Genomic DNA, 115,343 nt, shown 5'->3' on the forward strand with positions numbered 1-115,343 from the left:
AGAGAACAAGTATTTACCTGGACCAAATGCATACACGTTCACATCTTCCCCTGTATGTCCACCTGTTGTCCAGCCTGTAACCGAGCGCTTATTGAAAATATCTTCAATTGCATTATCAATCTTTGTTACATCTTTTGACGGAGCTATATCATTTACAGCTTGAATTTCTTCTGGAGTTAATTGTAAATCAATATACTTTTTCAATGTTTCTTCTACATTTGCACCTTTTGCAATCTCATTTGCCATAAAGTCTGGTGTGCGTTTTGCAGCTTTAATTGGATCTACTTTAAAGTTATACTCGCCATTGGCACCTAAAGATAAGCCACCAGTAGCGTGATCTGCCGTTGCAACAACTAACGTATTTTTATCTTTTTTTGCAAACTCAATCGCTGCTTTGAAAGCTTTTTCGAAGTCTTCCATTTCACTCATTGCACCAACAATATCATTATCATGTCCAGCCCAGTCGATTTGACTTCCTTCCACCATTAAGAAGAAACCATTTTTATTTTTGTTCAAACGCTCAATTGCTGCATTAGTCATTTCTTCTAATGAAGGTGTTTTCTCATTGCGGTCAATCATTTTATCTAATCCACCTGGTGCAAATAAACCAAGAATTTGATCATTTTTATCATTTAACAATTGATCTCGATCCGTTACATAGCTATAACCAGATTTCTTAAACTCTTCTGTAAGATTACGATCTTTTCTAACAAAGTTCTTTACGCCGCCGCCAAGCATAACATCTACCTTATGCTTCCCTTTAATTTTCTCATCAAAATAATCATTTGCAATTGCGTCCATATTTTTACGGCTAATGTCATGCGCACCGAAAGCAGCTGGTGTTGCATGTGTAATTTCAGAAGTTGCAACGAGTCCCGTTGATTTCCCTTTTTCTTTCGCTTGCTCAAGAACTGTTTTCACTTCCGCTTTATCATTATCAACTGCAATTGCAGCATTATATGTTTTAATTCCTGCTGACATAGCTGTTGCTGCCGATGCAGAGTCTGTAATATTTTCATGTTCATCTTCTGGGTATGTTTTTTGTGTTCCTACAAGATGCTTATCAAATTCTGTAGATTCCATTTCAAAGGTTTTTGGATTATCTTTCATATAACGGTGAGCCGTCATATATGAAGGGCCCATACCATCCCCAATTAATACGATAACATTTTTAATCTTTGCATTGCTTCCGTTCTCATCTGCATTAACCTCACTAGAATGAGTAAAATTCCATGTTGCTACCGAAGTAACTGCTAATGATGCCACAACTGCAAATGGCCATGCTTTTTTCACAAACTTTTTCACTGTCTTGTCCCCCTAATTAGGTTATTCATTTCCCACTATCAAATTTAATGGAAGACTATTAAGAGAAAATTAGCTGTATGTAAATTTTTTGTTAACTTATGTAAATATCAGTTATAATTTGTATAAGTTTGTCTTTTTGTATCAATCATTCCGCCCTTTACAATTTAAATATAAACAAGTTGGATTTCATTTAACGTAAATCTCTTTTTTTACATTTTGACTCTATGTTTATGAAAATAAATAGAAATGCGGTGAGCCTTTATGAAAATAGTAAAGCTAAATGAGTCTTTTATTTTTGAATTACTTAATCTTTGCAAATCTGTTGGATGGTTACACGATGAAATTTTTATGAAAAAACAATTCGAAATGTATCTTTCTATCGGCACACTTGTAGGTTACATTCATGAAAACAAACTCATTGCGACTGGAGGAGTATTTCCCTTTACAAGTAACTTCGCTTCCATTGGTATGTTAATCGTTCACCCTAATTTTCAAGGACGCGGAATAGGGCGCATGTTGCTAAATCATTGCTTGGAACAAATTCATCCAAAACAACCCACTGCACTTATTGCGACAAAAGCTGGCGAACCTCTATACACATCATGCGGATTTCAAACAGCAACAACGATTCATCGTTTTGAAAAGCAAACTATTAAGACGTACCCTTCTCACTTACAACAAGTACAAGAAGAAGACCTTATATCTCTTACTTCTCTGGATCAAATTGCAACTGGTATGAATCGTTCTCTACTTTACTCTTTGCTATTACCAAGGGCCGTACACTCTTTTAAAATTGAAAGAAATAACTGTATAGAAGCTTTTTCATTATGCATACAAAAGGGCAATATATTATGTATCAATCCACTTATCGCCAAGCAAGAAGAAGATGCTATTCAATTATTAAAAAAGATATGTGAATGTTGGAATGGTATAGTACGAATTGATGTCCCACACTCACAATTTACATTCCGTAAATTTCTTCAAACAGAAAATTTCCAAGAAACGCTCCTTTCACCTCTTATGATAAAAAATGGTAGCCAACTTCCTGGAAATCGTAATATGCTATTTGCTATGATAGATACAGCGTTATGTTAGAAAGGAGACACCTAATTGAAGCGATTTAGCTATTTTATGGTAGGTTGTCTTACTCTTACACTATTAGTAGGATGTAGTGCAGCAGAAAAGCCAGTAGAACAAGTAAAACAAGTTAAAAATACAATTACAGCGAAACTAGCTACCGAGGAAAAAATGGTAGAAATAGATGGTCAAACCATTTACTTTAAAAAGATTGGTAATGAAAAACCACCTTTACTTATGATTCATGGCTTTGGAGGGTCATCAGATGGTTTTCAAAAGATTTATTCCGATTTAGCAAAAGATCATACAATTATTTCTGTAGATGCTTTAGGATTCGGGCGCTCATCTAAGCCAATGGATTTTTATTATTCTTTTCCAACTCATGCAAATTTGTATTATAAATTAATGAAAAAACTTGGGTATGATTCATTCGCAATACTGGGGCATTCCATGGGGGGAGAAATTTCTCTAAATTTAACATATTTATATCCTGAAGCAGTTACTCACCTTATTTTAACTGATGCTACAGGTGGCCCTCATACATTCGTTAATAAACAAGGCTCACCAAAACCACAATTGTCGACTGATTTAAATGCCGTTTCTTCTATTACAGATTATGATGAAAGCAAAGTGAAATTCAAACGTAATGATGAAGAGCATTATAATAAAATGAAATTATGGCCTAGACGTCTTAAAATTAATGCAAATGAAATAAAACAGCCAACTTTAATTATATGGGGCAGAAATGATAGTAGCGTATCCTGGAAAGAAGGAGAAACGTATCATCAATTCTTAAAAAATAGCACTTTACATATTATTGAAAAAGGTTATCATGCACCATTTCGCCAAGAACCACAAGAATTTGTCGGGTATGTAAAAGATTTCTTTAAGAACAATCCGATCAAAGTTGAAAAATAACATAAACGGGTATCTCATTTTGAGATACCCGTTTTCATATATTAAGCAGCTTGCTTTTGGCGTTTTTGAGTTTTTGATCCTAATACTTTCGGGATAACGAAGCCATCCATTCCAAATTTCCCAGCGTTCATACCGGAAACAAGAACAAACATAGATAAGATAACCATCTCAGGGTTCACACCAATTGACCCACTAAACATATAGGAAAAGTTCATTACAAGGCCAAAAAAGACCGCTGTTTTTGTTAAACAGCCTACAATTAAACCAATTCCGACTAAAATTTCTCCCCATGTTACAAGTGTATTAAACAAATCTACATTTGGAATTGCAAATTCTTGTAAGAATGATGCCCACCAAGATTGAACAGCCGGTTGTGCACCTTTAGATTTTTCAATTGCCCCTTGCAAATAACCTGTTGCATCGAATCCTTTTCCTTGTAGTTTACCGATTCCTGCCATTAACCATGTGTAACCAAGATATACTCGAATTACTGCTAATACAAAAGAAACTGCTTTGTTTTCTCTTAAAAATTGAATAACCATATCTTCCTCCTAAAGTTGTAATTAAGTTAGTTACAGATAATATAATAACATTAGTTACTTATTTTTCAAATGTTAATTATGAATAATCTGTGACATGCGTATGAAACATTAAAAACTAATGTTTATATAGTAACTTTTATTACCTGTAAAAACTTGAACATATCATACCACAAGTGATAATCATTTTCATTGAAAAAAATGTAAAAAAAATGTGAGTTAAATGTGAAACACGTTTATTCGAATATAGAATAAACGTGTTTCACACTAATTATAGAATCGAAATGTATGTGTCTCCTCATCAATTAAACTCGCTTCTTGAAACGCTTCTTCTAACGTTTTCCCATGGTTAATAACCCCATAAAATAAGCGTATAGTAAACATAAGTGCTGCATTTCCATCTACATAATCAATCGATCCAATATATGATTTCGCCCCACTATGTAAAAAAGATTTTGCTAGATTTTTCTCCCCTAACGTGCACCCGCTATTTACAATATGTGTATTATGCAATTTTGCATATTTATAAATTTCTTCTGTACCAAAATACCCTCTCGGTTCATCTTGTTCATATACTTCTTCGCCTAACTCTTCCATGACAAACTTCCCTTCTTCACCATGAAAGCAAAAAATAATATAATTAATATCGTTAAATAAGTTCTTTCCAGAAAGAACTTCCACAAAATCTTTCGGTCTACCAATCCAATATGTCACAACCCTTGCACCAAAATATTCAAGAGATGCTCGGATTGATTGCGCCTCTAAATCCGAATTAAAACCAACTACTAATGCAATATTCAACATACAACCCCCATCCTATAATCAGCCCTTATCAATCAGAATTTTATGGGATAAATCCATTTCATATATGCCCGTTTCTTTCAAAAAATCTGATCTAGTTAAAACGACTTTCTGTAAATATTGCCTATATGCTGTAATTGTTCCATCGTGAGATACAATGCAAATTCTTTCAGCACCCAGTTCATAACACCAAAGAAGAAATTCATTTACTATTTGCTGAAAACTATTCTCTGAAATAGTGTTTATACCTTCCTTCCATAACTGATTATTTGAGCTTTTCTCTATCGAAAAATGCGGAAATAACTTTGTTATCATTCCCTGATCTACTATATAATCGCACGGTAATGTTTTCGCTCCTTCTCGATAAGGAAAAATACGCGGGGATACATATGGATGGACGATTTTTTGACAAGCAACTTTCGCACTCCATATTGTCGCCGTTTGCAAAGTTCTAAGTGTAGGACTAGCAATTAATATATCTGTCTCTTGCAATGGCACATTGCATTGAAGTAATTTAGCTTGAGCCTTTCCTACTCTCGTCAATGGTGGGTCAAACACTTGTAAACTTTCTGGTAAATCCGTTGTATGTTCACCTTCACCATGCCGAACAAAAACGATTTTCATATTCAGCCTCCTCTTACTATAAAATCCTCACACATATTTCTTCCCTATTGCATTCTTTATTCCTGCTGTATAAAAAACGATATGTAAAAAAGGTTTGACACTAATCTTTGTAAAATATTACAATATCACATGTAAAATACTTTTTACACCGAAAGGAGAATTACATATATGAAATGGATAATTGTCTTTATTGGAATGATTGTATGGGGATATATAAACGGCTTCTTTAGTAGTGATAAAACTGCTAATCCTTGGATTACAGATGATGAACGTGAAACAAAAATTAAACAAAAAGCAATTGCGGCAAGCTGGTCCGGTGTTTTTATGTTTTGTACCATTAGCCTCTTAAATAAATGGTTAGGTTTAAGCACAAACGATAAATCACCGTACTTACCAGACCCTATCGCAGCTATTTTAAAGGAAAATGTAGAGTTACAAGTTTTACTCATGCTATTTGTTATGTATGGAATATTTTACTTACATTATCGAAGAAAATTAAGTGCCTAACTTCTAACTCATGATTATCCTCCTAAATGGTTATAGTAATTAGGACGAAATGAAAGGAGCGATAGAAAAATGAGTAACTCGAATGACTTTTTAGATACACTGCATGAAAAACAAGCAAAAGATGAACAAAATAGAAAGCGCCAAGGGAACGGAAACCCAGCGAAAAAAAAGCCAAATAAAACGCATAAATAACAATAAAAAACTGCCTAAAATGATCTTTTAGGCAGTTTTTTATTGTTATTTCACCGAGATGACATTTTCCCAATTCCATTTCTCATAATACCACGCTGGTACATCTATATTTTCAATCCACTTCTTTTCCTGTTTCCCATCTTTATGAACAAGCCATACATCCGCTTTCTTACGGTCTGAACGTATCCAAATTAATTGATTACTCTTCTTCATGAAGATCGGGTGGTAATCCCCTTGCTTGTTCGTTTTCTTTGTGATTTGATGCTGTGCATTACTTGTACTATCGACCTCATACAAAGATGGTAGTGGCCTTTTTTCTGGTGGAGTTTCTATCCCTGCCTCTTTTGCTCGTGAAACGATAATTACTCTATCGTTCTTCCATACAAAATCCCAATCAACATATCCTTTCGGCGTAAATATGTTCTGCTGAAGTGCTGGCAATTCCTTTACTTTTAAATGCTTATTTTCTAATGCAACTCTTCCGCTCCCTTCAATATAAGCTAATATATTTTTTGATGGTGCCCATTGAAACCATTGTGCGTTTAATAACATTTGATCTACTTTTTCAAACCGACTGCCATCTGCACGAACTAAGCAAAGCGTATTACTATCAGCTGACCATGAAGCTGTCGGTACTGCTAAAAATGAAATCCACTTTTGGTCTGGTGACCACTTAAAGCCACTTGCTACTAGCGCTAGGAAATCATCATGTTCATTTGGCAATGCATACAAATGCTTCATTTTGTGAGGATTCATATGTGCATCTTTTTGCACTTCATATAGCTGAGCACCTGTCCATCCTGTGGGAAGTAAGTGCGCTTCAGAGGATACAAGAAAGTTCTTTCCATCGGGGTACCATGCATAATCCCCTACACCAGCCGATACATTTTCAAAATCTGCATTCTTTTTTTCTACATCAAATGTATTTAATGTACCTGTAAATATAAATGCAATTATATTTTCTGTTGGTGACCATTGATAATTTGATGCTTCTGAGTGAAACGGCGTAACTTTCTTTCCATCTTTCATCCGATATAACTCAAGAATACTTTGTTTCTTCCCTTTTACATATGCTAGCCATTCTCCATCATGTGACCACTTCGGCCCTGTTATGTACTCTCCTTTTGTAATCTGTATTTCTTTCCCATCAACTTTAATCCAAAGGTTATGATGACGAATAAAAGCAACTTTCACACTATTATTTTCTGCACTAGTAATAGTGATAGAAAATAAAAACATAAACAACACTACACTACCACTTACTATTAGCCTTTTCATACCATCACTCCATTTCCCTCATAGCATTCCTCACTTTCTCCCTACAATATGTGAAAAATATCGATTCGACATAATCAGAAAAAATTTCCCAAGAAATTTTCAATTCATAGAGGATTGGTATGAATTGTGTCGAAAGTATAGTTTATCCAACATTTATATTTATAATTTTTAACTAAAATGCAAGATTTTATTTCTGAATATTAGCACTTTTATTAGGGGGAGTATCAATGAAAAAAACTACATCTACACTATTAAGCATGGCGCTTGTCTTTTCTAGTTTTGGAGCTTTAAGCGCTCATGCTGAATCACTACAAAAGGAAAAGCAATTTAGTCCACAATTAAAAACAACGATTGAACAGTGGGGAGAACATAAAATTGCTCAAAATGTTGAAACGAAAACAACAAAAGAAATATCAGTAATTGTAGAATTGCAACACGCACCTCTCGCTGCTCAAAGTAATATTCAGCATGCTCCAGATTTCCAAAATAGTAATGCGCAGTCTTATCATGCTGAGCTAAAAAAAGCACAAGAAGATACGACTAAGAAAATAAAAGAAAAAGCACCTGGTGCAAAAATTAAAGAAGTGTATAATACGTTATTTTCCGGATTCTCTATTTCAGTTCCTGGAGATCAAATTACCTCTCTTGCCTCTTTACCTGAAGTAAAAGCAGTCTATCCGAACTTAACATATAAATTGCATGAAACATCAAAAAGTGCTACTAACGAAGAAGCACCAAATATCGGTGGACCGACAATTGGTGCACCTGAAGCGTGGAATTTAAAAGATCCATCTGGCAAACCGCTTGATGGAAAAGGCATGAAAGTAGCCATTATCGACTCTGGCGTAGACTATACACACCCTGACTTAAAGGCAAATTATATCGGTGGATATGACACGGTTGATGAAGATAACGATCCAATGGATGGTAACGTACATGGTACTCATGTAGCTGGAATTATTGCAGGTAACGGAAAAATTAAAGGCGTTGCTCCAAACGCTTCTATTCTAGCCTATCGTGTAATGAATGACGGTGGAACTGGTACAACAGATGATATTATCCAAGGGATTGAGCGAGCGATTCAAGATGGTGCGGATGTGTTAAACCTCTCCCTTGGGCAGGATTTAAATGTACCTGATCAGCCTGTAACATTAACGTTAGAACGAGCAGCGAAACTTGGTGTTACTGCTGTCGTTTCAAATGGAAATGACGGACCAAAACCTTGGTCTGTTGATGCTCCCGGTAACGCAAGTAGTGTCATTTCTGTTGGAGCATCTACGGTTTCTATCCCGTTTCCAACATTCCAAGTAGCTGGTTCCAGCAAAACATATCAAGGGTTACCGTTATCAAAATCCGATTTTCCAATAGGAAATGATTCCCCTCTTGTATATGTTGGTTATGGCAATCCAAGTGATTATGCAAAACAAGATGTAAAAGGGAAATTCGCACTTATTTTACAAGGTACTTCTAGTACATTAGTAAAAGCAGAACAAGCGAAGCAAGCTGGTGCACTTGGTGTGTTATTAATCTCTAGCGAAAAAGAAATTAATATGATGCCGGAATATTTTTCACGTGAACATCTAGCTGTCCCAGTAACGCAATTATCAAATACAAATGGGGAAGAATTAAAAACTTTAATTACAAAACGAAAGAAAAACATAAAAATTGGACAACCAAAGCAAACAGAACTTATCGGTAACTTTAGTTCAAGAGGACCATCACAAGGAAGTTGGCTAATAAAGCCTGATGTTGTTGCACCTGGAGTACAAATTACTAGTACAGTACCGCGAGGCGGCTATGAATCGCATAACGGAACAAGTATGGCTGCTCCGCAAGTAGCTGGAGCGGTTGCCCTCTTGCGTCAAATGCATCCTGATTGGACGACAGAACAATTGAAAGCGGCTCTTGCCAACAATGCCAAAACATTACATGATGTCAATGAAAATACATACCCTGTTATGGCACAAGGATCTGGTTTAATTAACATTCCGAAAGCAGCTCAAACAAATATATTAGTAAAACCTAACAATGTCAGCTTCGGTCTTATTAAGCCCAATAGTGGAAAAGTAAAACTGACGCAAAATGTTACATTACAAAACCTTTCTAGTAAAAAGAAAAGTTTTTCAACTCGTGTGGAATTACTAGATGCAAACATAAAAACAAAAGTAAAAGCTTCTGTCCCTTCATCGATTAGCATACAACCGAATAGTAGTACCGAAAAACCATTTACTATCACTGTAGATAACTCACTACAACAAGGTGTATATACTGGAAATGTATATGTAAAAGAACAAGGGGCAAAAGAAGAAATTCGAATTCCATTCACATTTAGTATCGATCCTAAAGATTATAAACGTATCGATGGACTTGAAATTATTAATTCTACTTTTAGCCCAAATGGCGACCACGTACTAGATGATAATCTCATCAACTACTATTTAGTTGCGCCTGTGGATGATATCACATTGCATGCAAATTTAGTTACGAAAGAACATGTAACGTATCAAGGGATTATCCATCAAGCTAAAAATGCAACTCCTGGGTATAAACCTTTCAAATGGAATGGTACAAAAGCAGATGGCACTCCTTTAACTGACGGGCTATATCAAATTGAAGCAGTTGCTTCTAATTCTGGCGGAGAAACAAAGCAAACAGCTGCTGTATTTCTTGATCGAACTGCACCTAAGTTAACACACGAGGTTGACCAAGAAAATCTTGTAATTAGAGGAAAAGTTGATGATATTCTACTAGATTGGATGTCAGAATCTGGTTGGATAGCACCTGGTATTCCAGTGAGAATGCAATATGAAATTAACGGAAATGGTGTATGGGAACAGGCATTCCTGAACCCTTGGGAGAAAAGCTATGACATTTATTTCGATCGCACTCAATTACACGAAGGAAAAAATACTATTCACATTGTAGCAACTGATGCAGCTGGCAATACCTCTAATTTAACTGTTAATTTAGAAGTGAAATAAAGTGAAATTTTAATCAGTGGAGATTTCGTTCATCCCCACTGATTATTCGCCTTCACCAATCGGGGGTTCACGAGCAGTTAGGCTCCCATCTTACTTCTTTACTTCTTTACTTCTTTACTTCCACTGAATTTTGAGGTAGGAATTTTACTGCTCATTAACACGGGATAAAAAATTTTTGTTGACAATTTTTTTAATATAGTTTTATAATACAAAACATAGTTTAGTTGAACGAATTATATATCGGCTTTGAAGGAATGCTAGTAGCGACTTATATCACTGTCTCAGAGAACTGATGGTTGGTGCGAATCAGTACATATACAAGCGTGAATTACAATTCTGGAGCTTCTTTCCCGTAATGCTTTTTATGGCATGAAGAGAAAGACGGATCTTTCCGTTATCGTAAAGTGAGTGGTAAACAATTAGTTGTTTACAAATAGGGTGGTACCGCGATTTTTATCGTCCCTATCGGATTTTCCGATAGGGACTTTTTTGCATCCATCCTCTTACACAATTTCATATATACGCGTTGAAAGAATCGCAGTAGTATCTTATATCCCTGTTACAGAGAGCTAATGGTCGGTGGAAATTAGCACATATATAAGTATGAATTACAATTCTGGAGCTTCTTTTTCGTAGTGCTTTTATGCATGAAGGAAAAGACGGAATTTTTCCGTTATCATTAATTGAGATGTAATTATATTTTCTCTTACAAATAGGGTGGTACCGCGATTCTTTCGCCCCTATCGGATTTTCCGATAGGGGCTTTTTCTATTTCTCACAGAAACATATGTTAAATAATTCCGAATCTTATGATAAAATTTTATAAGCGCTTACAAAAATGAAAGGAGGTGATACAAGCTATACGAAATCGATATTCAATTTTATTGAAAAAAAAGGAGGATGTCTAAATGACAAAGAAAACAGAAATCCCATCGCATTTAAAACCATTCGTATCCACACAACATTATGATCAATACACACCGGTGAATCACGCTGTGTGGCGTTATATTATGAGACAAAATCATAGTTTCTTAAAAGACGTTGCTCATCCAGCCTATGTGAACGGACTACAATCATCTGGTATTAATATAGATTCAATTCCAAAAGTAGAAGAAATGAATGAGTGTTTGGCACCAAGTGGCTGGGGCGCTGTAACGATTGACGGACTTATTCCCGGTGTAGCATTCTTCGATTTCCAAGGACACGGATTACTACCAATCGCAACAGATATTCGGAAAGTAGAAAATATCGAGTACACACCAGCTCCAGATATCGTACACGAAGCCGCAGGACACGCACCGATTTTACTTGATCCTACATATGCAAAATATGTGAAACGTTTTGGGCAAATTGGTGCAAAAGCTTTCTCTACAAAAGAAGAACATGATGCATTTGAAGCTGTTCGTACATTAACGATAGTAAAAGAAAGTCCTACTTCTACTCCTGATGAAGTTAAGGCTGCTGAAAATGCTGTAATCGAAAAACAAAACTTAGTTTCTGGTTTATCAGAAGCTGAACAAATTTCACGTCTTTTCTGGTGGACAGTAGAATATGGATTGATTGGAAATATAGATGATCCAAAAATATATGGTGCTGGTCTCCTTTCTTCTGTTGGCGAAAGCAAACATTGCTTAACAGACGCTGTAGAAAAAGTTCCATTTTCTATCGAAGCATGTACAGGGACAACTTATGACGTAACAAAAATGCAACCACAACTATTCGTTTGCAAGTCCTTTGAAGAATTAACAGATGCGCTTGAAACATTTTCTAAAACAATGGCCTTTAAAACAGGTGGAAAAGAAGGTTTAGAAAAAGCAATTCGCTCTGAGAACTATGCAACAGCTGGGCTAAATAGCGGATTACAAATCACAGGTACATTTAGCGAGACAATTGAAAACGATGCAGGTGAATTAATTTACATGCGAACAAATTCGCCAACGGCATTAGCGCTTCATAATAAACAGTTAGCGAATCATTCTACTTCTGTACACAGTGACGGATTTGGAACACCGATTGGATTACTTACTGAAAATATTGCATTAGAAAATTGTACAGACGAACAACTACAATCATTAGGAATTACAATTGGAACTATCGCTGAGTTTACTTTTGCAAGTGGTATTCATGTAAAAGGAACAGTAACAGATATTGTGAAAAACGATAAGAAAATTGCTCTTATTTCCTTTATCGATTGCACAGTTACTTATAACGCCCGCGTTTTATTTGATGCTTCATGGGGCGCATTTGATATGGCTGTTGGCTCACAAATCACTTCAGTATTCCCAGGTGCCGCAGATGCAGCAGCATTTTTCCCAATGGATGAAGAAGTTCAAGAAATTCCTGCTCCGCTTGTACTGAATGAACTCGAGCGTATGTATCAAACAGTTCGAGATATTCGAAGTGAGGGGATTTTACACGACGCGCATATCGATCAATTAGTAGCAATTCAAGAAGTATTAAATAAATTTTATGCGAAAGAATGGTTGCTGCGCCTTGAAGTATTAGAGTTACTTTTAGAGCATAACAAAGGGCATGAAACATCTGCAGCATTACTACATCAACTTTCTACTTTCACAACTGACGAAGCTGTAACACGCCTTATTAACAATGGTCTTGCGTTACTTCCAATAAAGGATGTGAAAAATGATGCTAAGATTAACTGAAGAAGAAGTTCACGAGGAATTATTGAAGGTAGATAAATGGATGGTAAAAGATGAGAAATGGATTGAACGAAAATATATGTTTTCCGACTACTTAAAAGGAGTCGAATTTGTCTCTGAAGCCGCCAAACTATCAGAAGAACATAATCACCATCCATTTATCCTTATCCAGTATAAAGCAGTTATTATTACTTTGTCATCTTGGAATGCAAAAGGTTTAACGAAACTAGATTTTGAGCTTGCAAAACAATTTGATGAACTATTTTTACAAAACGAAAATGCAATTATAAGAAAATAAAAAAGAGAAGCCTTTTTAGGCTTCTCCTTTTATTTTGAAATGGATACAATGTCCAAATGGATCCTCGACTTGTAATATTCCATCTTTGTACGTAGCAATCTTGCCAATATTTTTTAAGCTTTCACATACTTGTTCTTTTTGTTTTTCATCCGCTAGTACAATTGTGAAATATTTCAAACCAACAGAACCTGGCATTTGCGGTGGTACCCCTTCACCTTGCCATGTATTTAAACCGATATGGTGATGATAGCCACCTGCTGATACGAACAACGCTCCATTACGAGCTGGGATCGTTACTTCAAAACCAAGACCATCAACATAGAAACGTTTCGCTTCCTCTAAATCAGCTACATGGAAATGAATATGCCCCATCACAGTACCAGCTGGAAATCCACTCCATGTACTTCCTTGCTGCAATAATTCTTCACCAGCTAACGGGTTACTAACAAATGGGAGCTCTCCATTCTCATCACGCCAAACTTCTTTTTGTCGATCATGATAAATTTCAATCCCGTTTCCATCTGGATCAGCTAAATAAAGAGCTTCACTAAAGTAATGATCGGCCCCGCCATGTAGTGGATATACCATTTCTACAAGATGACGAAGAACATTCGCTAAATCCTGCCTACTTGGTAATAAAATTGCGTAATGATATAACCCTGTTCTTCCTCTTTGCTTCGGAAAAGCTTCTTTCTTTTCTTCAATGATAAGAAGTGGTTCATCATTTTCATTCCCAAATGTAACGACTGCTTTTTCTTCTTTTAGCACCTTCATACTTAGTACTTCCGTATAAAACTCTAGTGATTTCTTTACATTAGATACGTATAAATGAACAACATCAAGTGTTGTATTGGGATGAAGTTGAAAACTCATCTTGTTAGCCTCCCCCATTTAAATTATTTCTTCTTTGACATTTTTTCTTTTAAGAAATTATCTACAAAACCATCAGCTTTTGCAACAAATAAGTATGCACCCATTGCTAATAATGCAAGTTCTAATTCGAAACCAGGATTTTTTCCATCTCCCAATAAACCAGCTGACCATTTCACTTTTACGATTGCTCCAACCATAACAAGTGCAAATAATAATCCAATATATCTTACACCTAAACCTAGAATTAATAATAGGCCTCCAACTAATTCAAATGTTGCTACACCGTATGCAAGTCCTCCTGGTAAACCAATGCTTGTAAACCACCCTGCAATATTGTCAATTCCTGATTGGAATTTTGTTAAACCGTGCATGAAGAATGTTACCCCTAACACGATACGAATAATTAAGTTACCAATATGTTGATTCATTTCTTTCTCTCCTTTATAGTTTTATTATATAAAACTTTTATTCACATTACAAAACATACACTAATTTTTTTTATTCGTCAATTCATTTTCACTGGGAAAAAATATATTTTTTTTGCTATGATACAAATAGTTGTTTACAAAAAGGAGCTTGATTTTATGAATATTGGTTCTGCAATACGTGAAATTCGTCAACGTAGGGGCATAACAATCGCACAAATTTGTGAGGGAACAGGTCTTTCTAAAGGATTTATGAGTCAGGTTGAAAATAATAAAACATCACCATCTATCTCAACTTTAGAAACGATCTCCAATTTTTTAAACGTTCCCCTTCCCTATTTATTGTTAGAGCAAAAAGATCGATTAAAAATTGTCAAAAAAGAAGAACGGAAATACAGTGTATACGGCAAAGATGAGCAAAGAATTGAACATGTTGCGGAGCAAGGGGGCCTTCGCCTATCTTTAGTAGAAATCCCTACTGGATTCCCGAAAGAAAACTCACCAAATGCCCATGAAGGGGAAGAATGTCACCTTGTATTACGCGGAAAACTAGAAGTTCAGCACGGTGAAGATATTGCAATTGTAGAAGAAGGTGATTCTTTCTCATGGAATGCATGTGTTCCTCATATTGTTCGTAATATAGGAGAAGAAACTGCATTATTACTCATCTCTAGTTATGCAGAAAATCGAAAACGTGTTTACTAAATAATAAAAAAGAAGCCTGTTAAACAGGCTTCTTTTTTATCCCCTTATAATTCCATAACTTGTCCCAACTAGTACAGTCTTTTCATGCTGATTGCGATAAACTGACTCGATTGAAACTTTTTTATAGCCTTCCATTTGCTCAACATTTGTTAAAGTTAGTTCACAAGTGATCGTATCTCCTGTGAACACTGGTCTAATAAACTCACTTACTAATTCTCTTGCTATGTAATGTAACTCTTCTCCCACTTTCGTCCCAATGCTAGCAGTCAATAAACCATGAACCATTAATCTTCCATCTTCATCGTATTCCACATGGTGTCTACCTTTATCACCGGTAATATTTGCAAATTCAAAAACCTCTTCCTCAGTAAATCTTCTTTCATATTTAAATACATCCCCAACTTTTATACTCATTTTTATCCCCCTATAAATAAACAGAATTTTCTTTTATTTTATCATAAAACGAGCCTCAATCCATTCTCTATTATCAAAAGTCTCAAAATTACCTCGCTATACTTTTTTACTTGCCATTCATTTATCGGTGACCATCTCTTTTGGCGACTTGATATCCATAATACGCACATGTTCCATTTCTCGATAGCTCTCTAACTTCAAATCCACAGCTTCTATAAAAATCAAAATTGTTCGCAGAAGTATGTGCAAACCAGTCACCATGTGGTAGCTTTTGCAAACAAAGAGCGACAAGTTTCTTACCTAATCCCTTCCCTCTATATTCACATTTCACAACTAAATTTACTATGTTCGCGACCATGATTCCATCAGAAATGACTCTAACCATGGCAATCATCTCTTCTTCATCCCAGATTGTGAATGCCCATGTTGAATTTTCAAATGCTATCGTGAATTTTTCAATTTGCCAAGAAGGGATATTATCATTGCTCCAACCGGCATCTTCAAATAAAGTCTTAATTGCATATGCAGGTACACCATTCGTTCCCTCACGAATAATAAGTCCATTATGATAAATGTACATGTAATCCCCCCTTTATTTTTATATACCATTCTTCAAAAAATGCAATTAACCTTTTTTCATCCAACGCGCCTAATGGAATAAACGAGAACATCCATCCCATGAAATGAAGTTGTTTTCTCATAACTAAGCCCCGTTTTTCTAGCGACAAAGATTGAGGCGGGGTGGTCCGGATTAATAAGAGAAATCAATTTATTCATTCGTAACGCTTGGAAGCCATAGTCTCGAAATGCTGCCGCTGCTTCTTTCGCATAGCCTTTTCCCCAATACTGAGGTAATAACCAATAACCAATTTCAATTTCCTCTTTTCCATCTATCTGCTGCTTTACTAATCCTGCATGACCAATCCGTATCCCCGTTTCCTTTTCAATTAATACAAATAAACCGAGGCCGTTTTTATAGCTAGGAATTACCCACTCTTCCAAACTTTTTTTACATTGCATATATGTTTTTAAATTCCCATTTCCAATATAGCGCATTACTTTTTCGTTTCCCCATAGTGAAGCGTAGAACTGTAAATCATCCATTGTATATTTACGAATTTGTAAACGGTCTGTATGAAACATTCCTTCACTCCTTTCTACTAATTTCTTCTTAATTTCACAATCATATTTTGTATGCACAATAAATGTTACCATTTATTATAAATGAATCAACTACATAACACAGAATATTCAATCTTATAGAAACAAAAAAAGCAGTAGACAAATATTGTCCACTGCATCCATATCATAACTAGCATAAAGAAAACTACAATTGAGGGGGGTGTAGGATTTTCAAATATACTAGATACTTATCCCGTTCTAACGGGCGGTAAACTTTCCAATTGTTTCAAGTGAAAAGTTTACCGCACATAAGAACTTCCTTCGTTCATTAAGATAGTATTGCTAAATAATCATATACACGCTTAGATTTCTCTCCACCCATTCGTGCATGTTGAAGAAGAGAAATACCATGAGGACCAGATGCGCGCAATGCTTCTGGTTGAGCTACTAAAATAGCTTGTACAACTTCTAATTCACCAAGCATAGCTGCTGCAAAAATATCCATCCGAGCACCCTTTTCTAGTAAATAAAGAGCAATATCTTTACGACCTACATGTGCCGATGCGCCTAACGCACTTTCCCAATCTGATCCACCCCAATTATAAGAGGCGTGAAGTAAGCTTGGTGATTCAACCAATAGCTCTTGTACTTTCTCTAAATCCCCGTGAGCTGCCATAACAAATTTTCTTACTAATTCAATGGTAATACGCTCTTCTGTTTGCATCGCTCTTCTCCCCTTTTAGAAATTCGTTTCGGTGTAAAAAAAGGCTTGTCACTTCCCTGAAAAATATCTACATCTATGCCAAATACATGTTGAAACATTTCATGGCATAGTACTTCTTCTGGTATACCATCATACTGAATTTTCCCTCGCTTTAATACAAGTAAACGATCGCTATATTGAGCAGCTTGGTTAATGTCATGTAAAACCATTATAATTGTCATTCCAAACTCCTCATTTAATCGTTTCACAAGTTCCATTACTTCCAACTGGTGAACGATATCTAAAAAGGTTGTTGGTTCATCCAATAATAAGACATTTGTACGTTGCGCTAGCGTCATCGCAATCCAAGCACGTTGCCGTTCTCCTCCTGATAAAGAATGTAAAAGACGATATTCACACCCTTCAAGATTTGTAACAGACAATGCCCAATCAACAATTTCTTCATCTTCTTTATTTAAGTGGCTACTCCATGATTTATGTGGACCTCTTCCGAACTCAATTAGTTCTTTCACTGTTAAATCTAATTGATGATCATGCATTTGTGGTAACATTGCTAATTGCTTCGCTACATCAGCACTCTTCATCATATGAATATTTTTCCCATCTAAAATGATGTCCCCTTCGCTTTGTTTCAGTAGCCTTGCTATTAAACGAAGCAAAGTAGATTTTCCCGATCCATTCGGACCAATTAAACTAACGATTTCTCCAGCCTTAATATGTACATTCATATTTTGCATTTGAAATCTTTCAGAGTGTGCGTAAAACACTTTGTTAACGGAAATCACTTTGTTTTCCTCCTCTATGAATTAAATATAAGAAGAACGGACCACCTAAGAAGGACAGTAAAATACCAACAGGCAATTCGATTGGGTCAAACCAACTTCGAGCTATTGCATCCGCAAAAACAAGTAATACCCCGCCGCCAAGGCATGATAAAGGTAGCAAATATCTATAATCATTTCCAACTAATAAACGTAGCATATGTGGTACGACAAGACCGACAAATCCAATCAGACCAGACACACTTACTGCAATTCCAGCTAATAATGTACTTACTACGATTAAATAAAACCGACTTTTTTCCACGTTATGTCCTAATAACTTTGCCATTTCATCTCCAAGCATTAACACTCGAATATGCTTAATACCAAAGAAAGCTAATATAATGGCGAATATTGCATAATAAATAATCATATTTAAATGTGCCCAACTTACACCACCAATACCACCCGCTAGCCACGGTAACACCGATTGTACTTTGTCACTATGTAATAACATTAATGCTGACGTTGCTGCACCAATTAATGCATTGATCGACACCCCTACTAAGACGATTCTTGAAGGTGGTGCCCCTTTTTGCCATGATAAAGCATAAATAACCATCGCTGTTATGAAAGCTCCTAAAAACGCCCCTAGTGGTAAAAAAGCTAGATGCTGTGGGAATAAAATCATGATGACAATTGCTACAAGGCCTGCCCCAGATGAAACTCCGATAATACCAGGATCTGCAAGAGGGTTTCTCATAACTCCTTGTAGCAGTGTACCAGATGCAGCTAAACATGTTCCTACTATAAACCCAATGAGCACTCTCGGTATGCGAAGATCCCATACAATTCGATGAACTGTCGAACCTTCATCTTGTATACCCGTTAGAATATCTCGTACAGAAAAGGATAAACTTCCTGCGAAAAGACCGTAAAAGAGACCTAGGATTGTTAATACAACTAAAGTAACTGCTATTATCCATCTTTTTTTCGCAAAAGGATGTTCCTTTTCTCTTACTACTTCACTACTTTCCATACGTATCATTTCCTTACATCTTGTATACTTTTATACATAAAGTCCATTGCTTCTGTAACTTTTGTACCAGGATTAGATCCAAATAAATCAGGTGGCAAAATAACTACGCGGTTTTGTTTTACTGCCTCTAAATTTTTCCACGCTTCATTTTTCATCATTTCGCCTTCGAATGCTTTTTTCACACTTTTTGGATCTCCGTGTGTAATTAAATAAATCACATCTGGATTCGCCTCAATAATACGTTCTACACTTAGCTGTGCATATTGCGGATATTCTTTCGTTTCTGGAAAATCAGAAGCAATATTTTTTCCGCCTGTTTTTTCTAAAATATCACCTGATAAAGATGTTGGTAATGCCGCTAAATAAGTTCCTGGTGCGCCATACACTAGCAATGCTTTCACATCGCTCTTTTTCTCATATTTCTTCATTTGATCATTCATTTTTTGAATAATTTCTTTTGCTTTATCTTCTTTCTTCATTACCGTTCCATATAATTCAATATTCTTTTGAATATCTTGTACAGAATTCGCAGAAGAAATGATAACTTGCGTTCCTTGTCCTTCAACCGTTGGCACATTCTTTTGGAATCCATTGTTAGCAACAAGTACATCGGGCTTTAAACTAACAATTTGCTCAAAATTCGGTTGATGTGCATTCCCAATTACTTGTGCTTTCTTTAGCTCATCCGGAAGAGTTAATTTCGTATCCGGGCGACCTACTATTTTTCCACCTAAAGCATGAATAATATCCATGTCCCCCATACTTAATGTTGCAAAACTTTCTGGCACTTTATCGAATGTTACCTTTCTTCCTGATAGGTCGGTAATTTCGATTTTCTCTTTTCCTTTTTCTGTTTTGGTTGCAGACGCTTTTTCGTCCCCTTTGGCACTGCAACCTATTAACAAGAAAAAAATAGATAAAATCGCTGTAAATAGCGTAATAGATTTTTTCATTTCTTCACCTCTAATTGATAATGATAATCATTAACTACTATTCTACTTTAATTGATAAGGATTATCATTGTCAACACGAAACGCATATATTTTCCTACAAAAAACAAAAAGCGCGACAAAAAGATTTTTTCTTTTCGCTGCGCTCTAGTTAACAATATTATTCACATTCATTTTCCTCTAGCTGGTCACGCATCACTTTCACACGCTGAAAGAAAAAGAACGATAAGCTTAAAAATATAACGATGCTCCCCATCATAACAAAAAATTGGATTGTCTCTTTTGCTCCACTCGGAATCAATAAGCCAACCATTAACAATGTACTTACAGCGAGAAGCATTTGTCCAAACCGAGTATAATCTTCTATTTTTCCTTTTAATTCTTTCATTATATTCTCACTCCTCCATTTCACTGTATCATATTCTATGAAACTGAAAGACCAGTAAATACAGCCATTCTGGGAGATATTTTCCAATAAAAAAAGAGCCGCTTTTACTGCGGCTCTTTTTTTATCATTATTCACCTTTATATGCTTCCATATAAATTTCTTTCAGCTCTGAAATAAGCGGTAACTTTGGATTAGCAGTTGTACATTGATCTTCAAAAGCTCTTTCTGCTAATACTCCAACAACCTCTTCAAATTGCTCTTTATCGACTCCTTGTCCCGCAATACTCATATTAATATTTAAGCTTTTTCCAAGCTCAATAATTGCTTGGACGAGTGATTCCACCCCTTCTGCTGCCGAACTTGCTGGAAGACCGAGCATTCTCGCTATATGTGCATATCTTTCATCTGCCACAAAGTGCTCATATTTTGGGAACAATGCGTGTTTTCTTGGCTTAATAGCATTATAGCGGACTACGTGCGGCATTAGAATGGCATTTGCGCGTCCGTGCGGAATATGGAATTCTGGTCCAATCTTATGTGCTAAGCTGTGATTAATACCGAGGAAAGCGTTTGCGAATGCCATCCCTGCAATTGCAGAAGCGTTATGCATTTTTTCTCTTGCTTCTTCATCATTTCCATCTTTATATGCTCTCGGTAAATATTTGAATACGAGATCAATGGCTTTTAATGCTAATCCATCTGTATAGTCATTTGCCATAACAGACACATACGCCTCAATTGCATGTGTTAAAACATCCATACCAGTATCTGCTGTTACATGTGGTGGTACTGTCATTACAAATTGTGGATCAACAATTGCTACATCTGGTGTTAATTCATAATCTGCGAGCGGATACTTTATATTATTTTTCTTATCTGTAATAACCGCAAATGGTGTCACTTCTGATCCCGTTCCTGATGTCGTTGGAATCGCAACAAACTGCGCCTTATTTCCTAATTCCGGATATTTACATGTACGTTTTCTTATATCTAAAAATTTCTGTTTAATACCATAGAATGTCGTTTCTGGATGCTCATAGAATAACCACATTCCTTTTGCTGCATCCATAGCTGAACCACCACCAAGTGCGATAATTACATCTGGCTTAAAGCTTTTCATCATTTCCGCACCTTTGAAAACAGTTTCATCTGATGGATCTGGTTCGACCTCAAAGAAAACTTCAACTTTCACATCATTTGCATTCTTGTTTAAATAGTGCGCGACTGTATCGACATAGCCATGTTCAACCATTCCGGGGTCCGTTACAATAAATGCACGTGAAATGTTAGGCATATTTGCTAAATAAGCTGTAGCATGTTTTTCAAAATAAATTTTTGGTGGCAGTTTGAACCACTGCATATTCTTTTTTCTATTTGCCAGCCTTTTTATATTTAATAAATGAGTCGCTGTTACATTTTGGGAAACTGAATTCTTTCCGTATGAACCACAACCAAGTGTAAGTGATGGAATAAATCCATTATATATATATCCCCTATTCCACCTTGTGATGAAGGTGCATTTACAATGAGACGGCAAGCTTTCATACGTAACCCAAATTGCTTTTGCACATCTTTATTTGTAGAATGGATAACTGCTGAATGTCCTAAACCACCGAGGTTCAACATTTCTTTGCAATATGTAAATCCTTCTTCTAATGAATTCGCCTTCACACAAGCTAATACTGGACTCAGTTTCTCACGAGATAACGGATATGCTGCTCCGATACCTTGAATTTCAGCTACAAGCATTTTTGTATGTTCAGGAACAGTGATCCCAACTAAATCGGCAATATACTGTGCTGATTTCCCTACAATATCACTATTTACTGCACATGTATTTTCATTTATAACGAGCTTTTCTAATTTTTTTCTTTCTTCTTCTGTTACAAAGTAACAATTGTTTTCAATCATTTCTGTTTTAACATCATCATAAATTTCTTTATCGACAATGATTGCTTGTTCCGATGCACAAATCATACCGTTATCAAATGTTTTCGATAAAATTAAATCATTAACAGCTCGTTTTACATGTGCTGATTTTTCTATATAACACGGTACATTACCAGGACCAACGCCTAACGCTGGTTTTCCAGTAGAGTAAGCTGATTTCACCATACCAGCGCCTCCAGTTGCTAGAACGAGTGCTACACCATCATGGTTCATCAATTGTTTCGTCGCTTCAACAGACGGTCTTTCAATCCATTGAATACAGTGTTTTGGTGCACCAGCTTTCATCGCTGCATCATATACGGTTTTCGCTGCTGCCACAGAACATTTTTGTGCGGAAGGATGAAATGCGAAAATAATTGGATTTCTTGTTTTTATCGCAATTAACGCTTTAAACATTGTTGTCGACGTTGGATTCGTTACTGGCGTTACCCCAGCTACTACACCGACAGGTTCCGCGATTTCTATTATTTCTTCATGAGGATCTTCGTGAATAATCCCTACCGTTTTATCTTGCTTTATACTATGCCAAATATATTCAGTGGCAAAAATATTTTTAATGCATTTGTCTTCATATACACCACGGCCAGTTTCTTCAACTGCCAATTTTGCTAGCGGCATATGTTGATCAACACCTGCTAATGCCATTTCATGAACAATGTTGTCAATTTCCTCTTGTGTAAAACTTTCTAATGCTTGTAAAGCTTGTTGACCATTATTTACTAGCGTATCAATCATCTTTTTTACTTCCTGCATTTCATTTACAACTTTCTCTTTGACTACCATGTGAATTTCCTCCTATTCTACTATCACGGTCCTTATATGTCCCTATAGGTCAAAATAAGTCCCAATTAACACAAAAAAATAGAGATGCTTTCCTACATGAATTTCATTGTTTGTGAAAAGTTTCACAAGTTTGTTCGTGAGTAACATTTCCTGAATTCAATATACATGAAATCATTTCGTTTGTGTATGTCTATTTTGTGAAATGTTTCACAAATGATGTAATAAAAAAATGCACTGCTAATATAGAGCAGTGCATTTTTTATTATGCTAGCGCTTGTGCTAAATCTTCAATTAAATCTTCACCATCTTCAATACCGACAGAAATACGAATTAATGTATCTGTAATTCCTAATTCTTTGCGGCGATCGGCTGGGATTGATGCATGTGTCATTTGAGATGGAATAGAAATTAAACTTTCTACCGCTCCTAAGCTTTCAGCAAGTGTAAAGTATTGTAGTTTCTCAAGTACTTTATTTAATGTCTCTTCACTATCTACATCAAATGAGATAATAGCACCAAATCCGTTTGCTTGTTCTGTTGCTAATTCGTGGTTTTGATGTGATTCAAGACCTGGGTAATATACTTTATTTACTTTTGGATGATTATTTAAGAACTCAGCAATAGCGCGTGAATTCGTTTCATGTTCTTCCATACGAATTCCTAATGTTTTTAAACCGCGAAGTAGTAAGAAGCTATCTTGTGGCCCAAGAATACCTCCTGTTGAGTTTTGTACAAAGTGAAGATCTTCTGCTAGTTGTGGACTATTTACAACTACTAAACCTGCAACTACGTCACTATGACCTCCTAAATATTTCGTTGCACTATGAAGCACAATATCTGCTCCTAAAGAAATCGGCGACTGCCAATATGGCGTCATGAATGTGTTATCAATAATTGTTAATAAGTCTTTCTCTTTAGCAAGAGTAGATATTTTCTTAATATCAGTAATTTTTAGTAGTGGATTCGTTGGTGTTTCCACATAAATTGCTTTCGTATTTGGACGAATCGCTTCTTCAACTTCCTCTAAGTTTGTTGTATCTACAAATGTATGCTCAATACCGAAACGGTTTAATACTTTCGTAATAACGCGGTATGTTCCGCCATAAACATCATCTGTTAAAATTACGTGGTCACCTTTTGAGAACAACATAATTGTCGCTGTAATAGCAGCCATTCCTGAACCAAATGCAAATCCAGCATGCCCATTTTCTAATACAGCAATCATTTCTTCTAAAGCTGCACGTGTTGGGTTACCTGTACGTGAATATTCATATCCTTGATGCTTACCAACTGCTTCTTGTTTGTACGTACTTGTTTGATAAATCGGTACGTTTACAGATCCAGTTGAAGGTTCTCCTATGCGAATACCATGAATTAACTTTGTCTTTGCTCTCATTTTTTATTCCCATCCTTTGTATATGTCTTTACTTAAATAGCGCTCACTGCTATCAGGAAAAATGGTTACAATATTTGTACCTGGTGCTGCCTTCTCTGCCTCCAGTAAGCTCGCATGAAATGCTGCTCCTGAAGAGCTCCCAACGAGAAGTCCTTCTTTTTGGGCTAATTCTTTCACTCGTAAAAATGCATCTCGATCAGAAATCGTATGAATTTCATCAAAATAAGATGTCTTCAAAAATGGCGGGATAAATTCCAGTCCAATTCCTTCGGTCTCATGTGAACCAGCCTTACCACCATTTAAAATAGATCCTTCTGGCTCTACAATCACTGTTTTAATATCTATATTTTTTTCTTTCAAATAAGATGCAGTCCCCATAAACGTACCGCCAGTTCCTGCTCCAGCAACAAATATGTTAATCTCTCCATTCAATGCGTCCCACAGTTCAGGTCCTAATGTTTTAAAATATGCACGAGGATTTGCCTCATTTGCGAACTGACTTGGAGAATATGAATTCGGTAGTTCATTTACTAACTCTTTTGCTTTAGCAATTGCACCGGTCATTCCTTCCTCAGTCGGTGTATGCACGACCGTTGCACCTAGTGCTTTCATTAATTCTTGTTTTTCAATACTAAATTTCTCTGGTACACAAACGATAACACGTAAATCATGTTCTAATGCTGCAAGTGCCAGTCCAATACCAGTATTCCCAGCAGTCGGTTCAATAATTGTTCCACCCTGGGTAACAAGCCCTTTTTCTAGCGCATCTTCGATTAATTCTCTTCCTAAACGATCCTTAACGCTTCCGCCTGGGTTATAAAATTCAAGCTTTGCAAATAAACGGACCCCTTTCGGAAGTGAAAAACGAGTAATTTCTACAATTGGTGTATGACCAATTAACTCATGAACTCCACGATATACATTCATCGTGTTCTCCCCCTTGTTTGCCAATAAAGAAAAGGCAACTGTATGTATTTTCTTTATATGAGACAGTTGCCTTTTTGTTACATTACTTTAACTCTTCTAACACTTTTACAATAAAGTTTGTAGAGTGAAGAGCTGCTTGATCTAAAAACTGATCAAATGAAACATTTGATTCTTTACCAGCAATATCAGAAAGTGCGCGAATGATAACAAACGGAATTTCATATTGGTGGCATACTTGTGCAACTGCTGCTGCTTCCATTTCTACCGCATAAAGATTTTCAAATTTATCACGGATGGCTGCAACGCGGTTCGGATCACTCATAAATGAATCACCTGTTGCAATCATACCTTTTACAACTTGAATATTTTCTTCAGCCTGCATACATTTCTCAGCTAATGCAACTAACGCCTCATCAGCTTTAAATCCAGGCGGCATTCCTGGTACTTGACCATATTCATAGTTAAATGCTGTTACATCTACGTCATGGTGACGAACTTCAGTGGAAATAACTACATCACCTACGTTTAGAGAATGATGGAATCCACCAGCTGAACCAGTATTAATTACTTTTTCAGGCTTATATTTTTCTAATAAAATTGTCGTTGACATCGCTGCGTTTACTTTACCAATACCAGACTTTAACAAGATTACTTCATGCCCTGCTAATAGCCCTTTCGTAAATTCACAACCTGCAACTGTTTCTGTCTCTGCTTGTTCTAATTTGTCACGTAAAATACGTACTTCTTCTTCCATTGCTCCAATTACAGCAATTCTCAATCTAATCCCTCTTTCTATTGCTTAGTTGCCTCCATTACCCAAACGAAATGATTTAATCTCGTGAACGTTACATGGAAGCCATTGTTTTCAAAAATAGTCTGCATAACTGGAATACGTGTATAGTATTCCGTTTGCAAATCGTTTGCTAACTGGTGGAAACCTCTTTGTTTTGCTGTTTCAACAGTTTTATCATATGCATCTTGATCTGCAAATATCGTATCAGCAAACACTATTTTACCACCTTTGTTTAGCAATTGACTATACTTCGCAATCGCTACATTTTTTTCATCATCTGTTAAATGATGAAATGCATAGGTGCTTACAATGGTATCAATTGAATTTGGAACTTCAAACGAAAGAAAATCACCGTCTGTAATTGAAAATTCTTTTGGCAATTTCTCTTTTGCAATCATGCGCATTTCACGCGACGGTTCTATACCGTAAACTGTGCGGCCAGCAAGTAATAATTTATCTGTTAAATTACCTGTACCGACACCAAATTCTAATACATTACCAAATGACTTGTTAACTACATCCTCTAGAATGTCCTCATAATGGGCGAAAACTTCTTTATATTGTATATCTTCGCCTTGTACAAATGAGTCGTACGTATGAGCCCACTCATCAAATAAACCATTAAATTCTGTACCCATAAAAATTCCCCTTTTTCTTATCGGTTTTATCAGTATGATATTCCCTCTTTCTAAAAATGTCAATTGAAATGTACATGGTATTTCCTTCTTTTCTTTGTTACACTATAGTTGATTACATAGGAGAGGGGCCGTCTTCATGTCATTTACCTTTGAAATGTTAGAAGATAAAGTAGAGTTTTTTGAAGCGGGAGACTTAGCTTCTTTAGAACGAAAAATTAGTGAACAAATTGATAATAATAAAGCACTTATGCTTGAAGTTCATCACATCTCACATCAGATGGTTATGGATCCTGAAAGCAAAAGACCGTATTATAGCGCGGTTGTTCATTTTAAATTAAAGAAATTGCGTTAACAAAAAAGAGAAGCTCCTAAGGAGCCTCTCTTTTTTAGTTTAGAGTTTGAACAAGTACTGGTTTCCAGCCCTCATTGTCTACCCAATCAATATTTACATAATATCTTTTCCCACTTTGCTTATCTTGAACATCACCATAAGCTTTACTCTTTCCAGTTTTGTCTCTTCCAACAAAATGGAATACTAATTGCTCTTTCGGTACTTCAACACCTGCAGCAATTGCACTTTGCATCTCATTCCAATCTGATGAACCCTGTTTAAACGTCATCGCTGGTGATGAACCTTGTTCTGTTCCTACAGCTTTCCAAGAAGGTTTTGTATACGCCTCTTTTGCCTTAGATACAGTTTTCTCAGCTGATACTTTCTCGTTAGCTTTCGCTTCTTCTTCAGCTTTTTTCTGTTCTTCTTCAGCCTTTAGCTTCTCTTCTTCAGCTTTTTTCTTGGCTTCTGCTTGCTCTTGTTCTTTTTCTTTTTTCTTAGCAGATTCTTTATCTTCTGATTTTCCAGCTTTCTCATTCTTTGTTGTTTGTTGAGAGACTTTCTTATCAGTAGAAGATGCTTGCTCTTTCGTACTAGGAACGAACAATTGATATGCTACAATAGCTACTAATAGTAATACAATAGCGATTGCAATATTTAAAACACCGTTTTGACGACGTTTTTGTTGTTTCTGTTGGAATCTTGATCCTCCTGCCATTCTCCAAACCTCCATGCAGTTTTTCCTAATTGCTATTGTAACATTAAATCTAGAAAGGTTGAACATTTACAATGATATTTTCATGAAATGAAGACATTTCACTATAAATTGCAAGATTACTTTTCATTCTCCAATTGATAGATTGCTCCTACCATATCTTTAAAAATAGGTGTAACTTTATTCACTTTGCTATCAGTCTCTAGATCAACAACAACTAAAGCATATCTTGGATTCTCATACGGAAAATAACCTGCAAACCAGCGATTCACCCTCGTCCCTTTCCCTGTTTGCGCTGTCCCGGATTTTCCAGCGACACTTAGTGGCAACGAACGGAATGCCGTTCCTGTTCCTTTCTCCCTTGTTACAACGCCTCTTAATAACTCTTGTAATGTTTTCACTGTTTCATACGAAAGCTGTTTTCCATTTAACGTATGGCTCTCAAATGTAAAAAAATCCGCTCCATTTTTATATACTATTTTTTCAACTGCTTTCACTTCCATCTTTTCTCCATTCCTCGCAATCGTCGCCATCATATTTGCAATTGCTAGAGGTGATATACGTACATCTTTCTGTCCAATTGCTGTTTGTTCTACCGCTTTTTTACTATTTTTATTTTCTTCATTCCCCCAAATAGTAGTACCCTTTTCTTCTGGCATTTGCTCAAAATGAGGTGTATGAAATACAGAACCTTTCCATCCAACCTTTTCATTTGCTCCTAAAGCTGCTACGTATGTTTCTAGCACCGTCTTATCCTTTTGTAATAGCTCGTTACCTAACTCGGAAAATGTCCTGTTACAACTCCTAGCAAAGCTCTCTTTAAAGTTAAGTGTACCCATCCTAACTTGTGGGTCGTTTTCACCATATAAATCTTTATTACAGTTAAATGTCCGATTAAACAAATTTACTTTTTGATCAATGACTGCAGCTGCAACTACTGTTTTAAAAACAGAGCCTGGAAAATGTGGCGTTAACATTTGATTTTCAAGTGTAGTTTTATATAAATTCTCATCCCTTACTTGTAAAGACGGCTTACTAGCCATCGCTAATATTTCATTTGTCTTTACATCTAGTAATACTAGTCCCCCCTTCTTTATTTCGTTCGCTTCAATCACTTCTTCTGCTTTTTGCTGCAACTCTTTATGTAAAGTAGTTTGAATCCTAACTGGATAAAATGGATTTCCTGGTGAAGTGTATTTCGCTTGCTTTCCGAAAATTGGTTCTCCTTGCCGATCTACTTGATATAATACTTTTGCCTCTCCATCAGTCAATAGAAATTCATCAAATGATTGCTGTAATCCTGAAATACCTATCGGCGTTTGTTTTGAGATTCTTTTCAATTCTCCATATCGCTTTTGAAACTCCCTTTCGTTCTCCCCTACATCACCAATTAAATGATTTATCTCTCCAGTTTGTTTTAATCGCACTTCAGCTGCTACAATACCTAATACATGTAATTCATTTACCTTCTCCATCTGCTCTCGTGTCACTCGAAATGGAGCAGTTTCTCCTTGTAGTGTAAATGCATTTTTATTATTTTTCATTTGTCTTCTAATCTCTTGTCTCGACACACCAATGATATGCGCGATTTTCTCTAACATGTCATTTTTTATTTGTAAAAATGGAAAAATAATTAAAACAGGATATTTTTCCTCACCTATTTTTTTACCATTACGATCTATAAACTGCCCACGTCCATCGTCTACTGTAATGGATTGTGTGCGTTGCGTAACACTTTTTTCAATTAAATTTATTTTGCGATCAGTAAATGATTCTGTATCTATAATTTGAATTTGGATTAAACGACAAAGCAATACAAACATAACGCACATAAAACAAATTAAAACAATTGTAATTCTCCGTTTTATTTTCATAAAAAACACCTCGTCTATTGTAGTTTAGACGAGGTACTATTTTATTTATACAATCTCCAAAACAAAAACAGATATTATATAAGGCTATTATTGTTTCTTTGGCTTCTCTAAAAATTTCATAAGAAGCGATCTAAATTCAGTTTCATTCACTCCAGTGTTTTTAGCAACTTCAATTACAGTGGTTGTTACATTAGCCGCTATTTTTAAATAATCCTTACTAAGATTATCCATTTCATTTCTTTTTTCTTTTGCATTCTCAACTGTTACAGAATCAATACAAGTAATCATCTTATCTACAATATGTAAATAATTATTTTGTGCATCTATTATTTTTTGAATATCATCTTTATTACTTACTTTCGATTGTTTTAAATATGTATATGCTTGATTCACTTCATCTTTTAAAATTTTATCATTATTCTTCGCCTGTTCTTGTAACATATTCTTCATATCATCTATTGTTTTTTGATCCATCGAATCTCGCAATAAATAATCTGGATTCCCAATTGCGTAATCATACTTAATCGTTACATCTTGAAATATTTTCATGACAATTGCTAATTGATACGCTACATCAAAATCATTAAATTCCTTTTTATCTTGTGGATTTTCTAAGGCTTTTGAACTCTCAGTTGCTTTAATATCCTTTTTTTCTTCTTGCTTTACTTTTTCTCCCTTTGATGATGTAGTTTCTTCATTCGTTCCGCATGCAGCAAGTCCTAATATAGAGATACTACAAACCAATCCTGTAAAGATTTTATGTTTCATAATTAGCCCCTTTTCCCTTTTAAAAACTATGGTCTCTAATTATGATATCAAAGCTTAAAATGTTTTTTTGACATTTTTTGTCGAATCACTCTAAGGTTTACACAAATTTTTCTATTCTACAGATAAAAAGAAACTTTAATTAGCCCTCACCAAGCGGGCGTTTACGAGCAGTCCGATGCCCACCTAACTTCTTTGCTTCCGCTGAATTTTGAGATGGTGGTCTTACTGTCTGGCAAATAGCGGGATAAAAAAAAGATTCTCCCGATAGGAGAATCTTTTTTTTATTTTACAGAGACAATCTCTACTTGCATTTCTCCGCCTGGTGTTTGGATTGTTACTTTCTCACCAATTTGCTTACCTAATAAGCTTTTTGCGATTGGAGAATCGTTAGAAATTCTTCCTTCGAATGGATCAGCTTCTGCGCTACCTACGATTGTATACGCTTCTTCATCTCCGTTTGGTAATTCTTTAAATGTTACTGTTTTACCTAATGTAACAACAGTAGATACTTCGCCAGTATCTTTAATGATAACTGCGTTACGAATCATATTTTCTAATTGTGTAATACGTCCTTCTACGAACGCTTGCTCATCTTTCGCTGCATCGTACTCAGAGTTCTCAGAAAGATCCCCGAAGCTACGTGCGATTTTAATACGTTCTACTACTTCTTTACGTCTTACTGTTTTTAATTGCTCAAGTTCGTTCTCTAGTTTTTGCTTACCCTCTTGCGTCATAGGGTATGTTTTTTCTGTTGACATATTTTCCACTCCTTTTATATACCAATCCCCCGAAAAAAAGAGGAGTTCCATATGAAAACTCCTCCGCTTCCATTGTTAGCGGAGGTTTCTAGTACCCTTGCACTAGCGGAGTTGTCACATACAACCCCGTATTTCCAATTCTTCTTTATATAAAGAAGATATGTATGGAAAGTTGATATAAATATGCCCTCACCTATATATAGATGAGGTTGCATGTTTCATTGTATTCGATAGGAAGGGAAAAAATCCCTTCCTACCGTATATCTTTTACTATGCTATTACAAATTTACTTTTTGTTCAAGAATTGTTGCAATTTTTGTCACCATAATATCAATTGCAACGTGGTTTTGTCCACCTTCAGGGATAATAATATCCGCAAATTTCTTAGAAGGCTCAATAAATTGATTGTGCATTGGACGTACAACATTTACGTACTGATCAATAACTGAATCCATCGTACGACCGCGCTCTTTAATATCACGTTGCATGCGGCGCAGAATACGAAGGTCAGCATCCGTATCAACGAATAATTTAATGTCCATTAACTCGCAAAGACGTGGGTCTTCTAAAATAAGAATTCCTTCTAAAATAATTACATCTTTCGGCTCAACCGGAATAATTTCTTCTGAACGCGTATGCAATGTATAGTCATATACAGGCTTATCAATTTGCTCATATGCAAGCAACTGCTGCAAATGTTCAATTAACAGATCATTATCAAACGCAAGCGGATGATCATAATTTGTTTTTAAACGCTCTTCCATTGGTAAATGGCTTTGATCTTTGTAATAATAATCTTGCTCTAAGATTAAAATAGAATGACCTTTAAAATGGTCAAAAATCGCTTTCGTTACACTCGTTTTACCTGATCCCGAACCACCAGCAATTCCAATTACAACAGGCTTATTCGTCCCCATTCGACTATCACTCTTTCTTATTGAAGTATGCTTTTGCGCATCATATTATTCACATACACTCGTTGATCCACTTTGAATTTCACGATTTGCAACGGATGTCTCGCTGCATCTAATTCGTTTCCATCCTCATCCCAAATTTTCTCCACCGTTTGCGTAAAGTTTTCTATTTCTGGTCCAAAGAACTCCACTTCATGTCCTGGTTTGAAATGATTACGTTGCTCAATCGTTACGATGCCCGTTTCTTCATTATAATCTAACACTAAACCAGCAAAATCATACGTTGTTTTCTTACTATGATTTCCAAACATTTGCTCTTGATGTCCTGGAACCCCTTCAAAGAATGCAGGAGCTGTATCACGATTTGCACATTTATCAAGCTCATCTAACCATTCTTGTTTAAACTCAAAGTTATCTGGATCCGCACAATACGCATCAATTACTTTACGATATACAGTTGCTACAGTCGCTACGTAATGGATTGATTTCATACGTCCTTCTACCTTTAAGCTATCGATTCCGATTTCAATCATTTTTGGAATTGATAAAATTAAATTTAAATCTTTTGGACTCATCGCAAAGTGAGCATCTCCTTCTTGGAATAGAGGAAGCTCTTTTGCATCTTTATGTTGTGATACTGTTTGAACTAAATCATAATCCCAGCGGCAAGATTGGCAACAACCACCACGATTAGAATCACGCGCTGTCATATGGTTACTTAATGTACATCTTCCTGAATATGCGATACACATTGCACCATGGACGAATGCTTCAATTTCAATATCCACTTTTTCTTTAATTTCTTTCATTTCTTCATAGCTTGCTTCACGAGCTAATACAAGGCGATGTAAACCTTCTTCTTTCCAATACTGTGCTGCTTTCCAGTTGGATAGTGATTGCTGTGTGCTTAAATGCACCTCAACAGAAGGCGCTACGCGTTTACAAGTCTCAATGATAAGTGGATCAGCAACGATAATTCCCGTTACGCCAGCTTTTTCAATCCCTTTTAAATATTCCTCTAGCCCGTCCATATTTTCATTATGTGCAAAGATATTTGTTGTTACGTATATTTTTGCTCCATACTTCTTTGCAAACTCAACGCCTTCTGCCATTTCTTCTAGCGTAAAGTTACCTGCATTCGAACGAAGACCAAATTCTTGTCCACCTAAATATACAGCATCTGCCCCGTAATGGATAGCTACTTTTAATTTTTCTAAGTTACCCGCAGGGATTAACAGTTCAGGTTTCTTCACAATAACACGTTTGCCATCGATCACTCGTGAAATTTCTTGTACAGTCATTTCCTACACCCTCCTCGTTTAGTAAACCGTTTCTTTAAAGAAGAATCCTGTATCTAACGGACGATTTACTGGTTGCATTTCTTCTATTTCTTTATATAGATCATCTTTCACGTCATAATATGCATCACGATCTTCTACGCATAAATCAATCGCTTGACGATATTTCTTCGTTACTTCAATAATGTATTCAGAGCTTTTTAGTACACCGTCGATTTTTAAGCTATCAACTTCAGCATCGATTAGTTCCTCTAATTCATCGATGAAACAAATGTCGTTCGGACTCATAATGTGAGTACCATTTTCATCTTCATAAATTGGATATTTATTGTTACGCTCTGGGTCATATAAGAACATATTCTCTTCATATTTTTTCTTTTCAATGTCAAGATTACGTCCTTGATACTCAAAGTAGTTTCCTACTAATGAACGCTTCGATTGGAACATACAAGTCATACCGTGAATTTGTACTTCCAGTTCCACTTCAGCATTTTCTTTTAAATCAACAATTTCATCTAAGCTAAGCTCACGAGCTAATACAGCACGCTTTGATCCTCTTTGTCCCCAGTAATTACAAGTGAACCAGTTTGTTGCTGTCGTTTCTGTATTCCAGTGCAACTGCATATTTGGTGCTACTTCACGAACAGCCATTAATACCGCTGGATCTCCGAAAACAATTGCATCTACATTTACTTCGTTTAAAAATGAAACGTAATCTGTTAATTCTTCTACTTTATCGTTGTGGAACATAGCGTTCATGGCTACGTATACTTTCACACCATTTTCATGTGCAATCTTCACAGCTTGTTTTACATCTTCACGTGAAAACTCCCCTGCTAAACGTAAACCAAACTTTTGCTCACCGATCATTACCGCATCTGCTCCTGCTTTCGCAAGTTGTTCGATATCCGCCACCGCTCTTGGCGTTACTAACAATTCAGGTTTCTTCATACCTTGGTCACCCTCTCTTTTTACTAACAGCTACTCCATCACCAATTGGGAAAATCGTTGTATCATATCCTTCATGGTTCATAAGCCACTCATTGTACGTCTTAATACGACGGATTAAACCACGTGTACGTCTGTTTTCAATTTTCTCTTTTGTCGTTACAAGACCGTGGTACATAACATTATCTGAAATAATTACGCCACCAGGATTTAATAACGGTTCATATAAGTCAAAAAAGCGACGATACTGTCCTTTTGCTGCATCAATAAAAATAACGTCAAATGTCCCGTGTTCTTTTACTTGTTCACCTGTCTCTAACGCATCACCGTAAATAACTGAAATACGATCTGTTACTGGGGAACGTTCTATATATTCAAGTGCTTTTTCATATCGCTCACGATTGCGCTCAACTGTCACAATACGTGAATTTGGAATAGCTTGCATCATACGAATACTAGAATAACCGATTGCTGTTCCAAGTTCTAAAATGCTTTTCGGTCCAATTAAACGTAAAAATTGCAGCATAAATTCCATTCCAAGTCGATCCATAATCGGCACATGATTTTCTGTTGCATATTCTTCCATTTCAAGAATTAATTTATCTTTCGGATCAATAAATGATAATAGGTACTCGTTAACTGCATCCTCCATAAATGGTCCTCCTTATTTACATGGAGAAGTGCCTCTATGACGTCTTTTCACACATAGAATGCAATAAAAATACAAGCCAGCTTTACCCTTAGCTTGTACGTCCCGTTTTGATATTAAAAACGATTCTTCTGCCAGTTTTTAACCCGATATATTTTACCACAAAAAAGAGGGATGTGCGACTTTTTTCGCTATCCCTCCCCATTTCACTGTTTTTTCGTAATGTATTTTTGCTTTAATGCATTATGCTCTTCTAATGTTTTCGCATAGTACACTTCACCACTTGGTGCAGCTAAGAAATAATAATAATCTGTTTGCGCAGGTTCTAACGCAGCTTCTACTGAATGTTTACCAGAGTTTGCGATTGGCCCTACCGGCAATCCTTTTACAACATACGTATTGTACGGTGAGTTGACCTTTAAATCTTCGTATAATACACGTTGTTTATGCTTTCCAAGTGCATATAATACCGTTGGATCCGTTTGAAGCGGCATACCTTTTGCTAAACGATTATAAAAGACACTAGAGATCTTTTGACGATCTGTAAAACCAGTTGCCTCTTCTTCAATAAGTGAAGATAATGTTAAAAGCTGATGAACATCCCAATTCTTCGCTTTCATTGTCGCCTCATTTTGAACAATGATTGCATTTGTTTTCTCAAGCATTGGAATTACAATTTCTTCTAACGTCGTATCTTTCTTATAAAACGAATACGTTGCAGGATATAAATAACCTTCTAATGGGTATTTAATATTGCTATCAAAGATTTTATCCGTTAATAACTTCGGATACTTTTGCTGCATTTTTTGAATAAATGCTTTATCGTTTAATTGACGCGTAACATCATCTTTATTCCACTTTAGTTCTGTCGCAATCGTTTCTGCAATTTCAGTTACTTGCGCCCCTTCTTTAATCGTCACTTTATAAAGAGCTGGACGATGCACATTGCCAGATGACATTTGTTCGATCACATCTTCAGCACTCATTGAAGGGTTTAATAAATATGTACCTGCTTGTAAACTTTTCGATTTAGCCTTTGTATAAAAACTAAAAACTGTACCGTTTTTCACAGCACCTTTTTCTTCTAAAATTTCTCCAATTTTACTTGTAGATGATCCTTTCGGAATTTCTACTTCAATCTCTTTTTTATTCCCGCTATCAACTGGTCCTAATGCGGATGAAATATACGCATAGACTGAACCACAAACTAAAAGCAGTGCAATAATCGAAAATAAAAAGATACGTCTACGCTTCTTTTTCACTTGATTCTCTATCAAAACATTTCCTCCTTACTTAATTGTAGACCGTATGTACACCTTTCTATACAGCACGATGTAAAAACGCAAAAAATTCACTTATCTTTTTTAATTGACACTTTATTTTTCTACAATCCGTCTCATTATACTACAAAGACTTACACAGTTTCGACAAAAAATCTTTCATTTTACATATAAATACAAAAAAAAGATGGACTGTATGTCGTCCATCTTTTCAGTACTTATTATTCAGCTTCTTGCTCATCAGCTAGAGTGTTGAACATTTCTTGTACCATTTCCCACTCTTCTTCAGATTCGATTGGAAGTAAAGTTCCGCCCTCTTCTTCATTTTGCTCATAAGCCATTGCATCATAAATTTGGTCTCCATCTTCGTCTACTTCACCGATTGGAGAGAAGACTACGTACGATTTTTTTCCAAATTTTTCAGCGTCAAAAGTGAAAATAATTTCACATAAATGTTCGTTACCTTTTTCGTCTACAATTGTAATTTGATTTTCTTCCATTTTGGTCACCTCTTATTTACTATCTAAAAATCCTTGTAAGATTACGACTGCAGCCATCTTATCAATTACTTGCTTTCGCTTCTTACGGCTTACATCGGCTGAAATGAGCAGACGTTCCGCTGCCATTGTTGACAAACGCTCGTCCCACATTACAACGTCTAATTGTAACAGCTCTCGTAGGTTTTCTGCAAATTGTTGGCACGCTTCACCACGCGGGCCAATTGTACCATTCATATTTTTAGGTAAACCTACTACTATCTTGTCCACATTGTACTGCTTTACTAACTCAGAAATACGATCAAAACCAAAGTGACCTCGTTCTTCGTTAATCTTAATTGTTTCTAATCCTTGTGCTGTCCAGCCCATTTCGTCGCTAATTGCAACTCCGACTGTTTTTGTACCTACATCTAAACCTAATATCCGCATAAACTACTCCTCACGATGATGTTTCAAGTAAGACTTCACAAGCTCTTCAATTAACTCATCACGTTCAAGCTTGCGAATGATGCTACGTGCATCTTTATGGCGAGGTATGTATGCTGGGTCTCCACTTAATAAATAACCGACGATTTGGTTAATCGGATTATAACCTTTTTCTTGAAGTGCATCATACACAGTTAAAAGTACATCATTTACATGGACACTCTGTTTTTCATCTTGAATGCTAAACTTCATTGTTTTATCAAAACCGTCCATTTCAAGCACCTCACTTATATAGTAAGTATAGGGAGAAGAACTTCTCCTCTCCCTACCATTGTACACTACTATCTCTTTATTTTGAAACAGATTTAACGTACTCTTGTACAAATGCTAAAGCTTCTTCGACTTGAGCTGGGTTTTTACCCCCTGCTTGTGCCATATCAGGACGGCCGCCACCGCCACCGCCGCAACGAGAAGCTACTTCTTTCACAAGTTTACCAGCATGGTAACCTTGGCTAATTAAGTCTTTCGTTACACCTGCTAGGATGTTTACTTTATCGTCATTAACAGACGCTAATACAACAACTGCTGACTCTAATTTATTTTTCAAGTCATCCATCATCGTACGTAAGTTGTTCATATCTGCAACATTTACTTTCGCTGCTAATACATTCACCCCATCAACTGTCATTACAGAATCAGTTAAGTTTCCAGCTTCGATATTGCTTAATTTCGCAGCAAGAGATTCATTTTCTTTTTGCAGTTGTTTCACTTCAGCAAATAGACCATCAACTCTTGTTAAAATATCTTTCGGATTTGTTTTCATTTTTCCTGCTGCTTCTTTTAATAAACCTACTTGATCGTTCATTAATTCGTATGCAGACTTACCAGTTACTGCTTCAATACGACGAGTTCCTGCACCGATACCAGATTCAGCAACGATTTTGAAAATACCGATAGAAGCTGTATTATCAACGTGACAACCACCACAAAGCTCTAAGCTGTAATCGCCAACTTGTACAACGCGTACAACATCTCCGTATTTTTCACCGAATAATGCCATTGCGCCCATTTCTTTCGCTTCTTCAATTGCTTTTTGAGAAATCTCAACATCAATACTTTCCCAAATTTTCTCGTTTACCATACGCTCAATTTTTTCTAATTCGTCAGCTTGTACTTGACCGAAGTGAGAGAAGTCAAAGCGTAGACGTTCAGAAGTTACAAGAGAACCTGCTTGGTTAACGTGTGTTCCAAGTACGTCTTTTAATGCTTGGTGTAGTAAATGAGTTGCTGTATGATTTTTTACAACGCTACTACGATTTTTCGTATCGATAATAGCTTTTACAGCCGCATCTTTCGTTAATGTTCCTTCTTCAACAACAACTTTATGCAAGTTTTGGCCGTTTGGTGCTTTTTGTACGTCTTTTACAAGAACTTTCACACCATCTGCAAGAAGGTAACCACGGTCTGCAATTTGTCCACCGCTCTCAGCATAGAATGGTGTTACATCAAGAATTAACTGTCCTTCTTCACCAGCTTGTAAGCTGTCTGTGTATTCGCCGTTTTTCACAAGTGCAACAACGTTACTTTCTGTTGCAACTGTACCGTAACCAACGAATTCGCTCGCTACTTTAATTTCTCCAAGGACACCACCTTGAACTTGCATAGAATCAACGTCTTGACGAGCAGCACGTGCACGCTCACGTTGTTTTTCCATTTCATTTTCAAAACCTTCATGATCAACTGTCATGCCAGCTTCTTCTGCATATTCTTCTGTTAATTCAATTGGGAAACCGTATGTGTCATATAGACGGAACGCATCTACTCCAGAAATAACAGTTGTTTTTTCTTCTTTTGCTTTTGCAATTACTTCAGCTAAAATCGCTTCACCATCATGAAGTGTTTCATGGAAACGCTCTTCTTCGTTCTTCACAACTTTCGCAATGAAATCTTTCTTTTCAAGTACTTCTGGATAGAAGTCTTTCATTACTTCTCCAACAACCGGTACTAATTCAAACATAAATGGACGGTTGATGTTTAATTTCTTCGAATAACGAACAGCGCGGCGTAATAAACGACGTAATACATAACCACGGCCTTCGTTAGATGGAAGAGCACCGTCACCAACAGCGAATGTTACTGTACGGATATGGTCAGCAATTACTTTGAATGCCATATCTTTTTCTAAATCGCCATTACGATATTTTTCACCAGAAATTGTTTCTGTTGCACCAATCATCGGCATGAATAGGTCTGTATCAAAGTTTGTAGGCACATCTTGAACGATAGATGTCATACGCTCTAGACCCATCCCTGTATCAATGTTTTTCTTAGGAAGTGGTGTATATGAACCGTCTGGATTATGGTTAAATTGAGAGAATACAAGGTTCCATACTTCTAAGTAACGTTCGTTTTCTCCGCCTGGATATAATTCTGGGTCACTAAAGTCATTACCGTAAGCTTCTCCGCGGTCATAGAAAATCTCTGTATTCGGTCCACTTGGGCCTTCACCGATATCCCAGAAGTTTTCTTCTAAGCGGATAATACGCTCTTTGGGAACGCCCATTTTCTCATTCCAAATTGTGAATGCTTCTTCATCTTCTGGATGGATTGTAACTGATAGTAATTCTTTATCGAATCCGATCCATTTGTCGCTCGTTAAGAATTCCCAAGCCCAAGTAATTGCTTCTTCTTTAAAGTAATCACCGATTGAGAAGTTTCCTAACATTTCAAAGAATGTATGGTGGCGAGCTGTTTTCCCTACGTTTTCAATATCGTTTGTACGAATTGATTTTTGGGCATTTGTAATACGTGGATTTTGCGGGATTACACGTCCATCAAAATATTTTTTTAATGTCGCTACACCACTGTTAATCCATAACAGAGATGGATCTTCATGCGGAACTAGTGATGCACTAGGTTCTACTGCATGTCCTTTTTCTTGGAAAAAGTCTAAAAACATTTGACGAATTTGTGCGCCTGTTAGTTGTTTCATTGTATTTTCCTCCTTAAATATAAAAAACTCCCGTCCCTATAAAAGGGACGAGAGTTAACTCGCGATACCACCCTAATTATGAATTGATTACAATAACAATCAATTCATCACCTCATGGTGCCGTAACGTGGCAAGACGGCAGTGATTAGCTGCTCTCAGGATTAGCTTTCTGTTACCCTTCATTTAAAGCTTCTTTCAGCCATATGGAAGCTTCTCTCTATAAATGGACTGTAACGTACTTGTTCCGTCATTGATTTAATGTATTATATGACTAAATATAATAGAATTCTCTTAAGTTTGTCAATGTAGATAATCATTTATATTGGATTAATTACTTATTAATCATAAGTATTCTACTATTCATTCTTAACAGCCTTTTCATATAGTATGCATTTATTAATAAATCGGAATCTCCTTATAAGAATAATTTATAAAAATTTCTAAATATTACTTTTTTTGTTATAATTAAATTATTGTTAATAAAATAAAGGAGCGATCACAATGACAACCTTACTTAGCAAAGCTAAAAACATATTAGCGACTGACGAAACGATATTATTTTACGCAGCATGTTCATTAGACATATTTATTTATCGTTCCGTCGCAAGGCCAGGATTGCTAATTTTAACGAACAAAAGGCTATTCTTTTATGGGCCAGATATAAGTAAGAATCCAATATTTGAAGAGTACTCTTTCGCAAAAATTTCTAATCTAAAAGAACAAAAGCGTCTTTTCAACAATCAAATTGTATTTATGTATGATAACGAATGGAAAAAAATAAAACATATTCAAACAAATGATGTGAGCTCCCTCGTTCAAAAGATACACGAGCAGCTTTCTAAATAAATAAATATATGATTAGCCCTCTATTTCTTACATAGAGGGCTTCTATACTTACACATCTTCTTTTTTCAAGAGAGGTCTCACATGAACAATGACAGTGCGAATAACTGCTAAAATCGGAACCGATATTAGCAATCCTACAATCCCAGCTACCTCTCCCCCAACTAGTAAGGCAAGCATAATAATAACGGGATGCATACGAAGTGACTTACCAACGATGTAAGGCGATAAAATGTTACTCTCCACAAATTGCAAAATCGCAATTGTGATCCCCGCCTTAATAAGTAAACTCGTTGATACTGTTGCTGCAATCATTAACGTCGGGATTGCTCCTAAAATAGGACCGAAGTACGGGATTATATCCGTTACCCCAATAATAATGCCAAGCAATAATGGATATTTCATACCGATAAACCAAAAAGAAAGAGCTGATACTCCCCCTAATACTAAACAAACAAATAACTGTCCTCGAATATAACTTCCAAGTGATTTATCAATTTCTTTCGCAAGCATTTGCCCCGTACCTCGCCATTTACTTGGGACTAGTTTCCAAAAGATATGATAAAACTCACCATAATCTTTTAATATGTAAAATACAATGAACGGTATTAAGAAAATAATGAGCAATGAATCGAGTACACCACGAGCTGTACTCATCACTTTATTTAAAAGCGCTTGAATCTTCGTTTCCACACCCACAAAAAGTTGTTTCACCTTTTCATGAATGAACGAAGGGAAATTCGCCGTTTGTTCTGTAACGCCATCCATCCACGAATCGTACATTTTTGTAAACTGCGGAAATTGTTCATTAATCTCTTGTAACTGCTTAATAACGACTGGTGTTCCTTTATAAATCCCATAACCAATTCCGCCAAAGAAAAGGATATAAATGAGCAAAATGGCAAGTGTACGGGGCATCCCTTCCTTATGAATTTTTTCAATTAAAGGGTGCAATAAATACGCAATAAAACACGCGATAAGAAACGGCGTAATCGCTACTTTAAATACAAAAATAATCGGTGCCCATAGCGGCTTAATTTTTAAAAAGACGAGCAGACAAAGAAAAACAAGTAACAATAATCCTAAACGATATATCCAAATGATTTTAAGATTCTTCACATGAAAAACCTCCTCCACCTTTATTTTGAAAATAAATGGGGTAGGTTATGTGCGAAACTTTTAAAATCTTTTCATACGGACCATACTGTTTTTTAAAGACGTACATATAAATAACATAACAAGGACAACCACCCCTGAGAATACAGCATGAATTAATATAATCAGGAGGGCTAATTATGGTTTTGTTTATGCTTGGATTATCAGCACTTTTTATGATTCTTGAATGGATTTGTATCGGGTTCGGTATTTGGAAGGGATTCTTTATTCGTTCTTCACGTAAAGAAAAAGCGAAGCAATTATGGCAGTATGGAATACTTGGCGTTGGCTGCTACGGTCTATCTTATCTTTTCTCAGAAATCGGACTTTTTTATTTACATATGAGTGCATAAAAAAACTCCCTTGTCTATAAGGGAGTTTTTCACTTTATCGAAATGATTATAAGTAAGACTTAATCATCTTACGTGCTTTTTTCATATTGCGTTTTGAAAATACATCTTGCTTACGAGCATATTGATATGCTGCAGCTCCAACACCTAATGCGATTAATGAATTGCGTAGATTCAAAGTAAATCCCCCTTTTCGTTATCCGATCGTTCTTTCATTCTCATCAAATAAATCATCAAGAGAGCTTAGTGAACCATCTTCCTCAACTTGATGCGTATGGATTTTCCCCTTTGAAACCGATAATTCGATATAACAATTCCAGCAATAAAATTGGTTGACACCTATTTTTCCAATGTCTTTCCCTTTGCAATTTGGACAAATAAACATATGGCTTTCATCTCCTTACAGTCTCCCAGATTCTATTCGCCATTATGTCCAAACTGCATTCATTTATACATTTTACTGGAGCCTTTCAACGCTATGCGTTTGAAAGTTTCACTATATAATTTCACCTTGTTACATGAAATCATACGGTGAAATGTTTTCCACGTCCATTTCCTCGCCATTAACTGTGACCATCTGTACTTCTCCTTGTGATTCTTGCAAGCGACTAGCTAAGGTTGTTTGACGCATTGCATCATCAAGGCGATTTACACCAGATTGGAAAGCTGCTTCCTCTCCGCAAATAATAAGGAACTTCTTACTTCTTGTAATGCCCGTGTAAATTAAATTACGACGTAACATACGGTTGTAACTTTTCACGATTGGCATAATAACAATCGGAAATTCACTACCTTGTGATTTATGAATGGAACAACAATATGCATGCGTAATTTGATTTAAATCGGGCTTCGTATACGTTACCTCAATTCCGTCAAATGAAACGATAATCATATCTTGTTGCTCAACGTTTTCTTTCGCATAAAACACCGAAACAATTTCCCCAATATCACCATTAAACACTTGGCTCTCCGGCTGATTCACGAGTTGCAGTACTTTATCGCCTCTTCGGTACACAACATCACCGTAAGCAATTTCTTTACTCTTTTCCCTCTTCGGATTAAATACTTGTTGCAGCGCTTCGTTTAATACATTAATACCAGCAGGCCCGCGGTACATCGGTGCTAATACTTGTACATCTCTTGCGCTAAAGCCTTTTGTTTTAGCATTTTCACAAACTTTTTTCACAACCTCAACAATTTGAGCTCCTGTACAGCCGATAAATGAACGATCTTTTTGATTTTGTGCTAAATCTGGTGGTAGAGTTCCATTTTTTATCGCATGGGCAAGTTGAATCACTGATGAGCCTTCCGCTTGACGATAAATTTCAGTAAGCTTCACTGTCGGAACTGCGCCTGCATTTAATAAATCTTTTAATACTTGTCCAGGTCCTACAGATGGCAACTGATCTTCATCACCTACAACGATAACTTGAATGTTCGTCGGCAACGACTTAAATAGCTGATTTGCAAGCCAAATATCAACCATTGAAAATTCATCGATAATAAGGAGCTTACCTTGGACAGGATCCGTTTCATTACGCTGGAAAGATCCTTCTGGCGTCCAACCAAGTAAACGGTGAATTGTGCAAGCTGGAAGTCCTGTCGATTCACTCATTCGCTTCGCTGCTCTTCCTGTTGGAGCTGTTAATAGTATTGGAAATGGATTATCATCACTGTATTCATTCGGATTTAACGATAACCCGTGTAGTGATGCATACATTTCAACAATCCCTTTAATAACTGTTGTTTTCCCTGTTCCTGGTCCACCTGTCAATAACATCATCGGTTTATGAAGTGCTGTTTGAATTGCTTCTTGCTGAAACGGTGCATATTGTACGTTCAGTTGTTCTTCAATTTCACCTAACGTTTTTAACACTTCTGCTTCTGGAAATGAAGGTGTTTCTTCTTGATTCATAAGCCTGCGAATAGACTTTACAACACCTTTCTCAGAGTAGAATAACGTTGCTAAATACACTCGTTCTTCTTCTATGATGACTTTCCCTTCACTTTGCATCGTTTCAATACAACCTATAATATCTTCCTCAGTCACTCTTCCTTCTTGATTGTTTAAAAGTGACATCGTTTCTCTTACAAGTTGATCTTTCCTCATATAAACGTGACCAAGTTGTAATGAGACATTCTCTAATGTGTAAAAACATCCTGCGCGTACACGGTCGTCATGATTACCCGATATCCCTAACGCACGCCCTATATCATCCGCTCTTCCAAAACCAATCCCGTCCACTTCTTCGATAAGTTGATACGGATTATTACGAATCACTTCTAATGTCATCTCTTTATACTGCTGGTAAATCTTAATAGAAAGTTTCGTTCCAAAACCGTAGCCATTTAAAAAGCTCATTACTTTCTCTAACCCTTGATGTTCAACAATTGTCTCATATATTTCCTGAGCCTTTTGTTTATTAACAACACCATTTAATGCCTCAGGGTCATCCATAATTTTAGAAATAGCATGTTCTCCGAGATGGTCTACAATTTTTTCAGCTGTACGCTTTCCTATCCCTTTAAATAAATCACTCGCTAAATATTGCACCATACCTGCTTTTGTTTGCGGCAATTCTTTTTTAAATGTTTCAACCATATATTGTTTTCCATACTTTGGATGGTCCTTAAAATGACCTGTCAATGTAAACACTTCATCTTCATGCATGCGGGGAAAATGACCGTTTATCATTACTTTCTTTTCGTCATACGTTTCATTCGTTTCAATGACTTTCATACTGACAACGGAATAGAGGTTTTCTTCGTTGTGGAAAATGGTATGAAGAACTTGCGCTTTTATAAACTTTTTCTCTTCCTCAAACAAATCCATTGCATGTTGATTTCCCATTTTTCCTCTCCTTTCCGGTATTTTCACTTTAATGAGCAGTACATCCCCCACCTTTTTAGATGAGGGATAACTACCCATTAAACTATATTTTTATCTTATTCAGCTTCTTGCTCTAATAAACGAACGCCATTACCCGCTAAAAAGTGTTCTGGCTGAATTTCAGTTGCTTTCTTAAATAAAGCGAGAGCCTTCTCATTATTTTCCTCAAATACGTACGCAACACCTAAATTGTAATACGCATCTGCATGCTCCTCATCCATTTCTAATACCTTTTCAAAATAAGGTTTCGCCTCTTGAACGTGTTCTAGTCGCGCGAAGCAAAGTCCGCACTGGAATACAGCTTCTACATCGTTTTCATCTAATTCTGTTGCTCTTTGTAAGAATGGTAGTGCAAGACGATCATTTCCAAGCTGTACATGTGTGATACCTAACATAAATGTTACATCAGCTGATTGTAATCCAGCTTGCATTGCTTGTTCAAATACAGCTTTCGCTTCAGTAAATTGCTCTTGGCCATAATATACATTTCCTAAACCATAGTAGGCTGCTGCAGATTTATCATCTAACTCTAGTGCACGTTTATAAAATAAAATCGCTCGCTCGCTATCACCTAATACGTCTAATAAATTTGCAAAATTAATGTATCCAAGCGCATCTTTCGGATTTTCTTCGATTGCTTCTGTAAAATTTTTAGCTGCTTCTTCCCAGTTTCCTTCTTGCATATATTGAATACCTGTTTCAAGTTTGTTTGACATGTCCTTCACCTCTACAACAAATTATAACAAAGAATGTATTTTCCAAGCGAACGAAAATTCGCTTTATGTAAAAGAAACCTCTAACCGCTAATCGGCAGAGGCTTCTCATTTATCCTAAATAATCCAATTTCTTACCACTACGGTATACTTCATCAATTGTAGCACCGCCTAAGCACTCATCTCCATCATAGAAAACGACTGCTTGTCCTGGTGTAATTGCACGAATTGGCTCATCACAAAGAATACGAACTGTATTTTCATCAACGATTTGAACCGTTACTTTATTGTCTTCTTGACGATAACGGAATTTCGCCGTGCACTTAAATTCTGTTTCTTTTTCTTTGTTACTTACCCATCCTACATTCGTAGCAATAACTTCATCACCATATAGAAGTTCGTTATGGAATCCTTGATCAACATATAAAATGTTTTCTTTTAGATTTTTTCCAACAGCAAACCATGGATCACCATTACCACCAATTCCAAGGCCATGACGTTGTCCAATTGTATAATACATTAAACCGTCATGCTTCCCTTTCACTTCACCAGATAATGTTTGCATTACACCTGGTTGTGCCGGTAAGTAATTACTTAAGAAATCTTTAAAGTTACGCTCACCAATGAAGCAAATACCTGTACTATCTTTTTTCGCCGCTGTCGCTAAGCCAGCTTCTTTCGCCATTTCACGAATTTGCGGTTTCTTTAATTCACCTAACGGGAACATTGTTTTTGATAATTGCTCTTGGCTTAATTGATTTAAGAAATATGTTTGATCTTTATTGTCATCAACACCGCGAAGCATTTTATATTCGCCGTCCATATAAGCAACACGTGCATAATGGCCTGTTGCCACATAATCCGCACCAAGCGCAATTGCATGCTCTAAAAATGCTTTAAATTTAATTTCTTTATTACACATTACATCTGGGTTTGGTGTACGACCAGCTCGGTACTCATCTAAGAAGTACGTAAATACTTTATCCCAGTATTGTTTTTCAAAGTTTACTGCATAATACGGAATACCAATTTGGTTACACACTTCAATTACATCATTGTAATCTTCTGTTGCTGTGCAGACACCATTCTCATCTGTATCATCCCAGTTTTTCATAAAAATTCCGATTACATCATAACCTTGCTCTTTTAATAAAAGTGCTGCTACAGATGAATCGACGCCACCGGACATTCCGATGACAACGCGTGTTTCGTGAGGTAGTTTGTTCATCATGTCACCTCCCATGCTAATTTTGTGTTAATCGCTTCACGATTTTCACTGTTTCGTACGCCGCTTTTTCAATTTGCTCTTTCGTATTTCCAAGTCCAAAACTAAAGCGTACGGATGAACGTATTTGATCGGAGTCTTTTCCAAACATCGCTACTAATACATGTGATGGATCAATCGAACCAGCTGTACAAGCAGAACCACTTGATACTGCAATGCCAGCTAAGTCTAAGTTCACAAGGAAAGGTTCAATGTTCATTCCTGTAAAACTTACATTAAGTACATGCGGTAAGCGATGTTCTAAGTTTCCGTTTACCTCGAAAGTAATGCCTTCATTTTTGAAGACAGATACCATTATATCTTTAAACTCTTCATATTGGGCATTTTTTTGCTCACGAGTTTTTTCAGCTATAAGAATTGCATACTGAAGCCCAGCAATACTAGGCACATTTTCCGTACCAGCACGGCGTTTTCTTTCTTGCTCTCCGCCTATTAATAACGGTTCAAATTTCACATTTGCACCAGCGTATAAGAAACCTACACCTTTTGGCCCGTTAATTTTATGAGCTGAAATTGATAATAAATCAATACCAAACTCTTTCACATTAATTTCTACTAAACCGTAAGCTTGTACCGCATCTGTATGGAAATACGCTTGATGCTCTTTTAACAGCTTTCCTATTTCCACAATCGGTTGCATCGTCCCTACTTCATTATTCCCAAACATAACAGATACAAGAATCGTCTCTTCTGTTAATGCCTTTTGTATGTCAGAAACTTGAATGCGCCCGGTTTCATCGACAGGTAAATATGTCACTTCAAACCCTTCACGCTCTAACAATTCGCACGTATGCAAAATCGCATGATGTTCAATTTGCGTCGTTATAATGTGGTTACCTTTATGACGGTTCGCACGTGCTACACCGATAAGCGCTAAATTATCAGCTTCTGTACCACCGCTCGTAAATATAATTTCATTCGGATTCGCATGAATGCTGCGTGCACACACTCTTCTCGCCTCATCTACTGTGTGACGAGTTTGACGTCCATAAAAGTGAATACTAGACGGGTTCCCGAATATTTCTGTCATATATGGAATCATCTTTTCGACCACTTCTGGGTGAGTCGGAGATGTCGCAGCATGATCTAAGTAAATGCGTTCCATTAAATCTCCTTCTTTCCAAATCGTTTCACAAGGAATTAAATGTAAAACATATAGCCCCCGTGATTTTCTTCCTCATAACGTACTAAATCTTCTAACGTTGTACTATCTAACACTTCTTGCACCGCATCACGAACACGCATCCATAACTGGCGCTGCGCTGGCTCTTCTTCTTCTATCATTTCTACAACACTAATCGGTCCCTCTAATACACGGATTACATCCCCAGCTGTAATGTTAGCCGGTTGATCAGATAATACATATCCGCCATATGCCCCGCGCGTACTCTTTACAAGACGAGCGTTACGAAGTGGTGAAATTAATTGCTCTAAGTAATGCTCAGATAAGTCATGCGCCTGCGCAATTGATTTTAATGAAATCGGACCTTCACCAAACTTTTTTGCAAGATCAATCATAATTGTTAAGCCATAGCGGCCTTTCGTTGAAATTTTCATCTATTTTGCACCTCTTTTCAAATTTTCACTTCTATTGGTTATATCTTATTTATAAAAAGAACACAATTTAAAATCCTATGAAATTATAGCATAATATAGTATTATAAGAAATTTCAACTTGTGTATCAAAATGATAACATAAAATCACATTGAAAAACTCGGAAATTATTACAATTGAAAGAAAAATGAAAATATTATCCTTCATTTTTCCCATAAAACAGCATCCTATTTCAAATTTCGTAGAAAAAAATGATACGATAGAACGAGATTATATATTAAGGGAGACGGTCCAAATGAAACAACCACTCGCACATCGAATGCGCCCTACAAATATTCAAGAAATTATTGGGCAACAACATTTAGTTGGTGAAGGAAAGATTTTATGGCGAATGGTCCAAGCCAATCATTTTCAATCTATGATTTTATACGGTCCTCCAGGTACAGGAAAAACATCCATTGCCAGTGCAATTGCTGGAAGTACCGGTACCCCGTTTCGTCTATTGAACGCTGTTACTCACAATAAAAAAGATATGGAAGTTGTCGTGCAAGAAGCGAAGATGCATCGGCACCTCGTTTTAATTTTAGATGAAGTTCACCGTCTAGATAAAGCAAAGCAAGACTTTCTATTACCTCACTTAGAAAGCGGACTTCTTACTTTAATTGGTGCAACGACAAGTAATCCATTCCATGCAATAAACTCCGCTATTCGAAGCAGGTGTCAAATTTTCGAATTACACGCACTAACAGAAGATGATATTTTAATTGGGTTAAAAAGAGCTTTAGAAGATAAAGAAAAAGGCCTTGGAGAATATGCTGTAACGGTAACAGATGAAGCACTACATCACTTTGCAAATGCCTCTGGTGGTGATATGCGTTCCGCTTATAACGCACTTGAGCTTGCTGTATTATCTAGCTTTACTACAGACGATCAAGCGGCTGAAATCACACTCGAGATTGCGGAAGAATGCTTACAAAAGAAGAGCTTCGTTCACGACAAAGGCGGCGATGCTCATTATGACGTATTATCAGCATTTCAAAAATCAGTGCGCGGAAGTGATGTAAATGCAGCGCTCCATTATTTAGCACGCCTTATTGAAGCAGGTGATTTACAAAGTATTGGCAGACGCCTTCTTATTATGGCTTATGAAGATATTGGACTTGCTAGCCCACAAGCTGGACCACGTACACTAGCTGCAATTGAATCAGCTGAACGAGTTGGATTCCCAGAAGCACGCATCCCACTTGCAAATGCCGTTATCGAGCTATGCTTATCACCAAAATCAAATTCAGCTTATAAAGCACTTGATGCTGCATTACACGATTTACGCAACGGTCAAACAGGTGACATTCCAAGCCATTTAAAAGATAGTCATTACAAAGGCGCAGAATCACTTGGAAGAGGCATTGGATATTTATATCCACACGACCATCCAAATGGCTGGGTAAGGCAACAATACTTACCTGATAAAATAAAAAACAAGCAATATTATAAACCGAAAACGACAGGGAAATTTGAGCAAGCCCTTTCTACTGTTTATGAAAGATTACAAACTTCGAATAAAACGAAAAATAAAGGGTAACATAAACGAAAACGTCACCATTATGGAGGCTTCGCTTATGAAAACACGTCAAGATGCATGGACAAAAGAAGATGATCTCCTTTTAGCAGAAACTGTTTTACGACATATTCGCAGCGGAAGTACACAAATAAAAGCATTTGATGAAGTCGGCGATACGTTGAACCGGACTTCAGCAGCTTGCGGCTTTAGATGGAATGCTGAAGTAAGGCCGAATTACGAAGATGCTGTGCAGCTTGCGAAGAAACAACGTAAAGAATTAAAGCGCTTTGAAGCTAAAATAGAAAAAAATCAGTTCACGAAAACGAAACAACTCGTAATCGATGCTGAGTTTTCTGAAGATATTACGCCAAGTAAACAAGAACTTACGATGCAAAATGTCATCTCATTTTTGCAAAACTTGGAGCATAATAACCCTTCACTCGCAAAGTTGCAAACTGAAAATGATGTATTACAAGCTCAGCTCACTTCTCTGCAAAAAACGAATCATGAACTTGAAACGAAATTAGCGGTACTCACAAAAAAACAACAAGCAATCGAAGAAGATTACGCGATGCTTGTTCGAATTATGGATCGTGCTCGAAAACTTGTTTCAGTCGAAGAGCAAGAAGAGCAAATTGCCCCGATTTTCAAAACAGATCAAAATGGAAATTTAGATATTATTTATTCTGCAGAGAATTAAAAACAGGGATGTCACTTTTTTGACTAAGTGACATCCCTGTTTGTTTCTTTGGTGGAGAGTATATATGTATGTGTCGGTAAATGAAATTACACCGACGATTTTTCAAATATATCTATCGTAACTCAAAATATATCAACGATTTTTTTAATATATCGATGATTCGACAAGAAATATCCCTCCCTATCACACAAGAAAACTCTCGGTATAGATTAGATATTTTTTACTAAAATGTTATTATAAACATATACATTTTAAGGGCGATGGTTGCTATTTCATTAATAGTCTTCAAAATAACACTCGGTATTCTCTTTCTAATATTAGGTCTTTTTACCATTAAGAGTTTAAAAAAGATTTCCGCCTATAAGTCGGATAAATACGATTATTCTTTATTAGGATTACTTACATTCGAATTATTAGTATTGCAAATATCTGCAATTCTTTAAAACATAATAGAAAAAGCATATACCCTTGACGGATATATGCTTTCTTTTTATTCTTGCCCTACACGCTTCACTTCAACGTTTTTAATACGTTCACGTACAACGTGACTTGCCATGATTAAGCCTGCCACAGATGGTACGAATGCATTTGATGAAGGCGGTAATTTCGCTTTACGAATTTTTGCATTTTCGTCTGGTACGATTTCTTTACGTACCTCTTCACGAATTACGATTGGGTTTTCGTCAGAGAAGACAACTTTTACACCTTTTTTAATACCCTCTTTACGAAGCTTCGTACGAATGACTTTCGCAATTGGATCTGTATGTGTTTTAGAAATGTCCGCAATACGGAAACGAGTTGGATCCATTTTATTTGCTGCACCCATACATGAGATAATTTTAATTTTACGACGTAAACATTGTTTAATTAAATGGATTTTGAACGTAATCGTATCAGATGCATCCACTACGAAATCTAAACCGTGCTTAAAGAACTCTTCATATGTTTCATCTGTATAAAACATTTCAAGTCCAATTACTTCACACTCTGGGTTAATGTCTGCGATACGCTCTTTCATTAATTCTACTTTTGAACGTCCTACAGTAGATACTAAAGCGTGAATTTGACGGTTTACGTTTGTAATATCTACAACGTCTTTATCAACTAATACAAGACGTCCAACGCCAGAACGTGCTAACGCTTCAGCTGCAAAAGAGCCTACGCCGCCAATTCCTAAAATACCGACTGTACTATTTTTTAATATTTCAAGTCCTTCTTTACCGAAGGCTAATTCATTACGTGAAAATTGATGTAACATTCAGCTCTACACTCCTATTACAAAAATGGTCTACCATGTATTCTAGCGTTTTTCCGACTATTTGTATAGAAAAAGTTATAGAATTCCTAAAAATACATATTTCGATAATGAAAACATAGTGTAAACCGGTCTTTTTTTACTTCCTTTCAATACACGTTTAAAAAGGAGGATTTAGAGAACCGAGCAGATCGAGGCGCTGAAGCCAGGAGGAGCGCAGTGTAGAAATACTACTCGAGCACCGAACTGGCGAAGCAACGATGAGATGCGACAGTTATCTAAACCGGACTTTTTAAACAACCTCTCAAAAAAAGTCTAGATGGTATTAGTATAACCATCTAGACCCTATTCTTACTTCTCTTCTTTTAAGCTTAATTTTAAGTTTAACTCTTCAAGCTGTGCTTCTGCAACTGGGCTTGGAGCTTCTGTTAATAAGCAGCTTGCGCTTGCTGTTTTCGGGAATGCAATTGTATCACGAAGGTTCGTACGGCCTGCAAGCAGCATAACAAGACGATCTAAACCTAATGCAATACCGCCGTGTGGTGGTGTACCGTATTCGAATGCTTCTAATAAGAATCCGAATTGCTCTTGCGCTTCTTCTTGTGAGAATCCAAGTGCTTTGAACATTTTTTCTTGTACGTCACGCTCGTAAATACGAAGTGATCCACCACCAAGCTCATAACCGTTTAATACAAGGTCATATGCTTGTGCACGTGCTTTTTCTGGTGCTGTTTCTAGTAACTCAACGTCTTCACGGAATGGCATTGTGAATGGGTGGTGAGCTGCGAAGTAACGATCTGCATCTTCATCGTACTCAAGAAGTGGCCAATCCGTTACCCATAGGAAATTAAATTTACTTTCATCAATTAACTCAAGCTCTTTACCTAGACGTAAACGAAGTGCGCCTAAGCTATCTGCAACAACGCTCTTCTTATCTGCTACGAATAGTAATAAGTCGCCAGCAGTAGCTTCTAATGTGCTCATTAACACATTTGCATCTTCTTCACCGAAGAATTTTGCAATCGGTCCTTTTAAACCGTCTTCTTCAACTTTAAGCCAAGCTAGACCTTTTGCACCGTATACTTTCACGAATTCAGTTAATGCATCGATGTCTTTACGAGAATATTTACTTGCAGCACCTTTTGCATTGATTGCTTTTACTTGTCCGCCGCTTTCTACAGCACTTGTAAACACTTTAAAGCCACAACCTGCTGCAAACTCAGATAAGTCTGTTAGTTCCATTTCAAAGCGTGTATCTGGCTTATCAGAACCGTAGCGAGCCATTGCATCAGCATATTTCATACGAGGGAATGGTGCACTAACTTCTACACCTTTTGCATCCTTCATAACTTTCGTCATCATACGCTCCATCATATCTAAAATTTCATCTTGTGTTAAGAATGAAGCTTCGATATCAATTTGCGTGAATTCCGGTTGACGATCCGCACGTAAATCTTCATCACGGAAACAACGTGCTACTTGATAGTAACGCTCAAATCCGCCGACCATAAGAAGCTGTTTAAATAACTGTGGTGACTGTGGTAGTGCATAGAATTCACCATCATGCACACGACTTGGTACTAAATAGTCACGAGCTCCTTCTGGCGTGCTTTTCGTTAAAATTGGTGTTTCTACTTCTAAGAACTCTTCTGTGTCTAAGAAGTTACGAATTGTTTTCGTTACGTCATGACGCATTTTGAATGTGTTAAACATTACTGGGCGACGTAAGTCTAAATAACGATATTTTAAACGCACATCTTCTGATGCATCTGTATCATCAGCAATGATGATTGGCGTTGTTTTCGCTGCATTTAGTACATTTACTTTTGTTGCTTGTACTTCAATACGACCAGTTGCCATATTGTCATTAATTGCGCCTTCACCACGTTCAACAACTGTACCTTCTACGTGTAATACGTATTCGCTACGAATTGTTTCTGCTACTTCTAACGCTTCTTTTGATGTTTCTGGGTTAAATACAACTTGCACGATACCTGTACGGTCACGTAAGTCGATAAAGATTAATCCACCTAAGTCACGGCGTTTTTGTACCCAACCTTTTAATTGAACTGTTTGTCCAACAGCTTCTACTGTTACTTTTCCACATGCATGTGTTCTTTCAGCCACTGTAAGTTCCCCCTATATTAATTTCTCTGCTACGTATGAAGCAAATACATCTAACGCTACTTCTTCTTGTTCACCTGTTGCCATATCTTTTAAGTTAATGATGCCTTTATCTAGCTCATCTTCTCCTAATACAGCTACAAATTTCGCCTTTAGACGATCTGCTGATTTAAATTGTGCTTTCATTTTACGATCTGAATAATCTTTTTCAACTGACAATCCAGCTTTACGAAGATCGAACGCAACTTTTGCAGCATGGTCTTTCGCTTTTTCGCCAAGCGCCACAACGTAACAATCAATACTATGTTCAAGTGGTAATTCGATGTTTTCAGCTTTTAGCGCCATAATTAAACGTTCAATACTCATTGCAAAACCGATACCTGGCATTTCTGGTCCACCGATTTCTTGTACAAGTCCGTTATAACGGCCACCACCGCTTAATGTAGTGATCGCACCGAAACCTTCTGCCTCACTCATAATTTCAAAAACAGTGTGTTGGTAGTAGTCTAAACCACGCACTAAGTTCGGATCTTTTTCAAACGGAACATCCATCATCGTTAATAGTTCTTGAACTTTGTCGTAGTATATTGCTGAATCTTCGTTTAAGTATTCTGTAATAGATGGTGCTGTTCCCATTAATTCATGGTTACGGTCCTTCTTACAGTCTAAAATTCGAAGTGGGTTCTTTTCTAAGCGAGATTGACAGTCAGAACAGAATTCGCCGATACGTGGCTCAAAGTGTGCGATTAATGCATCACGGTGCGCTTGACGGCTCGCTGCGTCACCTAAACTGTTTAATACAACTTTAATATTTTTTAAGCCCATGCCGCGGTAAAATTCAACAGCAAGTGCAATTACTTCTGCATCAATTGCAGGGTCATTACTGCCGATTGCTTCGATACCGAATTGTACGAATTGACGATAGCGACCTGCTTGTGGTCTTTCATAACGGAACATTTGACCGATATAGTATAATTTCGTTGGTTGTGTTGCATCACCAAACATTTTATTTTCAACGTAAGAACGTACAACAGGTGCAGTACCTTCTGGACGTAATGTTAAGCTGCGCTCTCCACGATCTTGGAATGAGTACATTTCTTTTTGTACGATATCTGTCGTATCACCAACACCGCGTAAAAATAGCTCAGTGTGCTCAAAAATTGGTGTACGAATTTCTTTATAATTGTAACGACGGCAAATTTCGCGTGCTTGCCCTTCGATATACTGCCATAACTCAACAGTGCCTGGAAGAATATCTTGCGTTCCGCGTGGGATTTGAATAGACATATTCAGTTCCTCCTCAAATTGTTTTAATCTTAATAAAAATAAAAAAACTCCCGCCTCTACTGTTTAAACAGTAGGGACGAGAGTATTATACCCGTGGTGCCACCCTAATTGAAGCACGTATGCTTCCACTTTTTTAATAACGCTTAAATGTGCGTTCATCCCTACTAAGCGTATATGCCGTTCAAGTTGAAACCTCTAGAGTGTCATTCAATCAGTCATCATGCAGAAATGTTTTCAGCCTAAGACATTCCTTCTCTTTCCATGTGTATCTCATTTACTCTTCTCTATCAACGGTTATATTCATATGTAAATATAAAATTACTATACGTTTGTTAAGTAGGATTGTCAAGTGCTCTAAGAACGTTCAATCTGCTTCTTTAAACGCTTTACATCTTGAAGAGAAATCCCAAACTCGGAAGCAAGCTCCATTGAAGTATTGTTTTGCTCTTTTGAAATAAAATCATGAAAATTCACGTTAAATAGTTGATTTGCACCATTTGTAACAGAATGCCCTTTTTCATTCATACGCATACGTATATCCCTCACATTCAATATGGATGTTTTACTTTTTATTGTTCCATATTGATGGGAGAGTTATACATAACCGAAACTGCTATTGATTCCAAATAAATGAACAAAACATACAACAATGTATAAAAAAGAGAGGATTATATAACCCTCTCTTTTTTATCAACACTATTTACTTTCTACAATTAAGGTCACCGGACCATCATTGATTAAAGAAACATCCATCATTGCTCCGAACTTCCCTGTTTCCACATGTAATCCTTGTTTACGAACTTCTTCATTAAAGAAATCGTATAAACGCTCTGCATAATCAGGTTTCGCAGCATCCATAAAGTTTGGACGTCTTCCCTTGCGGCAATCTCCGTATAATGTGAATTGCGAAATAGATAGAACTTGTCCTTCTACATCAAGTACAGAATGATTCATCTTTCCACTCTCATCTTCAAAAATACGTAAGTTTGCAATTTTTTCCGCAATGTAAGTTGCATCTTTTTCTGTATCTTCGTGCGTAATGCCAACTAGTAATGTTAAACCGAACGGAATTTGTCCTACGATCTCACCGTCTACTGTGACAGACGCTTTCTTTGATCGTTGTAAAACAACTCTCATCTTTCTACACTCCCTATTAATGCATCATGCGTCGTACTGCATAAATTTCTGGAACGCGTTTAATGCGTTCTACTACTTTTTTCAAGTGTTGTAAGTTACGAATCGAGATTGACATATTAATTGTTGCCATCTTATTACGGTCACTTCTACCAGAAACAGCTGAAATGTATGTTTTCGTCTCTGTAACAGCTTGCAGTACTTCATTTAATAAACCGCGGCGATCGTAACCTGAAATTTCAATATCAACGTTATACTCTATTTCTTTTTCAGGGCTACCTTCCCACTCAACTTCTAATAAACGTTCTATCGCTTCTTCTGTATGAACATTTACACAATCACGGCGGTGAATCGATACACCTCGGCCTTTGGTAATATACCCAACGATATCATCACCCGGAACTGGGTTACAGCATTTCGATAAACGGATTAATAAATTATCAGCACCGCTTACCTTTACACCAGAATCCCATTTTCGAATTTTCATCGGTTTACGAACTTCTTTAACTTCAACAATTTCTTCTTCTTCGCGTTGCTTGCGGAACTTGTCCGTTAGTCGCGTAACAATTTGCGAAGCTGTAATTCCGCTATATCCAACTGCTGCAAACATATCTTCTTCATTTGCAAAGTTAAATTTCTCAGCGACGCGTTTTAAGTTATCAGGCGCTAATACTTCTTTCATCTCATACTCTAGACCACGTACTTCCTTTTCAACAAGTTCACGGCCTTTTTCAATATTTTCGTCTCTACGTTGTTTCTTAAAGAATTGACGAATTTTATTTTTCGCATGAGATGTTTGAGCAAGTTTTACCCAATCTTGACTTGGGCCATATGAATGTTTCGACGTTAAAATTTCAATGATATCGCCTGTTTTTAATTTATAATCCAGCGTCACCATTTTCCCGTTTACTTTTGCACCAATTGTTTTATTCCCAATTTCCGAATGGACACGATACGCGAAATCAATTGGAACCGATCCAAGTGGTAATTCCATTACATCGCCTTTCGGTGTAAAGACGAATACCATGTCAGAGAATAAATCAATTTTTAATGACTCCATAAATTCTTCTGCATTAGAAGTTTCATTTTGCCATTCTAATATTTGACGGAACCACGTGAGTTTCTTCTCTAATGTACCTGTTGTTTCTGCTGTTTTTCCTTCTTTGTATGCCCAGTGTGCCGCGATCCCGAATTCTGCAATTTCGTGCATTTCTTTCGTACGAATTTGCACTTCAAGCGGATCACCTTTCGGTCCAATTACAGTCGTATGAAGAGATTGATATAGATTTGCTTTTGGCATTGCAATATAATCTTTAAAACGACCTGGCATCGGCTTCCAGCACGTATGAATAATTCCAAGCACTGCATAACAATCTTTAATACTATTTACAACGACACGTACAGCTAATAAATCATAAATTTCATTGAACTGTTTATTTTGCAGTGCCATTTTACGATAAATACTGTAAATATGTTTCGGTCTTCCAGAGATCTCAGGTTGAATTGCAACTTCTTTTAATTTCTCACGAATACCAGTCATTACTTCGTCTAAATATTCTTCACGTTCTGCACGTTTACGCTTCATTAAATTTACAATACGATAATATTGTTGTGGATTTAAATAGCGAAGTGACGTATCCTCTAGCTCCCATTTAATAGTACTAATTCCGAGTCTATGTGCTAAAGGTGCAAAGATTTCTAGCGTTTCATTCGCTATGCGACGCTGCTTCTCTTGAGGCAAATGTTTCAATGTACGCATGTTATGAAGACGATCAGCTAGTTTAATTAAAATAACTCGAATATCTTGAGCCATTGCAATAAACATTTTGCGATGGTTTTCTGCTTGTTGTTGTTCGTGAGATTTATATTTGATCTTCCCAAGCTTCGTAACACCATCAACAAGCATAGCAATTTCTTTGTTAAATTCCCGTTCAATATCTTCTAACGTAATCTCTGTATCTTCCACTACATCATGTAAGAAACCTGCTGATACCGTAGCTGGATCCATGTGTAAATCAACTAAAATACCTGCAACTTGAATTGGATGAATAATATACGGTTCACCCGATTTTCTGTATTGTTCGCTATGCGCATCGCGTGCATATTCATAGGCACGTGCTACTAGCTCAATATCTTCATCCACTAAATATTGACTTGCTTTCTCGAGTACCTGTTCAGCTGTTAGTACCTGCTCATTTGCCATCGAATCACCTTTTATTGAAAATTGACTTTATCTTTATTTAATAGAATAAATTATATTCTATCATTATAACCCAATGATTGTGAATTGTGAAAAGGAAAAGATTTTACTGACATTTCACCATGATTTTTTGTTCAATTATACAAAAGTACCCGCTCCTCTCCAAGAGATTCACGGGTACTTTTTATCACCGTAGTTTTACCTATATAGTGATTAGTATTTTTCTAATACTAATACATCGTAACCATCTAACATTTTACGACCATCTAAGTAAGTAAGCTCTACTAAGAATGCAATCCCTGCTACAACTCCGCCAAGTTCTTCAACTAGCTTAATTGTCGCTTCGATAGTTCCACCTGTAGCTAATAGGTCATCTGTAATTAATACGCGTTGACCTGGCTTAATTGCATCTTTATGGATTGTTAAAACATCTTTACCATATTCTTTACCGTAGTCAACTGTAATTACTTCACGTGGTAATTTTCCTAATTTACGAACTGGCGCAAATCCTACTTCTAACGCATAAGAAACTGGGCAACCGATAATGAAACCACGAGCTTCTGGTCCTACTACAACATCGATATCTCTTTCTTTTGCGTATTCAACGATTGCATCTGTTGCTGCTTTGTATGCTTTACCGTCATTCATTAAAGGTGTAATGTCTTTAAACACAATACCTTCTTTCGGATAATCCGGTACAATTGCGATATGTTGCTTGAAATCCATATTTCTGAATCCTCCTCAGATCTAAAAGGTTTGTAAATACAAATCCTTTACCCTAACTGTTCTACTTCTTTATGATTACGAATCGTTTCAAACCATGTATATAGTTGCTGATATGTGCTATAAACCAATTCTTTTTCTAATTGTAAGTGGTTCATTTTCTCACGATATGTGTTCGATTCAATTAAATCACGCTTTTGTTTTTTGTCTGCCATAAAAATGACGCCATCTTTTATTGTAACAAATTCTAACTCAAAAAACACCTGTGTCATGAAATTTACTGTATCTTTTGACCAACCTTTATGACGACATAGTTGTTCTCCATATTGTCTTAAAGAAAATGGTGTTTTTTGGCTTAAGAAAGAATAGTACCATTTAAAGTGTTCTCTCGTCGGAACTGTACTAAATAAGTGGTTATTCTCTTGATAAAATAGCGTATAAATTCGCGCTGGGAATCCTACCTTAAATAGCTCACGTAATTCATCTGTTCCTTTTGGTAAATCAAGTAACACGATATATTGATCATCTAAATGCGTTACTTCTGAAGCATGCATGAGCTTTTCTTTATAGCTCTCTAAAGAAAATTTATTCAATACCTCTTCAGAAAAATACACCATTGTTATTTTTTCTTTCGGAAGTTCTGCTAAATTTGCTTCTGCATTACGCATACTACGCCAATCAAATAATTGCCACGCCTCTACAGCAATATCTTGTACCATTAGTTGTGGCTTCTTAAAGTTATTCCATTCATTAATGGACGCTTCTCCTATTACAGATACTTTTGCAACTGGAGAGATTTCTTTCGCATATGCACCAAAACCAAATCCAATTGTATCCAGTGTTGCTTGTCCATCACGAAGAGCCATTTTTAAATGAGAGCCATCTGATCCGATTGCGCGAATGCTTTCTAACTCTGCATCTTTTACTGCAATACGTGGTTTCGGATTTCCAATACCAAACGGGGCTAGTTTTTGCATATCTTCAATTGCCGCTAACGTTACATCCTCTACTTTGCAAAAAACATCAACTGCTGTAATTGGAATAAAATCTTCGTCTGTTAAAATTGCATCTGCTTGTTCATTTAAGCGGCGACGTAATTCATCTACATCATTCATATGTAGCGTCATTCCCGCTGCCATCGGATGCCCTCCGAAGTGTGGTAATAACTCTCTACAATCTGATAAATTTGCAAACAAATCAAATCCTGCAATACTACGTGCTGAGCCTTTTGCTGTTTCTTTTATAGGATCAATGCTTAATACAATCGTCGGACGATAAAAACGTTCAACTAATTTAGAAGCAACAATTCCAATTACCCCTGGGTTCCAGCCTTCTTTTGCAAGTACTAATACTTTATTTTCTTCTGGTGGGAAGTTATTTTCCACTTCAGCGATAGCCTCTTCTGTAATTTGCTTTACAATATCTTTTCGCAGTTTGTTCAGCTCATCAATTTCTTCAGCTAGCTCTTTCGCTTCCTCTGGATCATCTGATAATAAAAGGTGTACAGCCGGCGCTGCATCTTCTAAACGCCCGACCGCATTAATACGAGGTGCAATTGAGAAACCAATACTCTCTTCGGTAATTTCACTTTGCGAAACGTTAGCAACTTTAAACAATGCCTTCAAACCAATATTTCTCGTCATACGCATATGTTTTAAACCGCGTTTCACTAGCAACCTATTTTCACCATGAAGTGATACTAAATCAGCTACTGTACCGATTACTGCAATCTCTAATAAATGTTCTGGTACACGGCCTAATAGTGCATGCGCAACTTTAAACGCAACACCTACACCAGCTAAATAGTGAAACGGATATACGCCACCTTCTAATTTCGGATGTATAATCGCAAGTGCTTCTGGCAATTCTGGCGGTGGCTCATGGTGATCTGTAATAATTAGATCTATTCCAAGCTCTTTCGCTACATTCGCTTCATGTACTGCTGCGATGCCAGTGTCGACAGTAATAATCAGTGAGAACCCTGCGCTATGCGCCCAACGAAACGCTTCTTCGTTCGGTCCATACCCTTCTGTAAAACGATTTGGAATGTAAAATTCTACTTCTGCACCTAATTCTTGAAGAGCAAGATATAAAACCGTCGTACTACTTACTCCGTCCGCATCGTAATCACCAAATATTAATATTTGCTCTCCATTTTGAATGGCCTTATTTACACGTTCTACCGTTCTATCCATTCCTTCTAATAAAAATGGATCATGAAATTCTTGATTTTCTGTATTTAAAAAATCTAAAATCTTATCTTCTGTATCTAGTCCTCTACCGAGGAATAATGAAACGACAAGTGGCGATAACTGTAATTTACTTGCTAATTCACTCACTCGCTCGTCATTATATTCTTTTTCTTTCCAACGCGTCTTCGGTTGTAACACGAAATCACCCCTTAACCTGTTCATTATACAAGACAGATTAAGGGGTGACAATATAATGCAAACTACGATGCAATATCTATATACTAAAATGTTAATGATGTTTAATTTGGAGAATACGGATTTATATGTACGAATACATTTTGTACATTATCTTGTTTCATAAGTATTTCTTTCACATGTTTTCCAATACGGTGTCCTTCTTCTACGGTAATGTATGGATCTACAGACACTTTAATATCGACAATAACATAATGACCATGCTCCCGTGCATATAAAGAACCAATTTTTTTCACACCATCTACTTGAAGAACGGCCTCTCTAAGCGGAATAACATCCTCCTCATGAAGAACATGGTCAAGCGTTGCATGAATTGCTTCCGCTCCAATGCTCCATGCCATTTTTACAACAAGAAGTGAAACAACTAATCCTGCAATCGGATCAGCATATACGAGCCAGTCTATACCAAGCTTACCACCGATTATAGCTGCACAAATACCGATTAAAGCTGCAATTGAAGAAAATACATCCGAACGGTGCTCATATGCATTTGCAATAATTGCATCACTGTTTACTCTTTTCCCTAATCGGAATTTATATTGAAACATTCCTTCTTTCACGACGATTGAAAGAACAACAGCAAATATCGTAATTCCTTTCGGTGGTTCTAGTTCTTGCGAAAAAGCTTTTATAGACGAAATCGCGATTTCAAGTCCCACAATAAATAATAATACCGCAACAATAATCGCTGAAATCGATTCCGCTTTACCATGACCATATGGATGATCCTCATCAGGTGGCTGCTTTGCCGCTCGCAATCCAAAAAGTACAGCTAGCGAACCAATTACATCTGATGCAGAATGCACCGCATCCGCTAACAGTGCTTTACTGTTCCCAATATAACCAATTACCGCCTTTACAATCGCTAATATAATATTACCAACGATCCCGACAATAGCACCAAACTCAGCCTGTTTAAAACGTTCATCTTTTTCCATCATTAAAATCCCTTCTTTTCTTAACCTATCTTTTTATTTTAACAAAAACAGCGATAATACCACCACTTTCTTCAATCTTCTTTCTGTTAAAAAGTTGCTATCTTATTGTATCCACAAACGAAAAAAGAGATGCCTCATAAAGAGACATCATCTTTTCTATACTTGCGGTTCAGATTCTACTTTCTCAACCTTTTTCTTGTTTTTGCCCTTTTTCAAACGACGGTTTTCAAGCATTAACCAAATTTGAGAAGCAACGAAAACAGAAGAATACGTACCTACAACTAATCCAACTAGTAACGCAAACGAGAAGTTACGTAGTGACTCACTACCGAAGATAAGCAGTGCAATTACTGGAAATAACACTGTTAATACGGTGTTAATCGAACGACCAAGCGTTTGGCGAATACTTGCATTTACGATTTCTTCTAAGTCTTTTATATCGCGAACTCGTTTTTTCTGTTTGTATAATTCACGGTTTCTATCAAATGTAACGATTGAATCATTAATAGAATAACCGATGATTGTTAACACTGCAGCGATAAACGTTAAGTCTACCTCTAATTGGAAAATACTAAATATAACAATCATAACGAACGCATCATGTAATAATGCAAGTACTGCAGATAATGCGTACGTAAATCGGAATCGAATACTTACGTATAAAATGATAACCGCAGAAGCGATTAATACTGCGATAAATGCATTTCGTGCAATTTCTTTCCCGATTGTTGGTGAAACTGTACTTACGTTTGGATCTGTACCATATTTATCGTGGAAGAATGTTTTTGTTTTTGCAATTTCATCTTTTGATAGAACACCTAATGTACGAACTGCGAATCCTTTATTGTCATCTCCAGTCGGTACAATATTTTCTTCCTTCACATCAATGTTCAACTCTTTAAAATCTTTATGAACATCAGACACAGTAACTGCTTGTTTTGATTGCAAGTCGATACGTGTACCACTCGCAAAGTCAATACCAAGATTCAATTTGAAAATTGGCAAGATAATTGCACCTGCAATTACAACTACAATCGAGAAGATAAGGAATTTATGACCGACATTTACGAAGTTAATACGATCAAATTTCGTTGGTGGATGTACTACACCTTTTGTTAATGGAATAATATCCTTTTGCTTCACACCAAAGTATCCTGGTTTTTTATCGAAGTAACGGCTCTTTACTAGTAAACTTAGTAAGAAACGAGTACCGAATACGTTCGTAATGAAACCGACTAAAATACTTACGATTAAACTTGTTGCGAACCCTTTTACGGAACTATTACCGTAAACGAATAACACACCAGCTGCTGCAAGTGTTGTAATGTTCGCATCTAAAATCGTTGCTAATGAACGATGGTTACCAGCACGGAATGCTGACATCATTGACTTACCAATTTTCAGCTCTTCTTTCAGTCTCTCGTACGTAATAATATTCGCATCAACAGCGATACCTACCCCGAGCACTAACGCCGCAATACCCGGCAGCGTAAGAACTGCATGCATCCAGTTAAAGACAAGTAACGTAACGAAAATGTATAAACCTAACATAATAACCGCTACAAGTCCTGGTAAACGGTAGAATACAAGCATAAATAAGAAAATAAGAGCGATACCAATCGCACTAGCGAAAATCGTTTGCTCTAACGCTTGTTGACCAAACTTCGCTCCAACAGATGTTGAATACATTTCTTTTAAATCAACAGGAAGTGCACCTGCATTTAATAAAGATGAAAGTTGTTTCGCACTTTCAACTGTGAAGTTTCCACCTACGATAGATACTTCAGCTTGGTTAAATACTTGGTTTACTGTTGCTGCTGATAAGAACTTCGGATTCGGTTTTGCAGATTCTGCTTTGTACGAATCTTTTCCTTCTTCAAAATCAAGCCAAATTACCATTAAATTCGTTGGTGGTGGCATTTTTGAAATTTTTTCAGTTACTTCACGGAATTTTTCAGCGCTCTTTAGTGTAAGACCTACGCTCGCACGGCCTTGCTCATCAAATGTTTGCTTCGCTCCGCCGCCTTTTAAATCCGTTCCGTCCATAAGAAGATTATCATCTACATCACGGAATGTTAATTTCGCTTGTGTTGATAACATTTCACGTGCTTTTTGCTGATCTTGTACACCAGCAAGCTGTACACGAATTCGATCTTGCCCTTCGATTTGAATGTTCGGCTCACTTACACCGAGAACATTGACACGATTCTCAAGAGCACCTACTGTACTTACAAGTACGTCTCGATCGATTTTGTCACCTTTTTTGGCTGGTTTTACTTCATACAGAATTTCAAAACCACCGCGAAGGTCTAGTCCTAGACTAATTCCTTTTGCTATGTCTTTTCCTGCCGCACCAATTACTCCACCGATTAATAAAACGATGAGGAAAAAGGCGGCAATTCTCGTACCACGCTTTGCCATATGTACCCTCTTTCCGCTACTAACACTTTAAATAAATCTCTTACGATTCACTTTTACACGTGTGCATACGTCTAGTTAGTAGACTTCCTTTCTATAATTTTGCTAGCTCATCACTAGCTGTGCCGGTACGTTTTCACGATACCTGCACTTTCATTATTTGTTTTCTCTCTTCACTACCTCCTTTATATATGATCTTAGACATAATTATTTCCTGATTATCAATACCTATCATTATACTGCAAAAGGAAGAACAAACCAATTGCAGTCGGTTATTTATTTTCATATTCATCAAATGACCAAAGTGGCGCTTGATATGCTTCAACAGTTAAATATGTCATATATTCATTAGCACTTACTGTTAATACGTCATTAACTAATTCATACAATCTAACATCGCTGTCTATCTTCTTCCACTTTTTCACTTTAAGAAACTTCCAAATGTCATCATCTGTCACTCTGTCGTAGCCGAACATTTGAAACTCTTCTACTTTACTTTCTAAAACGACTTGTAACTGTCCGCGGTATGATTCTACCAAAGCCTCTCTATCTAACATCTATAACATCTCCTTCTTATTTCGCACGAAAAGTCGCTTTTATTCCCGCTCTAATGGACAGCAATAACTACTTTCAAGAGCACTATCATACTTCACTCTCTTAAATGCTTGTCATTCTTGTCTCGTACGTGCATATAAATTATTGTAAATCATTCCATTGATTTTGAGAAGGTAGGAGAAGAACATGACGAGACAAAGCTTTTTAAAAGGCGCATTTATTTTAATGATAGCCGGCTTTATTACAAAAATACTCGGCTTTATCAACCGCATAGTAATGGCACGTATTTTGGGAGAAGAAGGCGTTGGTCTTTATATGATGGCCGTTCCTACATTCATTTTAGCAATTACATTGACACAAATTGGTCTTCCTGTCGCAATCGCAAAATTTGTAGCAGAAGCGGAAGCTGTGAACGATAAACAAAGAGTTAAAAAAATATTAACCGTATCACTAGCTGTTACATCCGTTATTAGTATCATTTTAACAATCGGAATTATGTTCCTCACACCTATTTTAGCAAAAACATTATTAACCGACGAAAGAACGTACTATCCATTAATGGCCATTTTGCCCGTTGTTCCTGTTATTGCTGTTTCTTCTGTTTTGCGTGGTTACTTTCAAGGGAAACAAAACATGAAACCTAGCGCTTATGCGCAAGTTCTAGAACAAGTCGTCCGCATTACCATTATCGCTATATGCATTCAATTATTTTTACCTTACGGCATAGAATACGCTGCAGCCGGCGCTATGTTATCAGCTGTTCTCGGTGAAGTTGCATCCTTATTATTTTTACTCACGTTATTTCAGCGAGAAAAACATTTATCAATACGCTCTGGATTTTTCACTACTGTAAAGGAAAGCAAAGGAACATTTTATTCTCTGATGGATATTGCCCTTCCAACTACAGGAAGTCGTTTAATCGGCTCCGTTTCCTATTTTTTTGAACCTATTGTCGTTATGCAAAGCTTAGCAATCGCTGGTGTCGCTGCTTCTATTGCAACCCAGCAATACGGTATATTAAACGGTTATGCATTCCCGCTCCTATCACTACCCGCCTTTATTACATACGCTCTCTCTACAGCGCTCGTTCCTTCTATTAGTGAAGCAATGGCAAAAAGACAACATAAATTAGTAGAGCACCGTTTACAACAAGCACTTCGAATTTCATTAATTACCGGCGGATGGTCTGTCGTTATATTATACGTATTCGCTTCTCCTGTTTTAACTCTTATGTATGGATCAGACAGCGCAACAGCATTCATTCAACTTCTTGCGCCTTGCTTTTTATTTCATTATTTCCAAAGTCCACTTACCTCTGTTTTGCAAGCTTTAAACTTAGCAAGAGCTGCAATGATGAATACATTTATTGGTGCCATCGTGAAATTAATCGTTATTTTTGTACTAGCATCAAGGCCAGAATTTCAAATGATGGGGGTTGCTCTCGCTATTGCTGCAAATATTGTAACAGTAACATTTCTTCACTACGCTACTGTTTTAAAAAAGATTACATTTACCATTTACGCAAAAGACTATATTTTCGGCGGACTTGCCATCGGTATCGCGGGCGCCTTCGGTTTTTATCTTCATAAATATATTATTTTCTCTCATGCCCTTGGCATACAAACATTATGGGAAATCACTTTAACAACAATTGTTTATATCGTACTTCTCTTCACTTTCAAACTCATTCGAAAAGAAGAGTTAAGTCGTCTCCCTATCATTCGTAAACTTTCATTTTTGAAATAAGTTGAAACTTTAATCAGTGGGGTAATCTCCACTGATTATTAGTTAAACTAATCATTCTTACTCTTTCAAAGGATAAATCTCTAATTTTCTTTTACATCAACAAAAAATTTTCCGTTTTGAAAACTACAGTATAAAATTTGTGTTACATCGTTATAACCTAAGTTTTTTAATTTCTCAATAAGCCATTCATCTGTATGTTCAATCATTTGTAAATGACTAGATTGAATTTCTCCATCAATAATAAGAGGAAGCGTAAACTGCAATGTATCTTGTTTATTTTTTTGTTTTTGAAAGACAGATAACTTCCCAGACGGTTCCAAAATAGCATATTCTACATCCCGAATATCTCCAACTCCTTGTTCCCTTAATTGCATCATTAAATCATCTATATTATAACGTTGCTTTCTCATCTTCTTTTCATCAATCTTTCCCGCGTTTACAAGAATAGCCGGCTCACCTTCTATTAAATGCCGAAAGCGTTGATACTTTAGGGAAATGACTGACAAAATAATTTGGATGCACATAAGAAAAGTCATCGGAACTAATTGATGCCAAAGTGATTTATCGGTATTTTCAATTGCCACTACGGCCATTTCTCCAAGCATAATAAATACGACTAAATCTAATACACTTAGTTCTCCTATCTCACGTTTACCCATAAGACGAAAAATAATTAAGATGATGATATATAAAAGCATTGTCCGTCCAATTATTGATATCCATTCCATTTCTACATCTCCTTTTTTACGTATAGACTCCCCTATAAAAAAGAAACTAGTCTAACTTAGACAAAAGAAAAATATGCTTGTATTAAAAAGGGGGAATGTATAAATGGATGGAACGAAAAAATTATCCACTGCAATCGGCTTCGGTATTATTACACTATTAATTCTCGCATCTCTTACTAGCATGATTATGGCTCTTTTATTAAAGTTTACGAATATAAACGAAGGGACATTAGCCGTTACTATTTTTATACTCGCTCTTTTATCTATGCTTATGTCTGGTTTTATTGCTGGTAAAAAAGCTCAAGGGAAAGGATGGCTAGTAGGTCTCACAACAGGTCTCACGTTCACTATACTCGTTTTTCTAGTTAACTATTTAGGCTTTTCTCAAACTTTATCGAACTCACAATTACTTTATCAATTAGCATTAATGGGGGCGAGTACACTCGGTGGTATTTTCGGTGTAAATATGTCAAAGCAAAGTAACTAAAAAAGGCCCTGCATATTTTATGCAGGGCCTTCCAAATTAGTTTTTCACAACTTCACGAATCGCATTGCGATCGAAAGTTAAGTGTGAACCACCAGATTTAATAACAATTTTCGTCTCATCTACTGATTCTATTGTACCGTGTAAACCACCGATTGTTACGATAGCATCACCTTTTGCTAACTCACTTTGCATTTGAGCAACTGCTTTTTGACGTTTTTGTTGCGGGCGAATTAATAAGAAATAGAAAATCGCAAACATCGCAACGATCATAACGATATTCATCATACCTGCATTCATCTTTTGTTCCTCCTTTTAAATTATGTATTAGAAGTTTTTAGCATTCGGTTTATTAAAGCCATACTGTTCAAAGAACTCTTCGCGGAAATCGCCAAGACGGTCTTCACGAATAGCTTGTCTCACCTGCTCCATTAAGTTTAACAGAAAATGAAGGTTGTGATAAGACGTTAAACGAATTCCGAACGTTTCATCACATTTCATTAAGTGACGAATGTACGCACGAGAGTAGTTTTTACATGTGTAGCAATCACAGTTTGGATCAAGCGGACCGAAGTCTCTTGCGAATTTCGCATTTTTTACAACGAGGCGACCTTCACTTGTCATACATGTACCATTTCGAGCGATACGAGTTGGAAGTACGCAGTCAAACATATCAATACCACGAATTGCGCCATCGATTAACGAGTCAGGAGAACCTACCCCCATTAAGTAACGAGGCTTATTATCTGGAAGAAGTGGTGTTGTAAACTCAAGTACACGGTTCATAATATCTTTCGGTTCACCTACAGATAAACCACCTACAGCGTAACCAGGGAAGTCCATTGAAACAAGATCTTTCGCACTTTGACGACGAAGCTCTTCGTACTCTCCCCCCTGTACAATACCGAATAAGCCTTGATCTTGCGGACGTTCATGCGCTTTTAAGCAACGTTCTGCCCAGCGGCTCGTACGCTCTACAGATTTCTTCATATATTCAAAAGTAGCTGGGAATGGTGGACACTCATCAAATGCCATCATAATATCTGAACCTAATGCATTTTGGATTTCCATCGCTTTTTCTGGTGATAAGAATAATTTATCTCCATTTAAGTGATTACGGAAATGAACGCCTTCCTCTTCAATACGACGGAAGTCACTTAAACTGAATACTTGGAAACCACCAGAATCTGTTAAGATTGCACGATCCCAGTTCATAAATTTATGCAAACCGCCTGCTTCACGAATAATTTCATGACCTGGACGTAGCCATAAATGATACGTATTACTTAAAATAATGCCAGAATCCATTGCTTTTAATTCTTCTGGTGACATTGTCTTAACTGTTGCAAGTGTACCAACTGGCATAAATGTTGGTGTATCAAATGAACCGTGCGGCGTATGCACACGACCTAAACGGGCACCCGTTTGTTTACATGTCTTAATAAATTCATAACGAATTGCTGTCATAACTTACTCCTTTTATTTGTTTCTCATTTTAGCGTGAGATGCAACGAACATTGCATCACCGAAGCTAAAGAAACGATATTTTTCTTTTACTGCTTCATTATAAGCATGAAGTACATTATCTCTATTTGCAAATGCACTTACAAGCATAATTAATGTTGATTTCGGTAAATGGAAGTTTGTAATTAAACCATCAATTGCTTTAAATTCATATCCCGGATACATGAAAATATCTGTCCATCCAGAAGCGGCGCAAAGCTTACCTTCATGATTTGTTGCAATTGTTTCTAACGTACGAGTTGATGTCGTACCTACAGTAATAATACGTCCACCATTCTCTTTCACACGATTTAATAATGCCGCTGTCTCTTCAGACATATGATAATATTCTGCGTGCATATGGTGTTCTTCAATCGTGTCTGCAGAAACTGGTCTAAATGTTCCAAGTCCTACGTGAAGTGTAATGAATGCTAACTGAACGCCTTTTAGCTTTAACTTCTCAAGTAACTCTTCTGTAAAGTGAAGTCCCGCAGTCGGCGCTGCTGCTGAACCGATTTCTTTCGCATATACTGTTTGATAGCGATCGCGATCTTCTAGCGTCTCTTTAATATATGGAGGAAGTGGCATTTCCCCAAGTTCATCTAAAATTTCATAGAAGATGCCGTCATATGAAAATTCAAGCTGACGTCCACCTTGATCTGCAGTTCCTGTGCAAGTTGCTTTTAATTTCCCTTCGCCAAAAGAGATAACAGTTCCTTCTTTTACACGTTTCGCTGGCTTTACAAGCGTTTCCCACTTATCACCTTCTTCTTGTTTTAAAAGAAGTACTTCAATGTGCGCGCCTGTATCTTCTTTCACACCGTGCAAACGAGCAGGCATAACTTTCGTTTCATTTAAAACTAAGCAATCCCCCTCATGTAAGTAAGAAAGAATATCCGTAAAATGCTTATGCTCAATATCACCTGTTTCACGGTCTAACACCATTAATCTTGATGTTTCACGCTCTTCTAACGGGACTTGTGCAATAAGTTCTTCTGGTAAATGAAAATCAAACAGATTTATATCCATAGCTATATCCACCTATTTCTTATTTAAATCGATTTATTATATACATAATAAAAGATAATACAATACTTAACACAATACATGTAATGATAGGAAAATAAAAGGTAACGTTTCCTTTTTTTACAAAAATATCGCCTGGAAGCCTTCCAATGAACTTCCAAGCTAATCCAACAACGATGAGTAAGATCCCGGCTGTAATAAGCAGCTTTGGCATCTCCGTCATACTTTTGGTATCTCCATTCCGAAATGTTCATACGCAAGCGGCGTTACAATTCGGCCCCTCGGCGTTCGTTGTAAAAAGCCAATTTGTAATAAATACGGCTCATACACATCTTCAATCGTATGAGATTCTTCTCCAATTGTTGCTGAAACCGTTTCTAATCCAACTGGACCGCCACGGAATTTCTCAATAATACCAAGCAGTAATTTATGATCAATATGATCTAGACCTAATTTATCTACTTGCAGTAGCTCTAATGCCATTTGTGTAATTTCCATCGTAACCGTTCCATTACCACGAACTTGTGCGAAATCACGTACACGTCTTAAAAGACGATTCGCAATACGAGGTGTACCACGAGCACGTCTTGCAATTTCTAATGCAGCTAACGAATCGATTTCAACTTCAAATACTTCTGCTGTACGTTCAACAATCGCAGAAAGCTGATCTACTGTGTAGTACTCTAACCTTGAAAGTACACCAAAGCGGTCACGAAGCGGTGCCGATAATGCTCCAGCACGTGTTGTTGCTCCAACTAATGTAAATGGCGGTAAATCTAGGCGTACAGAACGTGCTGAGGGCCCTTTTCCAATTACAATATCAAGGCAAAAGTCTTCCATCGCAGGATACAATACTTCTTCAATTGATCTATGCAAACGATGAATTTCATCAATAAATAATACATCACCTGGCTGAAGCGCTGTTAATACAGCAGCTAAATCTCCTGGTCTTTCAATTGCGGGACCTGAAGTTGTTCTAACATTAACGCCCATCTCATTGGCAATAATATTCGCAAGCGTCGTTTTACCAAGACCTGGTGGTCCATATAAAAGCACGTGATCTAACGTTTCTTCACGCATTTTCGCCGCTTCAATAAATACTTCTAAATTATGTTTCGCTTTATCTTGGCCAATATACTGACGGAGCGTCTGTGGCCGTAATGAATATTCTAAATCCGCATCTTCATATGCAGATTCCCCTGAAAGGAGACGTTCGTCCATTATACTCACCTCTTACCATTTAGTAAAAGACTAAGTGCCTTTTTAATATACTGATCCGTCGTTAATGCTTCTTTTAATAACTCTGGTACAACACGAGAAACTTCGCGTTCTGCGTATCCAAGTGCGCGCAGAGCTTCCAGTGCCTCATCAAGCTCAGCTGATGAACCTTTATTCTCATCAAAACGTTCTGTGTCTGAGAATAAATCAACAAATGCATCTGGTACGACATCTGCTAGTTTTCCTTTTAAATCTAAAATCATTTGGCGTGCTGTTTTCTTTCCGACGCCTGGGAATTTCACTAAAAACTTCTCATCTTCATGCTCAATCGCTTGAACGACCTGTCCTGTTTGACCAGAAGCTAAAATTGCAAGAGCGCCTTTTGGCCCAATGCCAGACACGCCTAACAACTTTGTAAATAATAAACGCTCTTCACGTGTTTTAAAACCGTAAAGTGCCATAATATCTTCTCTCACATAATGATATGTATAGACACGGATTTCTTGCTTACTTCTTTGAAATACATACGGATTTGGTGTGAAAATTTGATAACCAATTCCATTATGATCAATTACGACATATTCCGGCCCTACATACTCCACGTAACCTGTAACATATTCAAACAAAATACGATCTCTCCCTCTTAAATCATGTATTCCATTTTAACATATTTAATGATAGAAAAGCGAGACTGCCCCAACAAATGTTCTCCACTTGAAACTTCTGTTATTTTCCATTGACAGAAAGGTTAAAGCACCTTAATATACAGAAGTCGATAATGATTATCAATACTAATTAAAGGGGTTACATCAGGATGAAACGTAAGCTATTTATTTTATTTACTATTATGCTTGTTGTTCTTTCTATCGTTGGCTGTTCTTCTCAAAAAGAAGAATCGAAAGCAAAAGAACAATCGAAAACAAAAGTTGTAAAACATGCTAAAGGTGAAGCTACAATTCCAGTAAATCCAAAGAGAATTGTTGACTTATCTGGATCAACAGAAGAACTATTACTTCTTGGACATAAACCTGTTGGTACAGCAAATACATATAAAGATAAAATCCAAAATCACTTAACAGACAAGTTAGATGGAGTAAAAGCAGTAGGTTGGTACTGGGCACCTAAAGTTGATTTAGAAGCTGTTACTGCTTTAAAACCAGACTTAATTATTTTAAACAACCGTCAATTAAAAATTTATGATCAACTAGAAAAGGTTGCACCTACAGTTGTTCTAGAAACAAACTTAGAAGACTGGCGTGGTAAGTTTAAAGAAGTAGGTAAGCTATTTGACGAAGAGAAGAAAGCAGACAAATGGATTGCAGACTACGATAAGAAAGCAGACTCTTTATCTAAAAAAATTAAAGAGAAAACAAAAGATGAGAACTTTATGTTCGTTGCAGTTACACCACAAAACTTCCGTGTATACGGTAGCTTCGGATACGGTGACATCATCTTTAATGACTTAAAACTTCCAGCAACAAAAGGTACGGATTTAAAACAAACGATGGCGCAAGTATCACTAGAAGGTCTAGTTGCATTCCAGCCTGACCAAATGTTTATTGTAAACTTCGGCGGCGAAGCTGATAAAGTTTACGAAGACTACAAAAACAGTGCCGTTTGGAAAGACAATAAAGCAGTTAAAAATAATCACGTATATGAAGTATCAAATGAAGTCTTCAATACGAAAGCATTCAATCCAATCGGAAAAGATATGCTAATTGATGAAATCGCAAAAGAAATTTTAGCTAAAAATAAATAAGAAAAAAAGCAGCTCACCATGAGCTGCTTTTTTTCTTACTTTGAACTGCGTATTGCTTCATTTTTTCAATCGTCTTCACAAAACCTTCTTTTGATTTAATACGAATGCCACGTTTCAATTTCGCACGTTCATAGCTCTCAAGCTTTTTCATATCAATTTGAAAGAAAGAATGGATCGCATTATCATTTTTTGGCACACCTTTGAAAATTTGTAATATCCCTTCCTCTGAAACACCAAAATACCCGCTCGTTTTCAATAACGGAGAAATATCATCAACTTTCTTTTGCAATACAATTTGTACATCATCACGATCAACGAGCTGCCATTCTTTATACTGCTGTAAAAACTTTTCTAAATCCGTCACTTTTTCTGTAAGTATTTCTTCGCTTACTTCGCCATCAACATACATACGCTCTAATAAAATTGTAACCTCAGGTTCTTTTTTCGTTACTTTTGGTACTGGCCCTTCCGCCTTCACATTCGTTTCATAAACGAAACAAAACATCATAACGAAAGCTTGCATCGCAATCAGTATCCATTTCATTTCCGTTCACCTCTTTAAGGAAAGATCATACTTTCATTAGTAGTTTTTCCGGAAATGGGGGTTTTATCCATATTACATTTCTTTCGAAAATATAAAAAATGCAGATAAGGATTCACCTCATCTGCATGTATCATTTACTTTTATATAAAATGAAAGACGCCTGCAAAGCAGGCGTCTTGATGCGTTTACGGCGAGAGACCAGGCGACCACATTCGCGTGTTTAGCACTTAAGCATATCTCTCGTCTTACGTAAATTAGCTCATCGCTTTGCTAATATAACATTAATAAAGTATAAGTGCAACATGTTTATAAAAATATTTTATTTCCTCTTTCATCTAAACAAATTATATGTAAATTATAAATTGATAAATGCAATATATATGTTACAATTAATGTAACAGCGAAATTATAATAAACAGGAGATGGGTAGTGTGAAAAAAATAAAGGATGAACGTCTCATTCTGCAAACGTTAAAAAACGTACGTATTGCTTTTCTTTTTCAATCACTTGGTATAATCGGTATTTTAGGCTATATCGGATTCACTGAAGGAATAGATCAAATTACGAAATCTCCATTATGGCTAGTATTTATTCTTACGAGTATGATCCTTAGTTATTTACAGTTAAGTGTTTCAATTGATGTAGAAGAAAGTGAAAAGGAGATAAAATTAACTCCTTATTACAAAATTGTTTTACGCTCTCTTATTGTAGGAATCGTTATGGCTATTATTTATATCATTTTCAGTCCAGAAAGCCCCCTATTTGAAGCTATTTTAACAGGTGGTATTCTCTTCATATGCTTTTTAGGTTCTTATTCCGTTAGTTATTTCATTAAAAAACGTCGTTTACAAGACGAAGATGAATAAAGAGGAAGGGCTCCCCCTTCCTCTTTTGTTTTGCTATCGCACTGTACCAGTTAAACCGTAACGAATGTCTCTGAACATATTTCCTATATCACGATTAAAATCGTTTGTAACTGTACCGTTACGTAGACGCGTACTCATTGCATCGACACGAGTAAACATATCATTTCTTACAGAAACATATACGTTTCTGTTTCCAACTTCATTTGCAACAGCTTGACGAATTTCGTTCGCCATCGCCGTTTCATTTGTCACTGTGTTACGTGGTTTTACCGCAATCGCTACATCGTTTCCATATACAACTGTAGACACACGGTCTACGTTATTCATACGTTTCACACGATTTGTTATTCTTTCAGCTGTTTTACCATCATTGTTAATGTATGAATTGTTCATTGTAATATTACGAGTTGGATGCGGATTAGCAATTTGTCCATTGTAATTTACATCACGGTAATAATTGTATCCTGTATCGTTACGACCATTTCTATATGTTACATAATCTGTATAACGATCATTACGCGTCACATTATCACGATACTGGTGTGTATCATTATAAGATGTACGCTCGTAATTGTAGTTACGTCCATCCATTGCATTGTTTTTTGGTGTACCACATGCAGCTAATGCACTAGTAACTAACAAAGAAGCAGCAATCACTTTTACTTTCGTATTCAATACAAAAACCCCCTCTGTTAGAATGAGCTTCTCTACTGAAAAGCTCCCTCTTATGATGAGTAACAGAGAAGGTTTTTACACTGTTAATATTTCACTGGGAATTTTCTAGCACTTCATAAAAAAACTGCATTTTCTTAATCAACAAGAATGCAAAAAAGGCGGGAATACTCCCGCCTTTTTAAACTTCTTCTTCGTCCTCTTCTTCTGAAACGGGCTCTCCAAATACATTTGGTGGATCTGGTTGATAATACATCGTTCCTGGCTGTGGTGCATATGCAGACTGAGTTGGTTGATAATATAAAGGATTCGCATATTGCGGACCGCCTGGTTGTGGACTATATAGTCTACTTTCTCCTCCGCATCCACAATCTTCCTCACCCTGCACAAGCGGCGGCATGTTATTATCCATTGGCATCATATTCTGGTTTGGCATAGACGTATGTTGCGGTCCAAACGGCGCTCCTTGCTGATATGGCATTTGATATGGATTTGGTTGTTGATAATACGGATTCGGCGGCATCATGGGCTGTTGATACGGCATTTGATAGGGCATCATATTTGGTGGTTGATTGTTATCCATAATCGGCATCATATTCGGCATTTGATTGTTATCCATAATTGGCATTATATTCGGCATTTGATTGTTATCCATGATTGGCATCATATTCGGCATTTGGTTATTATCCATAATCGGCATTATATTCGGCATTTGATTGTTATCCATAATTGGCATCATGTTCGGCATTTGATTGTTATCCATAATTGGCATCATATTCGGCATTTGATTGTTATCCATAATTGGCATCATATTCGGCATTTGATTGTTATCCATAATTGGCATCATATTCGGCATTTGATTGTTATCCATAATTGGCATTATATTCGGTGGTTGATTGTTATCCATAATTGGCATTATATTCGGCATTTGAATATTTGGCGGTATGACTTGTGGAATAACTACATTTTCTTTCGATACATTTGGCGATACTATATTCCCTACGTTTTCTTTCTTCACTTGTGGTGACACTATATTTCCTACATTTTCTTTTTTCACTTGTGGTGACACTATATTCCCTACATTCTCTTTCTTCACTTGTGGCGACACTATATTTCCTACATTTTCTTTTTTCACTTGCGGCGACACTATATTTCCTACATTTTCTTTTTTCACTTGTGGTGACACTATATTCCCTACATTCTCTTTTTTCACTTGTGGTGACACTATATTCCCTACATTCTCTTTCTTCACTTGCGGCGATATTATATTATTTTTTTTCGTTTGCGGAGAAATGATATTGTTAGGTTTCATTTTACTAATTTGAGGAGCAATTAACTCGCTTCCTTTTTTTATTACATCTGAAATTTTATATTCTTTTTTCGGTTTTATTGGTGGTTGTGGCGGCTGCGGTAATACATTTACCGAAAACTTCGTGTTTTCTTTTTCCGCCGGTTTTTGTTTTTCTATCACAGGTGGTTTTTGAATAACAGACGGTTTTTCAACTGGTTTTTCTTTTTGAATTGGCTGTTCTTTTTGCACCTCTTTTTGCGGCTTTACCTGCATCTCCTTCTGTGGTTTCACCTGTACTTCTTTTTGTGGCTTTACTTGCATCTCTTTCTGCGGTTTTATTTGCACTTCTTTTTGTGTTTGTTGCATAGCTGGCTGCTGTGTAATTGGTGCTGATTGATACGTAACTTCTTCCTCATCTTCTATTCCAAGCGGAGTTGGTGTTGCTGCAAATTCTTTTTGCTGCACTTCTTTTACGTATTGCTTTGGAGGCGCTGAACCTGCTCCAGCCTGTTGTTTCATGTGAACACTCTTTGATGGCACTTTAATTTTCATACCTGGCATGATTAAATCTGGATTACTAAGTTGTGTATTTGTTTTTTTCAACGTGTCAAAATCCACTCCGTACTTTTTCGCAATTTTCCAAAGGGTATCCCCTTTTTGCACGATATGAATTTTCAAATTTTCCCCCTCCTGTATAACTTATCTATAAGTAACAAATCTCATGAAGTAACTCTTTCTAAATAACATTAACTTCTTTTTACTTTTATCACTTCTTCGATTTTCAATATCATTCGAAGTGGAATAAGCATAAAGAACCACAATGATTTCTTCAAAACAATGTATGCCCATTTCGTTCTCGTTATGATTATATGTATGAAAAAAAGCAACGGGAATACCGTTGCTTTACACACGCTCTAACATACGATTTAATGCAAGAACTGCTTCTGCCGTTACTTGTTTGTCTACGCTAATAACGTTAATTTCTTCTCCTCTTTCTATCGTTTCAAGTGTCCATAATAAGTGAGGCAGATCTATTCGATTCATCGTTAAGCACGGACACATAAATGGATTAAGCGAAACAATTTCTTTATCTGGATGTTGCTGAATAATTCGATTCACTAAATTCATTTCTGTACCAATCGCCCATTTGCTACCAGATGGCGCTGATTCAATCATATCAATAATATATTTCGTTGAGCCTGCATAATCTGAAGCAGCTACAACTTCATAGCAACATTCTGGATGTACAATAATATTCATATTAGAATGATTTTTTCGTACACTCTCAATATTCTTCACTGTAAAATTTTGATGAACAGAACAATGTCCTTTCCATAAAATCACTTGAATTTCTTCTATATCCCCATCGTACTCTAATGAATCTGTGTGCGGGTCCCATACTGCCATTTTATCTAACGGGATACCTAGATCGTACGCTGTATTTCTCCCTAAATGTTGGTCTGGTAAAAAGACGAGACGTTCTTTTTGAGTAAACGCCCAAGATACCATTTGCTTTGCATTAGAAGAAGTTACTGTTGCTCCTCCGTTACGACCACAAAACGCTTTAATTGCAGCTGTAGAGTTCACATATGTTAACGGAATCATCGTATCTCCAAATAATTTAGTGAGCTCTGTCCATGCTCTTTCTGTTTGTTCAATATCTGCCATATCCGCCATCGAACAACCTGCACGCATATCTGGTAAGATGACAACTTGATCATCTGTCGTCAACATATCTGCTGTTTCCGCCATAAAGTGTACCCCGCAAAACACAATGTATTTTGCGTCTTTATTGCTCGCTGCAACTTGCGCAAGTTGAAGTGAATCCCCTGCTGCATCTGAAAATTGTACCACTTCATCTTTTTGATAATGATGCCCTGGAATGAATAACATTTTCCCCATTTTCTCTTTAATTTCACGAACACGCTTTTCCATATCTTCCGTTGACATTGTGTAATAATGCTCTGGTAACATCGTTTCAATCGGCTGTACTTTTTCTAAAATACTCATATACGTTTCTCCCCCTCTAAGCCACTTTCCTTACTCTTCAATATTGAAACTAATATCAAGTGCTTTCACTGAATGTGTTAACGCTCCAAGTGAAATATAATCTACCCCTGTTTTTCCGTATTTCGATAAACCTTCAATTGTGATGCCCCCTGAAGCTTCCGTAACGATGGCACTTGGTACAATCTTTGAAAACTCCCGGATTTCATCTGGCGTACGATTATCGAACATAATAATATCCGCACCAGCAGCGACAGCCTCTCTCACCTGTTCCTCAGTTTCTGTTTCCACTTCTACCTTCACCATATGTCCTAACTTTTCTTTTACTGATGTAACAGCTTTTGTAATAGAACCAGCAAAAGCAATATGATTGTCTTTAATCATGACACCATCATATAAACCGAAGCGATGATTAAATCCACCGCCGCACACGACTGCATACTTATCAAACATACGTAGTCCTGGCATCGTTTTTCGCGTATCACAAATGCGAGTATGACTACTATCTAAAGCAAGAACCGCTTTACGCGTCATCGTCGCTATTCCACTCATACGCTGAATAACGTTTAATATAACGCGCTCTGCTGTTAATAACGATGCGATTGGACCTTGCACTGTTGCAATAATTTCTCCTTTTTCTACAAGATCCCCATCTTTTTTATGAAGCTCTATTTCAATTCTCTCATCAATTAATTTAAATCCTGATTCAATTACTAAACATCCTGCAAAGACCCCTGTATCCTTCGCAAGAAACGTTCCTTTCGAAAGCAAGTTATCTGGAAAAATAAGCTGAGATGTTACATCTCTTTCTCCTATATCTTCTAAAAAAAATCGGTTTAATGCTTCTTTAACTTTTATCGTGTTCATAAAGCCCCTCTTCCCCTCATCACACAAGTTGTAGTTTTCTCTTTACTCGAACAATCTCTTTCTTTCCTATATTTCTATCTGGATAATCACTCCGGTAATGCCCGCCAATACTTTCTTCTCTTTGCAAGGCTGACACAACTATAAGCTCACAAACCGTTAACATATTAATAAGCGTTATCTCTTCATTCGTAAGAACATCATGTTGTAATATCATATTTCGAACACCATACTTACTAAACCATCTCTTCGCATAAGATAAACTTTGCTCTGTTCGCACAATCCCAACATATTTCATCATGCATTTTTGTATTTCTTCTTTCGTCGGTAAATGATTCAGAACGATAAACTTTTCTTCCTTTTCAGCTAGCATGTTCACCTTTTCTTTTGTCTCTCTAGATAAAATGTGTCGTCCGATTCTTTTTCCAAACACAAGACCTTCTAATAATGAATTACTCGCTAATCTATTTGCACCATGAACTCCGTTACAAGCTACTTCACCGACTGCGTATAAGTTCGGAATAGACGTCTCTCCATCACAGTTCGTTTTCACGCCGCCCATGTGAAAATGAGTACCAGGCACGACTGGAATAAGTTTTTTATTTATATCGACTCCATTTGTTTTACATATCGATGACACGGTCGGAAAGCGTTGTTCAAAGTTTTGAATCATTTCGATGTTTAAGTACACTTTTTCACCCGCAAGTAGCTGTTCATGAATAGCCCGTGCGACTACATCACGAGGTGCTAGATCCTGTTCGGAATGTATATCCATCATAAAACGCTGCCCTTTTCCATTTATAAGGACAGCTCCTTCTCCGCGAACAGCTTCGGACACGAGGCCGGAACAACGCCCACCCGCGTATAACATCGTCGGATGAAATTGTATAAACTCTAAATCTACAAGCTCTCCGCCTGCACGGTACACCATTGCAAGTCCGTCGCCTGTAATCGTCTCATCATTAGAAGTAAAGGCGTATAAACCGCCAATACCGCCTGAAGCTAACACCGTACAATCTGCATTGTAACGTTTCAATTCTCCTTTATTGTTGCGAGTTAAAGCCCCAACACATTTATCTTTTTCTATAATAAAATCGAGCACCATTTCCTGTTCCACTACCGTAACGTATGGAGCTACTTCTTGAATAAGATGCTCTAATAAATTCTTTCCTGTTGCATCGCCACCTGCATGTAAAATACGACGTTTTCGATGCGCTCCTTCTTTTCCAAGATGAGGACCTGTTTCATCTCCATCAAATTTCATTCCTCTTTCAATAAGGTTATTAATTTCTTTCGGTCCCTCCTCGACTAAATAACGGACCACTTCTTCATTGTTATAATGACACCCTGCTACTAATGTATCTTCAAAATGATCATTAGGATTGTCATATGTAGCTACCGCTGCGGCAATTCCACCTTGAGCTAAATGTGTATTATTATTACGTTTCGTCTCCTTTGTGATAATAATCACATTCTTTTCGTGACAAATCTCTTTTGCAACACGAAGTGCCGCAACACCACTTCCAATAATTAAGACATCTGCACTTGGCATAATTGTTGCCTCCTACTTTACACTTTTCAACTGTCTTGACACCTATATTTACATAGTTTTAAAATAATGACAAGAGTTTTTTTATAATTCTTATTTTCACTACCATTTAAAAAGTAAAAGAACTGTAACTCTTACTAGAGAGAGGAACTTATATGATGATATATCTTGACTATGCAGCTACTACACCTATGAGCGAGGAAGCGTTACAAACATATATGAAAGCAGCGTCGCAATACTTCGGAAATGAACAAAGTTTACATGATATTGGAGGAACAGCTGCTTCTTTATTACAAGTTTGCCGAAAAACATTTGCGGAAATGATTGGAGGAAAAGAACAAGGAGTATTTTTCACAAGTGGCGGATCGGAATCAAACTATCTTGCGATTCAATCACTTCTAAATGCCCGAACTAAGAAGCATATTATTACGACACCTATGGAACATGCATCCATTCGAAGTTATTTTCAATCTCTAAAATCAAAAGGCTATACGATCACTGAAATTCCTGTTGATAAAAGCGGACTCCTTTGTTTAGTAGATTTAGAGGCAGCTATTACAGAAGATACTGCGCTAGCAAGTATACAGCATGGAAACTCTGAAATCGGAACCGTTCAAAACATTACAGAAATCGGGGCACTTTTAAAAAAATATAATGTTTTATTTCATACAGATTGTGTGCAAACGTTTGGTAAACTGCCTATCCATGTTTTTGAGATGGGCATTGATAGTCTTTCTGTTTCAGCACATAAAATATACGGACCAAAAGGTGTCGGCGCTTGCTACATAAATCCGCAATCTCGCTGGGAGCAAGTATTTCCGGGAACTTCTCACGAAAAAGGATTTCGCCCAGGTACAGTGAACGTTCCCGGCATCGCATCTTTTTTAACAGCTGCTGAAAATATATTAAAAACTCAATGGGAAGAAAGTTTACGTTTTAAAGAGTTACGCTCCTACTTTTTAGGGCAAATACAAACACTTCCGCTAGAAATTGAAGTAGAAGGTCATTCTACTTCTTGTTTACCACATATTGTTGGGGTTACAATAAAAGGAATAGAAGGTCAATATACTATGCTAGAATGTAATCGCCATGGTATCGCCATTTCCACCGGAAGTGCTTGCCAAGTCGGTAAACAAGAACCTTCGAAAACTATGCTTGCAATTGGAAAAACGTATGAAGAGGCCAAACAATATGTCCGCTTCTCTTTCGGACAACAAACAACGAAAGATCAAATTGATACTACTATTCATGCACTACACACAATTGGAAATCAATTTTATAGAGGTGTTAAATCATAATGAAACAAAATGACCAAAAAAAGATTTTAGGTGAAGAAAGACGACAGCTTATCCTTCAGTGGCTTCTCGCTGCAAATGAGCCGTTATCTGGGAATGAACTATCGAAGAAGACAAACGTAAGTAGGCAAGTTATCGTGCAAGATATTTCCTTGCTTAAAGCACGAAACGAACCAATTATTGCGACTGCCCAAGGCTATTTATATTTAAAACCACAAGAGAAACAACAAGCTTTTGAACGCGTAATCGTATGCCAGCACAAACCAGCAGAAGTACGTCAAGAACTTACAATGCTTGTTGACCACGGCGTTACGATTAAAGATGTAAAAGTTGAGCATCCTGTATACGGTGACTTAACAGCATCCATCATGGTAAGCAATCGCTTTGATGTAGAGCAATATTTACAAAAAATCGAAAACACAAATGCTTCCTATCTTTCACAACTAACAGATGGTATTCACTTACATACAATTGAGGCAGATTCTAAAGAAAAGTTAGATGCTGCTTGTGAGGCGTTAGATAAAGCAGGATTTCTGGTTTATTAATGTAAGGCACAGAGTTTTTATCATTCTCTGTGCTTTTTTAATGCTATAATATTGTAATCAATCGTAAAGGAGATCAAATATGGGAATTGAACTCGTTCACTTTAGCATTGGCAAACCGAAACAAATGAAATATGGCGAAGATAAAGAAATGATAACAGGTATATGTAAAGACCCTACAGAAGAGGCCTTTCTCTCAAAAGACGGATTTCGTGGTGATGATGTAGCGGATTTAAAACATCACGGCGGTCCTGATCGTGCTGTTTGTGTGTACCCACACGAGCATTACGCACTATGGGAAGAGGAATTTCAAACTACGCTTCCAGCTTCCACATTTGGCGAAAACATTACCGTAACAAATATGTTAGAGCGTGATGTTTGCATCGGAGATACATATCAACTAGGTGAATCAATCATTCAAGTGACACAATCAAGAGTACCTTGTAGCACAATTTCAAAACGTCTTGGCATCCCTGGCATACTGCCACGCATTGTAGCAACTGGATTTACAGGCTACCTATGCCGCGTTCTTCAAGAAGGTACTGTACGTAAAGATTCTAAAATTACATTACTAGAACGTCAACCGAGCAATATTTCTGTTTTGTTCTCTAACGAAATTTATTTTCATAATAGAAAAGATAAAGATGGCGTTGAAAAAATTCTTGCCGTTCCAGAACTAGCTGATATTTGGCGTGGTCAGTTAGAAGATCGTCTTGCGAAGTTAAAATAAAGAATCACACCAGGTAAAACAGTATTGAGTCCATCATACCAGATGGACTCTTTTTATTTTCTCTTCCTTCACGTCCAAACATATAAAAATATATTTCATATTATATATGGACAACCTTTAATTCTTATATGTGAAGGGAGTGATTAATTATGGCGGATTACTTCTTAAAAAATGGAAAAAAATATTATAAGAAAAATGATCGTCCATGTAATTCTTCAAATTCAGATTCAAATAACTGTTTTATACAGAACTATACTATTTTCGGCACGGGAAATACCCCTCAAGATCTTGATATAACAACTGGAATTCCTCGAACTGTATTTGAAAACTTCACTAAAAATCATAATAAGACACTTATTAAATTTAGTTTCAGTCCTGCATTTGCAACAACGATTAGATTAACAATTGCAAGATTAAACCATCGCTCTCCACTTACATTTACCTTAACACCAGGAGATATTAAAACATTTTTAGTAGAAGATGTTGAGAGTATTACTTTCTCAGATACTGTAGCTCCATCTACACTCAATCTATTAATACAACAAACGAATTGTATTTGCTGCAGTAATTCGAACAATGATGAATCCTACTATTATAATAGTTGTAATGATGCGTACTAAAAACACGACAAAAGAGTTACCTATTCCTAACAGAAAGCCGTCCTAAATATCTTTTAGGACGGCTTCTTTATTTTGCTAGCTTAATTAATCACTTACTTCAATAGAATCGATAGCTTACTCTGCCTCAAACCGAAAAACAGCTTTTCATTTCAATCAAGTTTAACAACAGCTCCCCTCTACAACCAATAAGAAGAATAACTTCCCAACACAGTAACAGAAAAACCGAGTGCTTCAAGTTCCATCGTTACGCCTGGCAATAATACGTCATCATATGCTTTATCGACATCGATTAAGAAAAAGTAATTTCCAAGACCTGTTTTCATCGGACGCGATTCGATTTTTGATAAGTTTAATTTTCTCCATGCGAAAGCTGATAACACTTGATATAGGGCACCTGCATAATCTGCAGGTAACGTTATCATAAGCGTCGTTTTCTCTCCGCGATTCTCTCCGTTATTCGGGAGTACTGCTTTCTTTTTCTTATGGAGTACTAGGAAACGTGTGTGATTATTTTTATGCGTATGAATACTACGCCTCACAATTGTTAATCCGTATTTTTCTGCAGCTGCTTCATTTGCAATAGCAGCAACTTTCTCTTCAGGATGTTCTTTCACATATTGCGCAGCAGCACTTGTGGATGTCATATCTCGAACAGTTACTCCTTTTAATTCTTCATTTAAAAATTTATGGCACTGTGCAATGGCATGCGGATGAGAATGCACTGCATATACTTCACCCCACACTTCTGCATACTGCGGATGTACAAGTAAATGCTGCTGAATTGGTACTGTAATTTCTCCTACAATGGAAAGCGGCTGCTCATGTACAAGGTAATCAACCGTTATATTCACTGAACCTTCTATTGCATTTTCTAACGGTACAACTGCGAAGTCTACATTTTCATTTGCAGCTGCATCTATACAATCTGGAATCGTTCGATACGGTACATGCTCTGCTTCCGGAAAAAAACGACTCACCGCCATATTTGTAAATGTTGCTTCTGGTCCTAAATATCCTACTCGAATCATCGTTTTTTCCCCTCTTTTTCGTTTTCTTACTGTTATACCATACTTTTTTATATTCTTCTATGTAAATTTCGAATATTAAAAAAAGACTAGCATTCGCTAGTCTAAATGTTTCTTATATTCTCTTTGAGCGAAGAAGAAATAAATGATACATGCTGCGATATAAAACAGAATGAACAAACCTACTTTTCTTAATGATCCATCCATAAAAAGCGTATTATGAAACGTATATAACGCAACTGCACTGTGCATACTCCCTACTATAATTGGCGCAAAAAATAGCATACATAATTGCCAACGAGAAATTTTCCATACTTCTTCCTTCGTCATTCCAAGTTTAGAGAGTACACCATACTGCTTTCGGTCCGATGCAATATTATGGAACCATTTAAAATAAACGATACTACATGAAGTAAGAAAGAATAATATACTAATAAATGAGCCTACAAATAGAGTAATATCGCCGCCTTCTTTCATATTTACATACAACTCCATATTGCTTCGAAATGCATTATTATCTTGTTTCATATGTTTCCGTAAATCTTCATTTAATTTCTTCGTCTTTTCGATATTTGGTAATGTGTAGCCTCTATATATCATTTTTTCAGAATCAGGAACCTGATTTGCTATACTATCAAAATCTTCATCATTCATAACGAAGAACAGACCATTAATGTACGAAGGATGATGGTTAAATTGAACCCCTTCTTTCTGACCGTTAAATACGAATTGATATGGTTGATTCATTACTTGCAATTGAATCTCTTTTTGATTATATACATTCGAATTATTGTATTTATTATAATAAACGAGTGTCACTGTACCTTTTTTAGGACGATACGTTTTCTGTTTTTGTTTCCTTGCTTCTTGGTTATATTCACTTTCTTTTATAAGCGGTACTATTGTTGTTTCTCCTTTACTAGACTGAAAGGATGCATACACTCCAACAAAACTCATATATTGAAAATCGTCATACTCATATTGATGCAGTAATTTTTCAACCGCACCTTCCTCAAAGACTTCATGAGTAGAAATACCTTTTTCTATGTACGAAAACGAGTGTACCCCTCCAGTTCGCCACATATCTTGCATGCTAGAAAAATATAAGAACACCGTACCTGTTGCTGTAACTACAAACGTCGTTGCCATAGACATCAGAAAGAAAAAGCGACCATTTTCCTTCATTCGATGTGACAATTGATTCACTATAAATAAATACGGATATGTATACATAATCTTTTTATTTCGCTTTATCATTTCTAACACTTGGGTAGCTCCATGTGTAAAAGAAAAGTACGTTCCAAAAAAGACAAGTATAGACACAGGGAAAAAGTATATCACTATCGTAGCCATCGTCACTTGTAGCGCCAACGCATATCCGCCCACTAAACAAGCAAAGCCGAATAAACAGAGCCACTTTGATGTTTTCTTCTCTTTTTTATCTGTTCGAAATTCTTTCAACAACCGAATGATTTTTATATTCCATATACGTAAAGCACTTATAAAAGATAACAAAATAAAAACGACCATATATGTAATAAATGTTACACCAATCGCCCTTACGTCAAATATGACAGGGAGTTCTTTCGGAAGCCCCAGTAACATACTAAATACCATAAAAAAGAGTTTTAAAAATATCATACCAAGCCCAATACCGAAAATATTCGCGAAGACCCCGATTAAAATTTGCTCGGTCATAATCACTCCTATTACGTTAGACTTCGTTGCTCCCATTAACATATATAACCCTAATTCTTTCTTACGTGCTTCTATGAAAATAGAAGTAGAGTACAAAATAAATATGACGAAAAAAGAAATGATTATAACATTACATATGATAAGTCCCCAGCGTACGTTTTGATACCACATCGTCTCTTGCATATATGGATGCACAATGACAGACATATATGCGTAAGAAGCAAATATTGCAAAACAACTACTTAAGAAAAACACTTTATAATTACGCCAATTTCCTTTTATATTTTGCAGCGCTAGTTGCCGAATTTTCATCTATCGTCCTCCTGTAACTTACTACATAGGCAAAAAGCTAGAGGTTCCCCTAGCTTTTTACGTGTTTTAAATATCCTCTTTGTGCGATCATAAAGTAAATGGCAGAAGCTAAAATGTATGCTCCAATTACAAGCGCGCCTGATTTCCACAAATCAATATAAAGCATTTTTCCTAACGTATGAAGAGCAACTCCACTATGAATGGAACCGATTAAAATTGGGATAAAGAAGATAACTCCCATTTGTCGAATCGCAATTTTGCGAATTTCTTTATCTGTCATACCGATTCTCTTTAACGATTTAAATTGAATACGATCTTGTTCTTTATCGTTAAACCATTTAAAGTATGTCATACTACAAGCGAAGAAGAAGAACAGTACCGCTACGAAGAAACCGATGAACATTGTAATTGCTCCACCTTCTCTTATATCCTTATACGCAAACACTGAATTTCTCAATTCTCCTTGCTTTTCTGGTGCAATTTCATTTTTCAAATCTAATACAAGATCTTCTGTAATTTTCCAATCCTCAATATAATAACCATAATATTTCGTCTTTTCTTCATCTGGTACGAGTTTTGCATATTTCTCAAAATCTTGTTCATTTACAACGAGATATTCACTATCATTAAAAACAGAATACTGCGTTGGGGCATTTAATTGAACAGACTGCTTTTGTCCGTTAATTGTAAATTCATACGGTTTCGTACGGTCTATCTTCATCAGTTCATTTGACATATCAACCATAACCATCGTTGCACTACCCATTGCATTATGAATTTCTGAAGGTTGCTCTCTCTTTTGTTTACGCACTTCCGCATTATATTCTTTTTCTGAAATAATCGTCATCGGTACTTCATGTTCACTATTAAACAACGTTATTTTCTGTGTTGCTGGTAGTTTAACGTAGGTTACTTTTCGTGCATCTTCAAACCCGTGTCTCTTCACAAGCTCCTGTACCTTTTCTTCATTAATAAGGCTATATGTATTTAACCCCTTTTCCTCATATGAAATAGCATGTGGTGTAAGTTCTACCGTTTTCGCACTCAAATTTTCAAAATATACGTAAAGCGTGCCAACTGCCGAGGATACAATCGCCGTAATAATAGAAATTACAAATAGAAAACGAGCATTATCTTTCATTTTATAAATAAGGTTGCTAAGAACAAACATATTTGGATACGTATAGAAAGATTGCTTTCTTTTTTGTAATGCTTTTAATACAACTGTACTACCTTGTGTAAATAGTAAATACGTTCCGCCAATTGTCAGTCCTACCACCGGTAAAAAGAGGATGAGGAAATTCAGAAACGTTACTTGGAAGCTAAGTACATATGCAACAATAATACATCCTATACCAACTACACATAACCATGTAAATGCAAATGGCTCTACTTTTTGCTTTCTTGCCTCTCTTAATAAATCAATAATTTGCAAGCGTCCTACTGTCCAAACACTAAACAATGATAGGATTAAAAATAGAATAAAGTATACACCAGCTGTAATAAGAACTGCTTTACTATTCCAAACAAGTGGAAGTGTCTTATCTATTTTTAATAATACGCTTAACGCTTGGAAAAATAATTTTGAACAAAGCATTCCAACCCCAATACCAACTACAATTGCAATACTACCTAACATCAGTTGCTCTAATATAATCATTCGGCCGAGCTGCGATTTCGTTCCGCCTATTAATGTTAGTAGACCAAACTCTTTTTTTCTTGCTCGTAAAAACGTTGAATTTGCATATAAAATAAAGAGTGCCGAGAAGATGACCACAATATAATTCATCGATTCTAATCCTTTTGTGATCATCTTTCTCATACTAATATTACCGCTTACGACATCTGGATGATAAATAAAAGAAGCATACATAAAAAATACGACAATCGATAAACAACTACTTATAAGAAACGCTTTATAGTTACGCCAATTTCCTTTTACGTTATTAAGCGCGAGCTGGCGAAAGTTCATGATATTCTCCTCCTAGCATCGCAAGTACGTCCAGAATTTCTTGGAAAAAGGCTTGTTTCGTTCTTCCTTTATGTATTTCCGAGAAAATTTCTCCATCGCGTATGAAAAGGATACGTTCACAATAACTAGCCGCTACTGGATCGTGCGTAACCATTGCAATCGTTACTTTCTTTTGCTCGTGTAAATCTTGCAGGGCTCCCATTAGCGATTTCGCTGACTTTGAGTCTAAGTTTCCAGTTGGCTCATCTGCTAAAATTAACGTCGGTTCATGAATGATTGCTCTCGCTGCTGCTGCACGTTGTTGTTGTCCCCCAGATACTTCGTATACTTTTTTATTTAAAATTTCTTCGATGTTTAAAAACTTTGCAATTTCCAGTACTTTCGCATCGATTTCATTTACAGATTTCTTCGCCATTACAAGTGGTAAAATAATGTTTTCTTTAATGGATAACGTATCAAGTAAGTTAAAATCTTGGAAGATGAATCCTAAATGTGTACGGCGAAACTCCGCTAATTTTGCAGCACGCATTTGATTAATTTCTTCACCATTTACAAGCACATGACCTGAAGTTTGCTTATCAATTGTTGCTAATAAATTTAAAAGCGTCGTTTTTCCGCTTCCTGAAGGGCCCATAATCCCTACAAATTCGCCTTCTTCTATTTTAAAATTTATATCGTTTAAAGCAGTCGTCGCTACTGAACCTTTTGATTGGTACACCTTCGTTAAGCCTTTTACTTCAAGAACACTCATTTCTAATCCCCCTATGTTTTCTTCTTACATTTACTATAAGAAAAATAAGAAAAAGAAACGAGTGATTTCCCTTACAAAACGTTTTGTTATCTTACAGTTTTGTCATTTTTCTCATCAATGTATGATATTCTTCATCTTTTGCAAATTGGAACGTGAATGTTGTCCCTTCTCCTTCAGCCGATTGGACATACATTCCATGATGTAAATTATCACAAATTTCCTTCGTAATATATAAGCCCATCCCAGTCGCTTCTCTCGTTTTACGTCCATTTATTCCCGTAAAAAATGGATCAAATATGCGCTTTACGTCTTGCTCTGGAATACCAATTCCATTGTCCTTAATATGTAATAACACCTTTTGATTTTTCTCTTCAATTTGAAATTGAATTTCTTTTTTCTCTGCCGCTGAAATTTTTGTATACTTGATTGCGTTTACAACAATTTGACCTATAGCAATACTCAGCCATTTTCTATCAGATGCAACCATACAAGTATCTTCTTCAAACATCACTTTCGGAAATACAGACGATTGAATGAAGGATTTTCGATTTTCATTAATAATACCTCGCACGACATCTATAACATTTACTACTTCTACCTTATAATCTTTCGCAAACTGCTCTAGTCTTGCCATATGTAACGCTAAATCTAAACCATTTAGTATACGGTTATTTTCTTCACGAATACTTTCAACTGTTGCTCTTGCCTCACGATGCTCTTTGCCAAACTTCTGCAACAATAATTCAATAACAGATACTGGTGTTTTCATTTGGTGAATCCATTGGTTCATAAATATCATTTGTTGTTGCTCTTTCGTATGCTGTTTATGAACTTCATTCATATATTGCTGTCTTAATAACGTAAAAGATTCAACGACCATTTCTTGCTCTGATGTATAAGATTCATCAATAAGTAAAGAGTCATGTAATGTATTTCCACCAGTAACATACTTTTCGATCCTCTTTAAAAACACACTCCGTTTTCGGTAATCGTAAATGAGGTATACAGTAAACACAACTGTTCCTAATAAAAGTCCATATAACCACGTACTCCAATCAATGGATTTCTTTTCCAAAAGACTTTGCAACTGTAAAACGAGCCCAAATAAACAAAGGCTAACAATATAAGAAAGAATTAAAGAAAAGCGGTCCATAAGGTAATTTTTAACCTTCATGCCCTTCGCCCCACTCCGTAAGAAGCGCATAACCATATCCACGTTTCGTTACAATTGCATTTTTAATGCCTAACTCCTCTAGTTTCTTCCTTACACGTTTTACATTTACGGTTAATGTATTATCATCCACAAATGCTACTTCATCCCATAGAGCTTCTAACAGTTCTTCGCGCGATACATATTGATTCACCTGTTTCATTAAACACTCTAATAAGTAAAATTCATTTTTTGTCAGTTCAGTTTGTTGTCCTTGCCACTCAACAATATGCTGAGACGGGAATAACAACAGTCCATTTACACCTAAACAATCACTCTCAGCAGCAGAAGCATACTCTCCGTAACCACGGCGAAGTGCACTCTTCACCTTTGCCATTACGACATCTAAATGGAATGGCTTCGTAATATAATCATCACCGCCATTTTCAATCGCCATTACTTGATCCATTTCTCCTGTTCTTGCAGAAACAAAAATAATTGGCGCATTCGATACAGTACGAATTTGACGACACCAATAAAAACCGTCAAAGTACGGTAAATTAATATCAAGTAACACGAGATGAGGATTCACTTTTACAAACTCATCTTTTATTTGACGTAAATCACTTGCTCTAAATGATTGATAGCCATACCTTTCTAAATGCTCTTCCAATATTCCCGCGATTTTCTCATCATCTTCTACAATTAATATTTTATACATGCTCGTTTTCTCCCCATAAAAAATTCTTCTAAAACCACTCCCTTTTTATTATAAATTGAAAATTTAATTAGTGGGGATTTTTTCCTATATAAATCCGATTTTTACGATATAAAAAAAAGACTGCCGTATTTCGGCAGTCTTAATCGATAAATTCAAATTCATATTCAAGAATTTTTACAATATCTCCGTCTTTCGCACCACGTGCACGAAGCGCTTCATCAATACCCATTCCGCGCATTTGACGAGCGAAACGACGTATAGATTCATCACGTGAGAAGTCTGTCATCTTGAATGTTTTCTCGATATCGTAACCAGAGATAACAAACGTGCCATCACTTTCACGTGTAATTTCAAATTTAACACCTTCAGTATCAAATTTGTACATTACACTTGTATCAGACTCATCCGCAACTTCATGTATTGGGAATTCTGGTGTTGTTTCTATTAAGTTCGCTACTTCAAACAGTAAGTCACGAACACCTTGTCTTGTTACAGCTGAGATTGGGAAGATTTTTACTTCGTCTCCCACTTTCTCTTTAAATGCTTGTAAGTTTTCTTCTGCATCTGGCATATCCATTTTGTTTGCAACAACAACTTGTGGACGCTCAGTTAAGCGAAGATTGTATTCTTTTAATTCATTATTAATCGTTACGTAATCTTCATATGGATCACGGCCTTCTAAACCAGACATATCAATAACATGCACGATTACACGTGTACGCTCAATATGACGTAAGAATTGGTGTCCAAGTCCGACGCCAGCATGTGCGCCTTCAATTAGTCCTGGAAGGTCAGCCATAACGAAGCTGCGGTTATCACCCGTTTCAACAACACCAAGATTTGGAACGATTGTTGTGAAATGATACTCTGCAATTTTCGGACGCGCTGATGATACAACAGATAATAATGTAGATTTACCTACACTTGGGAATCCAACAAGTCCAACGTCTGCTAGTACTTTAAGTTCTAGAATAACATCACGCTCTTGACCTGGTTCCCCGTTCTCAGCGATTTCTGGCGCTGGGTTCGTAGCTGTTGCGAAACGTGAGTTACCACGGCCACCGCGGCCACCTTTTGCAATTACAGCAGTTTGTCCATGCGTTACTAAATCGGCAAGAATTTGACCAGTTTTTTCATCTTTTACTACTGTTCCTGGTGGAACCTTTACAAGTAAATCTTCAGACTTACGTCCGTGCTGACCTTTACTCATTCCGTGCTGACCGCGATCAGCTTTGAAATGACGTTGGTAGCGGAAGTCCATTAATGTACGTAAGCCTTCCTCAACTACGAAAACAACATCTGCACCTTTACCACCGTCGCCACCTGCTGGGCCACCTTTTGGTACATACTTCTCACGACGATACGCAACCATACCATTACCACCGTCGCCGCCTTTTACATATATCTTGACCTGATCTACAAACATTATTTCACCACACTTTTTTCAATTGGTTGTAATATAACTGAGACTTCTTCGTCTCGCACTGTATAAGAAATGGAATACCATTTATTGTTTTGGGTCGCAAGCCAATTCTGTAGTTCTTCTACACTCGTTAGCTTACCACGAAAATCAAAAAAGAAACGAGCATTATCCGCGTCACATTCAATTGTGATACAAACATAATTTTCAACATATACGTCTAAACTATGCTGAAGCATCGAGAAAAATTGATTCGTCCATGTACATACAGTCTCATCTAAGTGAGATAAGTTATGTAATTTCCCTAATACTTCGTACTCCAATAAGCACGGCTGCTGTTTCCAATTATATGTTAAAATCCACTCTGAAAATAAAGGCATTGATAGCCCCATCAGATTGGATTCTTGTCTCGCTTCTTGGACAAAACGATCGATGAGACTATGAATTTCTTCCACTTTTCCAAGGGAAAGGTTTCCTTTCACCATCTGCATACGATTGAGCCAATCATGTCTTGAATGGCGCAATGCATCTATAATTGTCCATTTTTCATTCATTTAGATACCCCTTAATATAGAAAAACTCTAACCTGCACTCAGGTTAGAGTTTTCCGTGAGTTCTTATGCTTCTTGAGCAACAGGATATACGCTCACTTGTTTGCGGTCACGACCAAGACGCTCAAAGCGTACTACGCCGTCAACTTTCGCGTATAAAGTGTCATCGCCACCACGACCAACGTTAACACCTGGATAAATTTTTGTACCGCGTTGACGGTAAAGAATTGAACCACCTGTAACCGTTTGACCATCTGCGCGTTTAGCACCAAGACGTTTTGACTGAGAGTCACGACCGTTCTTTGTACTACCTACACCTTTCTTAGATGCGAAAAACTGAAGATCTAATCTTAACATACGTTACACCTCCTGCACTTTTTCTATTAAACGGATATACTTTCCGTAATCAAGTTCGATCGTCTTAAGCGAAACAACTAATCCTTCTAAAAGTGTTTGTGCTTTTTCTGCTGTATGAACGTCTAAATCATTAGGCAATTCATACGTTAAGAATCCGCCATCACTTCCGAGTTCAATAGTTGCTTGCACATTACAAAGTTCTTCCACTGCATTTATAGAACCAAACACAACCGCTGTAGTTCCAGCACAGACAAGGTCTTGTCCATGTGGCGCATAATCGGCATGTCCAGTCATTTTAAATGATTGGATACTTCCTAATTTCGTGCGACTTATCGTAATTTTAATCATGTTAACCAGAATTAAGCGTTGATAGCTTCAACAACTAGCTTAGTGTAAGGTTGACGATGACCTTGTTTCTTACGATTGTTCTTTTTCGCTTTGTATTTGAAAACGATAATTTTCTTAGCGCGACCTTGTTTTTCAACTTTCGCAGTAACTGTTGCACCTTCTACAACTGGGCTACCAACTTTAACGTTTTCGCCACCAACGAAAAGAACTTTGTCAAAAGTAACAGTTTCACCAGCTTCAACATCTAATTTTTCAATGTAGATTGCTTGACCAGCTTCAACTTTAATTTGTTTTCCACCTGTTTCGATAATTGCGTACATACTTGCACCTCCTCTTAATTACTAAGACTCGCCAAAAACGAGGTAGACATAAATGCCTTTAGGGAACCTGTCTTGTGCGGTTGTAGCATATAGCCGTTTAGGTGCTATAAACTATAACATAAAGATGTTATCATGAATCATAGACGGTTGTCAATAAATGTTCTGCTAACTATTTTTTCCGCTCTACAATTTCTTTTTTACTTCCAAAACGAACGATAGCATACTTTTCGATATTATCATCTTTGAAATAAATTTCAAATGGAATATTTTTTTGTAATTCTTTTTGCAAAAACTGTTTTTGCAGTTCTTTAGGCGCAGCGATTAATACCGCTTCATCTTCTATATTGCCATATGTGATTAGTTCTCTCTCTAACTCATACGCAATTGTTTCATGCGACATCACATAACCCGTCGCTTTGCAAGGTACACACTCTTTTAATAATACGTCTCGTAAAGAATGCTTTTTACGTTTACGTGTCATTTCCAAAATCCCTAGCTCCGTAAAGCCGAGCACCCTTGTATATGTGCGGTCATCTTGCATAGCAGCTATGAGACATTCTCTTACCTTTTCTTTATCTTCTCTTTTTTTCATATTAATAAAATCAATTAATATCATACCACCAATATCACGAATTCTTAATTGGCGTGCAATTTCTTCAGCTGCCATCTCATTTGTGCGAAGTACTGTATCTTGTAAATTTTGTTTTCCCGTAAACTTGCCCGTATTCACATCAATTACAGTCATCGTCTCCATTTGTTCTACAATTAAATAAGCACCATTTGAAAGCCAAACAATTTTTTGAAGTGCTTTCTCAATTTCACGCTCTATTCCAAAATGGTTAAACATCGAAGACTTTTCATTATAAAAAGATACTTTTTCTTTTCCAATTTTGTCTTCTAATTCTTTTACTATACTTCTTGTATCTACAACTACTTTTTCAATGGTTTCAATTGGGTTCTCTTGAAATACACGATCTAAAAAGGTCGCCGGTCGATGAAGTAATAACGGCGCCTTTCCTTGGCCCTCTTTTCTTTTTAACTCTTCATACAACTGTTGTAACTCTTGCATTTCAGCTTGTATTTCTTCAATTGCTCCTTTTTCAGAAGCAGAACGGAAAATGTATCCCCCCGTTCCCTCTATTTCAATTTGGAGTAATTGTTGTCTTCTTTTATTATTTTTTATTTTTCGAGAAACAGCGCGCATCTCACCAAACGGCATATAAACGACATATTTCCCGGTAAATTCTATATTCGCTGTCAATTTAGGCCCTTTCGTATCAATTGCCTCTTTCGCAACTTGTACGAGTATCGCTTGCCCTTCATGTATACGATAAGAAGATGGTACATCATCGTATGAAAGGTAAGCATGTTTTTCTAAACCGATGTTTACAAAAGCTGCATTCATTCCAGCAATTGTTCTTACGACACGTCCAACATAAATATGCCCAACAATCTCTTGCTCTTCATTACGTTTCCATAAAAACTCAACAATTTTTTTCTTCTCTTCAATTGCAACGCGCTTTTCCGAACCAGCGTAATTCACATATAACGTTTTCAAAATTATTTCCTCACTTTATAATCTTCTTTACTTTTACAATAATAAAAGGTTAGTGCTATCGTCAACACTAACCGATTAATTCTTCAACTGATGAAGTTGTTCGTTTTTCAGTAAAATATGCATAGAGCAATTCATTTTCATCCAATGTGTAATGCTCTTTATATTTTCCACGGACGATAATAGAATGCTTATATCCTCTACGAAATTTTGTGAAGATCGTATATAAACGATCTTCCGTTTGCACTTCAATAGGTGCAATCTTTTCGATTCCTCTTTTGTTTCCATAATAACGTTCTAATAAAAAACGCATAAATGCATACCGTCTTTGTTTCCACTCTTGATATAATGACACTGCTAAAAATATGAGTAGTACCCACATCATAATATTGTTACTATTCCAGAGTAACTGCCATCCTAATATTACACCAAAAAAAACACATGACAATTGCATCATCTTTTCATGTGCTTGTAAATAAGGGAAACGATATGATAATACATTAAACAATACTTTCCCGCCATCTAACGGCCAAATAGGGAGTAAATTAAATGCTAAAATAATTATATTATTCCACATAAAGAAATAATATAAATCTGTATTCAGCCAACCGGCTTCGAACAACATGTAACCTACCAGCATCATCCAAACATGTTGAATCGGTCCTGCAATTACGACAACAAGTTCCTCTTTCAATGACTTATTACCATGTTCCTCAAGCTCGGCAACGCCACCAAACGGCAAAAGCTGAATTCTTTTTATACGCCAATTATAGTGTGCTGCTGCAAAAGCATGCCCAAGTTCATGAATAAGAACAATACAAAATAACAGTAGTAACTCTTTAAAACGCGCAGTAAAAATACCAATGACAATAATAACCCAAAATAATGGATGCACGGAAATTTTTGTTAAAACGTCCCTATATTTAATCAAATGATATCACCTGGATCGGATCAATAAATTTTTCATTCTTTTTTATCGCGAAATAAAACTTTCCATTTTTATCATTTGTATCATTACTCACCGTTCCAATTTTTTGTTTCTTTGAAACGTAATCATATAATTTCACTGACATATCGTTTAAGTTTGCATACCATGACTCCGTACCATCTGCATGTTGAATTTGAACTGTATTTCCAAGTTCCTCTTTCTTGCCTGCAAAAACAACTAACCCTTCATTTACTGACTCCACTTTTGCATTTGTAGCTGTTTGGACAAATACACCTTGGCCATTTTTTTGAAACCCTTGCATTACCTTTCCAGAAGCAGGAATTGCATAATCTTTTTGCTGAATACTTCCTTCTTTTTTCTCGTTCGGCGAATAGAATACGAGCGGTTTTCCAAATTGCTTTTCGTACCATTTCGCTACAGTAGCAAACTGAAATTCCTCTTTCATCACTTTTTCTGTAACAGCTTTAGCTCCATTGAATGAAGAAGGAGCATTCTTATATAAAATAGCAACCGAAAGAACTAATATTGCTGATAATAAAACTTTGAAGAAAAAGACTTCCTTTCGAAATAAAGGATGCATTTCCTTTTCTCCATCTTCAATAAATACCGCTTCACTATCAAAATTCCCTCCGTTAAAATACTGCTCTTCCTCCATCCTTTCTTGCTCGGCCTTCCTTTTTGCAATCCGCTTTTTAATTTCTTCTACGCGTCTATTCTTCATACTGTCTCCTTTCTTTCGTTAAGCTAATTTCATTAGAAACAGTTGTATACAGTTTGTACATATGTATGAGCTAAGAAAGAAAGATATTCGTGTGAAGAAAAAAGAAAGCACTTCGCATATGTGCGAAGTGCTCTTAACGGATTCCAAAGAAGTTTTTCACCTTTGCAAATACCGATACCTTTTCTTGTTCAAATGCTTGTAATGGTACATTCTCACCTAACAAGCGTCTTGCAATATTACGATAAGCCAACGCTGCTTTTCCGCTTGGTTGCAACGCCACAGGTTCACCTGTATTTGTAGCTCGAATAACTTCATCGTCATCCTCGACAACACCAAGAAGCTCGATTGACAATGTACGTACAATTTCATCAACATCTAACATATCCTGTTCATGAAGCATATGACTACGCACACGGTTAATAACAAGTTTCGGTGGTTCAATATCCTCTTTTTCTAAAAGCCCAATAATACGATCCGCATCGCGCATTGAGGATACTTCTGGAGTCGTAACAACGATTGCTTTATCCGCACCAGCTACCGCATTTTTAAATCCCTGCTCAATCCCCGCAGGACAATCGATTAATATGTAATCATAATCTTGACGTAATACTTGTATTAATTCATCCATTTGTTCAGGTGTTACCGCTGATTTATCACTCGTTTGTGCTGCAGGTAATAAATAAAGATCATCAAAACGTTTGTCTTTAATAAGAGCCTGAGGTAAACGGCAACGCCCTTCAACGACATCAACAAGATCAAATACAATACGATTTTCCAGCCCCATTACTACGTCTAAATTTCGAAGACCGATATCTGTGTCAATTAAGCACACTTTCTTTCCAGATAACGCTAGGGCCGTACCAATGTTCGCAGATGTAGTAGTTTTACCTACTCCGCCTTTTCCAGATGTAATTACTATTGCCTCTCCCACAGCTATACAATTCCCCTTTCTAACTTTGTTAAATTAGGTCTAAGATGAGTGAGAAGTTGCAGGCGATCGACAACAATGTGATTGTTCTCATTAATATACGCACATTCTGCCGCCTCCGCTCCGTCTTCTTTCTCTTCCGGAGCCCGCATTGCCACATCACTAATTCGAAGTTGCATCGGGTTCATAACAGATGCAGCGATTACAGCATCCGAATCCCCATAATACCCAGCATGTGCAATTCCTCTTAATGATCCTACGACAAAAATATTCCCCCCAGCGATAACCGTTCCGCCTGGATTAACATCTCCAATTAACAACAAATTTCCTTTTACATGTAAAACTTGTCCAGAGCGAACAATTTTGGAAATAGGGACAATTTCTGTTTCTTCTTTCCAAGCTATTGCTTCTGCTTTAGTGATAACATCACTTTCAATTGAATCCACAACAAGATTCTTTTTATTACGAATTAACGTACGAATCTCTTCTTGTTGGACTTCTGTTAAATAACGATTTCCTACTTTCACATGCACTTCAATTAAAGAACGTCCATCACCATCGTAGTAATGTGTAGAAAGTTTTTCGTCTAATTCCACCAATAATTCTGAGAATGAACAACAATCATCTAAATGAAGCGTTATCCCATCTTTTGTCCCTTTTATCGTTACATTTTGTTGCTTTTTTTCTTCCACTAAAGTTCACCCCACCGATTCAATTCGACATAAAATTAGAAAATCCTTTTTTCTTTTTCTTCCATCGCTTTTGAAAGACGCACTATATATCGTCTCAGTGGGAAACAAACTATCAATAAGAAAATAGCATTTAACAATAAAGTAGAAAGGAGACGATCTGTGAAAAAGACATACGCTGGCATATGAGTACGTCCTAATAAAGTTAAGAATCCATACACATAATACTCTAGTGCTACAACACTAGCTAATATGATAGAAACAACAATAAATAAATTCAATTGTAGTACTTTCATCACACTATATACTAAATAAGCTAAAATCGGATAAGCAAAAATATATATCCCGACAAGTTCTGTGTATACGGTATCAAATAAGAAGCCAAATAATAGTCCGTAATAAATCCCTTGGACCGGACTATAATACACTGTAATAAAACATAAGACGATTATAAAGAAATGCGGTGCTGCTATGCTGTCTTTCCAAAACACATCCGTTGGAACAACAGTAGCAAACATATTTTCAAATAGAAACACAAAAAGGAGCAAAAGAGGAAGAGCTGCTCTTTTTAATATCTTCATCATCTCTTCTTCTCCTCCTATTCTAATGGCGCTGAAGGTGTTGCACGTTTAGCAACCGTAATATGCTCTACGTCATTTAAATCAGCGGCAGGTTTTACATAAGCTGTTTTTGTTAAGCCATATACATCCGGCTGAACTTCAACGATTTTTCCAATTACAAGACCTTTCGGGAAAATATCACCCAGTCCAGATGTTACAACTAGTTGATCTTTATCTACCGGTGCATCAGAGCCAATCTTTGTGAAAAGAAGTAATTGCTTTTCTTTGTCATAACCTTCAATCAATCCAAAGATTTTCTCTTGCCCTTGTACAATAGCAGAAACGCGATTTGTTCGGCTCATAGAACTTAGTAATTCTACTGATGATGTAAACTGAGATACACTTTTCACTCTTCCAACTAACCCTTGTGAAGTTACTACAGCCATATCTTTTTTAATTCCTTGCTGTGCCCCTTTATCAATTCCAATTAAATCGTACCATTTATCTGGATTACGAGAAACAACAGTAGCTGGAATTTCAGTATACCCGCTATTTAACTCTTTTTTACCCGTTAGCTCTTGTAGCTTCTTGTTATCATCTTCTAATTGTTTTACTTTCCCTGATAGACCTGCATAATTATCTAATTTTGCTTTTAATTCTTTATTCTCTTCATACGTGCGCTTTACATCCTCTACATTTTCGAAGAATCCAGCTACGTATTTCGCTGGCTTTTGGAATACACGTTCTACAACACCGACAGTATCTTTAACAAACTGCTCTGGCCATGTTAAACTGTTCCGTTCTTTCAATGAGATTCCAATCAATGCCACGAGAAGAATAATACTAACCAACAAAACAATTAATCTTTTGTTTAAGAAAAACTGTGGCACGTTCACACCCTCTTAATTTCACTGATTTTTATTTTGCAATATTATCGAGCAGCAGTTTTGAAAAGATCGATATTGTCTAATGCTTTACCTGTTCCAATTGCTACGCAATCTAATGGATCTTCTGCAACAAGAACTGGCATTTTCGTTTCTTCACTAATTACTTTATCTAAATTACGTAGTAATGCCCCGCCACCTGTTAATACGATACCGCGGTCCATAATATCAGCCGCTAATTCAGGTGGAGTTTTTTCTAACGTATTTTTAACTGATTCTACAATCGCATCTACTGTATCTTTTAATGCATCTGCAATTTCTTCTGGCTGAATTAGTACTGTTTTTGGTAAACCACTTACTAAATCACGACCGCGAATTTCCATAGGCTCGATACCTTCTGGCTCGCCTGCAGAACCAATTTCTAATTTTAATGCTTCAGCTGTTCTTTCACCGATCATTAAGTTATAGCTTTTCTTAATGTACTGAATGATTGAATCGTCCATATCATCACCAGCAACACGGACTGACTGGCTTGTTACAATACCACCTAGAGAAATAATTGCAACTTCTGTTGTACCACCACCGATATCAACAACCATACTACCAGTTGGTTCCCAAACAGGTAAGTTTGCACCAATTGCTGCTGCAAATGGCTCTTCGATAGGATAAGCATCACGAGCACCCGCTTGACGAGTCGCATCGATTACTGCACGTCTTTCTACAGCTGTAATACCAGATGGTACACATACCATTACATACGGCTTACGTGAGAAGAAACCGTTTGATTTTTGAGCTTGTTGAATGTAATATTTCATCATTGTTGCAGTTGTTTCGTAATCAGCAATTACACCGTCTTTCATCGGGCGAAGTGCCACAACGTTCCCTGGTGTACGACCAATCATTTGTTTTGCGTCGCTACCTACAGCAACGATTTGTTTCGTATCAGTTTGTAACGCCACTACTGAAGGTTCACGTAAAACTACACCTTTTCCTTTTACATATACAAGCGTGTTCGCAGTTCCTAAGTCTATTCCAAGATCGCGAGTAAATCCACCAAATCCAAACATATTATTTATCTTCCTTTCTTGTTTTCACGGACTCATTTTTTCTTAATTTATATTATAAAAACAGTACGTTTTTTATATCTTTATCCTTTTTGTAGATAAATTTCTACAAAAAACTCATAAATCACATTATAAAACAAAATAAGTAAAAAGCATAGTCTTAAATATGACCTTTTTCCTTTAAACTCACGAATTTATGGTCACCTATTATAATATGATCAAGCACTTCAATTCCGATAATCTGGCCGCATTCTACTAAGCGTTTGGTTACTTCAATATCTTCACGGCTCGGCGTGGGATCTCCTGAGGGATGGTTATGAAGACATATGATAGAGGCTGCTGCACGACGGAAGGCTTCTTTAAAAACTTCCCTCGGGTGTACAATTGACGTGTTTAAACTTCCAATAAAGATCGTTTGCCTATGTATAACTTGATTTTTTGTATTTAAATATAAACAAACAAAATGCTCTTGTTGTAAAAAACGCATTTCTTCCATCATGTATTTCGCACAATCTTCTGGACTTCGAATACTATATCTATTTTGATATTCTAAACGTACCATTCTTCTGCCTAGTTCAAAGGCTGCCATAAGTTGCGATGCCTTTGAAATCCCAATACCATGTATACTAATTAGCTCTTCTAATGTTGCATCTTTCAACATACGTAAGCCATCAAATTGGTGTAAAATTTTATCTGACAACTTTAAAACTGTTTCTTCTTTAGAACCTGTTCTGAGTAACACTGCGAGAAGCTCTCGATTTGATAAACTTCCAGCACCTTCTAACAATAAACGCTCCCGTGGCTGTTCTTCTCTTACAACATCACGAATACCGTTCATCTCTCCACCCCTTTATTTGTTCTCTCAAAGAAAACCCCATGCAATTTTACGCATGGGTTACATCAATATCAAATTGTTTTAATTCCCGAACGAGACGTGCAATTGGTAAGCCAACTACACTATAGTAGTCCCCTTGAATATTTTGAACGAAAATAGATCCTTTACCTTGAATCCCATAACTACCGGCTTTATCAAGAGGTTCTTTCGACGCGACGTATGTATCAATTTCCTCTTCTGTTAACTCCCAAAATGTAACTTCTGTACGCTCATAAAAAGTAACCGTTTTTTCTTTTGCTATAATCGCAACACCTGTATACACTTCATGTGTTTTCCCTGATAGTAATTGTAACATCTCTTTCGCCTCATCCTCATTAGAAGGCTTACCAAGAATACGCGACTCATATGTAACAATTGTATCTGCACCTAACACAATGTAATCACTATTATTTTCTGCCACCGCTGATGCTTTTTGCAAGGCAAGCGACATTACAATATCAGAAGGCGATGAATATGCACCAATTGTTTCCTCTACTTCACTTACAACGATTTCAAATGGCACACTAGCTAACTCAAGTAATTCCTTCCTCCGAGGTGATCCTGAAGCTAAAATTATTTTTCTCATATTTTCTCCTTCCTTTCTCACATGAAGCAGAACAATTTATATTAATCGTATCAAAGGAATAGTTTGCCCACAAATGAAAGAAATATTAATTTCTCTAACTAAAATAAAACTTCTTTATTGCATACGATTATATTCCCGTCATAGAGAAAGCACTTTGCTCTAAATTCAAAAGAAAAGAAAGAAGTACATGTACTTCTTTCTTACTCATTTTATTATCCTATCATTTCACTTTCTACGAAACAATTTTTTCATACGAGAGTAAACCATCAATAATAACTTGATTTAATTTCGCCAAAGATTCCTTATCCACCTTCCCATCTTTTACTGTTTGTACAGCTACCGACGTATACATATACAGTTTCTTTGCTTCTTCTCGTTTCATACTTTCCCCTTCTTTTTCAACCTTTTTCCATTCTTTTTCAATTGCTTCTATATCTTTTGGGCTGCTTTTTCCACCAACTTGTACGCTAGAAGCATATTTTGCTAAATGAGTGTATAATGGCTGCACTTTTGTTAAAAATGTCCCTACTTCTTTATCATCTTTCAGCAATGCTTTATCTGTTATATCCCAGCTCTTTTTTAAAACGGAGACACCATCATTTTTATACTTAGTCATTAATTGATTTATAGACTGTTCATCGCTAGCAATACCAACAACTATTGCATACTTATCACCGCTCGGTCTCAAAGCACCAATGCCCCCATTGCCTTTCCATTCTTCAAGAGCTGCCTGTCCCTTTTCTTCAGAAGAATAAAGCCCCCCTTGAACAAAAAATAATTTCATCGGATCCAATGACGTTCCTGTCTGTGCTTTTTGTTTTTCTTCTTTCGGTGCTGGTGTTTGTTCTGCCGTTCCACCCACCTTTGATTCTCCATTTCCAGTCGGCCTTGAAGCTGTCACTTCACTTCCTCCTGTCGTTCCTTGTCCAGTAAGTAAATGAAGCATCCCCATTCCAAACGCCGTACCGATAATGATTGCAGTTGCAACGATTACAATTAATGTATTACTCCACTTCTTTCGGTATTTTTCCACAGACATTGATTTCGCTTTTTGAAACGGAACAACATTTTTCGGTCGTTCACTTTCTACTACCATCCATTCAAATTCATCTTTCTTTTTTTCCTCATACTTCGCTTCTGTTCCATTCACTTTCACTGAGATCGTTCGTGATTGCTTGTCCATACACTCACACCTCACCTCTTATCGTTGTCCGCATCATATCATATTCATTTCATAAAAAAACGAGATATTTGTCAGAGGAATTCGCCAAATAACCCTATATATTTATCTTATATGTATGCATTTGACTTCATTTGTAGAACAAAAAAACTAGATAGCAAAGACTATCTAGTTTTTCTCGCGAATATATTTTCGTACTTCAGAAATGAAATAAAGAGAACCTGTTATGATAAAAACATCATTTTCTGCTATCTTTTCAACTTTTGTATCAATTGCCTCTTTCCAATTTTCAAAAACTAATTTTGATTCTTTCTGTGAATATGATGCAAGCTTGTCAGCAGAAATAGCACGATCAAAGGCGAATGTTGTAAAAATAATTTCATCTGCAATGGTTTCTAATTGGCCTACCATGTTATGTAATTGTTTATCACCAAGGGCAGTAAATAACACTATTACATTTTTATCTTTGTAATGCGCTTCTACTGTTTTCACAAGGCTTTCGATACCTTCTGGATTATGAGCACCATCTATAATAATATCCGGGTTACTTCGCAACTTTTCAAAGCGCCCAATCCAATATGCTTCCCGTAATCCCGTTCTTATCTCATCTTCCTCAATTAAAAATGATAAATATGTTTTCACATACATTACTGCCATAAGTGCTAGCGCTGCATTTCCTACTTGATGAATGCCTTTCATTGAGATTTGCAAATCTTCAAATGCGGAAAAAGGACAAGTAAAATCAAACTGTTCCCCATCTTCGTTAGACTGTTTATGCAACGCTGTAAAATGCTTGCCAAGTTCGTATAAGTTTGCATGGTTTTCCTTTGCAACATTTTGAATGACTTGCAAAGCTTCTTCATCTTGTACACCAGTAATTACGGGCACGCCAGACTTAATAATCCCCGCCTTTTCATATGCAATTTCCCCTAGTGTATTTCCTAAAATATGCATATGATCGTGACCTATATTTGTAATAATCGTGAGAACAGGGTGTATAACATTGGTAGAATCAAAACGTCCACCAAGCCCTGTTTCAAATAAAACAACATCACAGAAATTGAATTTTCCGAAATAGCAAATCGCCATAACAGTAATAATTTCAAACTCTGTCGCTTCCCCTAAATCCGTTTCATCTAGTTTTTCCACGACTGGTTTTACCATCTTTACAAGTTCAGTAATCTCTTCGTCTGCAATTGGTGTTCCATTCACACTAATGCGTTCATTAAATGATTCGATGTAAGGAGAGGTAAACGTTCCTACCTTATATTTCGCGCCTTCTAACATGTAACGCATATATGTTAACGTTGAACCTTTTCCATTTGTACCAGCAAGATGAACACATTTTATATGACGCTCTGGATTTCCAAGTTCTTCTAACATCCATCTCATTCTTTCTAATCCTGGCTTAATTCCAAATTTCAATCGGCTATGGATCCACCCTATCGCTTCTTCGTATGTATGTATCACGTATGTTTTTCCCCTTTCAAAAGACAACTTTCATAGTTCTATTATACGCAAAGAAAAGAGACTCACCAATATAGTGAGTCTCTAAAAACATTTTTACTTTTCAAGATCTGCTAGACGTTGACGAACTGCTTCGCGTTTTTCTAGGTAATCTTGCTCTTTCGCACGCTCTCCTTCAATAACCGCTGCAGGAGCTTTCGCTACGAAACCTTGGTTAGAAAGTTTCTTCTGTACACGTTCTACTTCTTTATCGAACTTCTCAAGTTCTTTCTCAAGACGAGCTCTCTCTTCATCAAGATTGATAAGATCAGCTAACGGTAAGAATAACTCTGCACCTGATACGATTGCAGTCATTGCTTTTTCTGGCGCTTGTAAGTCCGTTTGAATTGTTAATTCGCTTGGGTTACAGAAACGCTCAATGTAAGAGCTGTTTTTCGTAAGTTGAGCAAGTACAGCCTCATCTTTTGCTTTAATTTGCATTTGAACTTTTTTGCTCATTGGCGTATTTACTTCTGCACGGATGTTACGAACAGAGCGAATGATATCAACTAGAAGGTGCATTTCTGCCGCAGCTTCCGTATCTTGTAAATCTTCGCGAACTGTTGGCCACGCAGCTACTGTAATAGACTCGCCTTCACGCGGTAAATGTTGCCAAATTTTCTCTGTTACGAATGGCATGAATGGGTGTAATAGACGCATTGTTTGATCTAATACGTAAGCTAAAATAGAACGAGTTGTTTTCTTAGCTGCTTCATCTTCACCGTATAGTGGAAGTTTCGCCATTTCAATATACCAATCACAGAAATCGTCCCAAATGAAGTTGTATAATGAACGACCAGCTTCACCGAACTCATATTTATCCATGTTACGTGTTACGCTTTCGATTGTTTCGTTTAAGCGAGTTAAGATCCACTTATCTGCTACTGATTTTTCACCAGTTAAATCGATTTCTTCATACTTCATATCATCCATGTTCATTAATACGAAACGTGATGCGTTCCAAATTTTATTAATGAAGTTCCAAGTAGATTCTACTTTTTCCATGCTGAAACGTAAATCTTGACCTGGTGCACTTCCTGTTGATAAGAAGAAACGCATTGCATCTGCACCGTACTTCTCGATAACATCCATTGGATCAATACCGTTACCAAGAGATTTACTCATTTTACGACCTTGCTCATCACGAACTAAACCGTGAATTAATACATCTTTAAATGGACGCTCTCCTGTAAACTCTAAACCTTGGAAAATCATACGAGATACCCAGAAGAAGATGATATCATAACCCGTTACTAGTGCATCTGTTGAATAGTAACGTTTGAAGTCTGCTGAATCTTCATTTGGCCAACCAAGTGTTGAAAATGGCCATAACGCTGAACTGAACCATGTATCAAGTACGTCATTATCTTGATTCCAGTTTTCAATATCTGCTGGTGCTTCTGTACCTACGTATACTTCACCAGTTTCTTTATGGTACCAAGCTGGAATACGGTGTCCCCACCATAATTGACGAGAAATACACCAGTCATGAATATTTTCCATCCAGCGTAAATATGTGTTTTCAAAACGCTCTGGTACGAACGTTACTTTTTCTTCTTCTTTTTGTTGAAGCGCTACTGCTTTTTCAGCAAGTGGAGCCATTTTTACGAACCATTGTGTTGATAAATAAGGCTCAACAACTGCACCGCTACGCTCACTATGACCTACTGAATGCATATGTGGCTCGATTTCTACTAATACGCCAGCTTCTTGTAAGTCTTTCACTAATTCTTTACGGCATTCGAAACGATCCATACCGTTATACTTACCAGCTTTTTCGTTCATTGTTCCATCTTCGTTCATTACTAAAATGCGTGGTAAGTCATGACGGTTACCTACTTCAAAGTCATTCGGGTCATGAGCTGGTGTAATTTTTACAACGCCCGTTCCGAAATCTTTTTCTACGTACTCATCAGCAATAATCGGAATCTCACGGCCTACGATTGGAAGTGTAACTGTTTTTCCGATTAAATGTTTGTAACGATCGTCTTCGGGATGAACTGCTACTGCTGTATCACCCAGCATCGTTTCTGGACGAGTTGTCGCAAGACGAATGTGACCAGAACCATCTGTTAACGGATAGTTCATATGGTAGAATGCACCTTGAACTTCTTTATGAATTACTTCAATATCAGAAAGAGCTGTGCGTGTTGCTGGATCCCAGTTGATGATATATTCACCACGGTAAATTAAGCCTTTTTCGTATAATTGAACGAATACTTTATTAACCGCATCTGATAAACCTTTGTCTAATGTGAAGCGTTCACGAGAATAGTCTAGTCCTAAACCAACTTTTCCCCATTGTTGACGAATGTGAGAAGCGTATTCTTCTTTCCACTCCCAAGCTTTTTCAAGGAATTTTTCACGGCCAAGATCGTAACGTGAAATACCTTCTTCACGAAGTTTTCCTTCTACTTTTGCTTGTGTTGCAATACCAGCATGGTCCATTCCTGGAAGCCATAGCACATCGTATCCTTGCATACGCTTCGTACGAGTTAAAATATCTTGAAGAGTTGTATCCCAAGCATGACCTAAGTGTAACTTACCAGTTACGTTCGGAGGTGGAATTACAATTGTATATGGTTGTTTCTTCTCGTCTCCTGTTGCTTCAAAATATTTGCCTTCAAGCCACCATTGATAAAGGCCTTCTTCAACGGACATATAATCATATTTAGTTGGTAAATTCTTTTCCGTGTTTGACATTATTTTCCCTCCTTAAAATAAAAAATGTCCCTCATCCAAAAAGGACGAGGGACATCGCGGTACCACCTTTATTTACAAACAAATTCATAATTTGCTTATACTCTTAATTTGATAACGGACAAATCCGTCTTTTCCTAATAAGAACTATTCCGTTCAGAAAAGATGCTCCAGGGCTACCTTCTAACATAACTATCTAGAGAATCTCCCAGCTAATGATTCTCCTCTCTGAAGACGTTTCATGTTATACTCTTCCCCTTCAAGGCATTTATATGATTGTTAATTATTATATACAATAGTGTAAAAAACGAAACCTTATTCGTCAAGACAAATTTAAAACTACAGCTTTTCGTGCCAAAAAAAGAAGATAAGTAGAATCCTCTACTTATCTTCTTTCCCCCGCTATTTGCGGGCAGTAAGACCTCCACCTTAAAACTCAGCTGAAGCAAAGAAGTTAGATGGGAGCCCTGGTGCCCGTAAACGCCCAATTGGTGAAGGCTAATCATCAGCGGGGAATGCCTTTACTTTATCCGTTCCCTTGCTGGGCAGCTTGTAATTGTGACAGGAAATATTCTATATTGCTAACGAGCCAATGCGATTGTTGCAAACTCTTTACTCCGCGCAGTTCATTTTCCTCGTTGCGATTATCTCTTCTTTTCTTATAGGACTGGATTTGCCGAATAAATTGCGATGGATACGTCATATACGCAAACATAAGTAGTTGCTCTTCTTTCGTAAAAGGGAAATTTTTTTGATACATTTGAAACCATTCAAACCGATCACTTCTTGCGATTGGATATGTGTTTAAAGACCGTGAATAAAAACCTACTATATCTTGCACAGGCGTTGCAAACTTCGATTTTTCTAAACTAATAAAATAGCCATTCCGCTCATAGTCAAATAAAAAATGATTAAGTGACACATTACCATGCACAAAAGTAATACGCGTTTTCTCTTTTTCTTTCATCGCATCGTTCCACTCATTTAATTGCTTCGTTGCAAATTCACGCGCTCTCATTACATGATGATAGTACGTACAATATTGCAATTCAAACGGGGACATATACCATTTTGATTCAGATTCTACGAGAAACTCTTCTAACATCTCACCATCATTTTCCCAACGATCGGATATACTTGTATAATGTTTTTCTAAATCTTCTTCCGTATACATTTCTTCCTTCACAGTTTTTTGATGCAACGTTCCAAGTGTCTGAAACATTTTATGGTATTGATCATTGTCCTCACCGTTTCCTTCTGCACGTTCTAACCAAGGCATTAAATAATAATTATACGTCCCGTCACTTAAAATATAACTTCCATCCGTCGCATGATATATAGGTACATAATTTGAAAAACCTTTCTCCTTCAAATATTGAATATGATGCAGAAAGTTATTCCGCTCTAACTTTCTGCCTTCTATTTTCTTGAGTGCATATGGACCTTGATTCGTATAAATTTTCATTACATTTCCGTGCTCTTCCATATGCTGCGTATCCAATCTATATTGCCTCACGATAGGTTCATAGTGATTTCGCAACTCAATATCCATACGAATAACCCTTTCTATTCAAAACATAGCCTCTAAGAAAGGAAGTGAGTGAAAACACTCACTTCCTTATTTCGTCTTTACCCTTGAAACGGGAATATAAATAATTTGCCCCGTATTTAAAAATATATCTTCTGTTTGATTAACACGGTATAAATTTTGTACAGACGTTTCATAACGGTCTGCAATAGATTCAATTGTATCTCCTTCTTGCACGAAATACATTCTTAACTTTGTAAATTCTTCTTCCGGTTCTTTCGTAAATAGTTTTGTTAAATAAAGCGCATTTTCATCTCGCTGTGAGTACTCTTCTTCTTGTTCTTCCTGCTTTTTCGCTTTTTCTTTCTTGAAATCTTTTCGTCCGAACAGTTCAAATTGCGGCGTTGTTTCTTGCTCCTCTTCACGTTCCACAAATTCATGTTCTTCTATTTTCTCTTCTTCTAATTCCTGCTCTTTTCTTTCCTCTAATTGGAACGGTTCAAATGCGTAATCTTCCCACTCATCTGATTCCTTATATGCCGGTTCTTCTACATGCGGCGCCGGTCTATTTTCATCCTCTTGCGCTGAATCTTCTTCTAACTCAGCATACACCGTTTCTTCCTCTTCAACTTCATCCTCGCCTCTCTCTTCATCACACAAACCGGTAATAGATATATCCGCTAATAATTGTAAGCAACCATTTTCCTTTAATTCATAATCAAATTCCTCGATTGATACATATAGCTCTTCAATTACTTTCACTCGATTTCTCGGAATTGATATTTCAAGTGGAAAGGAATGAACAAGTTCATTAACCCCATCTTCTCTTGTTTCTACATAATCAATTGACTTTGCTGGCGATAGTTCTCTTAATGAATACGTGGAATCATCTTTTCGTGCAACATACTCTCCCGTTAAATCTAATTGTCCTCTCACGATTACTTCATGATCAAGCTCTTCTATCTCAACGTCTGGATCTAACGAAATTGACAAAAGTTCTTCGACTTCCTGTCCTTTTTGGAACCACACAGATTCTTTTAATGAAAATCGTAATGAATGATCTGCAGCCACTTCTTTTCCCCCTCCCAAACTATATGTCATTACAGATTTATGTGCGGAAAGCTTACTTTATGAATAAAAAAAATCGCTCCCCTTATGGAGAGCGATTTTCTCTAATACATTACGCTTTTAATTTTGACATTGCAATTTCAGCTGCTGCAATCGTCGCTTCAATATCTGCATCACTATGTGCTGTCGATAAGAATAAACCTTCGAATTGAGATGGTGGTAAGAATACACCTTGTTCTACCATTTCACGATAGTAAGCCGCAAAGAATTCTAAGTTTGAAGATTTTGCTGCATCGTAATTAATAACGGGTTCATCTGTAAAGAAAATACCAATCATAGAGCCTGCACGGTTAATATGGTGCGGAATGCCATGTTTTTCAGCTGCTTTACGTAATCCAGCTTCTAACATTTCAGCTTTACGCTCAAATTCTACATATGATTCTGGCGTTAACTGTACTAACGTTTCATAACCTGCCGCCATTGCAAGTGGGTTACCTGATAAAGTACCAGCTTGGTAAATTGGTCCGCTTGGCGCAACTTGGCGCATAATTTCCGCTTTACCACCGTATGCTCCTACTGGTAAACCACCACCGATTACTTTACCTAAGCATGTTAAATCAGGCGTTACGCCATAATAACCTTGGCCACAATTATAAGCTACTCGGAACCCTGTCATTACTTCATCAAAAATAAGCAATGCACCGTTTTGTTCTGTTACTTCACGAAGACCTTCTAAAAATCCAGGCTGCGGAGGAACAACCCCCATATTTCCTGCTACTGGTTCTACAATTACACAAGCAATATCATCACCGAATTGTTCAAACGCGTATTTTACGCTTTCTAAATCGTTATAAGCTACTGTAATCGTATTTTTCGCTACACCTTCTGGTACACCAGGACTATCTGGTAAACCTAAAGTCGCCACACCAGAACCAGCTTTAATTAATAACGAATCACCATGACCGTGGTAACAACCGATAAATTTCAAGATTTTATTACGACCTGTATAACCACGAGCTAAACGTAGTGCACTCATTGTTGCTTCCGTTCCAGAGTTAACCATACGCACAATCTCAATTGATGGCACGCGCTCAATAACAAGTTTTGCTAATTTATTTTCAATTTCTGTTGGTGCACCGAAGCTTGTACCTCTTTCAGCAACAGATTTTAACGCTTCTACAACACGATCATTTGCATGACCATGAATTAAAGGACCCCATGATAATACGTAGTCGATGTATTCATTCCCATCGATATCATATACTTTAGAGCCTTTTCCACGCTCCATAAACAACGGATTCATCCCAACAGACTTAAAGGCACGAACCGGGCTATTTACGCCGCCAGGCATTAAGTCTTGCGCCTCTTCAAACGCTGCAATTGACTTATCAAACTTTTTCATTATTTAGCGCCTCCTTCTTGTAACCATCTTGCTGCATCTTTTGCATGATACGTAATAATTAAATCTGCTCCTGCACGTTTCATACTAATTAATTTTTCAAGAACAACTTCTTTTTCATTAATCCAACCATTTTGCGCTGCCGCTTTAATCATCGAATATTCACCACTTACATTATAAGCGACAACTGGTAAATTAAAGTTGTTTTTCACATCACGAACGATATCTAAGTAAGAAAGAGCTGGTTTTACGATTAAGAAATCTGCACCTTCCATTACATCTGATTCTGCTTCACGGAATGCTTCCATACGGTTTGCCGGATCCATTTGATATGTTTTACGGTCACCAAATTGCGGTGCACCGTGCGCAGCATCACGGAATGGTCCATAAAATGCTGATGAATATTTCACAGCGTACGACATAACTGGCACG

112 protein-coding genes, 2 pseudogenes and 6 other annotated features (2 of these 120 cut by a window edge) are annotated in these 115,343 nt (G+C 36.8%); of the genes and pseudogenes, 21 read left to right on the forward strand and 93 right to left on the reverse strand.

The annotated features are described in order from the left end of the window. A protein-coding gene (locus NST86_RS22055; RefSeq protein ID WP_061663048.1) for an alkaline phosphatase crosses the window boundary here: on the reverse strand, positions 1-1,305 show its 5' portion. It extends 81 nt beyond the left edge of the window; only the first 1,305 of its 1,386 coding nucleotides appear in the window; the start codon lies at positions 1,303-1,305; its stop codon lies beyond the left edge, outside the window. A 261-nt stretch (positions 1,306-1,566) separates the two neighbouring features. On the opposite strand from NST86_RS22055, the gene NST86_RS22060 reads away from it, so the two are divergent. Both NST86_RS22060 and NST86_RS22065 read left to right on the forward strand, forming a co-directional pair. Beyond that, complete coding sequence (locus NST86_RS22060) at positions 1,567-2,400, forward strand: GNAT family N-acetyltransferase (protein ID WP_044795873.1); 834 nt, start codon at positions 1,567-1,569, stop codon at positions 2,398-2,400. Between the two features lie 15 nt (positions 2,401-2,415). Beyond that, positions 2,416-3,300, forward strand: a complete 885-nt coding sequence (locus NST86_RS22065) for an alpha/beta fold hydrolase (protein WP_000819810.1) — start codon at positions 2,416-2,418, stop codon at positions 3,298-3,300. Between the two features lie 41 nt (positions 3,301-3,341). Here NST86_RS22065 and NST86_RS22070 read toward each other — a convergent pair whose 3' ends face one another. From NST86_RS22070 to NST86_RS22080, 3 genes are all read right to left on the reverse strand, one after another. Beyond that, complete coding sequence (locus NST86_RS22070) at positions 3,342-3,842, reverse strand: DoxX family protein (protein ID WP_000236612.1); 501 nt, start codon at positions 3,840-3,842, stop codon at positions 3,342-3,344. Positions 3,843-4,106: 264 nt separating this feature from the next. Then, positions 4,107-4,643 carry a hypothetical protein gene (locus tag NST86_RS22075; RefSeq protein WP_000931924.1) on the reverse strand — a complete coding sequence of 179 codons (537 nt, stop codon included), beginning with the start codon at positions 4,641-4,643 and terminating at the stop codon, positions 4,107-4,109. A gap of 18 nt (positions 4,644-4,661) precedes the next feature. Beyond that, the gene (locus NST86_RS22080; protein ID WP_044795872.1) at positions 4,662-5,264 is read right to left on the reverse strand and encodes a histidine phosphatase family protein; all 603 of its coding nucleotides are present in this window, start codon (positions 5,262-5,264) and stop codon (positions 4,662-4,664) included. A gap of 168 nt (positions 5,265-5,432) precedes the next feature. On the opposite strand from NST86_RS22080, the gene NST86_RS22085 reads away from it, so the two are divergent. Together NST86_RS22085 and NST86_RS22090 are read left to right on the forward strand one after the other, a co-directional pair. Beyond that, a complete protein-coding gene (locus NST86_RS22085) occupies positions 5,433-5,771 on the forward strand; it encodes a hypothetical protein (protein WP_000871145.1) in 339 nt (112 codons plus the stop codon). A 69-nt stretch (positions 5,772-5,840) separates the two neighbouring features. Further along, entirely contained in the window at positions 5,841-5,963 is a 123-nt protein-coding gene (locus NST86_RS22090; RefSeq protein WP_000071861.1) for a DUF4023 domain-containing protein, read from the forward strand. A 45-nt stretch (positions 5,964-6,008) separates the two neighbouring features. Here NST86_RS22090 and NST86_RS22095 read toward each other — a convergent pair whose 3' ends face one another. After that, positions 6,009-7,241 carry a TolB family protein gene (locus tag NST86_RS22095; RefSeq protein WP_000825728.1) on the reverse strand — a complete coding sequence of 411 codons (1,233 nt, stop codon included), beginning with the start codon at positions 7,239-7,241 and terminating at the stop codon, positions 6,009-6,011. A 227-nt stretch (positions 7,242-7,468) separates the two neighbouring features. Here NST86_RS22095 and NST86_RS22100 point away from each other — a divergent pair, with 227 nt between their 5' ends. The 3 genes from NST86_RS22100 (at position 7,469) to NST86_RS22110 (ending at position 13,180) form a co-directional block, all read left to right on the forward strand. After that, complete coding sequence (locus NST86_RS22100; RefSeq protein WP_061663049.1) at positions 7,469-10,222, forward strand: S8 family peptidase; 2,754 nt, start codon at positions 7,469-7,471, stop codon at positions 10,220-10,222. A gap of 237 nt (positions 10,223-10,459) precedes the next feature. Beyond that, positions 10,460-10,689, forward strand: a binding site (T-box leader). Between the two features lie 50 nt (positions 10,690-10,739). Beyond that, positions 10,740-10,967: a binding site (T-box leader), on the forward strand. Positions 10,968-11,130: 163 nt separating this feature from the next. Beyond that, positions 11,131-12,885 (forward strand): aromatic amino acid hydroxylase, encoded by a 1,755-nt coding sequence (locus NST86_RS22105; protein ID WP_340934298.1) that lies wholly within the window; start codon positions 11,131-11,133, stop codon positions 12,883-12,885. Further along, positions 12,866-13,180 (forward strand): 4a-hydroxytetrahydrobiopterin dehydratase, encoded by a 315-nt coding sequence (locus NST86_RS22110; protein ID WP_000979538.1) that lies wholly within the window; start codon positions 12,866-12,868, stop codon positions 13,178-13,180. Before NST86_RS22105 ends, NST86_RS22110 begins: the two co-directional genes overlap by 20 nt. A gap of 15 nt (positions 13,181-13,195) precedes the next feature. Here NST86_RS22110 and NST86_RS22115 read toward each other — a convergent pair whose 3' ends face one another. Both NST86_RS22115 and NST86_RS22120 read right to left on the reverse strand, forming a co-directional pair. Continuing rightward, positions 13,196-14,053, reverse strand: coding sequence for a VOC family protein (locus tag NST86_RS22115; protein ID WP_000009857.1), 858 nt, complete (start codon positions 14,051-14,053; stop codon positions 13,196-13,198). Between the two features lie 23 nt (positions 14,054-14,076). Beyond that, positions 14,077-14,481 carry a DoxX family protein gene (locus NST86_RS22120; RefSeq protein ID WP_001071552.1) on the reverse strand — a complete coding sequence of 135 codons (405 nt, stop codon included), beginning with the start codon at positions 14,479-14,481 and terminating at the stop codon, positions 14,077-14,079. A 156-nt stretch (positions 14,482-14,637) separates the two neighbouring features. Between NST86_RS22120 and NST86_RS22125 the strand changes: the two genes are divergently transcribed. Further along, complete coding sequence (locus NST86_RS22125; RefSeq protein ID WP_001020693.1) at positions 14,638-15,183, forward strand: helix-turn-helix domain-containing protein; 546 nt, start codon at positions 14,638-14,640, stop codon at positions 15,181-15,183. A gap of 36 nt (positions 15,184-15,219) precedes the next feature. Here NST86_RS22125 and NST86_RS22130 read toward each other — a convergent pair whose 3' ends face one another. The 13 genes and pseudogenes from NST86_RS22130 to NST86_RS22190 form a co-directional block, all read right to left on the reverse strand. Further along, positions 15,220-15,597: a MaoC/PaaZ C-terminal domain-containing protein gene (locus NST86_RS22130; protein ID WP_000025014.1), complete on the reverse strand. Its 378-nt coding sequence runs from the start codon at positions 15,595-15,597 to the stop codon at positions 15,220-15,222. Positions 15,598-15,718: 121 nt separating this feature from the next. Next, the gene (locus NST86_RS22135; RefSeq protein WP_000276114.1) at positions 15,719-16,177 is read right to left on the reverse strand and encodes a GNAT family N-acetyltransferase; all 459 of its coding nucleotides are present in this window, start codon (positions 16,175-16,177) and stop codon (positions 15,719-15,721) included. A 56-nt stretch (positions 16,178-16,233) separates the two neighbouring features. After that, a complete protein-coding gene (locus NST86_RS22140; protein WP_136986246.1) occupies positions 16,234-16,812 on the reverse strand; it encodes a GNAT family N-acetyltransferase in 579 nt (192 codons plus the stop codon). A 235-nt stretch (positions 16,813-17,047) separates the two neighbouring features. Then, positions 17,048-17,443: an ankyrin repeat domain-containing protein gene (locus tag NST86_RS22145; protein ID WP_016118650.1), complete on the reverse strand. Its 396-nt coding sequence runs from the start codon at positions 17,441-17,443 to the stop codon at positions 17,048-17,050. Next, positions 17,410-18,228 carry an ABC transporter ATP-binding protein gene (locus tag NST86_RS22150; protein WP_000626524.1) on the reverse strand — a complete coding sequence of 273 codons (819 nt, stop codon included), beginning with the start codon at positions 18,226-18,228 and terminating at the stop codon, positions 17,410-17,412. Before NST86_RS22150 ends, NST86_RS22145 begins: the two co-directional genes overlap by 34 nt. Beyond that, the gene (locus NST86_RS22155) at positions 18,215-19,243 is read right to left on the reverse strand and encodes a FecCD family ABC transporter permease (protein WP_002000971.1); all 1,029 of its coding nucleotides are present in this window, start codon (positions 19,241-19,243) and stop codon (positions 18,215-18,217) included. The genes NST86_RS22150 and NST86_RS22155 overlap by 14 nt, the downstream gene beginning before the upstream one ends. Positions 19,244-19,248: 5 nt before the next feature. Next, positions 19,249-20,196: an ABC transporter substrate-binding protein gene (locus NST86_RS22160; RefSeq protein WP_000748455.1), complete on the reverse strand. Its 948-nt coding sequence runs from the start codon at positions 20,194-20,196 to the stop codon at positions 19,249-19,251. A gap of 157 nt (positions 20,197-20,353) precedes the next feature. Continuing rightward, complete coding sequence (locus NST86_RS22165; protein WP_000661265.1) at positions 20,354-20,581, reverse strand: YrhC family protein; 228 nt, start codon at positions 20,579-20,581, stop codon at positions 20,354-20,356. Positions 20,582-20,708: 127 nt separating this feature from the next. Further along, positions 20,709-23,314 (reverse strand): annotated as a pseudogene (adhE, locus tag NST86_RS22170) (bifunctional acetaldehyde-CoA/alcohol dehydrogenase). 262 nt (positions 23,315-23,576) lie between these two features. After that, positions 23,577-24,710 carry a bifunctional cystathionine gamma-lyase/homocysteine desulfhydrase gene (locus NST86_RS22175; RefSeq protein WP_001201908.1) on the reverse strand — a complete coding sequence of 378 codons (1,134 nt, stop codon included), beginning with the start codon at positions 24,708-24,710 and terminating at the stop codon, positions 23,577-23,579. 3 nt (positions 24,711-24,713) lie between these two features. Further along, entirely contained in the window at positions 24,714-25,637 is a 924-nt protein-coding gene (locus NST86_RS22180) for an O-acetylserine dependent cystathionine beta-synthase (RefSeq protein WP_016118652.1), read from the reverse strand. 82 nt (positions 25,638-25,719) lie between these two features. Next, positions 25,720-26,415 carry a 5'-methylthioadenosine/S-adenosylhomocysteine nucleosidase gene (gene mtnN, locus NST86_RS22185; RefSeq protein WP_001217024.1) on the reverse strand — a complete coding sequence of 232 codons (696 nt, stop codon included), beginning with the start codon at positions 26,413-26,415 and terminating at the stop codon, positions 25,720-25,722. Positions 26,416-26,429: 14 nt separating this feature from the next. Continuing rightward, a complete protein-coding gene (locus NST86_RS22190) occupies positions 26,430-27,068 on the reverse strand; it encodes a class I SAM-dependent methyltransferase (RefSeq protein WP_000536313.1) in 639 nt (212 codons plus the stop codon). Positions 27,069-27,204: 136 nt separating this feature from the next. Between NST86_RS22190 and NST86_RS22195 the strand changes: the two genes are divergently transcribed. Next, entirely contained in the window at positions 27,205-27,420 is a 216-nt protein-coding gene (locus tag NST86_RS22195; protein WP_000010984.1) for a YrzA family protein, read from the forward strand. A 34-nt stretch (positions 27,421-27,454) separates the two neighbouring features. Here NST86_RS22195 and NST86_RS22200 read toward each other — a convergent pair whose 3' ends face one another. The 13 genes from NST86_RS22200 to alaS all read right to left on the reverse strand — a co-directional run bounded on the left by NST86_RS22200 (position 27,455) and on the right by alaS (position 40,518). Further along, positions 27,455-28,117 carry a YrrS family protein gene (locus NST86_RS22200; protein WP_000897099.1) on the reverse strand — a complete coding sequence of 221 codons (663 nt, stop codon included), beginning with the start codon at positions 28,115-28,117 and terminating at the stop codon, positions 27,455-27,457. Positions 28,118-28,233: 116 nt separating this feature from the next. After that, a complete protein-coding gene (locus NST86_RS22205; protein WP_000695140.1) occupies positions 28,234-29,988 on the reverse strand; it encodes a peptidoglycan D,D-transpeptidase FtsI family protein in 1,755 nt (584 codons plus the stop codon). Between the two features lie 87 nt (positions 29,989-30,075). Continuing rightward, positions 30,076-30,756 (reverse strand): hypothetical protein, encoded by a 681-nt coding sequence (locus tag NST86_RS22210; RefSeq protein WP_000680878.1) that lies wholly within the window; start codon positions 30,754-30,756, stop codon positions 30,076-30,078. Positions 30,757-31,037: 281 nt separating this feature from the next. After that, entirely contained in the window at positions 31,038-31,514 is a 477-nt protein-coding gene (gene greA / locus NST86_RS22215; RefSeq protein ID WP_000102591.1) for a transcription elongation factor GreA, read from the reverse strand. A 278-nt stretch (positions 31,515-31,792) separates the two neighbouring features. After that, positions 31,793-32,431, reverse strand: a complete 639-nt coding sequence (gene udk / locus NST86_RS22220; protein WP_000537078.1) for a uridine kinase — start codon at positions 32,429-32,431, stop codon at positions 31,793-31,795. Between the two features lie 17 nt (positions 32,432-32,448). Beyond that, complete coding sequence (locus NST86_RS22225; protein WP_000217974.1) at positions 32,449-33,729, reverse strand: peptidase U32 family protein; 1,281 nt, start codon at positions 33,727-33,729, stop codon at positions 32,449-32,451. A gap of 18 nt (positions 33,730-33,747) precedes the next feature. Continuing rightward, a complete protein-coding gene (locus NST86_RS22230; RefSeq protein ID WP_000742807.1) occupies positions 33,748-34,677 on the reverse strand; it encodes a peptidase U32 family protein in 930 nt (309 codons plus the stop codon). A gap of 7 nt (positions 34,678-34,684) precedes the next feature. Then, the gene (locus NST86_RS22235; RefSeq protein ID WP_000389102.1) at positions 34,685-35,326 is read right to left on the reverse strand and encodes an O-methyltransferase; all 642 of its coding nucleotides are present in this window, start codon (positions 35,324-35,326) and stop codon (positions 34,685-34,687) included. Positions 35,327-35,529: 203 nt separating this feature from the next. Beyond that, the gene (mltG, locus tag NST86_RS22240; RefSeq protein WP_016118655.1) at positions 35,530-36,600 is read right to left on the reverse strand and encodes an endolytic transglycosylase MltG; all 1,071 of its coding nucleotides are present in this window, start codon (positions 36,598-36,600) and stop codon (positions 35,530-35,532) included. 224 nt (positions 36,601-36,824) lie between these two features. Then, positions 36,825-37,103 carry a DUF1292 domain-containing protein gene (locus NST86_RS22245; RefSeq protein ID WP_000392247.1) on the reverse strand — a complete coding sequence of 93 codons (279 nt, stop codon included), beginning with the start codon at positions 37,101-37,103 and terminating at the stop codon, positions 36,825-36,827. 12 nt (positions 37,104-37,115) lie between these two features. Next, positions 37,116-37,529: a Holliday junction resolvase RuvX gene (gene ruvX, locus NST86_RS22250; RefSeq protein WP_001221193.1), complete on the reverse strand. Its 414-nt coding sequence runs from the start codon at positions 37,527-37,529 to the stop codon at positions 37,116-37,118. Between the two features lie 3 nt (positions 37,530-37,532). Beyond that, the gene (locus NST86_RS22255; RefSeq protein ID WP_000348590.1) at positions 37,533-37,799 is read right to left on the reverse strand and encodes an IreB family regulatory phosphoprotein; all 267 of its coding nucleotides are present in this window, start codon (positions 37,797-37,799) and stop codon (positions 37,533-37,535) included. A gap of 76 nt (positions 37,800-37,875) precedes the next feature. After that, positions 37,876-40,518: an alanine--tRNA ligase gene (alaS, locus tag NST86_RS22260; protein WP_000811825.1), complete on the reverse strand. Its 2,643-nt coding sequence runs from the start codon at positions 40,516-40,518 to the stop codon at positions 37,876-37,878. A gap of 40 nt (positions 40,519-40,558) precedes the next feature. After that, positions 40,559-40,778: a binding site (T-box leader), on the reverse strand. 241 nt (positions 40,779-41,019) lie between these two features. On the opposite strand from alaS, the gene NST86_RS22265 reads away from it, so the two are divergent. Then, positions 41,020-41,364 carry a PH domain-containing protein gene (locus NST86_RS22265; RefSeq protein ID WP_061664889.1) on the forward strand — a complete coding sequence of 115 codons (345 nt, stop codon included), beginning with the start codon at positions 41,020-41,022 and terminating at the stop codon, positions 41,362-41,364. A 48-nt stretch (positions 41,365-41,412) separates the two neighbouring features. Here NST86_RS22265 and NST86_RS22270 read toward each other — a convergent pair whose 3' ends face one another. Continuing rightward, positions 41,413-42,480 carry an AI-2E family transporter gene (locus tag NST86_RS22270; RefSeq protein WP_000793128.1) on the reverse strand — a complete coding sequence of 356 codons (1,068 nt, stop codon included), beginning with the start codon at positions 42,478-42,480 and terminating at the stop codon, positions 41,413-41,415. A 176-nt stretch (positions 42,481-42,656) separates the two neighbouring features. Between NST86_RS22270 and NST86_RS22275 the strand changes: the two genes are divergently transcribed. After that, positions 42,657-42,869 (forward strand): hypothetical protein, encoded by a 213-nt coding sequence (locus NST86_RS22275; protein ID WP_000242539.1) that lies wholly within the window; start codon positions 42,657-42,659, stop codon positions 42,867-42,869. A gap of 46 nt (positions 42,870-42,915) precedes the next feature. On the opposite strand, the gene NST86_RS22280 is transcribed toward NST86_RS22275, so the two are convergent. The 7 genes from NST86_RS22280 to cymR all read right to left on the reverse strand — a co-directional run bounded on the left by NST86_RS22280 (position 42,916) and on the right by cymR (position 49,311). Beyond that, a complete protein-coding gene (locus NST86_RS22280; RefSeq protein WP_001053553.1) occupies positions 42,916-43,044 on the reverse strand; it encodes a YrzQ family protein in 129 nt (42 codons plus the stop codon). Positions 43,045-43,062: 18 nt separating this feature from the next. Continuing rightward, a complete protein-coding gene (locus NST86_RS22285; protein ID WP_000469281.1) occupies positions 43,063-43,251 on the reverse strand; it encodes a hypothetical protein in 189 nt (62 codons plus the stop codon). Positions 43,252-43,380: 129 nt separating this feature from the next. After that, the gene (gene recD2 / locus NST86_RS22290) at positions 43,381-45,717 is read right to left on the reverse strand and encodes an SF1B family DNA helicase RecD2 (protein WP_000528086.1); all 2,337 of its coding nucleotides are present in this window, start codon (positions 45,715-45,717) and stop codon (positions 43,381-43,383) included. Positions 45,718-45,812: 95 nt separating this feature from the next. Continuing rightward, complete coding sequence (locus NST86_RS22295; protein ID WP_061664890.1) at positions 45,813-46,472, reverse strand: tetratricopeptide repeat protein; 660 nt, start codon at positions 46,470-46,472, stop codon at positions 45,813-45,815. A 109-nt stretch (positions 46,473-46,581) separates the two neighbouring features. After that, complete coding sequence (gene mnmA, locus NST86_RS22300) at positions 46,582-47,697, reverse strand: tRNA 2-thiouridine(34) synthase MnmA (RefSeq protein WP_001038010.1); 1,116 nt, start codon at positions 47,695-47,697, stop codon at positions 46,582-46,584. A 16-nt stretch (positions 47,698-47,713) separates the two neighbouring features. Beyond that, entirely contained in the window at positions 47,714-48,859 is a 1,146-nt protein-coding gene (locus NST86_RS22305) for a cysteine desulfurase family protein (RefSeq protein WP_000439893.1), read from the reverse strand. Positions 48,860-48,894: 35 nt separating this feature from the next. Beyond that, positions 48,895-49,311 (reverse strand): cysteine metabolism transcriptional regulator CymR, encoded by a 417-nt coding sequence (cymR, locus tag NST86_RS22310; RefSeq protein WP_000704116.1) that lies wholly within the window; start codon positions 49,309-49,311, stop codon positions 48,895-48,897. Positions 49,312-49,604: 293 nt separating this feature from the next. Between cymR and NST86_RS22315 the strand changes: the two genes are divergently transcribed. Further along, positions 49,605-50,891, forward strand: coding sequence for a replication-associated recombination protein A (locus NST86_RS22315; RefSeq protein WP_000812919.1), 1,287 nt, complete (start codon positions 49,605-49,607; stop codon positions 50,889-50,891). Positions 50,892-50,928: 37 nt separating this feature from the next. Continuing rightward, positions 50,929-51,570: an RsfA family transcriptional regulator gene (locus tag NST86_RS22320; RefSeq protein ID WP_340934309.1), complete on the forward strand. Its 642-nt coding sequence runs from the start codon at positions 50,929-50,931 to the stop codon at positions 51,568-51,570. A 490-nt stretch (positions 51,571-52,060) separates the two neighbouring features. Here the strand turns inward: NST86_RS22320 and NST86_RS22325 are convergent, their stop codons facing one another. From NST86_RS22325 to NST86_RS22375, 11 genes are all read right to left on the reverse strand, one after another. Beyond that, complete coding sequence (locus tag NST86_RS22325; protein ID WP_000903176.1) at positions 52,061-52,828, reverse strand: tRNA threonylcarbamoyladenosine dehydratase; 768 nt, start codon at positions 52,826-52,828, stop codon at positions 52,061-52,063. 348 nt (positions 52,829-53,176) lie between these two features. Further along, complete coding sequence (gene aspS / locus NST86_RS22330) at positions 53,177-54,952, reverse strand: aspartate--tRNA ligase (RefSeq protein WP_000840898.1); 1,776 nt, start codon at positions 54,950-54,952, stop codon at positions 53,177-53,179. Between the two features lie 12 nt (positions 54,953-54,964). Next, entirely contained in the window at positions 54,965-56,236 is a 1,272-nt protein-coding gene (gene hisS, locus NST86_RS22335; RefSeq protein ID WP_061664891.1) for a histidine--tRNA ligase, read from the reverse strand. A gap of 69 nt (positions 56,237-56,305) precedes the next feature. Then, positions 56,306-56,536: a binding site (T-box leader), on the reverse strand. Between the two features lie 54 nt (positions 56,537-56,590). After that, positions 56,591-56,767 carry a hypothetical protein gene (locus NST86_RS22340; protein ID WP_001242605.1) on the reverse strand — a complete coding sequence of 59 codons (177 nt, stop codon included), beginning with the start codon at positions 56,765-56,767 and terminating at the stop codon, positions 56,591-56,593. Between the two features lie 165 nt (positions 56,768-56,932). Continuing rightward, positions 56,933-57,373: a D-tyrosyl-tRNA(Tyr) deacylase gene (locus tag NST86_RS22345; protein WP_001266965.1), complete on the reverse strand. Its 441-nt coding sequence runs from the start codon at positions 57,371-57,373 to the stop codon at positions 56,933-56,935. 16 nt (positions 57,374-57,389) lie between these two features. Further along, a complete protein-coding gene (relA, locus tag NST86_RS22350; RefSeq protein ID WP_001262813.1) occupies positions 57,390-59,573 on the reverse strand; it encodes a GTP diphosphokinase in 2,184 nt (727 codons plus the stop codon). A 210-nt stretch (positions 59,574-59,783) separates the two neighbouring features. Further along, complete coding sequence (locus NST86_RS22355; protein WP_000346215.1) at positions 59,784-60,296, reverse strand: adenine phosphoribosyltransferase; 513 nt, start codon at positions 60,294-60,296, stop codon at positions 59,784-59,786. Between the two features lie 47 nt (positions 60,297-60,343). Then, positions 60,344-62,683, reverse strand: a complete 2,340-nt coding sequence (recJ, locus tag NST86_RS22360) for a single-stranded-DNA-specific exonuclease RecJ (protein ID WP_061664892.1) — start codon at positions 62,681-62,683, stop codon at positions 60,344-60,346. Positions 62,684-62,784: 101 nt separating this feature from the next. Further along, entirely contained in the window at positions 62,785-63,678 is an 894-nt protein-coding gene (locus tag NST86_RS22365) for a cation diffusion facilitator family transporter (protein ID WP_000409743.1), read from the reverse strand. Between the two features lie 156 nt (positions 63,679-63,834). Beyond that, on the reverse strand, positions 63,835-66,099 hold the full coding sequence (gene secDF / locus NST86_RS22370) for a protein translocase subunit SecDF (RefSeq protein ID WP_001119060.1): 2,265 nt from the start codon (positions 66,097-66,099) through the stop codon (positions 63,835-63,837). Between the two features lie 269 nt (positions 66,100-66,368). Further along, complete coding sequence (locus NST86_RS22375; RefSeq protein ID WP_000886978.1) at positions 66,369-66,653, reverse strand: post-transcriptional regulator; 285 nt, start codon at positions 66,651-66,653, stop codon at positions 66,369-66,371. Between the two features lie 184 nt (positions 66,654-66,837). Between NST86_RS22375 and spoVB the strand changes: the two genes are divergently transcribed. Next, a complete protein-coding gene (gene spoVB / locus NST86_RS22380; RefSeq protein WP_016118661.1) occupies positions 66,838-68,397 on the forward strand; it encodes a stage V sporulation protein B in 1,560 nt (519 codons plus the stop codon). 80 nt (positions 68,398-68,477) lie between these two features. Here the strand turns inward: spoVB and NST86_RS22385 are convergent, their stop codons facing one another. Then, positions 68,478-69,125, reverse strand: coding sequence for a DUF421 domain-containing protein (locus NST86_RS22385; protein ID WP_000454820.1), 648 nt, complete (start codon positions 69,123-69,125; stop codon positions 68,478-68,480). 103 nt (positions 69,126-69,228) lie between these two features. On the opposite strand from NST86_RS22385, the gene NST86_RS22390 reads away from it, so the two are divergent. Then, entirely contained in the window at positions 69,229-69,612 is a 384-nt protein-coding gene (locus tag NST86_RS22390) for a TIGR04086 family membrane protein (RefSeq protein ID WP_000349141.1), read from the forward strand. A 36-nt stretch (positions 69,613-69,648) separates the two neighbouring features. Here NST86_RS22390 and yajC read toward each other — a convergent pair whose 3' ends face one another. From yajC to ruvA, 6 genes are read right to left on the reverse strand one after another with little or no spacing between them, the layout of a single operon-like run. Further along, positions 69,649-69,909: a preprotein translocase subunit YajC gene (yajC, locus tag NST86_RS22395; protein ID WP_000991115.1), complete on the reverse strand. Its 261-nt coding sequence runs from the start codon at positions 69,907-69,909 to the stop codon at positions 69,649-69,651. Between the two features lie 27 nt (positions 69,910-69,936). Continuing rightward, the gene (gene tgt / locus NST86_RS22400) at positions 69,937-71,076 is read right to left on the reverse strand and encodes a tRNA guanosine(34) transglycosylase Tgt (RefSeq protein WP_000125365.1); all 1,140 of its coding nucleotides are present in this window, start codon (positions 71,074-71,076) and stop codon (positions 69,937-69,939) included. 12 nt (positions 71,077-71,088) lie between these two features. Further along, positions 71,089-72,141, reverse strand: a complete 1,053-nt coding sequence (queA, locus tag NST86_RS22405) for a tRNA preQ1(34) S-adenosylmethionine ribosyltransferase-isomerase QueA (protein WP_340934314.1) — start codon at positions 72,139-72,141, stop codon at positions 71,089-71,091. Between the two features lie 19 nt (positions 72,142-72,160). Then, positions 72,161-72,361 (reverse strand): DUF2905 domain-containing protein, encoded by a 201-nt coding sequence (locus NST86_RS22410; RefSeq protein ID WP_000138162.1) that lies wholly within the window; start codon positions 72,359-72,361, stop codon positions 72,161-72,163. Continuing rightward, a complete protein-coding gene (gene ruvB / locus NST86_RS22415; RefSeq protein ID WP_000344449.1) occupies positions 72,358-73,359 on the reverse strand; it encodes a Holliday junction branch migration DNA helicase RuvB in 1,002 nt (333 codons plus the stop codon). Before ruvB ends, NST86_RS22410 begins: the two co-directional genes overlap by 4 nt. Before the next feature lie 5 nt (positions 73,360-73,364). Continuing rightward, entirely contained in the window at positions 73,365-73,982 is a 618-nt protein-coding gene (gene ruvA, locus NST86_RS22420; protein ID WP_000464513.1) for a Holliday junction DNA helicase RuvA, read from the reverse strand. A 188-nt stretch (positions 73,983-74,170) separates the two neighbouring features. On the opposite strand from ruvA, the gene NST86_RS22425 reads away from it, so the two are divergent. Beyond that, positions 74,171-75,115, forward strand: a complete 945-nt coding sequence (locus NST86_RS22425) for an iron-hydroxamate ABC transporter substrate-binding protein (RefSeq protein WP_061664893.1) — start codon at positions 74,171-74,173, stop codon at positions 75,113-75,115. A gap of 13 nt (positions 75,116-75,128) precedes the next feature. Here the strand turns inward: NST86_RS22425 and NST86_RS22430 are convergent, their stop codons facing one another. Continuing rightward, entirely contained in the window at positions 75,129-75,659 is a 531-nt protein-coding gene (locus NST86_RS22430) for a BofC C-terminal domain-containing protein (RefSeq protein ID WP_000871178.1), read from the reverse strand. Between the two features lie 431 nt (positions 75,660-76,090). On the opposite strand from NST86_RS22430, the gene NST86_RS22435 reads away from it, so the two are divergent. Next, a complete protein-coding gene (locus NST86_RS22435; protein WP_000721244.1) occupies positions 76,091-76,525 on the forward strand; it encodes a hypothetical protein in 435 nt (144 codons plus the stop codon). Positions 76,526-76,558: 33 nt separating this feature from the next. Here NST86_RS22435 and NST86_RS22440 read toward each other — a convergent pair whose 3' ends face one another. The 5 genes and pseudogenes from NST86_RS22440 to nadB form a co-directional block, all read right to left on the reverse strand. Next, on the reverse strand, positions 76,559-77,200 hold the full coding sequence (locus NST86_RS22440; RefSeq protein WP_001093541.1) for a YhcN/YlaJ family sporulation lipoprotein: 642 nt from the start codon (positions 77,198-77,200) through the stop codon (positions 76,559-76,561). A gap of 1,809 nt (positions 77,201-79,009) precedes the next feature. Beyond that, positions 79,010-79,166, reverse strand: a pseudogene (gene safA, locus NST86_RS34905) (SafA/ExsA family spore coat assembly protein); the annotation flags it as partial. 225 nt (positions 79,167-79,391) lie between these two features. Next, positions 79,392-80,498 (reverse strand): quinolinate synthase NadA, encoded by a 1,107-nt coding sequence (gene nadA, locus NST86_RS22450; protein WP_086424102.1) that lies wholly within the window; start codon positions 80,496-80,498, stop codon positions 79,392-79,394. 30 nt (positions 80,499-80,528) lie between these two features. Beyond that, the gene (gene nadC / locus NST86_RS22455) at positions 80,529-81,362 is read right to left on the reverse strand and encodes a carboxylating nicotinate-nucleotide diphosphorylase (RefSeq protein ID WP_044796605.1); all 834 of its coding nucleotides are present in this window, start codon (positions 81,360-81,362) and stop codon (positions 80,529-80,531) included. A 19-nt stretch (positions 81,363-81,381) separates the two neighbouring features. Continuing rightward, complete coding sequence (gene nadB / locus NST86_RS22460; protein ID WP_001138536.1) at positions 81,382-82,911, reverse strand: L-aspartate oxidase; 1,530 nt, start codon at positions 82,909-82,911, stop codon at positions 81,382-81,384. A gap of 152 nt (positions 82,912-83,063) precedes the next feature. On the opposite strand from nadB, the gene NST86_RS22465 reads away from it, so the two are divergent. The 4 genes from NST86_RS22465 (at position 83,064) to NST86_RS22480 (ending at position 86,095) form a co-directional block, all read left to right on the forward strand. Then, the gene (locus NST86_RS22465) at positions 83,064-84,206 is read left to right on the forward strand and encodes an IscS subfamily cysteine desulfurase (protein WP_000973758.1); all 1,143 of its coding nucleotides are present in this window, start codon (positions 83,064-83,066) and stop codon (positions 84,204-84,206) included. Further along, the gene (locus NST86_RS22470) at positions 84,206-84,748 is read left to right on the forward strand and encodes a transcription repressor NadR (RefSeq protein ID WP_000812240.1); all 543 of its coding nucleotides are present in this window, start codon (positions 84,206-84,208) and stop codon (positions 84,746-84,748) included. The genes NST86_RS22465 and NST86_RS22470 overlap by 1 nt, the downstream gene beginning before the upstream one ends. 79 nt (positions 84,749-84,827) lie before the next feature. Beyond that, complete coding sequence (locus NST86_RS22475; RefSeq protein WP_086424104.1) at positions 84,828-85,475, forward strand: MOSC domain-containing protein; 648 nt, start codon at positions 84,828-84,830, stop codon at positions 85,473-85,475. Between the two features lie 149 nt (positions 85,476-85,624). Continuing rightward, entirely contained in the window at positions 85,625-86,095 is a 471-nt protein-coding gene (locus tag NST86_RS22480; protein ID WP_000796370.1) for a hypothetical protein, read from the forward strand. A 176-nt stretch (positions 86,096-86,271) separates the two neighbouring features. Here NST86_RS22480 and pheA read toward each other — a convergent pair whose 3' ends face one another. The 28 genes from pheA to hemB form a co-directional block, all read right to left on the reverse strand. Beyond that, positions 86,272-87,123 carry a prephenate dehydratase gene (gene pheA, locus NST86_RS22485; RefSeq protein ID WP_000621707.1) on the reverse strand — a complete coding sequence of 284 codons (852 nt, stop codon included), beginning with the start codon at positions 87,121-87,123 and terminating at the stop codon, positions 86,272-86,274. 96 nt (positions 87,124-87,219) lie between these two features. Continuing rightward, positions 87,220-89,130, reverse strand: coding sequence for an ABC transporter permease (locus tag NST86_RS22490; RefSeq protein WP_044796603.1), 1,911 nt, complete (start codon positions 89,128-89,130; stop codon positions 87,220-87,222). A gap of 49 nt (positions 89,131-89,179) precedes the next feature. Beyond that, positions 89,180-91,102: an ABC transporter permease gene (locus tag NST86_RS22495; protein WP_016118669.1), complete on the reverse strand. Its 1,923-nt coding sequence runs from the start codon at positions 91,100-91,102 to the stop codon at positions 89,180-89,182. Further along, entirely contained in the window at positions 91,077-91,853 is a 777-nt protein-coding gene (locus NST86_RS22500) for an ABC transporter ATP-binding protein (protein ID WP_000114529.1), read from the reverse strand. Before NST86_RS22500 ends, NST86_RS22495 begins: the two co-directional genes overlap by 26 nt. Positions 91,854-91,944: 91 nt before the next feature. Beyond that, the gene (locus NST86_RS22505; protein WP_000865402.1) at positions 91,945-93,027 is read right to left on the reverse strand and encodes a HAMP domain-containing histidine kinase; all 1,083 of its coding nucleotides are present in this window, start codon (positions 93,025-93,027) and stop codon (positions 91,945-91,947) included. Then, entirely contained in the window at positions 93,017-93,724 is a 708-nt protein-coding gene (locus tag NST86_RS22510; RefSeq protein ID WP_000276725.1) for a response regulator transcription factor, read from the reverse strand. The genes NST86_RS22505 and NST86_RS22510 overlap by 11 nt, the downstream gene beginning before the upstream one ends. 139 nt (positions 93,725-93,863) lie before the next feature. Beyond that, positions 93,864-95,150, reverse strand: coding sequence for a GTPase ObgE (gene obgE, locus NST86_RS22515; RefSeq protein WP_000497127.1), 1,287 nt, complete (start codon positions 95,148-95,150; stop codon positions 93,864-93,866). Beyond that, positions 95,150-95,698 carry a sporulation initiation phosphotransferase B gene (locus NST86_RS22520; protein ID WP_001003584.1) on the reverse strand — a complete coding sequence of 183 codons (549 nt, stop codon included), beginning with the start codon at positions 95,696-95,698 and terminating at the stop codon, positions 95,150-95,152. Before NST86_RS22520 ends, obgE begins: the two co-directional genes overlap by 1 nt. Before the next feature lie 63 nt (positions 95,699-95,761). Then, a complete protein-coding gene (rpmA, locus tag NST86_RS22525) occupies positions 95,762-96,052 on the reverse strand; it encodes a 50S ribosomal protein L27 (protein ID WP_000944958.1) in 291 nt (96 codons plus the stop codon). 3 nt (positions 96,053-96,055) lie between these two features. Beyond that, positions 96,056-96,400: a ribosomal-processing cysteine protease Prp gene (locus NST86_RS22530; protein ID WP_002001054.1), complete on the reverse strand. Its 345-nt coding sequence runs from the start codon at positions 96,398-96,400 to the stop codon at positions 96,056-96,058. 11 nt (positions 96,401-96,411) lie between these two features. Then, positions 96,412-96,720, reverse strand: coding sequence for a 50S ribosomal protein L21 (gene rplU / locus NST86_RS22535; protein ID WP_000270907.1), 309 nt, complete (start codon positions 96,718-96,720; stop codon positions 96,412-96,414). Between the two features lie 14 nt (positions 96,721-96,734). Then, positions 96,735-96,812, reverse strand: a sequence feature (ribosomal protein L21 leader region). A gap of 77 nt (positions 96,813-96,889) precedes the next feature. After that, a complete protein-coding gene (locus NST86_RS22540) occupies positions 96,890-98,278 on the reverse strand; it encodes an Rne/Rng family ribonuclease (protein ID WP_016118671.1) in 1,389 nt (462 codons plus the stop codon). A gap of 67 nt (positions 98,279-98,345) precedes the next feature. Then, complete coding sequence (gene spoIVFB, locus NST86_RS22545) at positions 98,346-99,206, reverse strand: stage IV sporulation intramembrane metalloprotease SpoIVFB (protein ID WP_000599054.1); 861 nt, start codon at positions 99,204-99,206, stop codon at positions 98,346-98,348. Beyond that, positions 99,199-99,945, reverse strand: a complete 747-nt coding sequence (gene spoIVFA, locus NST86_RS22550; protein ID WP_000797471.1) for a stage IV sporulation protein SpoIVFA — start codon at positions 99,943-99,945, stop codon at positions 99,199-99,201. Before spoIVFA ends, spoIVFB begins: the two co-directional genes overlap by 8 nt. A gap of 133 nt (positions 99,946-100,078) precedes the next feature. Then, positions 100,079-100,876, reverse strand: a complete 798-nt coding sequence (minD, locus tag NST86_RS22555; protein WP_000503309.1) for a septum site-determining protein MinD — start codon at positions 100,874-100,876, stop codon at positions 100,079-100,081. 2 nt (positions 100,877-100,878) lie between these two features. Further along, positions 100,879-101,565 carry a septum site-determining protein MinC gene (gene minC, locus NST86_RS22560; RefSeq protein ID WP_000391525.1) on the reverse strand — a complete coding sequence of 229 codons (687 nt, stop codon included), beginning with the start codon at positions 101,563-101,565 and terminating at the stop codon, positions 100,879-100,881. Positions 101,566-101,600: 35 nt separating this feature from the next. Further along, the gene (gene mreD / locus NST86_RS22565; RefSeq protein ID WP_000975766.1) at positions 101,601-102,146 is read right to left on the reverse strand and encodes a rod shape-determining protein MreD; all 546 of its coding nucleotides are present in this window, start codon (positions 102,144-102,146) and stop codon (positions 101,601-101,603) included. A 14-nt stretch (positions 102,147-102,160) separates the two neighbouring features. Continuing rightward, positions 102,161-103,012, reverse strand: a complete 852-nt coding sequence (mreC, locus tag NST86_RS22570; protein ID WP_227593285.1) for a rod shape-determining protein MreC — start codon at positions 103,010-103,012, stop codon at positions 102,161-102,163. A gap of 41 nt (positions 103,013-103,053) precedes the next feature. Continuing rightward, positions 103,054-104,073 (reverse strand): cell shape-determining protein MreB, encoded by a 1,020-nt coding sequence (gene mreB / locus NST86_RS22575; protein ID WP_000466736.1) that lies wholly within the window; start codon positions 104,071-104,073, stop codon positions 103,054-103,056. 157 nt (positions 104,074-104,230) lie between these two features. Beyond that, positions 104,231-104,908: a DNA repair protein RadC gene (radC, locus tag NST86_RS22580; RefSeq protein WP_001013391.1), complete on the reverse strand. Its 678-nt coding sequence runs from the start codon at positions 104,906-104,908 to the stop codon at positions 104,231-104,233. A 46-nt stretch (positions 104,909-104,954) separates the two neighbouring features. Next, complete coding sequence (locus tag NST86_RS22585; protein ID WP_001226294.1) at positions 104,955-105,530, reverse strand: Maf family protein; 576 nt, start codon at positions 105,528-105,530, stop codon at positions 104,955-104,957. Between the two features lie 232 nt (positions 105,531-105,762). After that, positions 105,763-106,713, reverse strand: a complete 951-nt coding sequence (locus NST86_RS22590) for a hypothetical protein (protein WP_000361012.1) — start codon at positions 106,711-106,713, stop codon at positions 105,763-105,765. A gap of 165 nt (positions 106,714-106,878) precedes the next feature. After that, positions 106,879-108,180 carry a bifunctional folylpolyglutamate synthase/dihydrofolate synthase gene (locus tag NST86_RS22595; protein WP_086424105.1) on the reverse strand — a complete coding sequence of 434 codons (1,302 nt, stop codon included), beginning with the start codon at positions 108,178-108,180 and terminating at the stop codon, positions 106,879-106,881. A 93-nt stretch (positions 108,181-108,273) separates the two neighbouring features. Next, complete coding sequence (locus tag NST86_RS22600) at positions 108,274-110,919, reverse strand: valine--tRNA ligase (RefSeq protein ID WP_340934322.1); 2,646 nt, start codon at positions 110,917-110,919, stop codon at positions 108,274-108,276. A gap of 37 nt (positions 110,920-110,956) precedes the next feature. Further along, positions 110,957-111,188, reverse strand: a binding site (T-box leader). A 254-nt stretch (positions 111,189-111,442) separates the two neighbouring features. Beyond that, entirely contained in the window at positions 111,443-112,468 is a 1,026-nt protein-coding gene (gene ysxE / locus NST86_RS22605) for a spore coat protein YsxE (RefSeq protein WP_000350655.1), read from the reverse strand. A 66-nt stretch (positions 112,469-112,534) separates the two neighbouring features. Beyond that, a complete protein-coding gene (gene spoVID, locus NST86_RS22610; RefSeq protein ID WP_115735440.1) occupies positions 112,535-113,545 on the reverse strand; it encodes a stage VI sporulation protein D in 1,011 nt (336 codons plus the stop codon). A gap of 79 nt (positions 113,546-113,624) precedes the next feature. After that, entirely contained in the window at positions 113,625-114,914 is a 1,290-nt protein-coding gene (hemL, locus tag NST86_RS22615) for a glutamate-1-semialdehyde 2,1-aminomutase (RefSeq protein ID WP_000712943.1), read from the reverse strand. After that, positions 114,914-115,343: the 3' end of a porphobilinogen synthase gene (gene hemB / locus NST86_RS22620; protein WP_001087065.1), read on the reverse strand. Its footprint extends 560 nt past the window's final position; 430 of the gene's 990 nt are visible here — the last part of the coding sequence; its start codon lies beyond the right edge, outside the window; the stop codon is at positions 114,914-114,916. The genes hemL and hemB overlap by 1 nt, the downstream gene beginning before the upstream one ends.

Source organism: Bacillus sp. FSL L8-0199 (genome assembly GCF_038005705.1).
Taxonomy (GTDB): Bacteria; Bacillota; Bacilli; order Bacillales; family Bacillaceae_G; genus Bacillus_A; species Bacillus_A cereus.

Excerpts from the sequence above, each read along its gene's own strand:
- NST86_RS22060 (WP_044795873.1), top strand. The coding sequence starts at position 1,567 with ATGAAAATAGTAAAGCTAAATGAGTCTTTTATTTTTGAATTACTTAAT.
- NST86_RS22070 (WP_000236612.1), bottom strand. The coding sequence starts at position 3,842 with ATGGTTATTCAATTTTTAAGAGAAAACAAAGCAGTTTCTTTTGTATTA.
- NST86_RS22075 (WP_000931924.1), bottom strand. The coding sequence starts at position 4,643 with ATGTTGAATATTGCATTAGTAGTTGGTTTTAATTCGGATTTAGAGGCG.
- NST86_RS22080 (WP_044795872.1), bottom strand. The coding sequence starts at position 5,264 with ATGAAAATCGTTTTTGTTCGGCATGGTGAAGGTGAACATACAACGGAT.
- NST86_RS22085 (WP_000871145.1), top strand. The coding sequence starts at position 5,433 with ATGAAATGGATAATTGTCTTTATTGGAATGATTGTATGGGGATATATA.
- NST86_RS22090 (WP_000071861.1), top strand. The coding sequence starts at position 5,841 with ATGAGTAACTCGAATGACTTTTTAGATACACTGCATGAAAAACAAGCA.
- NST86_RS22095 (WP_000825728.1), bottom strand. The coding sequence starts at position 7,241 with ATGAAAAGGCTAATAGTAAGTGGTAGTGTAGTGTTGTTTATGTTTTTA.
- NST86_RS22100 (WP_061663049.1), top strand. The coding sequence starts at position 7,469 with ATGAAAAAAACTACATCTACACTATTAAGCATGGCGCTTGTCTTTTCT.
- NST86_RS22105 (WP_340934298.1), top strand. The coding sequence starts at position 11,131 with ATGACAAAGAAAACAGAAATCCCATCGCATTTAAAACCATTCGTATCC.
- NST86_RS22110 (WP_000979538.1), top strand. The coding sequence starts at position 12,866 with ATGATGCTAAGATTAACTGAAGAAGAAGTTCACGAGGAATTATTGAAG.
- NST86_RS22115 (WP_000009857.1), bottom strand. The coding sequence starts at position 14,053 with ATGAGTTTTCAACTTCATCCCAATACAACACTTGATGTTGTTCATTTA.
- NST86_RS22120 (WP_001071552.1), bottom strand. The coding sequence starts at position 14,481 with ATGAATCAACATATTGGTAACTTAATTATTCGTATCGTGTTAGGGGTA.
- NST86_RS22125 (WP_001020693.1), top strand. The coding sequence starts at position 14,638 with ATGAATATTGGTTCTGCAATACGTGAAATTCGTCAACGTAGGGGCATA.
- NST86_RS22130 (WP_000025014.1), bottom strand. The coding sequence starts at position 15,597 with ATGAGTATAAAAGTTGGGGATGTATTTAAATATGAAAGAAGATTTACT.
- NST86_RS22135 (WP_000276114.1), bottom strand. The coding sequence starts at position 16,177 with ATGTACATTTATCATAATGGACTTATTATTCGTGAGGGAACGAATGGT.
- NST86_RS22140 (WP_136986246.1), bottom strand. The coding sequence starts at position 16,812 with ATGGTAACATTTATTGTGCATACAAAATATGATTGTGAAATTAAGAAG.
- NST86_RS22145 (WP_016118650.1), bottom strand. The coding sequence starts at position 17,443 with ATGCAAACAGAAGAGCGTATTACCATTGAATTAGTAAGAAAATTTGTT.
- NST86_RS22155 (WP_002000971.1), bottom strand. The coding sequence starts at position 19,243 with ATGGAAAGTAGTGAAGTAGTAAGAGAAAAGGAACATCCTTTTGCGAAA.
- NST86_RS22160 (WP_000748455.1), bottom strand. The coding sequence starts at position 20,196 with ATGAAAAAATCTATTACGCTATTTACAGCGATTTTATCTATTTTTTTC.
- NST86_RS22165 (WP_000661265.1), bottom strand. The coding sequence starts at position 20,581 with ATGAAAGAATTAAAAGGAAAAATAGAAGATTATACTCGGTTTGGACAA.
- NST86_RS22175 (WP_001201908.1), bottom strand. The coding sequence starts at position 24,710 with ATGAGAGCAAAGACAAAGTTAATTCATGGTATTCGCATAGGAGAACCT.
- NST86_RS22180 (WP_016118652.1), bottom strand. The coding sequence starts at position 25,637 with ATGAATGTATATCGTGGAGTTCATGAGTTAATTGGTCATACACCAATT.
- NST86_RS22190 (WP_000536313.1), bottom strand. The coding sequence starts at position 27,068 with ATGGGTACAGAATTTAATGGTTTATTTGATGAGTGGGCTCATACGTAC.
- NST86_RS22195 (WP_000010984.1), top strand. The coding sequence starts at position 27,205 with ATGTCATTTACCTTTGAAATGTTAGAAGATAAAGTAGAGTTTTTTGAA.
- NST86_RS22200 (WP_000897099.1), bottom strand. The coding sequence starts at position 28,117 with ATGGCAGGAGGATCAAGATTCCAACAGAAACAACAAAAACGTCGTCAA.
- NST86_RS22205 (WP_000695140.1), bottom strand. The coding sequence starts at position 29,988 with ATGAAAATAAAACGGAGAATTACAATTGTTTTAATTTGTTTTATGTGC.
- NST86_RS22210 (WP_000680878.1), bottom strand. The coding sequence starts at position 30,756 with ATGAAACATAAAATCTTTACAGGATTGGTTTGTAGTATCTCTATATTA.
- greA (WP_000102591.1), bottom strand. The coding sequence starts at position 31,514 with ATGTCAACAGAAAAAACATACCCTATGACGCAAGAGGGTAAGCAAAAA.
- udk (WP_000537078.1), bottom strand. The coding sequence starts at position 32,431 with ATGGGGACGAATAAGCCTGTTGTAATTGGAATTGCTGGTGGTTCGGGA.
- NST86_RS22225 (WP_000217974.1), bottom strand. The coding sequence starts at position 33,729 with ATGACTGTACAAGAAATTTCACGAGTGATCGATGGCAAACGTGTTATT.
- NST86_RS22230 (WP_000742807.1), bottom strand. The coding sequence starts at position 34,677 with ATGAAGAAACCTGAATTGTTAGTAACGCCAAGAGCGGTGGCGGATATC.
- NST86_RS22235 (WP_000389102.1), bottom strand. The coding sequence starts at position 35,326 with ATGGAGGATGCAGTTAACGAGTACCTATTATCATTTATTGATCCGAAA.
- NST86_RS22245 (WP_000392247.1), bottom strand. The coding sequence starts at position 37,103 with ATGGAAGAAAATCAAATTACAATTGTAGACGAAAAAGGTAACGAACAT.
- ruvX (WP_001221193.1), bottom strand. The coding sequence starts at position 37,529 with ATGCGGATATTAGGTTTAGATGTAGGTACAAAAACAGTCGGAGTTGCA.
- NST86_RS22255 (WP_000348590.1), bottom strand. The coding sequence starts at position 37,799 with ATGGACGGTTTTGATAAAACAATGAAGTTTAGCATTCAAGATGAAAAA.
- alaS (WP_000811825.1), bottom strand. The coding sequence starts at position 40,518 with ATGAAACAACTAACAGGCGCACAAATTCGTCAAATGTTTTTAGACTTT.
- NST86_RS22265 (WP_061664889.1), top strand. The coding sequence starts at position 41,020 with ATGACAACCTTACTTAGCAAAGCTAAAAACATATTAGCGACTGACGAA.
- NST86_RS22275 (WP_000242539.1), top strand. The coding sequence starts at position 42,657 with ATGGTTTTGTTTATGCTTGGATTATCAGCACTTTTTATGATTCTTGAA.
- NST86_RS22285 (WP_000469281.1), bottom strand. The coding sequence starts at position 43,251 with ATGTTTATTTGTCCAAATTGCAAAGGGAAAGACATTGGAAAAATAGGT.
- recD2 (WP_000528086.1), bottom strand. The coding sequence starts at position 45,717 with ATGGGAAATCAACATGCAATGGATTTGTTTGAGGAAGAGAAAAAGTTT.
- NST86_RS22295 (WP_061664890.1), bottom strand. The coding sequence starts at position 46,472 with ATGTCAAACAAACTTGAAACAGGTATTCAATATATGCAAGAAGGAAAC.
- mnmA (WP_001038010.1), bottom strand. The coding sequence starts at position 47,697 with ATGAACAAACTACCTCACGAAACACGCGTTGTCATCGGAATGTCCGGT.
- NST86_RS22305 (WP_000439893.1), bottom strand. The coding sequence starts at position 48,859 with ATGGAACGCATTTACTTAGATCATGCTGCGACATCTCCGACTCACCCA.
- cymR (WP_000704116.1), bottom strand. The coding sequence starts at position 49,311 with ATGAAAATTTCAACGAAAGGCCGCTATGGCTTAACAATTATGATTGAT.
- NST86_RS22315 (WP_000812919.1), top strand. The coding sequence starts at position 49,605 with ATGAAACAACCACTCGCACATCGAATGCGCCCTACAAATATTCAAGAA.
- NST86_RS22320 (WP_340934309.1), top strand. The coding sequence starts at position 50,929 with ATGAAAACACGTCAAGATGCATGGACAAAAGAAGATGATCTCCTTTTA.
- NST86_RS22325 (WP_000903176.1), bottom strand. The coding sequence starts at position 52,828 with ATGTTACATCAATTTTCACGTAATGAATTAGCCTTCGGTAAAGAAGGA.
- hisS (WP_061664891.1), bottom strand. The coding sequence starts at position 56,236 with ATGTCTATTCAAATCCCACGCGGAACGCAAGATATTCTTCCAGGCACT.
- NST86_RS22340 (WP_001242605.1), bottom strand. The coding sequence starts at position 56,767 with ATGCGTATGAATGAAAAAGGGCATTCTGTTACAAATGGTGCAAATCAA.
- NST86_RS22345 (WP_001266965.1), bottom strand. The coding sequence starts at position 57,373 with ATGAGAGTTGTTTTACAACGATCAAAGAAAGCGTCTGTCACAGTAGAC.
- relA (WP_001262813.1), bottom strand. The coding sequence starts at position 59,573 with ATGGCAAATGAGCAGGTACTAACAGCTGAACAGGTACTCGAGAAAGCA.
- NST86_RS22355 (WP_000346215.1), bottom strand. The coding sequence starts at position 60,296 with ATGGATTTCAAGCAACATATCGCAATTGTACCGGATTATCCGAAAGAA.
- NST86_RS22365 (WP_000409743.1), bottom strand. The coding sequence starts at position 63,678 with ATGGAAAAAGATGAACGTTTTAAACAGGCTGAGTTTGGTGCTATTGTC.
- secDF (WP_001119060.1), bottom strand. The coding sequence starts at position 66,099 with ATGGCAAAGCGTGGTACGAGAATTGCCGCCTTTTTCCTCATCGTTTTA.
- NST86_RS22375 (WP_000886978.1), bottom strand. The coding sequence starts at position 66,653 with ATGTTAGATAGAGAGGCTTTGGTAGAATCATACCGCGGACAGTTACAA.
- spoVB (WP_016118661.1), top strand. The coding sequence starts at position 66,838 with ATGACGAGACAAAGCTTTTTAAAAGGCGCATTTATTTTAATGATAGCC.
- NST86_RS22385 (WP_000454820.1), bottom strand. The coding sequence starts at position 69,125 with ATGGAATGGATATCAATAATTGGACGGACAATGCTTTTATATATCATC.
- NST86_RS22390 (WP_000349141.1), top strand. The coding sequence starts at position 69,229 with ATGGATGGAACGAAAAAATTATCCACTGCAATCGGCTTCGGTATTATT.
- yajC (WP_000991115.1), bottom strand. The coding sequence starts at position 69,909 with ATGAATGCAGGTATGATGAATATCGTTATGATCGTTGCGATGTTTGCG.
- tgt (WP_000125365.1), bottom strand. The coding sequence starts at position 71,076 with ATGACAGCAATTCGTTATGAATTTATTAAGACATGTAAACAAACGGGT.
- queA (WP_340934314.1), bottom strand. The coding sequence starts at position 72,141 with ATGGATATAAATCTGTTTGATTTTCATTTACCAGAAGAACTTATTGCA.
- NST86_RS22410 (WP_000138162.1), bottom strand. The coding sequence starts at position 72,361 with ATGACGGAGATGCCAAAGCTGCTTATTACAGCCGGGATCTTACTCATC.
- ruvB (WP_000344449.1), bottom strand. The coding sequence starts at position 73,359 with ATGGACGAACGTCTCCTTTCAGGGGAATCTGCATATGAAGATGCGGAT.
- NST86_RS22425 (WP_061664893.1), top strand. The coding sequence starts at position 74,171 with ATGAAACGTAAGCTATTTATTTTATTTACTATTATGCTTGTTGTTCTT.
- NST86_RS22430 (WP_000871178.1), bottom strand. The coding sequence starts at position 75,659 with ATGAAATGGATACTGATTGCGATGCAAGCTTTCGTTATGATGTTTTGT.
- nadA (WP_086424102.1), bottom strand. The coding sequence starts at position 80,498 with ATGAGTATTTTAGAAAAAGTACAGCCGATTGAAACGATGTTACCAGAG.
- nadC (WP_044796605.1), bottom strand. The coding sequence starts at position 81,362 with ATGAACACGATAAAAGTTAAAGAAGCATTAAACCGATTTTTTTTAGAA.
- nadB (WP_001138536.1), bottom strand. The coding sequence starts at position 82,911 with ATGCCAAGTGCAGATGTCTTAATTATTGGAAGTGGTGTTGCGGCACTT.
- NST86_RS22465 (WP_000973758.1), top strand. The coding sequence starts at position 83,064 with ATGATGATATATCTTGACTATGCAGCTACTACACCTATGAGCGAGGAA.
- NST86_RS22470 (WP_000812240.1), top strand. The coding sequence starts at position 84,206 with ATGAAACAAAATGACCAAAAAAAGATTTTAGGTGAAGAAAGACGACAG.
- NST86_RS22475 (WP_086424104.1), top strand. The coding sequence starts at position 84,828 with ATGGGAATTGAACTCGTTCACTTTAGCATTGGCAAACCGAAACAAATG.
- NST86_RS22480 (WP_000796370.1), top strand. The coding sequence starts at position 85,625 with ATGGCGGATTACTTCTTAAAAAATGGAAAAAAATATTATAAGAAAAAT.
- pheA (WP_000621707.1), bottom strand. The coding sequence starts at position 87,123 with ATGATTCGAGTAGGATATTTAGGACCAGAAGCAACATTTACAAATATG.
- NST86_RS22490 (WP_044796603.1), bottom strand. The coding sequence starts at position 89,130 with ATGAAAATTCGGCAACTAGCGCTGCAAAATATAAAAGGAAATTGGCGT.
- NST86_RS22495 (WP_016118669.1), bottom strand. The coding sequence starts at position 91,102 with ATGAACTTTCGCCAGCTCGCGCTTAATAACGTAAAAGGAAATTGGCGT.
- NST86_RS22500 (WP_000114529.1), bottom strand. The coding sequence starts at position 91,853 with ATGAGTGTTCTTGAAGTAAAAGGCTTAACGAAGGTGTACCAATCAAAA.
- NST86_RS22505 (WP_000865402.1), bottom strand. The coding sequence starts at position 93,027 with ATGAAGGTTAAAAATTACCTTATGGACCGCTTTTCTTTAATTCTTTCT.
- NST86_RS22510 (WP_000276725.1), bottom strand. The coding sequence starts at position 93,724 with ATGTATAAAATATTAATTGTAGAAGATGATGAGAAAATCGCGGGAATA.
- obgE (WP_000497127.1), bottom strand. The coding sequence starts at position 95,150 with ATGTTTGTAGATCAGGTCAAGATATATGTAAAAGGCGGCGACGGTGGT.
- NST86_RS22520 (WP_001003584.1), bottom strand. The coding sequence starts at position 95,698 with ATGAATGAAAAATGGACAATTATAGATGCATTGCGCCATTCAAGACAT.
- rpmA (WP_000944958.1), bottom strand. The coding sequence starts at position 96,052 with ATGTTAAGATTAGATCTTCAGTTTTTCGCATCTAAGAAAGGTGTAGGT.
- NST86_RS22530 (WP_002001054.1), bottom strand. The coding sequence starts at position 96,400 with ATGATTAAAATTACGATAAGTCGCACGAAATTAGGAAGTATCCAATCA.
- rplU (WP_000270907.1), bottom strand. The coding sequence starts at position 96,720 with ATGTACGCAATTATCGAAACAGGTGGAAAACAAATTAAAGTTGAAGCT.
- spoIVFA (WP_000797471.1), bottom strand. The coding sequence starts at position 99,945 with ATGAAGAATAGACGCGTAGAAGAAATTAAAAAGCGGATTGCAAAAAGG.
- mreD (WP_000975766.1), bottom strand. The coding sequence starts at position 102,146 with ATGATGAAGATATTAAAAAGAGCAGCTCTTCCTCTTTTGCTCCTTTTT.
- mreB (WP_000466736.1), bottom strand. The coding sequence starts at position 104,073 with ATGTTTGGATTTGGTGGATTTACTCGCGATCTTGGAATAGACTTAGGA.
- radC (WP_001013391.1), bottom strand. The coding sequence starts at position 104,908 with ATGAACGGTATTCGTGATGTTGTAAGAGAAGAACAGCCACGGGAGCGT.
- NST86_RS22585 (WP_001226294.1), bottom strand. The coding sequence starts at position 105,530 with ATGAGAAAAATAATTTTAGCTTCAGGATCACCTCGGAGGAAGGAATTA.
- NST86_RS22590 (WP_000361012.1), bottom strand. The coding sequence starts at position 106,713 with ATGGACAAGCAATCACGAACGATCTCAGTGAAAGTGAATGGAACAGAA.
- NST86_RS22600 (WP_340934322.1), bottom strand. The coding sequence starts at position 110,919 with ATGTCAAACACGGAAAAGAATTTACCAACTAAATATGATTATATGTCC.
- ysxE (WP_000350655.1), bottom strand. The coding sequence starts at position 112,468 with ATGGATATTGAGTTGCGAAATCACTATGAACCTATCGTGAGGCAATAT.
- spoVID (WP_115735440.1), bottom strand. The coding sequence starts at position 113,545 with ATGACATATAGTTTGGGAGGGGGAAAAGAAGTGGCTGCAGATCATTCA.
- hemL (WP_000712943.1), bottom strand. The coding sequence starts at position 114,914 with ATGAAAAAGTTTGATAAGTCAATTGCAGCGTTTGAAGAGGCGCAAGAC.